Raw genomic sequence first — 100,546 nt, forward strand, 5'->3', positions numbered from 1 at the left:
GCACATGGTGACGCGCGGTAAAGGCTGCGCGCACCTCGGGCGGGGGACGCAGGCGGATCGCCAGACCCCGCACAAGGACAGGATCGGGCTTTCCGAAGATCCTGTCCGCCTCGGCCTCTGAAAATCCCGCGATCTGTTCGGCCTCGAGCCGGGCCGAAACCGTGTCTGCCGCCTTGATCGCGCGTTTGATCGGGGCGGGCAGCACCGCGGGCAGGCCGAAGCGCAGATGCACCGCCGCCGTCAGCCGGTCATCCAGCTCCACATAGCCCTTGCCGATCGCCGCCTTGACCGGGGTGATCATGTCGCCCAGCACATATTCGGGCGCGTCATGCAACAAGGCCGCCAGCCGCCAGCGTTCGCCGATGCCGGGATTGGCGCGGGCGAAAAGCTCTTCGACCAGCAGCGAATGTTCCGCCACCGAATAGGCGTAATCCCCCGTCGTCTGGCCGTTCCAGCGCGCGACAAAGGCCAGCCCATGGGCGATATCCTCGATTTCGATGTCCATCGGCGTCGGGTCGAGCAGATCCAGTCTGCGTCCCGAAAGCATCCTCTGCCACGCCCGTTTCATCGCATTCCCCCGTTTACCCCCTGCTAGCCAAAGCGAAACGGACTGTAAACGTCGCAGGTGCGCTTCGTTGCGCCACGGGGCTCAAGATGCTATGCAACCACCGACTGAAATTCGAGGAGCGCCCGATGGCCGATTACATCGTCAAGGATATCAAACTGGCCGAGTTCGGCCGCAAGGAATTGGATATTGCCGAAACCGAAATGCCGGGCCTGATGGCCTGCCGCGAGGAATTCGGGCCGAGCCAGCCGCTGAAAGGCGCCCGCATCGCCGGTTCGCTGCACATGACGATCCAGACCGCCGTTCTGATCGAAACGCTCAAGGCGCTGGGGGCCGATGTCCGCTGGGCCTCGTGCAACATCTTCTCGACCCAGGATCACGCCGCCGCCGCCATCGCCGCGGGCGGGACGCCGGTCTTTGCCGTCAAGGGCGAGACGTTGGAAGAATACTGGGCCTATACCGACAAGATCTTCCAGTTCCCGGAAGGCACCTGCAACATGATCCTGGATGATGGCGGCGATGCGACGCTCTACATCCTTTTGGGCGCCCGCGTCGAAGCTGGCGAAACCGATCTGATCGCCACGCCCACCTCGGAAGAGGAAGTCTGCCTCTTCAACCAGATCAAGAAGCGCATGGTGGAAAGCCCCGGCTGGTTCACCCAGCAACGCGCGGCGATCAAGGGCGTTTCCGAAGAAACCACCACGGGCGTGCACCGTCTTTACGACCTGCACAAGAAGGGTCTCTTGCCCTTCCCGGCGATCAACGTGAACGACTCTGTCACCAAGTCGAAATTCGACAACAAATACGGCTGCAAGGAATCGCTCGTGGACGGCATCCGCCGCGCCACCGACGTGATGATGGCGGGCAAGGTCGCCGTCGTCTGCGGCTATGGCGACGTGGGCAAGGGCTCGGCGGCCTCGCTTCGCGGTGCGGGCGCCCGGGTCAAGGTGACCGAAGTCGATCCGATCTGCGCGCTGCAAGCGGCGATGGACGGCTTTGAAGTCGTCGTGCTGGAAGATGTGGTCGCCGACGCCGATATCTTCATCACCACCACCGGCAACAAGGACGTGATCCGCATCGAGCACATGCGCGAGATGAAGGACATGGCCATCGTCGGCAACATCGGCCATTTCGACAACGAAATTCAGGTCGCGGCGCTGAAGAACCACAAATGGACCAACATCAAGGACCAGGTGGACATGATCGAGATGCCCTCGGGCGCGCGGATCATCCTTTTGTCCGAAGGCCGTCTGCTGAACCTCGGCAATGCCACCGGCCACCCCAGCTTCGTGATGTCGGCCAGCTTCACCAACCAGGTTCTGGCGCAGATCGAACTGTGGACCAAGGGCGCCGAGTATCAGCCGGGCGTCTACATCCTGCCGAAATCGCTCGATGAAAAGGTGGCGCGTCTGCATCTGAAGAAGATCGGCGTGAAACTGACCACGCTGCGTCCCGATCAGGCCGAATATATCGGCGTCACCGTCGAAGGCCCGTTCAAGTCGGACCATTACCGCTATTGATCCTGCCATTTGCGGCAGCGGGCGGGGCCTTCGGGCCCCGCTTTCATTTGTCCCCTGCCCTCTCGGCAAAGACATGCCGGTGCCGCGGAAATTCCTTTGTCTCGCTGCGCGGTCCCGCCTAGGCTTCTGGCGGAGGACGCGCCAAACCGGAGAGAGGCAGATGGGCAAACGGGACGCATTGATCGCAAAATATGCCGAGGCTCTGCAGGGCAAATGCGGGATCACGCCCGACATGGCGCTGCTGGAGAAAGTCACCATCGGCTGCGGACCGGCGATCTATGACCCCGATGCCGAGATCGTCGCCGCGACGCAGAAATCCGAGATCGATCAGATCCGGCGCAATTTCCTGATCCGGAAGCTGGGCCTGCCCGACGGCCCCGATCTGGAGGATGCGATCGATGCCGCGATCGAGACCTATGGCCGGTCGGAACCGCGCAAATATCGCGCGGTGATCTATTACATGCTGGTCCGGCACTTCCGCAGGGAAAGCCTGTATCTGTAAGTCAGATCAAGGCCTTGATCGCGGCCACATGGGCGGGCCTTGCGGCGGTCGCATCGGCGAGCAAATCGGCCAGCGCCGCATCCATCGCCTCGGGGGCGACGATCCGGTCGAGCAACCCCCAGGCAAGCGCCTCCTCGGCCTCGATCTTCTGCCCGGCCATCAGGATCATCTTGGCCCGCGACGGCCCGACAAGCGCCGCAAGCCGCTTCGGGTCCGAGGGCTGCGGCAGGAAGCCCAGCTTCATCACCGGGTAGAACAGCTTCGCCTGCGGCACCGAAATCCGCAGATCGCAGGCCAGCACCATCCCCATCGCCCCCCCGGCCAGCGTGCCGTTCAGCGCCGCGATGGTCAGACAGGGCAGCGCCGCGACCGCGCCGGACAGCCGTTCCCAGACCGGATCGGTGGCCAGCCCCGCCCGGGCCTCGTCCAGATCGGCCCCCGCCGAAAACACCTTGCCGGTGCCGCGCAGCACAAGCGCATGCGCCTCGGCCCGACCGGCGGCCTCGGCCGCATCGGCAATGTCGGAGAGCATCCCCCGGGTCAGCGAATTCGCCTTTTCCGGCCGGTTGATCGTCACCGTCCAGATGCCGTCCGCCGATTTCACCTCGATCATCTTGCCCTCCGCCTGCCGCCTTGCCCCCGTGTTAGCAACCCCATTGCCCCTTGACCATTACCGATGTGCAGCGGAAGGTGGAGCCATTCCTTATCCAAGAGGCCCCCGATGGCACGGCTCACATCCGCTGGCACAACCACTTTCATCGCCCTTCTCATGAGTTCGACCGCCGTCATGGCCGATGTGACGCCGGAAGAGGTCTGGGACAGCTGGCAAAAGCAGTATTCCGCCTATGGTTTCACCGTCACCCCCGGCGCGGTCGCGCGCGACGGCGACGTTCTGACGATTTCCGATCTTGTCCTGACGAACGAGAGCACCACCGAAATCGGCACCGACAAGCAGGTGTCGAAAACCGTGCTGACCGTGCCCGCGATCCTGCTCGAGGATCTGGGCGACGGCACCGTCGAGGGCACGATCGAGGGCGAGATCACCGGCAGCAATGACACCACCGACGCCACCGGCAAGACCGAGACGGCAAAGATCAGGATCGACAAGACCGATGCCAGCGTGGTGATCTCCGGCACGCCCGAGGAAATGTCCTATCTGGTCGATGCGCCCGAGATTTCCGCCAGCATCGAGGCCCAGCCCTCGGCCCCGGGCGCGCAGCCGGCGCTTTTGGGGATGACGCTGACCGGGCTTGCCGGCACGCAGATGATGACCACGACCGGCGGCCAGGGCACCAAGGCCGATCTGACCGCCGAAACCATGGCGCTGACGATGACCGGCAGCGATCCCGAAGACGCGACCACGATCGATGCGACGATCGAGATGCAGGATCTGGCGATCAAGGGCGACAGCCTGATGCCCGAAGGCGCGGATGCCGCGGAACTGGGCGATGCGATCGCCAAGGGGATGCGCACCAACAGCCAGATGAGCTATGGCGCGCTGAGCTACACCATGTCCTCGAAGACGAAGACCGGGCCCGTCAGCATGTCCGGCTCTGCCGAAAGCGGTCAGGCGATCATCGCTTTCTCGCGCGAGGCGGTGCGGTATTCGGCCACCGGCAGCAAGACCAAGGTCGATATCCAGACCGCCGAATTCCCGATGCCGCTTTCGGCCACCATCGATCAGGGCGAAGTCGACTTTGCCATGCCGCTGAGCGCCAAGCCCGAGCCGCAACCCTTCACCAGCAAGGTCTCGCTGGTCGGGCTGAGCCTTTCCGATCAGATCTGGTCGATGCTCGACCCGACGGCGCAGCTGAGCCATGGTCCGGCGACGCTGATCGTCGATCTGACCGGCACCGGCAAGCCGCTGGTCGATCTGTTCTCGGCTGCGGCGGCCGCCTCGCCGGTGCCGCCGGTGCAGATCGACAGCCTGAACGTCAACAAGCTGCAGCTGACCGCCGCGGGCGCCGAGCTGACCGGCAATGGCGCGCTGACCTTCAACAATGCGACGGCCACGCCGATGCCGCTGGGCGCCATCGATCTGAAACTGTCGGGCGCGAACAAGCTGATGGACGGGCTGGTGGCCATGGGGCTGATGCCGCAAGATCAGGTGATGTTCGCCAAGATGATGATGGGCATGTATGCCGTGCCCGCGGGCGAGGATCTGTTCACCTCGAAGATCGAGTTCAAGGAAGGCGGCCAGATTCTGGCCAATGGCCAGCCGATCAAGTAAGACAAACCTGCCGAACCAGCGAAACCGCCCGGCTTCCCGGGCGGTTTTCCACAAGGAGAGCCGATGCCCCCCGTTCTTGCCGATCTGACCGATGCCCTGCTTTCCGCCGCCCGCAAGGCCGGAGCCGAGGCGGCCGATGCCCTGGCCGTCGATGGCCGCGCCGTGTCGATCGATGTCCGCGGCGGGGCGCTGGAACAGGCGGAACGTTCCGAAGGGCTGGAAATCGGCCTGCGCGTGCTGATCGGCGGGCGTCAGGCCTGTGTTTCCGCCTCGGACATTTCCGCCCGCACCATTGCCGACATGGCCGAACGCGCCGTGGCGATGGCCCGCGAGGCGCCCGCAGACCCGCATGCCGGTCTGGCCGATCCGGCGCAGCTGGCGCGGGACTGGGACGTTGCGGCGCTTGAACTGGCCGATCCGGGGGCGGAACCCTTGGCCGCGGCACTGGAAACCGACGCGCGCGAGGCGGAAGCGGCGGCGATGGCGGTGCAAGGGGTCTCGCAGGTGCAATCGGCCTCGGCCTCGTGGTCGAAGCGGCTCTTGCACATGGCGGGAACGAACGGCTTTTCCGGCGGTTACGCCCGGACCTCGCGCTCGATCTCGGCGGTGGCGATTGCGGGCGAAGGCGCGGCGATGGAACGCGACTGGGCCTCGGAGGCGCGGATCTTCGGCGCCGATCTGCCCTCGGCCGCGTCGATCGGGCTGCAGGCGGGCGAACGTGCCGTGGCCCGTCTTGGCGCGGTGCAGCCGAAAACCGGGGCCTTTCCGGTGCTGCTCGATGAACGCGTCGCCGCCAGCCTGATCGGCCATCTGCTCTCGGCGATCAACGGCACCGCCATTGCCCGCGGCGCCTCCTGGCTGCGCGACGGTCTGAACACGGACGTGCTGCCCAAGGGCCTGAGCCTGATCGAGGATCCGTTCCGCCGGCGCATCTCCGGCTCGCGTCCCTTCGATGCCGAGGGCCTGCCCCCCGCCCGCCGCGCCATCGTCGAGGATGGCGTGCTGACCGGCTGGGTGCTGGATCTGGCGACGGCGCGCAAGCTGGGGCTGCAAAGCACCGGCAATGCGTCACGTGGAACATCGACGCCGCCCAGCCCCGCCGCAGGGAATGTGGCGCTGACGCAGGGGACGAAATCGCGCGAGGAGCTGATCCGCGACATGGGCACCGGGCTTCTGGTGACCTCGTTCATCGGCGCGACGATCAACCCGACGACGGGCGATTATTCGCGCGGGGCTGCGGGCTATTGGGTTGAAAACGGCCAGATTTCGCATGTGGTGAACGAATGCACCGTGGCCGGAAACCTGCGCGAGATGCTGCGCCGGATCCTCCCCGCCAATGATGCGCGCGGCCATCTGAGCCATGTCGTGCCGTCGCTTTTGATCGAGGGGCTGACGATTGCCGGGTCCTGATGCCGCCACCGATCTTGACCTGCTGATCCGCGCCGCCGAGGCCGCGGGCGAATTGGCGCTGCAATATTGGAAACATGCGCCGAAGCAATGGGACAAGGCGGGCGATGCCGGTCCGGTCTCCGAGGCCGATCTGGCGGTGAACGACCTGCTGGCGCATCTTTTGCGCAAGGCACGGCCCGAATATGGCTGGCTCTCCGAGGAAAGCCAGGACGATGCGGCCCGTCTGTCCTGTCGGCGCCTGTTCGTCGTCGATCCGATCGACGGCACCCGGGCCTTCCTGTCGAACGAACCGGGCTTCGCCCATGCGATCGCGGTCGTCGAAGATGGCGAGGTTCTGGCGGGCGTCGTGCATCTGCCGGTGTTCGAGGAAACCTATGCCGCCGTGCGCGGTGGCCCCGCGCTGCTGAACGGGCAACCGATCCGCAACACCGACCCGGGGGCGATCGAGGGCTCCAGCCTGCTGGCCTCGAAAGTTTGCGACATCGCCACGCATTGGCGCCACGAAAGGCCCGGTTACCGGCGGTTTTTCCGCCCCTCGCTGGCCTGGCGGCTGTGTCTGGTCGCTGAAAGCCGCTTTGACGCCAGCCTGACGGTGCGGCCGACCTGGGAATGGGATGTGGCGGCCGCCAGCCTGATCGCCACCTGTGCGGGGGCGCTGGTGACCGACCGTTCCGGGGCGCCGCTGCGCTTCAACACGCCCTCGGCACAGATCGAGGGGCTGCTGGTCGGTGCCCCCGGATTGCACGCGCAATACCTTGCGCAGTTGCGGCCGCAATCCGAAGAATCCGGGCTCTGATTACCGGATATAAACCTTCTCTCCCTAGGTTCAGCCTTGGCAAGAACTGCTGAACAAGGGGGAACCCCATGCCAAGGCTTTGGCGAATCGTCTTTTTTCTCATGCTTGGCATGTCTTTTCCGCTGCGCCCCGCGCAGGCTTCGGAAACCGCGCAGGGCATCTCGGCCACCTGTGAACGGGTGGCGGAATATGCGGCGCAGCAAAGCGGCGTTCCCGTTTCCGTCCTGAAGGCGATTTCGCTGACCGAAACCGGCAAGAAGATCGACGGCAAGCTGCGTCCCTGGCCCTGGACCGTGAACATGGAAGGCGCGGGGCATTGGTTCGACACGCTCGACGAAGCCCGCGCCTATGTGTTCCAGGAATTCAAGCGCGGCGCCCGCAGCTTTGACATCGGCTGCTTCCAGATCAATTACAAATGGCACAACGAACATTTCTCCTCGATCGACGAGATGTTCGATCCGAAGGCGAATGCGCTTTACGCCGCCCGCTTCCTTTCGGATCTTTATGCCGAAACCGGCTCGTGGAACGCGGCGGCGGGGGCCTATCATTCCCGCACCAAGGAACATGCCGACCGCTATTCCGCCCGCTTTGCCGAGCTGCGCGAGCGTTTCATGGGAGCGGATGGCGAAGCTGACGTGCTGGCGATGAATGCCGCGCCCGACCAGATGCCCTATGGCGACATCCCCGAGATCCCCGATATCGTCGCCGCGATGAACGCGCCGATGACGCCGCCGAAACCGCCGCGGGTCAATTCCTATCCGCTGTTGCGGCGCACCGGAACCGTCTCGCCGCCGCTGGGGGGCGCCCCCGGCGCCAGCCTCTTCGCCATCTCTCTCGACAAGTCCCAGGTGAACTGATGCCGAAGCTGACCCTTGCGGCGATCTTCCAGCCGACCATCCTGCTGGCCATCGCCCTGATGACCGTGATCGTGATGATGATCCTGCCGGTTCCGGCCTGGGTTCTTGACACCGGCCTCGCGGTGTCCTTCGCGCTGGCCATCCTGATCTTCACCGTCACCCTGTTCATCGAGCGGCCGCTGGATTTCTCGGCCTTTCCGACGATCCTGCTCGCCTCGCTGATGCTGCGACTGTCGCTGAACGTCTCCTCGACCAAGCTGATCATCGGCAACGGCCATACCGGCACCGCCGCCGCCGGTCACGTGATTGAGGGATTCGCCAATTTCATCATGGGCGGCTCGGTGATGATCGGGCTGGTCGTCTTCGGCGTGATCATGATCGTGAACTTCATCGTGATCACCAAGGGCGCGGGCCGGATGGCCGAAGTCGGCGCCCGTTTCGCCCTTGATGCGATGCCCGGCAAGCAGTTGGCCATCGACAGCGACATGAACGCCGGCGCCATCGACCATGCCGAGGCCCGGGCACGGCGCGAAAAGGAACAGGCGGAAACGACCTTCTTCGGCTCGCTTGACGGTGCGTCGAAATTCGTCAAGGGCGATGCCATCGCCGGTCTCCTGATCACGCTTCTGAACCTTGTCGTCGGCCTTGCCATCGGCACGATCGTGCATGACATGCCGCTGGGTCGCGCGCTGGAAACCTATGCGATCCTTACCGTCGGCGACGGTCTGACCAGCCAGATCCCGGCCGTGATCATCTCGATCGGCTCGGCCATCCTGCTGTCGCGCGGCGGCACCAAGGGCTCCGCCGATTCCGCCGTGTTCGAGCAGCTGGCGCGCTACCCTTCGGCGCTGGCCACGGTGGCGGCGCTGATGGCGGGCTTCGCCATTTTCCCCGGCCTGCCCTTTGTCCCCTTCATGACGGGCGCGCTCATTCTGGGCGGAACCGCCTTCTTCGTGAGCCGGAAAGCGCAGAAAAAAGCCGAGCTGGAGGCGATGAAGATCCCCGAAAGCGCCGAGCCGAAGAAACGCAAATCGATCGGCGACGTGTTGGATGTCGATGATATCCACGTCGAATTCGCCCCGGATCTGGTGGCGATGGCGCTTGATCCGGCGACCGGCCTTGATGCGCGGATCACCAACATGCGCAACCATGTGGCGGCAAGCTATGGTCTGATCCTGCCGGAAATCCGCCTGACCGACGATGCGACGCTGGAGTCCGGTTGCTATCGCATCCGCATTCAGGGGGTCGAGCAAGCCAAGGACCGGCTTTTCCCCGACCGGGTTCTGGCGCTGATCACCGACAACCGCGATTTCCTGCCCGATGGCGAAGACGTGCGCGAGCCGGTCTATGGCGCCCCCGCGCGCTGGCTTCCGCCCGGAAAACAGGAAGATGCCGCGCTGGCCGGGTCCACGGTGGTCGGCCCGACCGAAGTTCTGGCGACGCATCTTCTGGAGGTGATCCGGCGCAACTTCGGCCGTCTGATGACGCTGCGGGCGCTGCGCCGCCTGCTCGAGGACGTGTGCAACCTTTCCGATCCCGCCCGCGCCGAGTCTAACCGCCGCCTGCTTGACGAGCTGATCCCCGACAAGGTTCCGGTCGATCTGCTGCTGGCGGTGCTGCGTCTGCTGCTGGAAGAACGGGTGTCGATCCGCAACCTGCTGGTGATCGTCGAATCGATTGCGGAAGTGCGCGGCATGCAGTCGCCCGAGGCGATCTGCGAACATGTCCGCCAGCGGCTCGGGTTCCAGCTGGTCGCGGAATATCGTCGCGAGGATGGGACTTTGCCGCTGCTGCAACTGGCGCCCGAATGGGAAGACACGTTCTCGACCTTCCAGGTGGCGGGCGATCGCGGTCAGACCGATGTCGCGCTGCCGCCCGACAAGTTCAACCGGCTGGCAAACAATGTCGCCGAACGGATCGCGAAAGCGGGCGAAGCGGGGATCTTCCCGGCCATCGTCACCTCGACCCGGCGGCGGCGGTTCCTCAAGACGGTGCTGGGCGCCAAGGGCATCCTGGCCCCCGTGCTCAGCTTCGAGGAAATTGGCCTCGATGCGCGGCCCTCGATGGTCGGTGTGGTGCAGGCATGATCGAGGATCTTGCAACCCTGATGCAATCGACCCGGGATCTGCTCTGGGTCGGTTTCATCGTCTTCCTCCGCGTCGGCGGCACGATGGCGGTGATGCCTGCCTTTGGCGAAATGATGGTGCCGACCCGGGTCAAGCTGGGGCTGACCTTCGCCTTTACCCTGATCGTGATGCCGGGGGCCCTCCCCTTCGTCAACGCGCCCGACACCAGCCTGCCGGTGGCGGTCTGGATGTTCGCGGAAATCGTGATCGGGCTGTTCATCGGCCTGATGCTGCGGCTTTTCGTTCTGTGCCTGCAGATCGCGGGCACGATCGCGGCACAATCGACCTCGCTCTCGCAGCTCTTTGGCGGCACGACGGGGGAACCTCAGCCCGCGGTCGGCGAATTGCTGGTTCTGGCCGGTCTGGCGATTGCGGTGCATCTGGGTCTGCATGTGAAAGTGACCGAGATCTTCCTCGGCTCTTATCAGGCGCTGCCGCCCGGGGCCTTTCCCGATGCCGATCTGTTCCGGCAATGGGGGCTTGGCGGCATTTCCCGCGCCTTCGCGCTTGGCTTTTCGATTGCCGCGCCTTTCGTGATCGCCGGTCTGATCTACAACGTCGCGCTTGGCGCGATCAACCGGGCGATGCCGCAACTGATGGTGTCGATGATCGGCGCCCCGGCGCAGACGCTTGGCGGTCTGGCGCTGCTGATGATCGCGCTGCCGACCGGTCTCCTGGTCTGGAATGATGCTTTCGACGCCTTTCTGGCCAACCCGTTCGAGGTGCTGCGATGAGCGAGGAAGACGACAGCTCCAAGGAATTCGACCCTACTCCGCAGAAAATCGAGCAGGCGCGCAAACAGGGCGATCTGGTCAAATCCACGGAAGTGACCGGCGCCGCGGTCTATGCCGCCATCGTGATCACCGCCCTCGCCTTCGGCAAAAGCTCGCTTGAAAGCTTCGGAACCTGGGCCAGCGTGCTGATCGATCAGGCCGATTCGATTTCGGTGCAACTTCTGGGCGGTGGCACGGTGGTCGCGGGCAACATTCTGGGGCGCATGGCCTTGACGGTTGCGCCCTGGTTGCTGTTGCCCGGCGTTCTGGTTCTGGCGGCCCTTGCGGCGCAACGCGCCATCGTCTTTGCGCCGGAAAAGCTGATGCCGAAGGTCAACCGCATCGATCCGATCGCCAATTTCAAACAGAAATTCGGCAGCACCGGCCTTTTTGAATTCGCGAAAAGCTTCGTGAAGCTGGTGGTGATCTCGATCATCCTTGGAAATTTCATGCTGCGGGAACTGCCGGCAATTCTGCTCAGCCAGAAATTCGAAGCGACGGTGGTTGCGGTCAGCTTTCCGCAGATGATCGTCGAATTTCTGCTGCTGATGCTGCTTTTGGCCGGGGTGATCGCGGCGATCGACTATCTGTGGCAAAGGTTCGACTTCCTGCGGCGCAACAAGATGACGCGCAAGGAACTCACCGACGAGATGAAACAGTCGGAAGGAGACCCCCATATCAAGGCGCAGCGGCGCCAGAAAGCAATCGAGATCGCGACCAAGCAGATGATCGCCGATGTCGCCAAGGCCGATGTGGTGATCGTGAACCCGACCCACTATGCGGTTGCGCTGAAATGGGAACGCGGGGCGAAACGCGCCCCCCTCTGTGTGGCCAAGGGTGTGGATGAAGTCGCGGCGCGGATTCGGGAAGTCGCGGCCGAGGCCGGGGTGCCGATCCATTCCGATCCGCCGACGGCCCGGGCGCTTTATGCGGCGGTCGACATCGGTCAGGAAATTCATCCGGACCATTATCGCCCCGTCGCCGCGGCGATCCGCTTCGCCGAGAAGATGCGCCGTCGGTCGCGCGAACGCGGGGCCCGGAAATGAGGCGCAAGGATCTGGACTCTCTGAACAATATCGCCTCGATGATCCGGGACCGCGCCATGACCGATCTGGCGCGGTTGACCCGGCAAAGGCTGGACCTAGAGACGGAGCGGACGCAGATCGCGCAAGACATGCAGGCCGCCTGGCGCGAGGGCTGCGACAATCTGATGTTGGCGAAAGCCGCCGAGAATTACGAAAAATGGGCGCAGAGGCGCCTTGGCCAGATCGCGGAGAGCCTTGCGCAGCTGCAACCGCTGATCGAGGCGCAACGGCAGCGCACCGCTGCGGCCACCGGCCGACATCGCAACCTGGGGGAAATCGCAAAAAAGATGGTTGCGGAACAACAGGTTGCGAAAGAAAAGCGGCTTTGACCCGGCGCTCTCGGGCCAGGTCAAAGCTTCGGAAGACCGCGGTCAGCCGATCTGGCTGAGCGCCTGACAAAGGTGGTCAAGGTCATCAAGCGTCCGATAGCGGATCGTCAGGCGGCCGCCCTCGACGCCATCGTGATCGATGCTGACGCTCATCCCGATCGTTGCCGAAAGATCCGCTTCCAGCGCACGGGTGTCGGCGTCTTTCTCTCGCGGCGCTCTGGAAGAGGATTTCGACGGCACGCCCGGGCCTGCCGATGTCTCATCCTTCGCAAGCCTTTCGACGTCGCGCACCGAAAGACCCCTGGCGATGGTTTCCTTGGCCAGGCGCACCGGATCGGTGGCCGTCACCAGCGCACGCGCATGTCCGGCGGTCAGTTTGCCCTCGCGCAGGAAATCCTGCACTTCTTCGGGAAGATTGAGCAATCGCAACAAGTTGGCAATATGGCTGCGGCTTTTGGAAAGCGCCTCGGCAAGCTTTTCCTGGGTATGGCCGAAACGATCCATCAGCTGGCGATAGCCCATCGCCTCTTCCAGCGGGTTCAGGTCTGCGCGCTGGATATTCTCGATGATCGCGACTTCCAGCACTTCGGTATCGGTGAAATCGCGCACGATGACCGGCAATTCATGCAGTTTTGCCAGCTGCGCCGCACGCCAACGCCGTTCCCCGGCAACGATTTCGAAGCTGTCCTCGCCCTTGGGATGCTTGCGCACGATCAGCGGCTGAATGATGCCCTTTTCGGCAATCGACGCGCGCAATTCCTCCAGCGCCTCGGGCGCAAAACTGCGCCGGGGTTGATCCGGATTCGGAACGATCTTTTCGATCGGAACAAGCATATCCTTGCGCCGCGGCGCAACCTCGGCTTCAGCGGCGGGGATCTGAACATCCGCCATCAGCGCCGACAGGCCCCGGCCCAGGCCCCGACGTTCGGGTTTTCTCTCGTTCATGCCCTGGCCTTTCGTTCTTGTGTCGCATGGAGGTCAAGCAGCTCTGCCGCCAGGGACCGATAGGCTTCCGCGCCTTTCGACCCCGCATCATAGCTCAAGACCGGCAAAGCATAGGATGGCGCCTCGGAAATCCGGACGTTGCGCGGAATCATCGTCCGGAACACCAGCTCGCCCAGCGTCCCCCGCGCATCGGCTTCGACCTGCTGCGACAGGTTGTTGCGCACATCATACATGGTCAGCACCACACCCTCGATCCGCAGGTCGCGATTCGCGGTCTGGCGCACCTCCCGGATCGTCAGCATCAGCTGCGACAACCCCTCAAGCGCGAAGAACTCTGCCTGCAGCGGCACCAAAACCGATTGCGCCGCAACCATCGCGTTGACGGTGAGCAGATTGAGCGACGGCGGGCAGTCGATCAGAACATAGTCCAGCCGAAGCAGGTCGATATCGGTCTGACGCAGCGCATCATGCAGCAGAAAGGTGCGCTTTTCAGACGACACAAGCTCCATATCCGCGGAAGACAGGTCGGTCGTCGCAGGAGAGATCAACAGCCCGTCAAAGGCGGTTTTCTGGACGACCTCCGACAGCGGCGCCTCTCCGAACAGCAGGTCATAGGTGCTGAACTTGCGATCAGCCGCCTCGATTCCAAGACCTGTCGAGGCGTTCCCTTGCGGATCAAGATCAACCAGCAGCACGCGGCAACCGCGCTCGGCCATCGCGGCGGCCAGGTTGATCGCGGTCGTCGTCTTGCCAACGCCGCCCTTCTGGTTCGCGATGGCAATGATTCTTGGCTGAGTCGGGCGAATGGGATCAGGCACGGTGCAACCCCTTTATGTTCAGAACGACGGAGTCCGGATCCGTGGCACTGGGTTTCGGTTCGAACGCAAAGGACCATTTCTGCTGCGCCTGCGCAACCTCTTCCCGCCAGCGATTTCCTTTCGGAAAAAGAGCGATGCCCGCCGGTGACAGGTGACGCTCGGCATAGGCGAGCAGGGTTTCAAGCGGCGCCAAAGCCCGTGCCGACAGCACATCCGCCTTGAGCGGTTCGAGCGATTCGATCCGTTTGTCAGCCACCACGGCGGACAGCCCCAAATCCCGGACCGCATTGAGAAGGAACGCCGCCTTGCGCTTGTCACTTTCGACCAGGGTCAGCCGCATGTCGGGAAATTGCTCTTTCGCCAGAACACCGACGACAAGGCCGGGAAATCCGCCGCCGCTTCCCAGATCGGCCCAATGCTGCGGCGCGTGGTCCACAGATCGCAGAATCTGAGCCGAATCCAGAAAATGACGCGTCCAGACTTCCACAAGCGTCCGCGGAGAGACCAGATTGATGGCCGGATTCCACTTTTTCAGCAACGCTTTCCAGCCGCTCGAGGCGTTGAATTGTTTCACGTGAAACATCGACCAGTTTTGCGAAAGCTTCCGACTCGGTCATGTCCGCCCGGCCCTTTTGGTCTGGCGAAGCCGTGCAAGAATCAAGGACAGCGCCGCCGGTGTCGCGCCATCGACCTGGCTCGCCTGATGCAACGTGCGAGGGGCCGCCGCGCTGAACTTCATCTTCAGCTCATTCGACAGGCCGGACAATGCGCCATAGTCGAAGTCGGCCGGAATCTCCCAATTCTCGTCGCGACGCATGGCGTCAACATCTCTTTGCTGCCGCAAGATGTAGTTTGCGTAGAGCGCCTCGATCGAAAGCTGCGTCGCGATGTCGGGTGCAATCGCGTTCAGATCGGGAAACGACTCCCGAAGCTGCCCGAACGTGACGTCCGGAAAGGCGAGCAATTGAAACGCCGACCGCTTCACCCCATCCTGATTCAGCGCAAGACCAAGTGAGATCGCCTGCCCCGGGGTCAGCACGATCCCGTCCAGGATGCCCTTTCCGGCGGCCATCTTCTCCATCTTTTCGTCAAACCTGCGCTGACGCTCCTCTCCCACGCAACCAATCTCGACTCCGCGCGGGGTAAGGCGCTGATCCGCATTGTCCGCACGCAGGAAAAGCCGAAATTCAGCACGCGATGTGAACATGCGATAGGGCTCGCTGACCCCCCTGCTCACCAAATCATCAATCATGACGCCGATATAGGAATCGGTCCTGCTGAACGTCACAGGATCCCGACGCAGGGCCTTGCTGGCTGCGTTCAATCCCGCGACCATCCCCTGTGCTGCTGCCTCTTCGTAACCCGTGGTGCCGTTGATCTGACCGGCCAGAAACAGACCTTCCTGGTCACGCAATTCAAGCGTCAGCTTCAGCGCCCTGGGATCCACGTAATCATATTCGATCGCGTATCCCGGCTGCAAAATGCGTGCCCGTTCCAGTCCGCGGATCGACTGCACATATCTCTCCTGCACATCCGCGGGCAAGGAGGTCGAAATCCCGTTCGGATAAACGGTATCATCGTCCAGCCCCTCCGGCTCAAGAAAGACCTGATGCGAGGTCTTGTCGGCGAACCGCACAACCTTGTCTTCGATCGAGGGACAGTACCGCGGCCCGACGCCCTCGATATGACCGCCATACATGGCGGATCGTTGCAGGTTTTCCCGAATCACCTCATGCGTCGATTCGTTCGTATGGGTGATGCCACAGGCGATCTGACGGACAAAGGGGCCGGTGCTCAGGAAGCTCAGCATCACCGGATCTTCGTCGCCGGGCTGCTTTTCCAGACTATCCCAGTCGATGCTCCGCCCATCCAGGCGCGGCGGCGTTCCGGTCTTCAGGCGACCGACAGCGGGCGCAATCTCGCGCAACCTTTGCGACAACGGCACCGAGGGCCGATCCCCGACCCGGCCACCCGGCGATTGCTGATCGCCGATATGGATCACACCGTTCAGGAAAGTCCCCGTTGTCAGCACGACAGAGGGCGCAAAGATTTCGGATCCGTCCATCAGCCGCACACCAGATATGGTGGTCCCGGCCAGAAGCAGATCGGTCACTTCGCCTTCGACCACGTCCAGAAGCGGTTGCGTTGCGCAAAGCTCGGCAATCGCCAGGCGATAGAGCTTGCGATCCGCCTGCGTCCGCGGCCCCTGCACCGCCGGGCCCTTGCGGCGGTTCAAAAGCCGAAACTGGATGCCGGCGCGATCGGCAGCCTTGCCCATCACGCCATCCATCGCATCGACTTCCCGGACCAGATGCCCCTTGCCCAACCCGCCAATCGCCGGATTGCACGACATCACGCCAATCGCCTCGCGCCGCATCGTCACAAGGACCGTTCGGGCCCCAAGCCGGGCAGAGGCATGGGCAGCCTCGGTCCCGGCGTGGCCACCTCCGACAACAATGACGTCAAAATGTTTCACGTGAAACACTCCTCACTTGCCGATGCAGAAACTGGAAAAGATCTCGTCAAGCAGGTTCTCGACATCGACCCGTCCCAGCAGCGATTCCAACGCCCGAACACCTGTCCTGCAATGCTCTGCTGCAAGATCCAGACGTTCAAGACCATGACCCAGCTCTTCCAGGGCCGATTCCAAAGCGCCAGAGGCGCGCCCCAGACAATCGCGATGGCGTTCCCGCGTCATCACCCCGGCCCCCGCCGCCCGTGCGGACAGCCGCTCGGTGATCGCCGCAACCAGCGCATCCACGCCCTCGCCAGTCTTTCCCGAGACGCGCAGATCCCCCGACCCGCCAAGATCGGCCTTGCCTTGCACGACCAGATCATCCCCGATCGGTTGCAACAGCGGAATATCGCCGTCATCAAGCAGAAATACCCGCAAATCGGCCCGTTTCGCCCGCTCGATCGCTCGTGCAACCCCGATCGCTTCGACCTGATCCTCGGTATCGCGCAACCCTGCCGTATCCAGCAAGGTCACCGCAAGCCCCGAAAGATCCATCCGAACCTCGATCACATCGCGCGTGGTCCCGGCCACTTCCGAGGTGATCGCCGCTTCTCGCCCGGCAAGCGCGTTCAGAAGCGTCGATTTCCCGGCATTCGGCCGCCCGACGATCGCAACTTCAAAGCCTTCCCGCACCCGTTCGGTCACCGAAATCCGGCCGATTTCCGCCGAAAACTGCGCCGCAACCTCGGACAGCAGCGCAAAAGCCTCCGGCGTCACATCAACCGGCAGGTCTTCATCGGCGAAATCGATGCAGGCCTCCATCAGCGCCGCCGCCCGGATCAGCTTGCTGCGCCAGGTCTCGACCATCCGCCCGACCGAGCCCGACAGCACCGCCAAAGCCTGTTTCCGCTGTGCCTCGGTCTCGGCCTCGATCAGATCCGCCAGCCCTTCGACCTGCGACAGATCCAGCCGACCGCTCTCCATCGCCCGCCGGGTGAATTCCCCGGGCTCGGCCAACCGCAAAAACCCCAGTGACCCAAGCGCTTTCAGAACCGCCGCAACCGTGGCAAGGGCGCCATGCAGATGCAGTTCCGCCGATTCCTCGCCGGTGAAGCTGCGCCCCGCCTCGAAACACAGCACCAAAGCTTCGTCCAGCGCATCCGCGCCGATCCGCAACAGCCGAACGGCGGCCTGCCGCGGCGCGGGCAGACGGCCGCACAGGGCCGCCACCGCCTCCCAGGCGCGCGGCCCGGACAGGCGAATGACAGCAACGCCGGCCTTGCCGCGGCCGGATGCCTGCGCATAGATCGTGTCCATCGAAATCCCTCTCGGGGCAACGATACCTCAGCCGTTCATCGAATCGAAGAACTCGCCGTTGGTTTTCGTCTGCTTCAGCTTCGAAATCAGGAATTCGATCGCATCCGTGGTCCCCATCGGGTTCAGGATGCGGCGCAGCAGATAGGTTTTCTGCAGGTCTTTCTGATCGACCAGCAGATCTTCCTTCCGCGTACCCGATTTGAGAATGTCCATCGCCGGGAAGACGCGCTTGTCGGCGACCTTCCGATCCAGCACGATCTCGCTGTTGCCGGTGCCCTTGAATTCCTCGAAGATCACCTCGTCCATCCGCGAGCCGGTGTCGATCAGCGCCGTCGCAATGATCGTCAGCGAGCCGCCCTCTTCGATGTTCCGCGCCGCGCCAAAGAAGCGCTTCGGCCGCTGCAGCGCATTCGCATCCACACCGCCGGTCAGAACCTTGCCGGAGCTGGGCACGACGGTGTTGAAAGCCCGCCCAAGTCTTGTGATCGAATCAAGCAAGATCACAACATCTCGCTTATGTTCCACCAGACGCTTGGCCTTTTCGATCACCATCTCGGCCACCGCCACGTGCCGCGTCGCCGGTTCGTCGAAGGTCGAGGAGATCACCTCGCCCTTCACCGAGCGCTGCATGTCGGTGACTTCCTCGGGACGTTCGTCGATCAGCAGCACGATCAGGTAGCATTCGGGGTGGTTCACCTCGATCGAATGCGCGATGTTCTGCAGCAGCACGGTTTTCCCGGTGCGCGGCGGTGCCACGATCAGCGAGCGTTGCCCCTTCCCGATCGGCGCCACCAGATCGATGATCCGCGCCGAGCGATCCTTGATCGTCGGGTCTTCGATCTCCATCTTCAGCCGCTCGTCGGGATAAAGCGGCGTCAGGTTGTCGAAGCTGACCTTGTGACGCGCCTTTTCGGGATCTTCGAAGTTGATCTTCTCAACCGCGGTCAGCGCGAAATAGCGTTCATTCTCGCCCGGCGCGCGGATGATCCCCCAGACGGTATCGCCGGTGCGCAGGCTGTATTGCCGGATCATCTCGGGCGACACGTAGATGTCATCCGGGCCGGGCAGATAGTTCGCCTCGGGCGAGCGCAGGAAGCCGAACCCGTCCTGCAGCACTTCCAGCACGCCATCGCCGCCGATCTCGACCCCTTCCTCGGCATGCTCTTTCAGGATCGAGAACATCATCTCGCCCTTGCGCATCGTCGAGGCGTTTTCGATCTCCCAGTCCTCGGCCATCGCCAGAAGGTCCTTGGGGCTCTTCGCCTTGAGATCGGAAAGGTTCAAACGTTCGGTCATCTCGCATCCATCCGCGAAAGGCGCCGGGACCCCTCGGGGCGGCGCAGCATGGGTCAGGGTTCGGCAGAACCTGCGGCCGGACGGCCGGGGCTGCGGCGCTTCTACGCCCAAAGCCCGCGGCGAGTCAACGAAATCAGAACTTCACGATCACCGCGATCACGATCAGGAACATCAGCAGCGTCGGCACTTCGTTCATCATCCGCCATTGCCGACCGGCCAGATCATTCGTGCCATCGACGAATTTGTGCCGGGCCCGTGCCAGGAACATGTGAAACACCGTCATCGCGATCACGCAGGCGCCCTTGATCCAGGGCCATTGCATGCTCCAGTCGATGATGCCGGGCGTGAACACCAGGCAAAGCCCGAAAAACCAGGTCGAGATCGCCGCCGGGTTCATGATCGCCTTGAGCAGCATCCGTTCCTGATGCTGAAACAGCAGGTCCATCTCGCTGCCACGGACGACGCCCTGCTTTTTCAGGCCTTCGACGTGGTAAACGTAAAGCCGCGGCAGATAGAACAGCCCCGCCATCCAGGCCAGGACCGACATCACATGCAGCGATTTCGTCCAGAAATACCAATCGGAAAGGAAATCCGTGACGAGTTCGAACATCTGTGCCTCCTGTGTCGGCTTCTTCTTAAGAATAATTCTTGAAAAGAAAAGATGTTGATTTTGTAGGGGCTGTGGACAGTGTGGATAGCCCGGTTTTCCAGACCTTTTCCCAAGCCTTGAAAGCTCTGCAAGCCAGATTGCAAAACCCTGTTGATAAGCTTTCGATCTCGTTTCAGATCAACGGCTTGCGTGGTTGATACCGAAGGGGACGGATTGGGGGCGTTCCGTTTTGTTCTTGTGGGTTGCGGCACTTCCTCACATCTGCCCTCTCGGCCTTCCCACATGCGGAGAGTCTCCTTTCGTTCCTTGACAAACGCGCCCCTTCCCGGGGAGGAAATCTTGCGCCCCCCTTTCTCCCCAGGCGTCGCCCTCCGGTTTTCCCAACGGTGGTCCACATGCTGGCCCCCCTTGTTCTGGCCTCTTCCTCCGAAATCCGCGCGCAGCTTCTGCGTTCTGCCGGGCTTTCGGTGACGATCTCCCCCGCCCGCATCGATGAAGAGGCGATCCGCCAGGCGCTTGATCTCGAGGGCGCCAAGCCCCGCGATGTCGCCGATCAGCTGGCCGAGGCGAAAGCGATGAAGCAATCCGCCCGCCATCCCGGCGCGCTGGTTTTCGGCGCAGATCAAGTGCTTGAATTGCAAGGCGAAATCTTCGCAAAACCCGAAAGCCCGGATCAGGCGAGGGCGCAGCTACGGGCGCTCTCGGGGCGGACGCATCGGCTTTTGTCCGCGCTCGTCGTGGTGCAGGACGGCCGTCCGCTCTGGCGTCATCTGGCCGAAGTGCGCCTGACCATGCATCCGCTCTCCGAGACCTTCATCGCCGATTATACCGCCCGCAACTGGGAGTCGATCCGCCACGCCGTCGGCTGCTACAAGCTTGAAGAGGAAGGCGTGCGCTTGTTTTCCGCCGTCGAGGGCGATTACTTTGCCGTTCTGGGCCTGCCCCTGATCGAGGTTCTGAACTGGCTGCGCGCCCGAGGAGATCTGACGACATGACCCGCATTCCCCTGGCTGGGGTGATCGGCCATCCGATCCATCATTCCCGCTCGCCCGCGCTGCATGGGCACTGGCTGAAAACCTATGGAATCCGCGGCCATTACATCCCGATGGACGTGGCCGAGGGCGATCTGGAAGCCGTGCTGCGGACGCTTCCCAAAGCCGGGTTCGTCGGCTGCAACATCACCATTCCGCACAAGGAAACCGCGCTGGCCCTGGCCGATGTGGTTTCCGACCGCGCCGCCCGGATCGGCGCGGCCAACACGCTGGTTTTCGATGAAACCGGCCGCATTCACGCCGACAACACCGATGGTATCGGCTTTCTCGCCAATCTGATCGAGGGCGCCCCGGGCTGGCAGGCCAAGGCTGGCCCCGCCGCCGTCATCGGCGCAGGCGGTGCCGCCCGCGCCATCGTCGTCGCCCTGCTCGAGGCCGGTTGCCCGGGGATCCGCATTTCCAACCGCACCCGCACCCGGGCCGAGGTGCTTTGCGCCGAATTCGGCCCCCGCGTCGTGGTTCAGGATTGGGAGAAGGTCGGGATGATCTTCGACGGCGCCGCAACCGTGGTCAACACCTCTTCGCTCGGCATGGCCGGCAAGGCCGCCTTCGACCTGACGCTGGATGCGCTTTCCCCGACCGCGGTCGTCACCGACTGCGTCTACACCCCCCTGCGCACCGATTTCCTGACCGCCGCCGCCGCCCGCGGCTGTGTCACCGTCGACGGCCTTGGCATGCTCCTGCATCAGGCCGTCCCCGGCTTTGAACGCTGGTTCGGCCGCCGCCCCGAGGTCACCCCGGAATTGCGCGCCGTGGTTCTGGCGGCATGAAAGGCCCGTTCCGTCTCGGTCTGACCGGCTCGATCGGCATGGGAAAATCGACGACGGCGCGGCTTTTCGCCGAAGAAGGCATTCCGGTCTGGGATGCCGACGCCACCGTGCATGCGCTTTACGCCAAGGGCGGCGCCGCGGTCGCGCCCCTGTCCGCGATCTTCCCCGACGCGATCCGCGATGGCGCGGTGGATCGCGACCGACTGAAGACCCTGCTGCAAGCCGACAAACAGGCTCTGTTCCGGCTGGAATCGGTGGTTCACCCGCTGGTGCAGGCCGCGCGGCAGGCCTTCTTGCTGGCGCATGAAACGGCGGATCTGATCCTTCTCGACATTCCGCTGCTTTATGAAACCGGCGCCGACAGGGATTGCGACGCCGTGCTTGTCGTCACCGCCGCGCCCGATGTGCAACGCGCCCGCGTCCTTGCCCGCGGCCAGATGACCGAAACCCAGCTGGAGATGATCCTGGCCCGCCAGCTGCCCGACGCGGAAAAGCGCCGTCGCGCCGATCATGTGATCGAGACCTTGACCCTTGAACAGACCCGCGCCGAAGTGCGAAAGCTGATCGCAACCCTGCGGAGCCGCCATGCGTGAGATCGTCCTTGATACCGAAACCACCGGATTTGAACCCTCCGAAGGGCATCGCATCGTCGAAATCGGCGCCGTCGAGCTGATGAACCACGTCCCCACCGGGCGGACCTATCATCAATACATCAACCCCGAACGCGCGATGCCGCAGGAAGCCTTTGCCGTGCACGGGCTTGGCGATGATTTTCTGCGCGACAAGCCGAAATTCGGGGCAATCGCCCAGGATTTCCTCGATTTCATCGGCGATGACTCGAAGCTGGTGATCCACAACGCCGCCTTTGACATGAAATTCCTGAATGCCGAACTGGGCTGGGTGCAAAAACCGCTGCTCCCCATGGATCGGGCGCTGGATACGCTGGCGATGGCGCGGCGAAAATTTCCCGGCTCGCCCGCGACGCTCGATGCGCTGTGCCGTCGTTTCGGCATCGACAATTCGGCCCGGACCCTGCACGGCGCCCTGCTCGATTCCGAGATTCTGGCCGAAGTCTATCTGGAACTGATCGGCGGCAGGCAGCCCGGTTTCGGGCTGAATATCGACCCTGTTCAGGCCAAATCCGCGGTTTCCAGCACCGAATGGCGGCCCCGCCCGCGTCCGGTTCCCCTGCCCCCGCGCCTCACCGAGGCCGAGGCCGAAGCCCATGCCGCCTTTGTCGCGAAACTGGGCGAGGGTGCGATCTGGAAGCGGCGCAGCTGACACATAAATTTCACAAAACGCAGCCTTGCGGCAATTTTCCCATTCCATCCCCGCCCCGCAGCCATTAGATGCATCGCGTTCGCAGTTTAGGGCGTTCGCAGTTTTGGGGAGGGAGCCCATGCTGGACTTCGCTACGATGCGCGCTTCTCTGGCCGAGGCCTATGATCTGGCGCCCTCGCTGACGCTGGCCGAGGAGATGGCCGAGGTTCACGCCCGCATGGGGCGGGTGATCCCCCTGCCCGATTTCGCCCGCCACGCGCCCTATATCCGCGCGATCAACCGGCTCAAGCGCGAAAAGAACGCGGTGATCCTGGCGCATAACTACATGACGCCGGAGATTTACCATGGCGTTGCCGATGTCGTGGGTGACAGCCTGCAGCTGGCGATCGAGGCGACCAAGGTCGAGGCCGAGACGATCGTGCAATGCGGCGTGCATTTCATGGCGGAAACGTCAAAGATCCTGAACCCGGCCAAGCGCGTCCTGATCCCGGATGCGCAGGCGGGCTGTTCGCTGGCCGAAAGCATCACGCCCGAGGGGATCGCGCAGATGCGGGCGCAATATCCCGGGGCGCCGGTGGTCAGCTATGTCAACACCACGGCGGCGGTCAAGGCAGCCTCGGACATCTGCTGCACCTCGGCCAATGCGGCGCAGATCGTCGCAGCCCTGCCCGAACCCACGATCATCATGACGCCCGACCAGTATCTGGCGCAGAATGTGGCGAAAGCCGTGCCGCAGAAAAACGTCGTCTGGTGGGCGGGCTCCTGCATCGTGCATGAACAATACACGCCGCAAGATCTGCGCGATTTCCGCAGCTATCACCCCGGCACGAAGATCATCGCCCATCCGGAATGCCCCCCCGATGTGGTGGCCGAGGCGGATTTCTCCGGCTCGACCGCGGGGATGATCGATTTCGTCACGCGCGAAAAACCGGCGCAGGTGATGCTGGTCACCGAATGTTCGATGGCCTCGAACATCGCCGATGCCCTGCCCTCGGTCGAATTTCTGGGGCCCTGCAACATGTGCCCCTACATGAAGATGATCACGCTGGAAAAGATCCTGTGGTCGCTGCATGCGGGCACCGAAGAGGTCACCGTGGATCCCGCCATCGCGGGCAAGGCGCGTTTGGCGGTCGAGCGCATGATCGACCTGTCGCGAAAGCTGGCCCGGTGACCGAGTCCGTGATCGAGACGCCGCGCGTCGTCATTGTCGGCGCGGGGCTGGGGGCGCTTTACGCGGCGCTGAAACTGGCGCCGCATCCGGTTCTGGTGATCTCGCCCGAAACCTTGGGCGAAGGCGCTTCCTCGGCCTGGGCGCAGGGCGGTGTGGCTGCCGCGATGGCGCCGCCCGACAGCGCCGAGGATCACGCGAAGGACACCGAAACCGCGGGCGCGGGCACGGTCGATGCGGCCATCGCCCGGCTGGTGACACAGGAAGCCCGGGACCGCATTCTTGACCTGACCGCGCTTGGGGCGCCTTTCGACCGCGATGCGCAGGGCGATTACGTGATGTCGCGCGAGGCCGCCCATTCCCGCCCCCGTGTCGTGCGGGTCAAGGGCGATCAGGCGGGCTACGAGATCATGCAGACGCTGATTTCCGCCGTGCGGGCCTGCCCCTCCGTTCAGGTGATCGAGGGCGTGATCGCGACGCGGCTCGAGGTCGAAAACGGTGCTGTCACCGGGCTTTGGGTCGAATCCGCCGCCGCCTCGACCGGCCGTGTGCTGATCCGAACCCCTGCGGTGCTGCTGGCGGGCGGCGGCTCGGGCGGGCTTTTTGCCGTCACGACGAACCCGCCGCGCATCCGCGGTCAGGTCATCGGCATGGCCGCCCGGGCGGGCGCGCAGATCGCCGATGCGGAATTCGTGCAATTCCACCCGACGGCGATTGCGACGGGCGAAGACCCGGCCCCCTTGGCGACCGAGGCCCTGCGCGGTGAAGGCGCCGTTCTGCTCAATGACCGGGGTGAACGCTTCATGCGGGCGATCCATCCCGATGCCGAACTGGCGCCGCGCGACATCGTTGCCCGCGCCGTCTATCTGGAACGACAGGCGGGGCGGAACCCGGTTCTGGATACGCGCCAAGTGCTGGGGGCCGAGCTGCCGAAACGCTTTCCCGCCGTGGCCGAAGCCTGCTTTTCAGCTGGAATAGACCCTGTTTCGCAGCCGATCCCGGTGGCCGCCGCCGCGCATTATCACATGGGCGGGATTGCGGTCGATGACCGCGGCCGATCCTCGCTGAACCGGCTCTGGGTCTGCGGCGAGGCCTCTTCGACCGGGCTGCATGGGGCCAACCGGCTGGCCTCGAACGGGCTTCTGGAAGCCCTCGTCTTTGCCCGCATCTGTGCCGAGGGCATTGCCGAAACGGTCCCCGTGACACCGGCCGAGAGCGTTGCCCTGTCCTTCCCCGCGGGCGGTGCCCCGGTGGACGAGGTCGCCGTGGCCCGGCTGCGGCAGGCGATGACCGATGGCGTCGGGGTTGTCCGCGACGCCGCGGGGCTGAAAGCCGCCCTGCGCACGCTTGCGGAAATCGAGGCCAAGGCCGAGCGCGAGGCGCTGCGTAACATGACCGCCACCGCGACGCTGATTGCCGCCGCGGCGCTGATCCGCACCGAAAGCCGGGGCGGTCATTACCGCTCCGATTACCCGAAAACAGACCCTGTTCAGGCCAAACGCAGCTTTCTGACCCTGACCGAAGCGCTGGCCATCCGGTCCCGCGCGCTGGAGGAAGAATGACCAACCTGCCCGATTTCCTGCTCGAACCCGTGATCCGCGCCGCGCTGATGGAAGATCTTTCGCCGATGGGCGATGTCACCACCCGCGCCGTTGTCCCCGCCACGACGCGGTATGAGGCCCGGGTGAACGCCCGCGAGGAAGGGGTGGTTTCGGGCATGCAGGTCGCCGCCCTTGCCTTTCGCCTGGTCGATCCGGCGCTGGCCGTCACGACCCATGTCGCCGATGGCCATCCCTGCGGCAAGGGCCAATGCCTGATGACGATTTCGGGCTCGGCGGCGTCCATCCTGATGGGGGAACGGGTTGCGCTCAACTTTGCCGGCCGGATGACCGGCATTGCCAGCCTGACCGCCAGTTTCGTCGCACAAACCCGCGGCACCAAGACCCGCATCACCTGCACGCGGAAAACCACCCCCGGCCTGCGCCTGATCGAGAAAACCGCGGTCGCCCATGGCGGCGGCTCGAACCACCGCTTCGGCCTGTCGGATGCGATCCTGATCAAGGACAATCACATCGCCGCCGCGGGGGGCATCCGCGCCGTGCTGGAGGCCGCGAAAGCCGCCCGCAGCCACATGATGCGCGTCGAGCTGGAGGTCGACAGCCTTGATCAGCTGGAACAGGCGCTCTCGATCGGCGGCGCCGACGTGATCTTGCTCGACAACATGGACACGCCGACCCTGCGCGCGGCGGTGGCGCTGACCAAGGGCCGCGTCGTGCTGGAAGCCTCGGGCAACATGCGGCTGGACCGCATCGCCGAAGTCGCCGCGACCGGAGTCGATTACATCTCCTCGGGCGCGCTGACCCATTCGGCGCGCACCTTCGATCTTGGCCTCGATTTCTGACGGCTCAGATCATTTCTTCAGGTGTTCGGCGAAACTGTCGAACACCTGCTCATAGACGGCGCGCTTGAAGGGCACGATCTTTTCCACCAGTTCCGCCGGTTCCATCCAGCGCCAGACCGAAAATTCCGGGTGCTCGGTGGCGATATTCACATCGCTGTCCTGGCCGAGAAAGCGGAACAGGAACCATTTCTGCTTTTGGCCGCGATATTTCCCGCCCCAGATATTGCCGATCAGCTCTTCGGGAAGGTCATAGACCAGCCAATCCTCGGTCTTGGCGAGTTTCTCGACCAGATCCGGCCGGACCCCGGTTTCCTCCTGCAACTCGCGCAGCGCGGCTTCCTTCGGCCGTTCGCCCGCATCGATGCCCCCTTGCGGCATCTGCCAGGCATGGCCCGGATTGTCGATGCGCTGACCGGCAAAGATCAGACCTTCGGCATTGATCAGCACAAGGCCGACATTCTTGCGATAGGGCAGCGCGGCAAGCTCTTCGGGGGTCATCTTGTCCTCATGTGGCAAGGGGGCCTTTCGGCCCCCGGTCCAGGATTACGGCTTCGCGGCGGCTTTCGGCTCATCGACCGGCACCAGCGTCTGACCGGCGACCGCCAGCCCCTTGATGATGTCGATCCCGTAGGCCAGCTGGAAATCCTCCAGCCGCAGCTTTGCGGCCTCCTCGGCCTTGGCGCGTTCATCCTCGGCCTGCTTCTTCTCGTCCTCGGTCATCGAGTCGTTCGACAGCACGCCGCGCAGATCGGCTTCGGACCGGGTTTCCGGGGTGTCCTCGGCCTTGTCGGTCTCGGGTGCGGCGGGCGGTTGCGGCACGACGATGTCGGGGGCAATCCCCAAAGCCTGGATCGACCGCCCCGAGGGCGTATAATAGCGCGAGGTGGTCAGCCGCATCGCGCCGTCATTTTGCACCGGAATGACCGTCTGCACCGAGCCCTTGCCGAAGCTTTTCGTCCCCACGACGATGGCGCGGTGATGATCCTGCAACGCCCCGGTGACGATTTCCGAAGCCGAGGCAGAGCCGCCGTTGATCAGAACGACAATCGGCTTGCCCTGCGCCAGATCGCCCGGCGTGGCGTTGAACCGCTCGCTTTCCTCGGGCTTGCGGCCGCGGGTGGAGACGATCTCGCCCTTGTCGAGGAAGGCATCCGACACCGCGATCGCCTGCGTCAAAAGCCCGCCCGGGTTGTTGCGCAGATCCAGGATCACCCCGTTCAGCTTGTCGATGCCGCCCGCTTCCTCGGCGACCTTCTTCAGGCTTTCCTGCAGGTTCGGGAAGGTCTGGTCGTTGAAGGTGGTGATGCGCAGGATCGCCGTATTGGCCTCCAGCCGCCCCTTGACCGCGGTCAGCTTGATCGTGTCACGGGTCAGCGTCACGTCAAAGGGCTCGGTCTTGCCTTCGCGCACGATCTTCAGCGTCACCTCGCTGCCGACCGGGCCGCGCATCTTGTCCACCGCATCATCCAGCGTCAGCCCCATCAGGCTTTCGCCGTTCACATGGGTGATGAAATCGCCCGACAGGATCCCCGCCGCCGAGGCCGGGGTGCCGTCCATCGGCGAGACCACCTTGACCGCGCCATTTTCCATCGTCACTTCGATGCCCAGACCGCCGAAAGAGCCGCGCGTCTGCACCTTCATGTCGTCATATTCGTCGGCGGGCATGTAGCTCGAATGCGGATCCAGCGAGGACAGCATCCCGTTGATCGCCGCCTCGATCAGCTTCTTGTCGTCGACCTGTTCGACGTAATCGCCGCGGATGCGCCGGAACACGTCGCCAAACAGGTCCAGCTCCTGATAGACCGAGGCCGGTTTCGACGCCTCCTCCGCCAGCAGCGGCGCCACCTGCACCGAGAGCAGCGTCCCGGCGATTGTTCCGCCCAGTGCGGCAATGACGAATTTCTTCATTTTCAGCCCTTGTTCTGGTCTTTCGTCGGGGTGAACCATGGCGCGGGGTCCACGGGCTTCTTGCCCTTCCTCAACTCGATATAAAGCGTCTCCGAGCGCGTGGCGCCACTCCCCATCTGCGCGTTCTTCAGGAAATCCTCGCCGAATTCCTGTGCCCCGGGTTCGCGCCCGCCCATCAGCCCGACCGGGGCCCCCGCGGCCAGCACGTCGCCGGTCTCACCATAGACACTGCCAAGCCCCGCCAGAACAAGAAGATAGCCTTCCGCCGGTTCCAGGATCATCACATTTCCGTAGTCGAGAAGCGGGCCGCGATAGCGGATCGTGGCGGGCCAGGGCGTCGTCACCAGGGCCGCGGGCGCCGTCGCCACCACCAGCCCCGGACGGCGGATGCCCGCCGCATCGGCCTCGTCGAACTTGCGCAGCACCGTGCCCAGAACCGGCATCGGCAAGCTGCCCTTGGCGCCTGCGAAATCTTCGAGCGGCGGGCCGATATCGCCTTCAAGATCGGCCAGACCCGAGGCGAACCCCTCCAGCGTATCGACGCTTTCGACCAGCTCGCGCAGCTCTTCGGGTTCCTCCAGATAGCGGCGCGGCAGTTTCGACCGATCCGCCACCGCCTTCGACAAAGCCGTCCGCGCCGCCTGCACCGAGGCCAGCCCGGTTTCCAGCACCTTCTGCGCATTGCCCTGCACCGCGCGCAGGTCTTCGATCTCGATCAGATCGGCGCGCATCCTTTCCGCCTCGGCCTGCAGCGCGGGCGTCACCGCGCCCAGCATCATTCCCGACCGCGCCGTGCCCAAGGGCCCCGAGGGATGCAGCAGCAGCAGCGGCCCCTCGGTGCCGCTCATCGTGCTCATCACGCCCAGCAACCGACCGATATCTTCGCGTTTCGCCTCGAATTTCGCGCGGATCTCGGCCTCGCGCACAGCGGCACGGCGCAGCCCGTCGCGCAGCGCGCCCAGGCCCTTTTCATAGGCCGAGATCGTCCGCGTCAGCGCCGCCACCCGGTCGGCCTTGGTCTGCGCCGCATCCAAAGCCTCGATCGAGGCGCGCAGATCCTCGGCGGCCTTTTGTGCCACGTCACCGGCAGGGCTGGCCAAGGCCGCCCCCGCCGAAAAAAGGAAGGCAAGGACCGCCTGACGGATCATCTGTCGATCAGCGTCTTGCCGGTCATTTCCGGCGGCACGGGCAGCTGCATCAGATCCAGAAGCGTCGGCGCCAGATCCGAAAGCCGCCCCGGATGCAGCCGCACCCCGGCGGGGCCGCCGACCAGCGTCACCGGAACAAGGTTCGTCGTATGCGCGGTATGCGGCCCGCCCGTCACCGGGTCGATCATGGTTTCGCAATTGCCGTGATCGGCAGTGATGATCATCGCCCCCCCGGCCTTTTCCAGCGCCGCCAGCACCCGGCCCAGATCGCGGTCGATCTCCTCGCAGGCCTTGATCGCGGCGGGAAGGCTGCCCGTGTGCCCGACCATGTCCGGGTTGGCATAGTTGACGATGATCAGGTCATAGCCCTTTTCGATCGCCTCGACGAATTTGTCGGTGACCTCGGGCGCCGACATCTCGGGCTGCAGGTCATAGGTCGCCACTTTCGGCGATTTCGGCATGTAGCGATCTTCGCCCGCCCAGGGCGCTTCCTTGCCGCCATTCAGGAAGAAGGTCACATGCGGATATTTCTCGGTCTCGGCCAGATGGAACTGGGTCAGCCCCTGTTTCGACACCCATTCGCCCAAGGTGTTGACGATATCGCGCTTGGGGTAAGCGGCGGTCATGTAGGCGTTATGCGTGACCGAATATTCCACCATCCCCAGCATCGCTGACCAATGCGGCCGCGCCGAGACGTCGAATTCCGCAAAGCCCGGCTCGCCCAGCGTGCGCAGGATTTCCCGCGCCCGGTCGGCGCGGAAGTTCAGGCAGAAGAAGCCATCGTTGTCTGCCGTGCCGGTATAGCCCGCAATCACCGTCGGCTTGATGAATTCGTCCATCTCGCCTTTCGCGTAGCTTTGCGCGACGGCCTCGGCGGGCGTTGCGGCGCTGAACCCCTGCCCTTTCACCATCGCATCAAAGGCGGTGCCGACGCGTTCCCAGCGGTTGTCGCGGTCCATCGCCCAGTAGCGGCCGATCACGGTGGCAACGCTGCAGCCCGCGGGCAGACGCGCGCAAAGATCATCGACAAACCGCGCCGCGGAATCCGGGGCGACATCGCGGCCATCGGTGATCGCATGCAGCACGACCGGAACCCCTGCCCCGGCAATCATCTTGCAGGCCGCCAGAACATGTTCGATATGGCCATGCACGCCGCCATCGGACACGACACCCATCAGATGCGCGCGACCGCCCGCGGCTTTCACTTTCTCAATGAATTCAAGGATCGGTGCGTTTTGGAAAAACGAGCCATCCTCGATCGCAAGGTCGATCTGGCCCAGATCCATCGCCACGACGCGCCCGGCGCCGATGTTGGTGTGCCCCACTTCCGAATTGCCCATCTGCCCGCTGGGCAGGCCGACATCATTGCCATGGGTGATCAGCGTCGCTTTCGGGCAGGTCGCAAAGACCCGGTTCAGGTTCGGCGTATGGGCCAGTTTTGGCGCGTTGCCCTCGGTCTCGGCGCGCTCGCCCCAGCCATCGAGAATGCACAGAACAACGGGTTTCGGACGGGTCATCGGCGCCTCCTGACGAATTTGCCCCTTCCTACGCTGCCCCGGCCGAAACGGCAAGTTCGGCGGGATCAGACGCGATGATAGGGCGTGCCCGCCAGAATCTGCCCGGCGCGGTAGAGCTGCTCGGCCAGCATCACCCGCACCAGCATATGCGGCCAGACCATCTTGCCGAAGGAGAGCGACCAGTCCGCCTTCGCCCGCAGCGCAGGCGCGATCCCGTCGGCGCCGCCGATGATGAACGTCACATCCCGCGCCGCATCGCGCCAGCCGCCCAGCCGCGTGGCAAAATCGGGCGAGGAGACCAGATCCCCCCGCTCGTCCAGCGTCACCAGCACCGATCCGGCGGGAATCGCACGTTCCAGAAGCGCCGCCTCGGCCTCCATGCCCAGATTGCGCTTGTCCTCGACCTCAAGGATCGTGGCCGGCCCAAGACCAAAGGACCGCCCGGCCTTGCCGAAGCGGTCCAGATAATCGGTGATCAGATCCAGCTCGGGGCCCTTGCGCAGCTTGCCCACCGCGCAGATGCTGACCTTCATGCGCCGATCAGACCTTGGCGCCGGTCGGCATCCACATCTTTTCCAGCTGATAGAATTCGCGCACTTCCGGGCGGAAGACATGCACGATCACATCGGTGGCGTCGATCAGAACCCAGTCGCCCTGATCCTTGCCCTCGATCTTGCAGCTGCGGCCAAAGGCTTCCTTCAGCCGTTCCGTCAGCTTTTCGGCGATGGCGCCGACCTGACGCGACGACCGGCCCGAGCAGATCACCATGTGATCGGCAATCGAGGACCGACCGCGCAGATCGATCGAAACGATGTCTTCCGCCTTGTCGTCGTCGAGGGAAGACAGCACGAGCGCCAGCACCTGATCGCTCGTTTCGGCATCCGTGACATTCATGGTCATGGCTGCCACCGGTGCACCCGAAGCGACGGGCGCGGCATTGAGATGAGACAGGACATTGTCCTCCGAAACTCCACACGCCACTAACCCCGGGCGCCAGGTCGAAGCCAAACCTAACATCGCGGGGGCGAAATCTCAACCGATGGGCGACAGAATTGCTGAAGCCGTGGCAAAGGGTGTCACATCGCGGCCAATTTCCTTGCGTCAAGACCCGCCTTGGCCTATATCGCGGCCATGATCCGCATCTTCGACATGGACGATCGCGCCCGGCTTCGGGAACGCTTTTACGGCGAAAGCCGTTCCATCCTCGCCCGACTTTGATGTCGGCCGCGGGGTGTCCGCCCCTGTCTGCCCGGCCGTTTCGGCCACGATCTTCCTCAGCTATCCAAAGAGAGAGCCATGTCCGCTCCGAAGACCCTTTATGACAAGATCTGGGATGCCCATGTCGTCAGCGAAGACGCCGATGGCACCTGCCTGCTCTATATCGACCGCCATCTGGTCCATGAAGTGACCAGCCCCCAGGCCTTCGAAGGCCTGCGCCTGGCCGGTCGCAAGGTCCGCTGCCCGGAAAAGACCATCGCCGTGCCGGATCACAACGTCCCCACCACCGAGGGCCGTGAAAAACACATCGAAAACGAGGAAAGCCGGATCCAGGTCGAGGCGCTGGACCGGAACGCCAAGGATTTCGGCATCCATTATTATCCGGTGACCGACATCCGTCAGGGCATCGTGCATATCGTCGGCCCGGAACAGGGCTGGACGCTGCCGGGCATGACGGTGGTGTGCGGTGACAGCCACACCGCCACCCATGGCGCCTTTGGCGCGCTGGCGCATGGCATCGGCACCTCGGAAGTCGAGCATGTTCTGGCGACGCAGACGCTGATCCAGAAGAAATCGAAGAACATGAAGGTGGAAATCACCGGCCAGCTGCGTCCGGGCGTCACCGCCAAGGACATCACGCTGGCCGTGATCGGCCTCACCGGCACCGCGGGCGGCACCGGCCATGTGATCGAATATTGCGGCGAGGCGATCCGGTCGCTCTCGATGGAAGGCCGGATGACGGTCTGCAACATGGCGATCGAGGGCGGTGCCCGCGCCGGTCTGATCGCCCCCGATGAAACCACCTTCAACTATGTCCGCGGTCGCGCCCATGCACCGAAAGGCGCGCAGTTCGAAGCCGCGCTGGCCTGGTGGAAGACGCTTTTCACCGATGAAGGCGCGCATTTCGACAAGGTCGTGACCATCCGCGGCGAGGATATCGAGCCCGTCGTCACCTGGGGCACCAGCCCCGAGGACGTGCTGCCGATCTCGGCCGTCGTTCCCGCGCCCGAGGATTTCACCGGCGGCAAGGTCGAGGCCGTGAAGCGCTCGCTCGACTACATGGGCCTGACCCCGGGTCAGAAACTGACCGATATCGCCATCGACACGGTCTTCATCGGGTCGTGCACCAACGGCCGCATCGAAGACCTGCGCGCCGCGGCGAAGATCGTCGAAGGCAAGAAGATCAAGCCCGGCATGCGAGCGATGGTGGTTCCGGGCTCGGGTCTGGTCCGTCATCAGGCCGAGGAAGAGGGCATCGCCCAGATCTTCATCGACGCGGGCTTTGAATGGCGTCTGGCCGGGTGTTCCATGTGCCTTGCGATGAACCCCGACCAGCTGGGCGAATACGAGCGCTGCGCCTCGACTTCGAACCGCAATTTCGAGGGCCGTCAGGGCTACAAGGGCCGCACCCATCTGGTCAGCCCGGAAATGGCCGCAGCCGCCGCGCTGACCGGCCACCTGACCGATGTCCGTGACTTGATCTGAAGGGGCAAAGCCATGAAAAAGTTCGAAAAGTTCACCGGCATCGCCGCCCCCATGCCGCTTGTCAACATCGACACCGACATGATCATCCCGAAGGGGTTCCTGAAAACGATCAAGCGCACCGGCCTGGGCGTGCATGCCTTCGACGAGATGCGCTATGACCGCGCGGGCAACGAGATCCCCGATTTCGTGCTCAACAAGCCGCAATACCGCAAGACGGAAATCCTGATCGCGGGCGACAATTTCGGCTGCGGCTCCTCGCGCGAACATGCGCCCTGGGCCTTGGCCGATTTCGGCATCAAGGTGATCGTCTCGACCTCGTTTGCGGATATCTTCTTCAACAACGCGTTCAAGAACGGGATGCTGCCGATCGTGCTGCCCGCCGAACAGGTCGAGGTGCTGATGAAGGATGCCGACCGCGGCGAAAACGCCCGGATGACGGTGGATCTGGAAGCGCAGGAAATCACCACCTCGGACGGTCAGGTGATCAAATTCGAGGTCGATGCCTTCAAGAAGCACTGCCTGCTGAACGGGCTCGATGACATCGGGCTGACGCTGGAAAAGGCCGCCGCCATCGACAGTTTCGAGTCGCAATCGGCGCAGGCCCGCCCCTGGGTCTGAGCCCGTTAGTGGCGCCAACCCCTTGAAGCACAAGATGAAGGGCCGCCCACTGGGCGGCCTTATTTTTGCACCAAAATTGATGCATTCGCGCACTAGTTCTTCCCAGAAAACGTCCGATTATGGACCGAGACGTTAAGCATCCGTTGCCACCCCCGACGAAACAGGGCAATTTCATGGCAAGAATGAGGCAGTTCGCCACAATCGGCGGCAACGACTGGCACGGCTCCGGCAAAGCATCGGAGCTGGCAAGGGCAAAGGGCAGAATCGTGGTGGCACGTTATCTGGGCGCATTGGTGCGGGCAATTCTGGTCCTTGCGGTCATTGCCATGCCGTCGCTGCTGCTTCCCACCGTCAGCGACGACACCGGCCAGATCGTGGCGCTGGTCGGGCTTTTTGCCGCCGCGCTGACCTTTTTCGAATATGCCTCGGTCTATCCCGGGCTGATCGAGTTTCGCGATGCGCCGCCCTTCAACCGCATCCGCTACGCCTCGCTTGTGGCGACGGTGGGGATGCTGTCGATGGTGGTTCTGGCCCGGACCGAACCTTCGACGCTGACGCTCTTCGTCGATGTGCTGGGCTCGGCGATGGCACGCGCGATCGACCTGCCCTATTCCCCGGTGCGGCTTCTGGTGCTGATGCTGCCCGCCGACGCCTCGGCCGGGCAGATCGGGATCGTCCGCACCGCAGGCGGCATCGCCTACATGACCTCGCTGCTCACGCTGGGGTATTTCTGGGTGATGATCCGGGCGACGGGCTGGCCGACCTCGGGGCAGGGGTTCAACGTATGGGTCAACCTGCCGACCTTCGACCCCACGGCGGGTGGCGACGTGGTCGAACGGCTGCGCCGCGACGCCTGGTTCAACATTGCGCTGGGCTTCCTTTTGCCCTTCCTGATTCCGGCGGTGATCAAGGCGCTTTCGGCGGGCTTTTCCCCGGTGACGCTTGAATCGCCGCATACGATGATCTGGACGGTGACGGCATGGGCCTTCCTTCCCGCCAGCCTGTTCATGCGCGGCATCGCGATGGGCCGGGTGGCCAGCATGATCGAGGAAAAACGCCGCGTCTCGGGCTTGGCGGAGTTGCATCCGGCCTGATCGCGGTTTTCCTCGGCCTTCCCGCCGCGGCCGAGACGCTGCGGCTGGCGACCTTTTCCCCCGGCCTGTCGCGCCCCGGTCCCGGGCTGGTGCTGGCGGCGCTGCAAAAGGGGAATGATCCGCAGATCACGGCTGCCATCGCGCTGATCGCCGAAGCGAAAGCGGATGTTCTGCTGCTGACCGATCTCGACTGGGACTATCGCGCCGAGGCGCTGGGCGCCTTGCAAAGGCGGCTGGCGGGGCAGGGGCTTGACTACCCCTTTGCCCATGCGCCGCAGCCCAACACCGGGAACGACACCGGTTTCGACATCGACGGCAACGGCAGGTTCTCCGAGCCCCGCGACGCGCAGGGCTACGGGCAGTTCACCGGCCAGCATGGCCTGGCGCTGCTCTCGAAACGGCCGATCCTGACGGATCAGGCGCGGGATTTCTCGGCCTTCCTGTGGGCGGATCTGCCCGGATCGCAGCTGCCGCAGGCGGACCTGCCAGAGGGTGCCGGGGCGGTGCAGCGGCTTGCCTCGACCGCGTTCTGGGACGTGCCGGTGCAGACCGGGGCAGGGGCCTTGCACATCTGGGCCTATGCCGCCACGACGCCGGTTTTCGACGGTCCCGAGGATCGCAACGGCCGTCGTAATGCCGATGAAACCGCGTTCTGGCGGCACTATCTTGCCCGGGCGGGGTCGTCTGCGCCTTTCGTGCTCATGGGGCTGGCAAATCTTGACCCCGACCGCGGCGAAGGACAACGCGCAGCGATGCGCAAGCTGCTGGCCGATCCGCGGCTGCAGGACCCGCGCCCGACCGCCACCGACGCGCCCGCGGGCCATCCGCTGGCCACCGCCGATTTCGGCGGCACGGTCGGGCCGCTGCGGGTGGATTACATCCTGCCAGCCGCCGGGCTGAAGGTGCAGGCGGCGGGCACGCTGGGCGATCCGCGGGCCAGCAAACACCGTCTTGTGTGGGTCGATCTGGCGCTGCCGTAAGACCCGCGCTTGACCCCGCCCCGGCCCTCGGCTAGGCCGCTTGAAACCCTTGTTCCATTGGAGAAAACGATGGCCAACCCTTCCCTTCTCATCCTTGCCGGTGACGGCATCGGCCCCGAAGTCATGGCCGAAGTGAAGAAGATCATTTCCTGGTATGGGGACAAGCGCGGGCTTGCCTTCGACGTCAGCGAGGATCTGGTCGGCGGGGCCGCCTATGATGTCCACGGCGTGCCGCTGGCCGATGCGACGATGGCGAAAGCGCAGGAAGTCGATGCCGTGCTGCTGGGCGCTGTCGGCGGGCCGAAATATGACGTGCTCGATTTCTCGGTGAAGCCGGAACGCGGCCTGCTGCGTCTGCGCAAGGAGATGGACCTTTACGCGAACCTGCGCCCGGCGCAGTGCTTTGACGCGCTGGCCGATTTTTCCTCGCTGAAAAAGGATGTCGTCGCCGGTCTGGATATCATGATCGTGCGCGAACTGACCTCGGGCGTCTATTTCGGCACGCCGCGCGGCATCACCACCCAGCCCGACGGCTCGCGCGTGGGCATCAACACCCAAGTCTACACCACCGAGGAAATCCGCCGCGTGGCGCGATCGGCCTTTGAGCTGGCGCGCCGTCGGAACAACAAGGTCTGCTCGATGGAGAAGGCCAACGTCATGGAATCGGGCATCCTGTGGCGCGAGGAAGTGCAATGGGTGCATGACAACGAATACCCGGACGTGGAACTCAGCCACATGTATGCCGACAACGGCGCGATGCAGCTGGTCCGGCGGCCGAAGCAGTTCGACGTGATCGTGACCGACAACCTCTTTGGCGACGTGCTCTCCGACTGCGCCGCGATGCTGACCGGCTCGCTCGGCATGCTGCCCTCGGCCAGCCTTGGCGCGCCGATGGCGAATGGCCGTCCGAAGGCGATGTATGAGCCCGTGCACGGCTCGGCGCCCGATATCGCGGGGCAGGGCAAGGCGAACCCGATCGCCTGCATCCTCTCCTTCGCGATGGCGCTGCGCTACAGCTTCGATCAGGGCGACGAGGCCACCCGGCTGGAAAAGGCGATCGAGACAGTCCTGGCCGATGGCGTCCGCACCGCCGATCTGATGGGCCCCGAGGGTGGCCAGCCGGTGTCGACCACCGAAATGGGCGACAAGATTCTTGCGGCGCTGAACGCCAGCCTCTGATCTTCCGACCAGACGACAGGACGGCGCGGGGGTAACCACCCCGCGCCGTTTTCATTGCCACCGCTTGCATCCGGGGCGCTTCGGCGCGATTGTCAGCGGTAACGGAGGACATCCATGCATTCGGGAAAGCAGAACGCGAAAGGGGCCGGTCTGGGGCTTCTGTCGATGGCGATCTATGCCACGCATGACGCGGTGGTGAAGCAGCTGGGCTACAGCTATTCCGCGGTGCAGATCATCTTCTTTGCCGCGCTGCTGTCCTTTCCCTTGCTGACGGTGATCCTGCTGCGTGATCCCCGCGCGGGCAGCCTGCGCCCGGTGCGGCCGTTCTGGGTGATCCTGCGCGCGGTCGCCACGGTCGCCACCTCGGTCAGCGCCTTTTATGCCTTTGCGCATCTGCCGCTGGCGCAGGTCTATCCGCTTTTGTTCGCCATGCCGCTTTTGCTGACGATCATGGCGATTCCGATCCTGGGCGAGCGTGTCGGCTGGCACCGCTGGGCCGCGGTCGTCGTCGGGCTGATCGGGGTGATCATCGTCGTCCGCCCCGGCCAGGCCGAACTGGGCCTCGGGCATTTGGCCGCAGTCTTCGCCGCCTTCTGCGGGGCGCTTGCCTCGGTGATCGTGCGCAAGATCGGCCACGAGGAACGCTCGGTCGTGCTGCTTCTGTCGCCGCTTCTGGGCAACTTCCTGGCGATGGGGGCGGCGCTGCCCTTCGTCTGGGTGCCGTTGCAGCTGCCCGACCTTGGGCTGATGGCGGTCGTCGCGCTCTTCGGTCTTGTCGCGGCCTTTCTCTCGATCCTGGCCTATCGGCTGGGCGAGGCGGTGATCGTTGCGCCGATGCAATATTCGCAGATCCTCTGGGCGGTCTTCTTCGGCTGGGTGCTGTTCCGCGAGCCGGTCGACACCCAGACGGTGGTCGGCGCGGGGGTGGTGATTCTGTCCGGGCTTTACATCGTCTGGCGCGAAAGCACCGCCGACGTGTCACAAAACACCCCGGTGCTGCGGACCCGCGGCCGCACCGAAACCGTCACCACGCCGCGGCCCTCGATCCTGCAACGGGCGCTGAATGCGGGAACGCGCAGATAGCCGCACGAATCCCCCTTGCAAATACCTTCGGGGTTCGGTAACTCCCGCCCCACACGGTCGGAGCGTAGCGCAGCCTGGTAGCGCACCTGCTTCGGGAGCAGGGGGTCGGAGGTTCGAATCCTCTCGCTCCGACCATGTAAATCCCCCTGAAAACGCTTTCGAATTGTCGCCCCCCGGGGCGATCAGGGCCGTGCAGCGGCCCGTGTCGGCAGCACCTGCGCCAGCCGCGTCGCCGCCTGCACAAGGCCGCTGATGTCATTCGCCTCGCACAAGAGGAAGGCTGCGCGTTCCGCCTTTTCGCTCTGCCGCTGCCACATCAGGGTAATGATCTGAAGGAAAAGCGATTCATGCGCCGTCATCACGGCGGCGCAGCCGCTGCAATCCGGGTTCGAGAACCGGAACATCGAGCGCCGCGACCGCCCCATCCGGTCCAGCATCCCGGCCAGCGCGGCAAAGACCTGCGGCCCCTCGATCTCTCCCCAGACCGACGAAGCCAGCGCCAGACCGCGCTGCCAGCTGTGCCGCTCGGGGGCGATCTGGCTTTGAATCTGCAGCCGCAGGATCTGCAGCAGCGCCCAGGGGTGTGATCCCGGCGCGGGCGCGGGGCCAAAGGCGTTGCGGGACGAACAACCGGGATGCGACATCGGCGAACCTTTCGAAAGGGAAGGGGAGAGCTGCCGTGCGCAAGGCTGGGTGGGAAATAGTTGACTTTTTTACTTGGTCACGTCAAGTCCGCGCCTTGCCGTGCCGCCCGCGATATGATACCCATACCCCTATAGCTATATCGAAAGCCAGCATGTCCCACCTGACCCATCCCGAAGACAAGTCCGCCCTTTTGTCGCGCATTCGTCGGCTCAAGGGCCAGATCGAGGCGATCGAACGCGCCGTCGAGGCCGATCGCGACTGCGGCGGCATCCTGCATCTGGTCGCCTCGGTGCGCGGCGCGGTCAGCGGCCTGACCGCGGAACTGATCGAATCGCATCTGGCCCATCACATCCGCGAGGTCGACGACCCCGAGGCCCGCCGACGCGGTGCAGAGGAATTGTCCAAGGCGCTGCGGATCTATCTGAAATAGAGGCTCCCATGCATGATCACGCCGACCATCCTGCCGCCAATCCCCGTCTTGCCGGGATGGCGGCGCCGCACGACCATGTCTTTCTGGGCGCGCATCATGATCGCAACGCCCGTCGCACCCGGCTGGTGATCGGCATCACCGCGGCGATGATGGGGACCGAGATCGTCGCGGGCACGGTGTTCGGCTCAATGGCGCTGCTGGCCGATGGCTGGCACATGGCGACCCATGCGGCGGCGCTGACGATCACCGCGGCCGCCTATGCCTATGCGCGCAGGCAAGCCCGCAACCCGGCCTTCAGCTTCGGCACCGGCAAGATCGGCGATCTGGCGGGCTTTGCCAGCGCGGTGGTGCTGGCCGTGGTTGCGGTGCTGATCGCCGCGGAAAGCCTGTGGCGGCTGGCCAATCCGGTCGGCATCGATTTCACCCAGGCGATCCTGGTCGCGGGGATCGGGCTTGTGGTCAATCTCGGCTCGGCGCTTTTGCTGCACGAGGATCATTCCCACCATCACGACCATCACGATCACCACGATCATCACCCCCACGGCCATGACAGCAACCTGCGCGCCGCCTATCTGCATGTGCTGGCCGATGCGCTGACTTCGGTTCTGGCGATCGTGGCGCTGATCGGCGGGCGGATCTGGGGCTGGGTCTGGCTGGATCCGGCCATCGGTCTGCTGGGCGCCGTGGTGATCGGGCGCTGGGCCTTCGGGCTGATGAAACAGACGGGCGGCGTGCTGGTCGATCACATCCCCGCAGAGGAAACCCTGCCCGCCGAGATCCAAGAGGCCCTTGCGCCCGTGGCCCGGATCACCGACCTGCATCTGTGGCAGCTCGGGCCGGGGCAGCACGGCGCCATCGTCGCGCTGACGGCCGACCCGCCGCAGCCCCCCGCCACCTATCGCGCAAGGCTCGCGCATCTGCACGAACTTGCCCATGTCACCATCGAAGTGAACCCGGCGCGCTGACCGGCGCCCCGCCGCTTGGCACGCTTCTCGCAGCCCCCCGGCAGGGGGGCTTTGACGGCTGCGCGCTTTTGACCCATACTATTTCAGTCAGGAATGACGCAGTTCTTGACTTATCCAGTCAGATTACGCGAGGCAGTCGGATGACCATGGCTTTTCACCCCGATCTGAAGGCTTTGCCTTTGGCGATGGCGCCCCTTGGGGTGGCGCTGACCGTGCAGAGCCTGTCCGGCTGCGCCGATTTTTCGGCGCGGATGCTGGCGATGGGCATCGGCCCGGGCCGGGTGATCCGGCTGGTCCAGCGCGAGGGCAGCCATGTGGTGCTGGCCGTCGGCGACAGCCGCTTCGGCATCGGCCGCGGCGTGGCGCAAAAGATCCTGGTCACCGAGACCCGCACGGGGGATCTGGAATGACCATTCAGCTCAAGGACATGAAGATCGGCGCCCGGGGCCGGGTGGTGCGTCTGGCCGGTGGTGCGGGCGGCTATCGGGCGAAACTTCTGTCGATGGGGCTGACGCCCGGGGCCGAATTCACCGTGCAGCGGGTGGCGCCGATGGGCGATCCCGTGGAAATCGCGCTCCGCGGCTTCCGTCTGACCCTGCGCAAGGCCGAGGCCGATGCCCTGCAGGTTGAAATGCTGTCGGAGAACGCACAATGAAGAAACTGATCGTCGGCACCGTCGGCAACCCGAACTGCGGCAAGACCACCCTGTTCAACGCGCTGACCGGCGCCCGGCAACAGGTCGGCAACTGGCCCGGCGTCACCGTGGAACGCAAGTCGGGCAAGTTCCGCGACGGCACGACCGAGGTCGAGCTGATCGACCTTCCGGGCACCTATTCGCTGGATGCCTCCGAGGGGGATCTGTCGCTGGACGAACAGATCGCCCGCGATTTCGTCGCCGCGCGGGAAGCCGATGTGGTGCTGAACATCGTCGATGCCTCGAACCTGGAACGCAACCTCTATCTGACCGCGCAGCTGCTGGAGATGAAGGTTCCGGTGGTGCTGGCGGTGAACATGATCGACATCGCCGAGGCCCGCGGCCTGAAACTGGATCTGGCGGCGCTTTCTGCAAGCCTTGGCTGCCCGGTTTACGGCGTCGTCGCGGCCGAGGGCCGGGGCGTCGCCGCGCTCAAGGCCGGTCTCGCCGCGCTGGGCCACGAGATCGTTCAGCCGCACCGGGCCAGCTTTCACGCCGCGCCGGTGCAGGCCGCCGTCGCCGCCCTGCGCCCGCAGATCGAGCCGCTGGCCACCGCGCGCGGATTGGAGGCCGACTGGGCCGCGCTCTCGCTTCTGGAAAGCGACAGCCTTCTGGGCGACACGCCCGATCCGGCGCTGGTCGCCGCGCTGACGAAAGCCCGCAAGGATCTGACCGAAAAACTGGGCGAGGATATCGACATCGTCCTTGCCGATGCCCGTTACGGCTTCATCGGGCAGGTGATGGCGGCCACGATCCGCGACCAGCGCCGGGTGTCGGAAACCACCTCGGACCGGATCGACCGGGTGGTGCTGAACCGCATCTTCGGCGTGCCGATCTTCCTTGCGCTGATGTATCTGATGTTCCTGTTCACCATCGATATCGGCGGCGCCTTCATCGACTTTTTCGACATCGCCGCGGGGGCGATCTTTGTCGACTGGCTGGGCAATGCGCTTTCCGCCATCGGCACCCCCGACTGGCTGCGCGAGATCCTCGCCACCGGCCTTGGCGGCGGCGTGCAGACGGTGGCGACCTTCATTCCGGTCGTCGTCTTCCTGTTCCTCTTCCTCTCGGCGCTGGAGGATTCCGGCTACATGGCCCGGGCGGCCTTTGTGATGGACCGCGCGATGCGGGCGATCGGCCTGCCCGGCAAGGCCTTCGTGCCGCTCATTGTCGGCTTTGGCTGCAACGTGCCCGCAGTCATGGCCACCCGCACCATCGAGCGGCACCGCGACCGGCTGATGACGATCCTGATGGCGCCCTTCATGTCCTGCGGCGCGCGGCTGCCGGTTTACGCGCTGTTTGCCGCCGTGTTCTTCCCCGGTCATGGCGGGCTGATCGTGTTCAGCCTTTACATGGCGGGGATCGGGGTGGCGATCCTCTCGGGCCTCGTGATGAAATCGACGCTGCTCTCGGGCCCGGTCACGCCTTTCGTGATGGAACTGCCGCCCTATCACGTGCCGACGCTGAAGGGCGTCGTGATCCGCACCTGGGAAAAGACCCGCAATTTCGTCACCCAGGCGACGAAAATCATCGTGCCGATGGTGATGGTGCTGAACGTGCTGAACTCGATGGGCACGGATGGCAGCTTCGGCAATGCCGACAGCCGCAATTCGGTGCTCAGCGAAATCGGCCGCTCGATCACCCCGATCTTCGCCCCGATGGGCATGACCGAGGAAAACTGGCCCGCCGCCGTCGGTGTTTTCACCGGCATTCTGGCGAAAGAGGCCGTCGTCGGCACGCTGGATGCGCTTTATGCCGAGGCGGGCAAGGCCGATGCCGCCGCCGCGTCCGCGTCCGGGGCCGCGGAAGAAACCCCGGCCGAGGAAGAGGCGCCCTTCAGCCTTCCCGCCGCGCTGGGCGAAGCCGTGGCCACCGTGCCTGCGAACCTCGGCGATGCGCTGGCGAACTGGACCGACCCGCTCGGCCTGGGCGAGATCGAGGCGCAGGCGGGCGCCAATGCCACCCCCACCGGCCAGGCGATGCTGACCCGTTTCGACGGCGCCGCCGGGGCCTATGCCTACCTGCTGTTCATACTGCTTTACTTCCCCTGCACCGCGGCCCTTGCGGCGATGGTGCGGGAAGCCGGCATGGGCTGGACCGTCTTCGTGGCGGGCTGGGCGACGGCGGTGGGCTGGATCCTTGGCACCGGCGTCTATCAGGCGGCGCGGTTCAGCCTGCATCCCGGGGCCTCGGCAAGCTGGCTGATCGGTCTGGCGCTGGTCTCGGCGGCGATGTTCGGCGGGCTGCGGCTCTGGGCGAACCGGGCCGAGCGCGCCCGCACGGTGGCGGCGCAATAGGAGGCGGCGATGGCCCTGCAAGACATTCAAGACTACGTCGCCCGGGTCGGCCGGGCGAGCCTGCGCGATCTGAGCCTGCATTTCGGCTCCTCTCCCGAGGCGATGCGGGACATGGCCGGGCGGCTCGTCCGCAAGGGACGGCTTGTCCTTGCGGTCGAGGAGGCCGCCTGCTGCGGCTGCAAGTCGAAGGAGGGCTGCGCCTCGGCGGAATATTACTGCCTGCCTCAGCCCAGCGACGCGGCCTGAGGCAGAAGCCACACCCCCTTGCGCGGCGCGGTGTTGAGACAGAGCTGACAGCGATAGGCCCGTGACAGAAGCGGCGCCGTCATCACCCGCTCGGGCGGGCCGGAGGCTGCAATCCGGCCCGCTTCCATCAGGATCATCGCATCGGCATGCATCGCGGTCAGGTTCAGATCGTGCATCACCGCGACCACGCCGCCGCCCGCATCGGCAAAGCGGCGCAGCACCGCCATCACCTGCAGCTGATGCCCGATGTCCAAGGCCGCCACCGGCTCATCGACGAAAAGCCAGGCCGGGCGGCCCTCTGCGACCGGCTCCCAGACCTGCGCGCGCACCCGCGCCAGATGGCCCCGCGCCTGCTCGCCCCCCGACATGTCCTGAAAGAAGCCGTCGATCTTCGCCGCCAGACCGACCTCGGCCAGCGCGGCCTCGACCACGCCCGGCCGGGCGGCACTGGCCCCGGCCTGATGGCCCATCGCCACCACCTCGCGCAGGGTGAAGGGAAAACCAAGCGTCGCCGCCTGCGGCAGCACCCCCCGGCGCAGGGCCAGAGCGCGGGGCGAGAGTTTCGCCACCGGCTCGCCCTCCAGCAGAACCACGCCGCCGCCCGGCAGATCCCCGGTCAGGCGGCGCAGAAGCGTCGTCTTGCCCGATCCGTTCGGTCCGACGATGGCGGTGATCTGTCCCGGCCGGGCCTCGACATCGAGCCGGTGCAGCACCTCGCGCCCGCCCAGTTTCGCGGTGATCTCTGTGGCAATCAGCATCGGTCAAATCTCCACGACGGCACGGCGGGCCAGGAGGATCCACAGGAACACCGGGGCGCCGATCAGCGCCATGATGATGCCGATGGGCAATTCGGAAGGGGCCACGACCAGCCGCGCGACGGTATCGGCGGCAACCAGCAGCGCCGCGCCAAAGAGCGCCGAAAGCGGCAACAGCAGCCGGTGCGAGGGCCCGATGGCAAGGCGCAGGATATGCGGCACGACGATGCCCAGAAAGCCGATGCCGCCCGAAACCGCCACCGCCGCGCCGGTCATCGCCGCCACCGACAGGATCGCGCCGCGTTTCACCCGCTCGACCGGCACGCCCATGTGATGCGCCACCGCCTCGCCCAAAGCCATCGCATCCAGACCGCGCGCCAGAAACGGCGCAGCCGCAAGCCCCGCCAGCAGGATCGGCGCGGCGGCGCTCAGTTTCAGCCAGTTCGCCCCGGCCAATGATCCAAGCCCCCAGAAGGTCAGGTCGCGCAGCTGGTTGTCATCGGCGAGATAGATCAGGATCCCGGTCACCGCGCCCGCAAGCGCACCGAGCACGATCCCCGCCAGAAGCAGCGTCGCGATCGAGGTTTGCCCGCGCAGGCTGGCGATCCGCGCAAGGATCAGCACCGCCGCCCAGCCGCCCGCAAAGGCCGCCAGCGGCACGACATAGGGCCCGGTTGCGGCCCGGAACGCCGCGGGCAGCAGGCCGCCCAGAACGATCGCGGCCACAGCGCCCAGCCCCGCCCCGGCGCCAACGCCCACCAGCCCCGGATCGGCCAGGGGATTGCGGAAAAGCCCCTGCATCAGCGCCCCCGATACAGCCAGGGCCGCGCCGACCAGCGCCCCCATGAACAACCGCGGCAGACGGATATCGAGCAAGATCGCCGTCTCGACCGGCGACAGATCGCGGATCAGCGGCTCCCAGGGCAGAAGCCCCGAGGCGCCAAGGCTCAGGCTTGCCGCCGCCGCCAGCACAAGCGCAGAAAGCAGCGCCGCCGTCACCAAGGGCACCGGCAGCCGTTGCGGCAGCCCCACCTGGCGCGGTCGCGGCGCGGCAAGCGTCGTTTCGGCCATCTTACGGCGCCTTCGGATGAAGCGCGGCATGCAGCGCGGTGATCGCCTCGGGCGTGCGGGGACCAAAGCCCAGAAGCAGCATCCCGTCCATCCGCACGACGCGGCCCGCCTGTCCGGCGGGCGTCGCGGCCAGCGCCGGATGGCTGGCCAGATCGGCTGCACCATGATCGCCCGCGTCCTCGCCCGTGCGCGCCATCATCAGGATCACCTCGGGCGCCGCAGCTGCAATCGCCTCGTCGCCCAGCGCCTTGTAGCCCGCAAAGCCGGTCAGCGCATTCTGCCCGCCCGCGAGCGCGATCATCGCCGCGGCCGAGGTGCCCGTGCCCGCCCCGGTCAGCCGCCCGCCGGAATTCGACAGGACAAACAGCACCCGCGGCTTCGGCCGGCTGTCCTGCGCGACCTGCGCCAGAGCCGCCGTCATCTCGGCGTCCAGCCGGTCGGCCAGCGCTGCGCCCTTGTCCGCCACGCCCAAAGCCGCGGCCACGGTGCGGATCTTGTCCAGAACCGCTTCGGGGCTGTGCCCCTCGGGCACGGGGACAAGCGTCACCCCGGTTTCGCGCAGGGTTTCCAGCGTTTCCGGCGGGCCTGCGCCCTCGGTCAAAAGGATCAGGTCGGGCGCGACCGACAGCACGCCTTCGGGCGAAAGCGCGCGCATGTAGCCCACGTCGGGCAGGGCGGTGATCGTCGCCGGATAGGTCGAGGTGGTGTCGCGCCCGACCAGGCGGCCCGCCTCGCCCAGAGCCGCGACCACCTCGGTCACGCCGCCGCCGATCGAGAGCACGCGGTCTTGCGCGGCAAGCCAGCCCGGCAGCAGCGCAAGCACCGTGGCACAGACAAGCGTCCTCATTCCGCCGCCTCCCGCAGCGGGGCATCGGGCAGTTCGGCCACCAGCGTGTTCCATTCGGCCACTGCCTGCGCCCCCGCCCGCAGCACCCCGAAGATCTGCGCGATCAGCAGGCCGCGCGCATCGAAGAACTCTACCGAATGGGCGGGGCCGCGGGCGGTGTTCTTCACCACGGCATAGATTTCCGCGATCTCGTCCATGCGCAGATGCAGATCAAACCCGTGATCAAAAAGCGTGATCCAGGGCCCGGCATCGCCCACCCGGCCGACCGGGCCGGTGTGGATCTCGATGCAGCCGCGGTTGCCGACGAAGATCATGATCGGCACCTCGATTTCGGCGGCACGATACAGCAGCCGCTCGACCGAGCCCGGGGCCAGCCGCCGCACGAAAGGCGCCCCGGCCAGCCGATAGGCGCCCAGCCGGTTCATCTTCAGCTTCGCGCACAGGCGCAGGAATTGATGCGTGTCTTCCAGCGCCGCCCAGCCCGCGCGCAGATCCTCCAGCCGGGCCGGGTTCGTCTTGGCGACCTCGGGCGGCTGCCGCGGCGCCAGCGCCAGCGCCGAGGCCTGATCGGCAAGCCGCAGATCGTCCAGCAGCGGCTGCCACTGCCCGACATCGCTGCCCGGGCGCAGATGCACCTTGTGCACCGCATCCCCCGCCGCATCAAAGATCTGCAACGAGCGTTTCAGCCCCTTCTCCGTCTCCTCCTCCAGCGCGAAGGCATGCACCCACTGCGCCGGAAAGATCCGCAGGTCGATTTCCTCGTTCACCACCAGCGCCGCATGGGGCCCCGGCCGGTAATCGTCATAGACGCCGACCTTTTCGATCACGCAGGCATCGTTGCGGGTCAGCGCCATCAGCGGCCCGAAGGCGGTCAGCCGCGGCATCAGCAGATCGGGGCTGGCGGCGATCCTCGTGGCGCCAAAGCCCACCAGAGCGGCGCAGATCTCGGCTTCTGCCAGACCCAGCTGGCTGGCCAGATCGCGGGCATGCAGGCGGCGGTCCAGCGCACGGACCTTGCGGATGTCTTCGGGGCTGAGCGGCGTCATCGGCTCTCCTTTCATGGGGCGGAAGGGATCTCGGAAACGGATCTCAGAAACGGATCGAGGTGCCGACATGCAGGGTGCGGCCCTGCCCGTTTTCAGAGGCATTGGCCGACAGCCAGGGCGCATAGACCTCGTCGAAGACATTCGTGACCTTGGCATAGATCACCGCGTCGTCGGTCACGTCATAGCTGGCGAACAGATCGACCAGCTCGTAGCTGTCGTCCTTCTGATAGGGCGTCGAGGTGTAGGCGTCGGTGAAAAGCCCGCCCGAGACATGGGTATATTGCGCCCCGACCGTCAGCCGATCCGCCATGAAATCGCGCGAAAGCCGGACGGAAACGGTGTCATCGGGCAGATATTGCCCGGCGCCAAGGCCCGGGGTCTGGCTGGGCAGATGGCTGGAATTGTGGGTATAGCTCAGGCCCAGATCGAAGGCGCGGTGGGCATAGTCCAGCTCGATCTCCACCCCCTCGGTTTCCGTCCTGCCGGGCACGTTGACAAAGGCCGCGCCGGTCTGGCCGAAGGCATTGGTGAAGGCCATCGAGCTGACGATGTAATTCTCCACCTCCATGTTGTAGTAATTCACCCGCCCGGTCAGCCGGTCGCCCTCGGCGAAAAGCCCTGCACGATCCAGGGTGAAGCCCAGTTCGACCCCCTCTTCCGTCTCGGCCTCCAGCCGCGGGTTGGCGATCATGCCGATGCCGCCGCCCGGATGGCTGCCACCCAGCATGGTTTCCTGCAGCGTCGGCGAGCGCATCGCCCGCGACAGCGTCACATAGGGCTGGACCCAGTCGGTCGCCTGATACGCCAGCGTCAGCTTCGGATCGAGCGAGGTATTCTTGATGTCGATCGTGCCCTGCGAGGCCTCTCCGTCCAGCCGATAGGAATTCGCCCGCAGCCCCGCGGTGATTTCCCATTTGCCCTGAACGAAGACGTTTTCCGAAAAGGCCGAGAGCCTGCGCGCCTTGCCCGTGGTCGGGTTCACCCCGCCCTTGGTTCCGCCCAGACTGTCCTGCGACGCCTCGATGCCGTTCACGCTGGTCAGCTGCCAGCCGCCAAAGCGCAGCTCTGACGTGTTCGTCACGTCCAGCCCGCCCGTCTCGGTCGACATGTTGCGCCCGACCGCCGAAGCAAAGGGAGAGCTGCCGCGCAGCCAGTCGGTCTCGGTCCTGGCGAGATAGGCATTCACCCGCAGGTCGATCAGCTTCGAGCCGGGGTCGTAGTGATAGCCGATCTTCGCCACATCATTCGTCAGATGCTGGAAATAGCTCGTGGCGAAAAAGTCGGTCTCGTAGCGCATCAGCGAAAAGGTCAGCCGCTGGCTCTCGGTCAGGTCATAGCCCAGCTTCAGCAGCGCCGAGGAAATGTCGGTGCCGGTATTGGCGACCTCGATGCCGTCGCCGTCCTCGTAGCTGTCGCCGCTGTGGCGGCTGATCGCGGCCAGCGCGTCGAACCGCCCCGCCTTCACCGCCGCCGCCGCCATCCCCGAGGTGGTGTCGCCGTTCGAGGCATGGTCCAGCCGCACCAGCCCGCCCCGGCTCTGCCCCTCCTTCAGCACGTCGCCCACATCAAGCGTGCGGAAATTCGCCGAACCGGCGATGCCCGACCCGCCCAGCCCGGTCACCGGACCGCGCGTGATGTCGATCCCCGAAAGCAGGTTTTCATCCACGAAAACATAGCCCTGCGCCGCATGGCCGGTCAGGCGGAAGCTTTGCGGCACGCCATCCACCGACATCGCCACCCGGCCCGAGCCCTCGAAGCCGCGGATATTCACCGAAACGCCCGGATTGCCCGGATCCTTTTGCGTGAAGACCGAGGTCTGCACCCGCAACAGCCCGTCGACATCGGTGGTGCTGGTGGCGCCGCGCAGGTCGTCGCCGGTCAGATGGGTGGCGTTTTCCCCCGCAAGGATCGGCGTGCCGTCCTCGGCGTAACCGATCACGATCTGACCAAGCCAGGTCGTGTCGTCAGCCTGTTCGGGCGCAAGCGGCAGCGACAGCGCGGTCGAGCAAAGCAGAAAGGCGGCAAAGTGCCGGGAAAGGCGGCGCATGGGTGTCTCCAGTCAAAAGCGGCTCTGGGCTTTGCTGGCAATGCGCTGGCAGTCCTTCATCTGCCGGGATCATCATTATCCTAGTCATTTTGTCAAGAAATGGTTTTTGCCGCGCCGAAGTCAGGTTGGGGGCGTTCAGACCGTTGTGGGCAGAGCTTCGAGGGAGATCTGCCGGGAACACAGCGCCCGGCGCAGCGCGGCATCGTGGCTGATCACGAGCAGCGCCATGCCGCGGGACCGTGCCAACGGCACAAGCCCCCGCCACAGCGCCTGCGCCGAAAGCGCATCGAGCTGCGCGGTGATCTCGTCGCAGATCAGCACCCGCGTCTGCGGCAGGAAGAACCGCGCCAGCGACACCCGGGCCAGCTCGCCGCCCGACAGCTCGGCCGGGTGGCGGTCGGCCCAGCCGGGACGGATCGCCAGCGCGGCCAGAACCTCGGGGTCGGGCGGCGCGGCATTGGCCAGGATGCGCCCGACATTCCAGCGCGGATCGACGGCCAGTTCCGGCGCCTGCGGCACATGCTGCACCGGGCCGGGCTGACGCCGGGGCAGGGCGGCGCCCTGCCACAGCACCCGTCCGGCATCCGGGGTCAGCGCCCCCGACAGCACCCGCGCCAACGTCGATTTCCCCGCGCCCGAGGGGCCGCAAAGCCCCAGAACCTCGCCCGGCGCCAGGGTGAGGGAGAGATCCTGCAGCACCGGACGGCCGCCGAAGGCCAGCGAGATCGCCTCGGCCCTCAGCATGGCAGATCCGCCCCGGTCCAGGTCTGCGCCGACCAGAGCGCGCGGGAAAACGGATGCCGCAGCTGCCCGCCGGTGAATTCCTGCGCCTGCGCGGTTTCGACCATCCGGCCCTCCTGCAAGATCGTGACCCGCCCGGCGATGGCGATCAGCCGCGGCAGATCATGGCTGATCACGCAGACCCCGTGCCCCTCGGCGGCCAGCCCGGCCAAAAGCGCCAGGATCCGGTCCGCGGTCTCCGGGTCAAGGCCCAGCGTCGGCTCGTCGGCGATCAGAAAACCGGCGCCGGTGGCCAGCGCAGTGGCGATCAGCGCCCGTTTCGCCATGCCCCCCGACAGCTGATGCGGAAAGGCCCGGGCGGCGGGCGCGGGCAGGCCAAGCCGGGCCAGACAGGCGGTCACATCGGGCGGCGGCTGCCCCGCCAGCCGGGCAAAGCGGCGGATCTGATCGCCCAGCCGGGTCAGCGGATCAAGCGCGTCGATCCCCTGCGGCGCCAGCGCCAGCTGCCCCCGCGCCAGCGGTTGCCCGGCCAGCGTGATCTGCCCCGAAACCTCGGCATTGCGGGGCAACAGGCCCATCAGCGCCTCGGCCACCAGGCTTTTGCCCGCGCCGGAGCCGCCCACCAGCCCCACCACCTCGCCGCGGGCCAGGGTCAGGTCCAGACCGGAAAGCGGTTGGCTGTGACCGCCGTCATGGCGGCGAAACCGCACCGAGAGCGCCGTGACCCGCAGCATCACGCCACCCCCTCGCGCGGGTCGGCGGCGCGGCGCAGGGTCTCGCCGAAAAGCTCGAAGCTGAGCGCGACGATCATCAGCCCCAGCCCCGGAAACAGCGCCACCCACCAATGCCCGGCCAGAATCCCGCGCAGGCTTTCCGACAGGATCACCCCGATCGAGGGCAGATGCGGCGGAATGCCAAGGCCGATGAAGGAGAGCCCCGCCTCGTGCAGGATCGCATGCGGAAAGATCAAGACGAAGCCCGCCACCACCTGCGGCAGCAGATGCGGCGCCAGATGATGCCGCGCGATCCAGAGCGGCGACCGCCCCAGCGCGCGCGAGACGGTCACGAAATCGGCCACCGCGACGGTCTGCGCCTCGTGCCGCAGCACGCGGGCCAGCCGCGGCCAATGCGTCAGCCCGACGCCGAAAACGACCCCCCAGATCCCGCCGCCCGCCGCATAGGCGACCAGCATGATCAGCACGAAATGCGGCAGGCCCAGCGCCATCTCGGTCAGCACGCCGACGATCCGGTCCAGGCGACGGTCCAGCGCCGCGGCAAGGCCAAGCCCCACCGCCAGCGCCGTCGACAGGATCGCGGCGAAAAGCCCGACCTTCACCGAAACGGCGAGCGCGGCAAAGCTGCGCGCCGCCATGTCGCGGCCCAGCGCATCGGTGCCGAACGGATGCGCCACCGAGGGCGGCAGGTTCCGGGTCAGCGCATTCACCGCCGGGCCGGTCTCGGGCAGGGCCAGCGCGATCAGGATCGGCGCCGCGAAGACCGCCGTCACCAGCCCGCCGCGCCAGAGCAGCGCCCGGCGCAGGGGCGATCGCAGCGCCATCGGGCGCAGGCTCAGGCTGGCATCGGTCATCGCATCTCCTTCAGCCGCGGATCGGCCAGCCGCGCGGCGATATCGGCCAGAAGGTTGCCGCAAAAGACGAACACCAGCGTCGCCAGCGCGATGCCCAGCAGCAGCGGCGCATCGGCCCCGGTGGCGGCGCGCACGGTGGCCTGCCCCAGCCCGGGCCAGGCAAAGATCGTCTCGGCCAGAACCGAGCCGCCGACCAGCTCGCCCGCCCCCGCCAGATGCACCGTCAGCGCCGGGCCGATCGCATGCCGGGCGCCATAGCGAAAGGCCAGCCGCAGCGGCGAGGCCCCATGCGCCGCCAGATGCCGCGCCGCCGGGCTTTCCAGAAACGCCGTGGCCCGGGCGCGGGTATGCAGGATCAGCGCCGAAATGCCGACGACCGAAACCGTCGCGGCAGGCAGGATCAGATGGGTCAGCCGCGCGCCAAGGCTGGCTTCGGCGGCGGTCAGGCCGGGCGGCGCGGCGCAGCAGGCGGGCAGCCAGCCCAGCCCCACGGCAAACACCGAGATCAGCAGGATCGCGATCCAGAACCCCGGGCTGGCGGAAAGCATCACCGCAAGACCCCGGATCAGCCGGTCCGGCCAGCGCCCCCGCATCGCCGCCGCCAGCAGGCCCAGGGTGAAGCCCAGCGCCAGCGCCAGACAGAAGCCCGTTCCGATCAGCGCCAGCGAGGCCCCGGCGCGCTGGGCGATCAGATCCAGCACCGGGGCGTTGTAGCTGATCGAAGTGCCGAAATCGCCCGTGGCGAGATGCGACAGCCAGAGCCAGAACCGCTCCGGCGCGGGGGCATTCAGCCCCCAGGCCTCGGCGATGGCGGCGCGTTGCTCGGGGCCGACCTGCGCCACCCGCGCGCCGACATAGGCCTGCACCGGATCGACCGGGGCCAGCGAGACCAGCGTGAAGAGCCCCGCCATCGCCAGCGGCAGCAGCCAGATCAGCCGGATCAGCCGGTCCAGAAGCAGCCGCGCCAGCCAGCTGCGGGCCATCACTTGCAGGTCCATGTCCAGCCTTGCAGCCCCTGCGTGATCGGATAGCCATGGCCATGCGGCTCGATCTGCAGCGGACCAAGGTCAAGGCAATCGCTGACCCAGTAATTGTGATCGATGTTCACCAGCCAGGCCCAGGCGGCATCGCCGCGCGCGCCAAAGCCGGTGCTGCCATCCCATTGCGCCGCCTGCCAGTCCGGCAGCGAGGCGGCGAAATCCGGGGCGGCCTGCGCGGCATCCAGATGCGCATCGACGGCCGGGTTCCGGTAATAGCCGGCGTTGTAGTAATCGACCCCCGCGAAATCGCCGTGATAAAGCGCATGAATCTCAGAGGGATCATGCGCCCCCCAGCCGAACAGCACCGCATCTTGATGCATTACGTTCTCGATGTCGTCCCAGCTTTTCCCCGAGGGTTCGATGGCGATCCCCACCGATTTCGCCTGTTCGGCAACGCCCAGCGCCAGCGCCTGGCGCAGCGAATCCGAGGCCGGATAGACAAGGGTGAACCGCGCCTCCTGCCCGTTCTTTTCGCGCAGACCGTCGCCGTTGCCATCGACCCAGCCCGCGGCCTCCAGCGTGACGGCGGCGGCGATCGGATCGGCATCGGGCAGGGCGCTTGCGGGCTGGTCCCAGGGCAGGCCATCGGCCGGACCATGCGCCGGGCGGCCATGGCCCTCCAGCGCCAGATCGACCAGCGCCTTGCGGTCAAGAAGCTGGTTGAGCGCGCGGCGGATCGCGGGATCGGCGGTCACGTCATTGCCGATGGGCTTGCCCTCCGCGGTCTTGCCCCCGGCGGGCACCATCGGGAACATCACGCCGCGGTTGTCGACCGTCTTCACATGCAGCGCCCGCATGCCCGCAGGCGGCGCGTCAGAGCCTGCCGGGGGCACGGCCGCCACCTGCACCGCCCCGGTCTGCGCCAGCGCGATCGCCGCCGCTTCTTCGCCGAAGATGAAACTGACCCGCGGAAAGGCTATGGCGCCGCCGTGCCAATAGGGGTTCCGCTCGACCACCAGCTGCTCGCCCGGGCGCCATTCGACCATCCGGAACGGCCCGGCGCCAATAGGATGGCGGGCGTAATCCGCGCCATAGCCCGCCTTCGGCACGATGCCGAGCCCGACCAGATGGCTGGTGAAGGTGATCTGCGGCCGCGTCAGCTCCAGCGCCACCGTGTCGGGGGCGATGGCGCGGGCTTCGCGCAGGATCTTCATGTCGACGAGCCCGCCCGCATCGCGCGCGGTGTTGAAGGTGAAGGCCACATCCTCGGCCGTCAGCGCCGTCCCATCCGAGAATTTCGCATCCTGCCGCAGTTTGATCGTCCAGGTCAGCCGGTCGTCCGACAGGCTCCAGCTGGTCGCCAGATCGCCGACCATCGTCAGATCGGCGTCGAAGCGCAGCAGCGTTGCCTGAAACAGCGGGTTGCCGTAGCGGCCCCAGCCCATCACCGGATCGAAGCCGCCCTCGGGCTCGCCCCCCACCGCCAGAACCAGCGGCGGCACCGGACCGGCCTGCAGCGGGGGTGCCAAAGCCAGACCCAGCAGCGCGGCAGGCACAAGCCCTTTAAAGGTTTTCAGCGACATCTTGCCCCCAAGTATGATTTCGTCGAAACTAAATCATACGATCCGGGCCTCTGTCCACAGCCAATGCGGGGGGCGGGGGGTCAGGCGGTGGGACGGCTGAAGACATAGCCGACGCCGGTGACCATCAGCGCGGCCACGCCGGCGGTCTGCCAGGCGGCGGGATGGCGCAGCAGGATGAACAGCGCCAGACCCAGCGCCGAGCCGCACAGCGCCATCACCTTGCCGCGCCGCGGGATCGCACCGCGTTCGCGCCAGTCGCGCAGCATCGGGCCGAAAGCGGGATGGGTCAGCAGCCAGTCCTCCAGCCGTTCGGAGGAGCGGGCAAAGAAAGCCGCGGCAAGGATCAGGAACGGCACCGTCGGCAGCACCGGCAGAAAGATGCCGACAAAGGCGACGGCGGTGAAGATCAGGCCGATGGTCAGATAGACCGCCCGCACAAGACGTTCTCCGGGCGTGTGCTGGGTCATCTTTCGCCTCCCTCTCGTGGCCGGACGACCGCGCCGGACCGGGCGGCGTCGCGTGAAACCGAATCACCCCCCGAACCGCCGAACCCCGGACATGATGTCGCGGTCCTCTGGCGTGAAGCAGGCCACAGCCGGGACAAGGACGCAACGGAAATTGCCGTTCTGCCGAGGTCCGGGGCAAGTGCGGGGTCGGATTCGTCAAAGCTGACAAAAACAATCTGCCATGTCAACGCCGCCGGGCGGGCCGGGGATCAGGCAGGCGCCAGATGATGCAGCACCAGCGGGCGGCCGCCCTGCGTGATCACCGCGATCTCGGTGTCGTAAAGCGCGGAAAGGCGCGGCCCGGTCAGCACCGCCTCGGGCGTGCCGGTGGCCACCACCGCGCCCGCCTTCATCGCCACGACATGATCGGCCCAGGCGGCGGCGAAATTCAGATCGTGCAGCACGATCAGCACCGAGCCGCCCGCATCGCGCAGCCGCGCCAGATGCGCCATCAGCGCCCGTGCATGCGCCAGATCGAGGTTGTTCAGCGGCTCGTCGAGGATCAGCCAGGGCGTTTCCTGCGCCGCCGCCATTGCCAGATGCGCCCGCTGCGCCTGCCCGCCCGAAAGCGTGTCAAGGAAGCGATGCGCCAGCGGCTCCAGTTCGAAATCCCGCAGCGCCCGGTCGATCGCGGCGTGATCGGCGGGCCCCGGACGGCCATGGCAATGCGGCCAGCGCCCGAAGGCCACCAGCTCCCGCACCCGCAGCCGCGAGGCGAGCCCGGTGTGCTGCCCCAGAAAGGCGAGGTCCCGTGCCAGCACTCCGCCCGGGGTCGTCGCCACATCGCGCCCGTTCACCCGCACCCGGCCCGGCGGCGGCGTCTCGATCCGCGCGATCAGCCGTGACAGCGTCGATTTCCCCGCCCCGTTCGGCCCGATCAGCGCGGTGATCTGGCCCGCGGGCAGGGTCAGCGTCGTCGGCGCCAGAATCTGCACCCCGCCCACCGTGAAAGACAGCTCCGTCACCTCGATCATCGGATCTTCCCCCGCATCAGCAGCACCAGGAACAAAAGCCCGCCGCCGCAGTCCAGCACGACGCTGAGCGTCGCTTTCAGGCCCAGCACCCGTTCGAAGGCCCATTGCCCGCCGATCAGCCCGATCAGCGCCAGCCCCACCGACAGGGCCAGCAGCTGCCGATGCGGCGCCCCGGGCGCGAGGCTTTGCGCCAGCCCTGTCACGATCAGCCCGAAAAACGCGATCGGCCCCACCAGTGCCGTCGCCGTCGCGGTCAGCACGGCAACCAGCGCCAGTGTCGCCCTCACCATCGCCCGATGCGGCAGACCAAGCGAGAGCGCCCGGTCGCGGCCCAGGGCCAGCACGTCAAGCCGCGGCCCCAGCCAAAGCGCCAGCGCCATCGCGGGCAGGGCAAGGGTGGCGGCGCAAAGCAGCGTCTCGACCGAGGGGCGGGAGAAATTGGCGAAACTCACCGATTGCACGACGGCATTGGCATTCGGGTCGAGCACCCGCATCACCAGCACCGACCCGGACCGGAACAGGATGCCGAGGATCACCCCGCTCAGGATCGTGCGACCGATGTCGGCGCCCCGCGCGCGGCCCAGAAGCGTGCCGAACAGCGCCGCGGCAAGGCCGGTCATCAGCGCGGTTTCCAGCAGGAATTTCGGCCCGGCAGGCAGGGCGGCAAAACCCGAGATGCCCAGCGTGGCCAGCGAAACGCTCTGCACCAGCAGATAAAGCGCATCGAACCCCATGATCGAGGGCGTCAGGATCCGGTTCTGCGCCACGGTCTGAAACAGCACCGTCGCCATCGCCACCGAGGCCGCCACCAGCGCCAGCGCCGCCAGTTTCCCTGCCCGCAGCGACAGCACGAAACCGGCATTGCCGGAAAGGCCCTGAAACAGCCAAAGCCCGGTGACCAGCGCCACCCCCGCCGCCAGCGCGATCCAAAGCCTAGCGCCCATCGCGATCGCCCCGCCACAACAGCCACAGGAAGGCAAGCGCCCCGATCACGCCCAGAATCGTCCCGGCGGGGATCTCGTAGGGGTGGATGAGGATCCGCCCGAGCAGATCGCAGGCCAGCACCAGCGCCGCCCCCGCCAGCGCCACGACGGGCAGGGCGGCGCGCAGATTGTCGCCCATCACCCGCGTCACCAGATTGGGCACGATCAGCCCGACAAAGGGAAACATGCCCACCGTCACCACCACCATCGCGGTGACCAGCGCCACCACCGCAAGGCCAAGGCGCAGCACCGCCCGGGGGTTCAGACCCAGCGCGGTGGCGGCCTCGGGGCCAAGGCCGAGGATGGCGAAGCGGTCGGCGGCGGCCCAGGCCAGCGCCACCGCCACGCCCGCGACCCACAGGAGTTCATAGCGCCCGGCGATGACGCCGGAAAACTCGCCCGACATCAGCCAGACCGAAACATAGGGCAGCAGATCGGTTTCCCAGCCGACAAAGGTCACGCCCGCGCCCAGAACGCCCGACAGGATCAGCCCGGAAAGCGGCACCAGATAGATCTCGCGCGGGGGCAGGCGGCGGATCAGCGCGGCGAACAGAACGGCGCCGACAAGGGCCGAAAGGGCCGCCACGATCATCTTGGCCCAGATCGGCGCGGCGGGGGCGACAAGGGTGATCGCCAGAAGCCCGGCCGCCGCCGCCTCGGGCGTGCCCGCCGTGGCGGGCTCGACGAAGCGGTTGCGCACGATCTGCTGCATCACCACGCCCGCCACCGCCAGCGCCGCCCCGGTCAGGATCGCCGCCGCCGTCCGCGGCAGACGCGAGACCGAGAGCAAAAGCCCCGCCCGCCCGTCCAGACTGGCCGCGCCGATGCACAGGCTGGCAAGGGCCAGAAGCCCCAGCCCGCCAAGCGCAAGAAACAATGGGCGCGGCATCGGCCCTTAGCCTTTCAGCGCGGCCAGAAGCTCGGCCAGATTTTCCATCAGCGCCTGATAGCCGCCGCCTGCGATGTAAAGATCGGCGGCGTTCAGCATGACCACCTGCCCGGCCTTCGCCGCCTTGGTGCCCGCCACCAGCGGGTTGTTCAGCGTCTCGGCGGCCGAGGGCCCCTCGGCTCCGGTGGCGGCGCCGCGATCGACGACAATCAGCCAGTCGGGATCGACCTCGGCGATGAATTCGAACGAGATCGCATCGCCATGCACCTCGGGTTTCAGCGCCGGCCAGGCCTCGGGCAGGCCGACCGTGTCATGGATCCAGCCAAAGCGCGAGCCGCGGCCATAGGCGGAAATCTTCGGCCCGTTCGTCAGCACGATCAGCGCATCGCCCTTGCCCGTCGCGGCCGCCTGCAGCGCCGCGATGCGGGCCTCAAGCGCGGTGGCCAGCTCGGCCGCCTTGGCCTCCTTGCCGAAAAGCGCGCCATAGGCGGCCAGCCGGGCCCGGGCATCGCCGACCACATCGGCGGAAATCGACATGTCGAGCGTCGGCGCCACCTGCGCCACGGCGTCGAATTGCGCCGCCGACCGCGCCCCCACGATGATCAGATCGGGCGCAAGCGCCGACAGCGCCTCGAGGTCGGGCTCGAACAGCGTGCCGATCGGCGCGGCGGCTTTCGGGTCAAGATATTGGACGTAAAGCTTGTCCGGCAGGCCGCTGGGCGTGACGCCAAGCGCCGTCAGGGTATCGGCGGCGGCGACGTCGAAGACGGCGACCGAGGCGGGGGCGGCAGGCAGGCTGACCGGGCCGCGGGCGGTGGCGATCGTCACCGGATCGGCAAGGACGGGAAGGGCGGCCAGCGTCAGCGCCGCCGCAAGTGCAAAGCGTTTCATCGGGTCTCTCCGGGTCTGGCGTGGCTGAAACTGGCTTCGCCCGGGCTCAGATACCCCCTTGCCCGGGTCTTGACCAGCAGGTAGCCTACAAAAAAACTAAGGATATACGGATGTTCGTCACCACTGCCCGTTTTGCCACCCCGCATGCCGCGAAATACATCGCGCAGTTGTGCAAGCATTTCGCCCACAAGGTTCCCGCCGACTGGGACGAGGGGCAGGGACAGGCGGCGCTGCCCTCGGGCCCGGTCAGCCTGCGCGCCGAGGCCGATGCGCTGCTGGTGCGGATCACCGCCGAGGATGCCAAGGCGATGATCCAGTCGCGCTTCGTGGTCGACAGCCATCTGGTGACCTTTGCCCATCGCGAGGGGTTCACCGGGTTGCAGTGGCAGATCGAGGCCGCTCCGGCCGAGGTCGGCTGAGATCAGCGCCACAGGAAACTGACCGCGGCAGCCAGAAACCCCGGGACAGAGCCGCCATGGCCCTGACCGGGGATGTCCTGAAGTTCGGTGCCCAGATCCTGCGCCAGCCGTCCGGCCCGGCCCGCCATGTCGCGCTCGGCCAGCCGCTCTACCCGGTCGGGGGCGATCCCGGCCGCCTTGGCCGCAGCGGGCCGTTCCAGCGCCCCGATCGTCAAGAGCACCGCCGGGCGCGGCCCGGGCGGCGGCGCATAGGCCCCCGGATCGGTCCAGAGCGAGGGGCTGCCCGCCGCGACATGGCTGAACAGATCCGGCCGCGCAAAGCCCGCCCGCAGCGCAAAGGCGCCGCCATAGGAATGGCCCAGCACCATCCGGTGCCGCGGATCGACGGGCAGCACCGCCTCGACCCGCGGCAGGATCGTCTCGGTCAGCAGCGCAAGCGTCGCCGCCGCCCCCGGGGCCTCGATCAGATCGGGGCCGCGCCGCGCCAGATCGATCAGCCCCGGCCCGGGCCAGCCGATCCCCACCACCACCGTCGGCCGCACCGGCCCCGCCGCCTGCGCCGAGCCCTGCAGCACCAGCGCCTCGCGCAGCGTCGCGAAACTCCAGCCCGCGTCCAGCGCATAGATGATGCCGTAGCCCTCGGGCGGGGGCGGCGCGTCGGGCCAGCCCACCACCACGGCCAAGGGCCCCTGCGGCGCGGCGATCTCGAACCGGGCGGTGCGGTCAAGCACCAGCGCCGGTCCCAGATCCTGCACCGTCCCGACAGTCTGGGCGGCCGCCCCCGTGCCGCCCAGAACCAGCGCCAAGGCCAGCAGCCGTCGCATCAGAACCGCCGCGTCAGCGCCAGCGAGACGCTGCGGGGCTCGCCGCGGAAGTTGAAGACGGTCGGGCCGCCGACGCGGGAATAGTAATCCTTGTCGAGCACGTTCGAGACCGTCAGCCGCAGATCGGTCATCTCGTTCAGCTGCCGTTTCGCGGTCAGGTCGAGCACGCCATAGCCCGGGGCGCGGATCGTGGTCGTGCCCGAAACCGAGGAAAAGCCCGAGACCGCCCGCCATTGCCCGCCAAAGGACCAGTCGGCCAGTGCCCCCTCGGTCACGTCATATTCGGCCGAAAGCTTCAGCATGTGCCGCGGCGTGTAGGTCGAGAATTGCTCGCCCGCGGTGGGGCCGTTGCGATATTCCGAGGTCGACCAGGTGTAGCCGCCCGCCAGATGCAGCGAAGGGCCGATCTCGCCCGCCGCTTCGATCTCGAAGCCGCGCATCCGCACTTCGCCCTCGGCCACGGCATAGGTGGTGCCCGGCACGGTCTGCGCCCGGTTCACCTGATCGAGCTGGAACAGCGCGGCAGAGACATCGAGCCCCGCGCCCAGCGTCGCCTTGGCGCCGATCTCGATCTGCTGGCCTTCGAGCGGATCGAGCACCCGGCCCGCCGCATCCAGCGCGGTCTGGGTCTGGAAGATCTCGGTGTAGCTGGCGTAAAGCGTCGTTTCCGGGGTCAGATCGAAGGTCACCCCGGCAAAGGGCGTCGGATGGGCATCCACGCCCACCTGCGTCCGCAAGCCACTGGCCGAGACCGAATCGACATCATGCCAGCTCAGCCGGGCCCCGCCGAGCAGCGTCAGCCGGTCGGTCGGTTTCAGCCGCCCCTGCGCATAGACCCCGCGCGAGGTGGTGTCGGTCGTCGCCACCGGCCCATAGGTCACGTTCGGCGCCGCCAGCCCGGAGGTGTTCCAGTTGTCCAGATCCCAGCTGCCGGAAAAGCTGCCCGAGGCGACGCGCAGATTGGTGTCGCTGTTTTGCGCATCGACGCCCAGGATCGCCAGACCCTCCCAGCCGCCCAGCGCAAAGGGCAGTTCGGCATGGGCGTCGAAGGCGGTGGTGTCATGGGTGAAATCGCGGGCGATCCAGGACAGCCGCGACACGGTATTGTCGGCCGCCGCCGCCGTGCCGGTATAGGCGTAAAGGAAATCGCCCGACTGATGCGAGCGGCGCAGGCTGGTCTTGACCCGGACGCCATTGTCGAAGCGGTGCTCGATCGCGGCGACGCCATCGGTCACGTCATTGTCGAAGCGGTTCCAGTCGGCGGCGGTGGTGACCGCCGGATCAAGCCACAGCAGCGTGCCGTCGGCCCGGGTCGGCAGGCCGTTGTAGGGCGCGATGTCGCGGCGCATGTTCGAGATCGAGAAGGTCGCGGTGGTGTTCGGGCCGATGTCCCAGGCCAGCGCGCCATAAAGCTGATCGACGCCGTTTTCCTGCTTGTCGACAAAGCCGTCGCCCGCCGCATGGGCCGCCACCACCCGGCCGCGCAGAGTTCCCGCGGCGTTCAATGCGCCGCCGTAATCCAGCTCCAGCCGCTTTTGCCCGACCGAGGTGACGGTGGCGGTGACCGACCCGCCCGGCTCGGTCCGGTTCGCCTGTTTCAGCCGCATGTTCACCGCCCCCGCAGGCGAGCCCGCGCCGATGAACAGCCCCGAGGGCCCCTTGAGAACCTCCACATGGTCGATGATCGACAGATCCGGCTGCGTGCCATAGATCGAGCTGACCGGCGCGGGCAGCCCGTCGTAATAAAGATAATCCAGCTCGAACCCGCGCGAGAACAGCGAGGACCGGCCGATGTCATTCGACAGCACCAAAAGGCCCGGGGTGTTCTCGATCGCGGTTTCCAGCGCGGTATAGCCGCCGTCCTCGATCTGCTTGCGGGTCACGACCGAGGTCGATTGCGGCACTTCGCGCGGGGTCATCGCCGCCTTTTCCCCGACCGAGATCAGCCCGCTTTTGTAGCTGTCCGAACCCTCGGTCTCGTAGCTGGCGCCCTTGACCGTGATGGCGCCCAGATCGGTGCTGTCCTCGGCCCAGGCCCCGCCCGCAAGCAGCGGCGCGACAAGCGCGGTGCCAAGGAAAAGCGCGCTGCGGATTGTCAGTCTCTGCATTCCGGTTCCTCGTCTTTATATCCGATAATTTTTGTAATATATAAACGCGGCAAGCTTGGCGCCGCCACGGCCCGGGCTTGCGAAAACCGTCAAACTGCTTGTCGAAACCGTCAGACTGGGGCTGCGATGACCCGTTCGATCCTGCTGCAGGACATTGCCGCCAGCGCGCATCTGTCGGGGGTGGACTTTGGCGCCACGATTCGTCCCGAGCGGGTGGCGCTTGAAGGGCGGCGGGCGGCGGGGGCTCTGCCCTCGGGGCTGCGGCTGCACACGCTGGACGCGCAGGCCGCGACCGATTTCGAGACCCGGATCCTGCGCGCGCCGGGGGTGGTGCTGCATCTGATCCTTGCGGGCAGCGCCGAGGCCTTCATCGGGCCGCATCGGTTGCGGCTGGAACGGCGGGCCGAAGAGCCGGTGCGGATGGCCTTTTACGCGCTGGGCGCGGCGGCGCCGTTCCTGCGCCGGGCGCGGGCGGGGGATCACCTGCGCAAGGTCAGCATCGACATCGGCTGGGACTGGCTGGCGGCGCGCGGCATCCCGCCCGAACGGGTTCTGGACGGCGCCGCCTTTCGGCACGAGACCTGGCCCGCGACGGCGGCCGAAAGCGTGCTGGCCGAAGAGCTGGTGGCGCTGGACCGGGCGGGGGCCGATCCCTGCACCCTGTTGCTGCGCGAGGCGCGGGCCTTCGGCCTTGTCGCGGGGTTGATGACGCGGCTGACCGCCGCCCCCGGGGCGCTGCGCCCGGCCGAGACCGAGCGGCTGCGGCGGCTGGAGGAGCGGGCGCTGCAGCCCGGTCCGATGCCCGATCTGGCGCAGATCGCCGAGGAGGCAGGGATGAGCCTGTCGTCGCTGCAACGGCTGTTCCGGCGTGCCTATGGTCTTTCGGCCAAGGCGCGGATCCGCGACTTGCGGCTGCGCCGGGCCGAGGCGGCGCTGCGCGGCGGCGCGAGCGTGCGCGCGGCGGCGCATCTGGCGGGCTTCGTTTCGGTCGAGAGCTTCGCCACGGCCTTTCGGCGCCAGTTCGGCCTGCCGCCCTCGGCGCTGGGGCGCTGAGCCGGGCGCGGTTTTCGGCCGCGTCACCGCGCCGTGACCCGTCGGGCGTGGCAAAGCCCGGGCAAACTCTGTATATCTGCGCGAAACGTCGCGAAAGGATTGCCCGTGACCATTCATCTGCATCAGAACGACCTGCCCGAGGGGCTTGATCTTGGCCCTGTCGTCGCCATCGATACCGAAACCATGGGGCTTGATCCGCGCCGCGACCGGCTGTGCCTCGTGCAGATGTCCTCGGGCGATGGCCATGCGCATCTGGTGCAGATCGCGAAGGGTCAGACCGAGGCGCCGCGGCTGTGCGCCATGCTGGCCGATCCGAAGGTGGAAAAGCTTTTCCACTTCGCCCGGTTCGACATTGCCGCGCTCTACAATGCCTTCGGCGTGGTGACCGCGCCGGTCTTCTGCACCAAGATCGCTTCGAAGATGGTGCGCACCTTCACCGACCGGCACGGGCTGAAATATCTGCTGCAGGATCTGGTGGGCGTCGATGTGTCGAAACAGCAGCAGACCTCGGATTGGGGCGCGGCGGAACTGACCGCGGCGCAGCTCGATTATGCCGCCTCGGACGTGCTTTACCTGCATCAGCTGAAAGCGGCGCTGGTGACCCGGCTTGCCCGCGAGGGCCGGACCGAGCTGGCGCAGGCCTGTTTCGACTTCCTGCCCGCCCGGGCCCGGCTGGACCTGATGGGCTGGGAGGAACCGAATGACATCTTCCACCACTGATTTCGCCAAGACCGCGCGGCGGGTGATCGAAATCGAGATCGCCGGGCTGACGGCGCTGGCCGAAAGTCTGGACGGCGCCTTTGGCGCGGCGGTGCAGATGATCCTTTCTGCGCGCGGGCGGGTGATCGTTTCGGGCATGGGCAAGTCGGGCCATATCGCGCGCAAGATCGCGGCGACCTTGGCCAGCACCGGCACGCCCGCGCAATTCGTGCATCCGGCCGAGGCGAGCCATGGCGATCTGGGCATGGTCACGCGCGAGGATGTGGCGCTGGTGCTGTCGAATTCGGGCGAGACGCCGGAGCTGGCCGATCTGATCGCCCATACGCGGCGGTTTTCCATTCCGCTGATCGGCGTCGCCGCGCGGCCCGATTCGACGCTGTTGCGGCAGGCCGATGTGGCGCTGGTGCTGCCGCAGGCGGTCGAGGCTTGCGGCACCGGCGTCGTGCCCACCACCTCGACAACGATGACGCTGGCCTTGGGCGATGCGCTGGCGGTCGCGCTGATGGAGCATCGCCAGTTCACCCCCGAACATTTCCGCACTTTCCACCCCGGCGGCAAGCTGGGGGCGAAGCTGTCGAAAGTCGCGGATCTGATGCACCGGGACATGCCGCTGGTCACCGGCACGACGCCGATGCCCGAGGCGCTTCTGATCATCAGTCAAAAGGGCTTCGGCGTCGTCGGCGTCACCGATGCCGGGGGGCGGCTGATCGGCATCGTCACCGATGGCGATTTGCGCCGCCACATGGACGGGCTCTTGTCGCGCAGCGTGGCCGAGGTGATGACCCGCACGCCGCGCACCATCGCCCCCACCGCGCTGGCCGAGGCCGCCGTGGCGGTGATGAACGACTGCAAGATCACCTGCCTCTTCGCGGTCGAGGACGGCAAGCCGGTCGGCATCCTGCATATCCACGACTGCCTGCGCGCCGGGGTGGTGTGATGACCGCCGAGAGCCGTCATACCGCGCTGGTGCATTGGGCGAAGATCGCCCTGCCGCTCAGCGCGCTGATGCTGCTTTCGACGCTGTTCCTGTTTTCCGGCAAGGTCGATCCGACGACGGCGGCGATCTATTCCAAGGTCGATGTCACCACGCTTGCCCGCGAGCAGCGCCTGACCGCGCCCGAGTTTTCCGGCCTGACCGAGGACGGCGCGGCGCTGACCGTGCGGGCCGCCACCGCCGCGCCGGACCCGGCGGGCAAGGGCGCCTCTGCCAGCCAGATCATCGCCAAGCTGGAGGAAGGGCCGGGCGTCGTCACCGACCTGCGGGCGAAATCCGGCCGGATCGATCCTGCCGCCGGGCAGATCCGGCTGCGCGACGGGGTGGCGGTGCAGACCTCCTCGGGCTACCGGATCTCGACCGAGCAGCTTTACATGGCGACCGACCGCACCGCGATCACCGCCCCGGGCGCGGTCTCGGCCGAGGCGCCCTTTGGCAACTTGCAGGCCGGACGGATGCAGATTGACCGCAAGGATGCGGAAACCGGCTCTGATCTGGTGTTCCAAGGCGGTGTGAAGCTGATATATCACCCGCAGAAATGAGGTTCCGATGCGCTTTCTGCCTGCCCTTGCCGGTCTGACCCTTGCCCTCGGTTTCGGGGCGGCCCTGGCCCAGGAGGTCGCCTTTCCCGGCCTGCGCACCGATCCCGACGCGCAGGTGGAGGTGACCGCCGACAGCCTCTCGGTGCATCAGGCCGATGGCTCTGCGGTCTTCACCGGCAATGTGCTGATCGTGCAGGGGCCGATGCGGCTGAAGGCCGAAAAGGTCGAGGTCGAATATGGCGCCGACCGCAGCAGGATCGCGAAGCTGCATGCCTCGGGCGGGGTGACGCTGGTCTCGGGCAAGGATGCGGCCGAGGCCCGCGAAGCCGTCTATGAGGTCGCCGCGGGCGCGGTCGAGCTGACCGGCGACGTGCTGTTGACCCAAGGGCCGAACGTGCTTTCGGGGCAGCACATGACGATCGATCTGAAGACCGGCACCGGGCGGATGGACGGTCGGGTGCGGACCATCCTGCAACCGGGGGAAACCCCATGACCGAGGCGAAAAGGATCGATGCCGAAAGCCTGACCGGGCTGGATGTGACCAGCCTGCGCAAGAGCTATCGCAAGCGGCTGGTGTTGCGCGATGTGTCCTTGCGGCTGGAACGCGGCGAGGTGGTGGCGCTGCTCGGTCCGAACGGGTCGGGCAAGACCACCTGCTTTTACGCCATCGCCGGGCTGGTGGCGCCCGATGCCGGGCGGGTCAGCATCGACGGGATCGACGCGACCGGGCTGCCGATGTATCGCCGTGCCCGGCTGGGCATCGGCTATCTGCCGCAGGAGGCCTCGATCTTTCGCGGCCTGACGGTGGAGCAGAACATCATGGCGGTGCTGGAAATCGCCGTCGCCGATCCGCACCACCGCCGCGAGCGGCTGGAGGAACTTCTGGGCGATTTCGCCATCACCCATCTGCGGCAGGCGCCGGCGCTGGCGCTCTCGGGCGGCGAGCGGCGGCGGGTCGAAATTGCCCGCTGTCTGGCGGCTGACCCGAAATATCTGCTTCTGGATGAACCCTTTGCAGGGGTGGACCCGATTGCGGTGGCCGAGATCCGCGCCCTGGTGTCGCATCTGAAAGAACGCGGCATCGGCGTTCTGATCACCGATCACAACGTCCGGGAAACGCTGGAAATCGTCGATCGGGCTTATATCCTTCACGATGGCAGGGTGCTGATGTCGGGCCGCACCGAAGAGGTGGTGCAGGACGAAAACGTCCGTCGCGTCTACCTCGGCGAGAATTTCCGCATTCAGTAACAAAGGTTTCACAAAGGATGCGTTCGGGCAGTTGACAGCCCCGCCGTTCCGTTCCCAAATACGGGGTATGTGCACCAACGCACCCTCGCCCCGTTTCCCGTTCGGCCCGATTCCCGGCCCGCTCCGGTTTTGGGGCTCGACCTCCCCGGTTTCAAAGAAGAGTTCAACCACCTCGCATTCCGGACAGAGCATTCCGGTTGCGGGACAATGACGTGAAGGAGAAGCCATGCGTTATCAGATCAGCGGAAAACAGCTCGACGTTGGCGAAGCCCTGCAAACCCATGTGAAGACCGAATTGGGGGAAACGGTCGACAAATACATGCAGCGACCCACCGATGCGACCGTGGTTTTTTCGCGGACCTCGCATGAATATGTCTGCGAAATCACCGTGCACCTGTCCACCGGCCTGACCGCCTCGGCCGCGGGCCGTGCGGGCGAGGTCTATGCCGCGTTCGAGGCCTGCCGCGAAAAGATGGACAAGCAGCTGCGCCGTCACAAACGCCGCCTGAAAGACCATCACCGCGAACGCGTGACGCCGGTTGAATTCGATGCCGCGGGCCTGTATGTGCTCGCCGCGGAAGATGACGAGACGGAACCCGATGGCGACAGCCTGGCGCCGGTGATCGTCGCCGAGATGGAGACGAAAGTCCCCACGATCTCGGTCGGCGAGGCGGTGATGCAGATGGAGCTCTCGACCAAGCCGCTTCTGGTCTTCCGCAACGAGAAACACGGCGGGGTCAACGTGGTCTACCGGCGGGACGACGGCAACGTCGGCTGGATCGATCCCCGCAACATCAAGTGAGCGTTCGACGATGGGCGCGGAAAAAGGACAGATGGATCTTTCCACCCTGCTCAAACCGGCGGCGGTCAAGGTGTTGACCAATGTCACGAGCAAGAAGCGCCTGTTTCAGGACCTTTCCGAAATCGCGCATTCAGCCTACGGGCTGGATGCGATCCAGACCGTGGACGCGCTGCAGGAACGCGAGATGCTGGGACCGACCGGGGTCGGTCACGGGGTTGCGCTGCCGCATGCGCGGCTGCACGGGCTGAAATCGGTGGTGGGCGTGTTCCTGCGTCTGGAAAAGCCGCTTGATTTCGACGCGGTGGACCGGCTGCCGGTCGATCTGATCTTTGCGCTCTTCGCGCCGAAGGATTCGGGCGTCGAGCATCTGAAGGCCTTGGCGCTGGTGTCGCGGACGCTGCGCAATGTCGAGACCTGCGCGAAGCTGCGGGCCAATTCCGATCCGGCGGCGCTGCATGCGGTGCTGACGGCGGCCTCGGGCGGCGTTCAGGCGGCCTGATCAGGCCTTTTTCCGTTTCCACGGCCCGAAGCCGAATTGCATGTAGTCGCGGGAATAGGTGTCCGCGGCGGCCTGTTCCAGCTCGGGCGTCCAGACATCGGCGAGCTTGACCGGCGCGGTATCGCCCCGTGGCGCCGCAAAGGCCGGGGCTTTCGCCCCGACCATCTGCGCCAGCGCGGCCAGATCCTCGGCCAGGCGATCTTCGCGCGCGACCAGATCCGGGGGCGTGAACTGCGCGATCCCCTGCAGGCTGGCCGATTGGCTGGCCCAGAGCGGATGCACGGCAAGGCTGGTCTGCGCGTTCAGGTTCGTCTTCAGCCAGCCCAGGAAAGCCAGCAGACCCGCCGCCCAGTCCTGCGCCGCCATCGGCTTGCCCTCGGGCGGCAGCGGCAGCTTGTAGCTGCGGCGCAGCACCTCGCGGGTGTCGGCCATCCCGTCTTTCGACAAGAGCGCCGCAAAGGCCAGATGCGCGCGCAACAGCGGATGGCGCACGACGGTGAAGCTGCGGTGGCCGGGATGCCTGCGCTTCCACTGCCGCAGCGTCTTTTGCGAGAAATCGTCTTCCAGCGGGCCAAGCTTCCCCAGCCAGTCGCGGATCGGCGCCTCCAGCCCCGGCCGGATCGGCAGATACAGAAGCCCGGCATCGCAGCCGACGAAAGCGGGCACGCCCGGCCCCCGGCGCGGCTCGAAATTCGGCGTGCGCGACAGGTTGAACCGGTCGAGCTTCGCCAGCGCGGCCTCGATCGCCGGGAAATTCGCCACCTTTTCCTCCAGCGCCTCGGGGTTCTGCACCACAAGGCTGGAGGGCAGGGCGGTCAGCCGCCCCGCGATCCCCAGCCAGGCGGCCAGACCGTTCAGCACCGCCAGATCCTGCGCATCTTCGTAATCGATGTAAAAGGCCGTCTGCCCCGAGGTCTGCAAGGCCCGCATCAGGGTGATCTGAAAGCCCTGCAATGCCTCCAGATGCGTTTCGAATTCGGCGGCGTCGAACTCTGCCTGCGGCGTGTCCTTGCGGTGTTTCGCATCGCCCAGCTTCCACTGCCCGGTCGCCCGCGCCAGTTTCAGGCTGACATAGCTTTCGACCGGATTGCGGGTCAGCACGATCTTGGCGCAGCGCGGATCTTCCAGCATGGCCGAAAGCACGCGCGGATCGTGGTCGTGAAAGAACCGGCAGCCGTTCAGCCCCCCGGCGGTCCTGATCCGGGCCCAAAGCGCCAGCGGATCGGCATCGCGGGCCTCGCGCGTCAGGCCCAGAAGCTCGGTCTGTTTCGGATAGCCGATCAGCGCCGGGTTGAAGGCCTCGCCGTGGCAGCTGACGCCGGGCAGGTCGTTCAGCGCGGCTTCCAGCAGGTTCGACCCCGTGCGCATTTCGGCAAAGACGACGAAACAGTCAAACCGGCTCATCTCATTTCACCAGATAGGGGCGGCGGCGCGGCGGCGGCACGGTTTCCCCCGCCACCGGAAAATCGCCCATCAACCGCGGTTGCATGCCCTGATTGCGCAGGTTCTGCAGGAATTGGCCAAAGCCGGTCAGGTCGATCATCTGCGGCGCCTCGGTCAGCCTGCGCGTCGCGCGCGGGCTGATTTCGTCGATGATCATCTGCAGCGGCTCCATCGGGTTTTCGATGAATTCCGCCATCGTCCAGATCCGCACCCGCGCCTTCACATACATCGAGCGCAGGATGTTCAGATGCTCGATCTCGATCTGCTGCAGCCGGGCGGCTTCGCGGCGGATCTCGCTGAAATCCATCTGCGAATGAAACAGCGGCACCGCCCAGGCCCCCGAGATGACGGAAATCTGCGCATTCGGATCGGTGGCGGTGAACCAGTTGATGTCCTGGGTATCGCGGGGGGAAAACATGAAACATTGCCGCTCGCCGCGGCCGTTCCAGATCAGATTGGTCAGGAAGCCGCGTGGGTTGTAGTCGCGCAGCGCCGCGCTGTCGCTCAGACAGCCGTTGAACATCCGCTCGCCCCCGGCGAAAGCCACGCGGTCGGGCCCGAACAGATGGCCATGCACCCGGGCGCCGACATATTTCGCCAGCCAACCTTCGAAGTTTTCGAAAAGATCCGAAAATCCCTGAAAGATCGAATATTGCGCCGAGGTCTTGCCGTTCTCGTGGTCCTGCCGCGGAAAGCGGCTTTGCATGTAAAGCCCGGGCCGCCCGCGCGTGCGCCGTTCGACCGCCTTGGAAAACAGCCGGTCGATCTTGGACGGATTCGGCTCGGCCAGGCTTTCGGCGGGCCGGTCCGAGAGGAAGGTGGCGTAAAGCTTGTCCGCCTTCGGCCAGATCTTGCGGGCCACGAAACAATCCGACCGGCGCAGAAGCTGCAGGTGATCGTCGTAGAAGATATGCGGCTTGCCCTGATAGTCGAATTTCGACAGCGTCAGCGAGCGGCTTTCGATATTCGTCGCATAAAGCCGCGCCAGCGACTGGAAATAGCTTTCGTCGGGGATCCAGACGCGGCGGAAATAGCGGTCATGCAGCGGCCGGTCCGGGTCTTGCAGGATCGCCGTCAGGGTCGGGCGCGACAGGCACCACCATTGGCTGCCCAGATGCGGGACGATGCCGCCGGGGATCTTGCGCTTGAAGCCGATGCGGCGCTGGAAATCGACATAGGCATCGAACAGCCGCCGTCGCTTTTTCCAGGAAAACGGGAAGCGCAGGGTGAAGCGTTCCATGTCGATGCCGCCCACCGTCCAGCCGACCTCGGCGGTGGTGACGCTTTCGATGAAATCGGTGCCCGGACGGGCGGCCAGATACTCGGCCAGCTCATGCAGCGGCCGCAGCGGCAGACAGGCGCCCGAAGCGAGAAACACATGCCCGACCTCGGGGTGGCGGGACAGCATCTGCGTGGCCCCGGCCTGTGCCGCCTGCACCAGTGACCAGGTGCCCCAGTCGCATTTGAAGCGCTTGCAGAAGGAGACCATGTCCAGATCGGCCAGCGCGCGGCCAAGGCTGTCGAAGTCCTGCGCCGGAACCCGGGCATCGACATGCACCACCACCGGCGCCCCGTGGCTGGCCCAGTAGCGCGCCACCTGCGCCGCCCGGTCCAGCGCGGTGTGACACATCATGATGAAGCCGACCGTCACCGCCCCGCCCTCATGCCCAGTTGCCCTTCGACATCAGCCCCAGAATTTCCAGCTGCCGCCAGTTGATATATTTTTCCGACCACTTGGTCCACAGATCGGGTTCGGTTCCCAGCCGGGCACTATAGGCCTCGTATTCGCGCGAGCCCGCATAATGTTCGCGGCGTTGCATTTCCTCGGCCACCTTGGCGGTCAGAGGTGACAGGAATTTGGCATGCAAAAGGCAGCCCGAGGCCTTTTCGCCCCCCCATTCGTCATAGACCATGTTCAGCCCGCGCGGCAGGATCATGTGGGTGGACGAGGCGAAGACGAAGCCGCGCTGCCATTTCACCAGCGGGATCTTGTTCAGCGAGGGCGCCGCGGCGGGATCTTCGGCAAAGAATACCCGCGCCCGCGGACCGCCCTGAATCCACAGGTTCTGCATCTTGCGATTGCGGGAAATCATGTAGTTGCCGGCATCGAACCAGCAGGCGATCTCGAACGGGTTCTGCCCCTCGCGGTAGGGGACGGCATCGATCGGCCCCTTGGGATACATGTCGAGCAGCATCGCCGGGAAGCTGCGGATGTGATAGGTGTCGAGCCAGTCGGTCAGCGCGTCGATCGGGCGGGTGTCGCAGAACGGATAGACGAAGAATTCATCCGGATCGACGGTCAGCGTCCAGTGCCCGGTGCCGTATTTGCGCAGCAGATGGTTGAGCCAGTCCATGCCGAAGGCGGCCGCCTTGTAAGAGGCCGTCGTCGTCCAGACCGAACAATCGGGCTGCGCCGCCAGATACTCGCGCGAGCCGTCGGTGCTGTCATTGTCGACGAAGATGAAATGGCCCACCCGCATGTCGCGGTAATAGCGCAGAAAATACGGCAACCGGACGCGTTCGTTGCGCAGGGTGCAGAAAACGATGACATCGCGGGGGGCGATCTTCGCGGTGCGGTCGGCCACGGGCTTCAGCTGGCGGCGCTTGCGGAATGCGCGCCATTGGCGCTGACGCCGCTCCCGCCGAAGCCTGATCGCCTGTCTCAGTGCCAAACCGCCCTCGTCCCGTCCCGTGCCTTGCGGCCCTTTCTAGCGCATTCCGCTTGCGGCAGGGTTAATCCCCGCCTGTCGCGCGCGGGCGAGCATAGGCGCAACCGTGCAGCAGGTAAACCTTTGGTTCTTCTGCAGATACGATCCGGCCTAAAGCCAGCCGCCGCGCGACATCAGCCCCAGCGCCTCCAGCTGCCGCCAGCTTTCCAGCCGTGTCGACCGCGGCGTCCAGAAATCCGGCGACGCCATCAGGCTGTCGTAATAGCTGTCAAAGATCTCGGGGCGGCCGAAATGCTCGCGCCGGTCTTTTTCCTCGGCGGCCTTGCGCACCACTTCGGGCAGGAATTTCGTGTGCAGAAGCAGGCCCGAAATCGCCTCGCCGCCGGTCTGGTCATAGACCTCGTTCAGCCGCGCAGGCAGGATCGCATGGGTGGAATTGAGATAGACCCAGCGCCGGTTCCAGCGCACCAGCGGGATCTTGGACAGGGTCGGCGCATGCCGGGGACGGTCGGCAAAGAACATCCGCGCCCGTGGACCGCCCTGAATCCAAAGCGCTTTCGTGCGCTCTTGCCGGGTGATCGTGTAATTGCCCGCATCGAACCACTGCAGGATCCGCAGGGGGTCGCTGCCGATCTCGTAGCTTTGCGCCTGCACCGGCCCCTTGGGGTAAAGTTCCAGCATCATCGCCGGAAAGACCCGCTGCCCGCTCGCGTCCAGCCAGCCCGTCAGCGCCGCAAGCGGGCGGGTGTCGTGATGCGGATAGATCAGCAATTCATCGGCATCGACGGTCAGGCACCAGTGGTCATGGCCGTGGCGGAACATCAGCCAGGTCAGCCAATCCAGCCCGAAGCGGTGCAGCCGATAGCTGGAGCCGGTCTGCCACAGCGACACATCGGGCTGGGCCGCCAGCAGATCGGGGCTGCCGTCGGTGCTGTTATTGTCCACGATCAGGAAATGATCGACGCCCAGCCGCCGGTAGTGATCGAGGAAATGCGGCAGCCGCTGCGCCTCGTTCCGGATCGCGGCGAACAGCAGGATGTCATCGCGGCGGATGGCCCCGGTGCGGTCCTGCACGGCGGTCAGACGGCGGCGACGGCGCAGCGCACGCGCCAGCAGATAGCGGCGTCTCAGCCGCCCGCGATAGGCCTGCCAGAGCTTTGACCAAAGCGCCATCTTTCCCCCATTCGGGGGCTATCTTTCATAATGTCCGCTTTGATGCCAGCGCCATGCATCGGCGATCATCGTCGTCAGATCGCTGCGTTTCGGTGCCCAGCCCAGATCGCGGATCGCCTTGGTCGAGCCCGAGACCAGCACCGCGGCATCGCCCGGACGACGCGCGCCCTCGACGATCGGCACCGCGCGGTTGGTCACGGCTTTCGATTGCGCGATCACCTCGCGCACCGAAAAGCCGGTGCCGGAGCCCAGACAGAACACCTCCGAGCCCTTGCCCGCCTGCAGCCATTGCAGCCCCAGCACATGGGCATCGACCAGATCGGAGACATGGACGTAGTCGCGAATGCAGGTGCCATCCTTGGTCGGGTAATCCGAGCCGTAAACCGTCAGCGCCGGACGCTTGCCGTCGATCGCATCCAGCATCAGGGGCACCAGATGCGTTTCCGGGCGGTGAAACTCGCCCACCTCTCCCTCGGGATCGGCGCCCGCGACGTTGAAATAGCGGAAGATCACGGAACGCAGACCATGCGACGCCTCGAAATCGCGCAGGATCATCTCGATCGCCTGTTTCGAGCCGCCATAGGCGTTGATCGGCGCCTGGGTGGTGGTTTCGTCCAGCACCACCCCGTCCTGATCGCCATAGGTGGCGCAGGTGGAGGAGAAGACGAAATCAAGGCAGCCCGCGGCGCAGGCCGCCTCGATCAGGGTCAGCGAGGACAGCACGTTGTGGCGCCAGTAAAGCCCGGGGTTCTTCATCGACTCGCCCACCAGGCTGAGGGCGGCGAAATGCATCACCGCCACCGGCTGCCAGCGCGCGAAGACCGCATCCAGCCACGCCCGGTCGGAAAGATCGCCTTCCTCGAGCGGGCCAAACTTGACCGCATCGCGCCAGCCGGTGACGAGGCTGTCATAGGTCACCGGCACATAGCCCGCCCGGGCCAGCGCCTTGCAGGCGTGAGAGCCGATATAGCCGGCCCCCCCCGTCACCAGAACATGCTGCGCCATCGGTTACTGCGCCGCCGTCCGCATCGCCATCACATCGCCGAGGAAATCGCCGAATTCGTCGCGCAGATCCTCGCGGGCCAGACCAAAGGCCACCGTCGCCTGCAGGAACCCGGCCTTGGAGCCGCAGTCATAGCGCTGGCCGCGGAAGCGGAAGCCGTAAACCGGCTGCCCGGCCTCGATCTCTTCGGCGATGGCGTCGGTGAGCTGGATTTCCCCGCCCGCGCCCTCTTTCTTCTTGTTCAGGTTCTGCATCACCCGCGGCGTCAGGATGTAGCGCCCGATCACGGCGAGGTTCGAGGGCGCCACATCGGGGGCGGGTTTCTCGATCATGCCCTTGACCTTGACCAGCGAGCCCATGTCCTCGGCGATGTCCAGAACGCCATAGGACGAGGTTTTCTCATGCGGCACTTCCATCGCCGCGACGACGTTGCCGCCGGTCTCGTTATAGGCTTCCATCATCTGCTGCAGACAGGGCTTTTCCGCGGCGATGACGTCGTCGGTCAGGATCACGGCAAAGGGCTCGTTGCCGACCAGACGGCGGGCACACCAGACGGCATGGCCAAGCCCCATCGGCCGGTTCTGCCGCACATAGGCGATGGCGCCCGAATCCATGTTCGTGGCTTTCAGCGCCTCGAGCAGATCGGTCTTGCCCTTCTTGCGCAGCGAGGTTTCCAGCTCCGGCGCATCGTCGAAATAATCCTCCAGCGCGGATTTGCCCCGCGAGGTGACGAAGATGAATTCCTTGATCCCGGCGGCCCGGGCTTCATCGATCGCATATTGAATGAGCGGGCGGTCGACCAGCGTCAGGATCTCTTTCGGGATCGACTTGGTGGCCGGAAGGAAGCGTGTGCCGAGGCCAGCGACCGGAAAAATCGCTTTCGTGACCTTGCGTTTCATAATGCACCTTTGTGTGTGTGGGCTGCTCGCGTCTCAGTTGGGCGCATAATCCACCGTTTTGAAGACCTGCTCAAGCTTCGCCTGTGCAGAAGTGAACCGCGCGCCGGAAAAAGCAGGCGGTTTTTCGCCGCTGCGGAAACAACTTTCACGGCGCCGCGATGAATGTATCAGTCCTGCCCCATCGCGGCCATCATCGCCTCGATCTTCGGCACGTCCGAGGGGTTGTTCAGCTCCCAGAACTGCCGCCCGCGCGATTCGACCTCGACGCAAAGCACAGAGCGGCCGTTTTCCAGAAACCGCAGCTGTTCGAGCCCTTCGAGCGTTTCGAGCGGCCCGACCGGCCAGCCGGAATAGGCCGCCAGCGTCCCGGGGCGATAGGCATAGACGCCGACGTGATGAAAGACCGGGGTCGGTTCCCCGGGGCCATAGGCTTTGCCGGTGAAGGGGATCACCTCCTTGGAGAAATAGATCCCGCGGTTGCCCGCGCCAAAGACCGCAGTGGTGCCGCCGACGCGGTCGTTGCGGCGATCCTCGATCAGCCCGGCCAGCATCGCGCCTTCGCAGCGCAGAACCGGGGTGGCCAGTTCCGCCCAGGGGTTGGCGATCAGCCCCGCCACCAGATCCTCGACGAACCAGGCGGGGGTCAGCGGCGCATCGCCCTGCAGGTTCACCACGATGTCATGGCCGCCGCCCAGATTGGCAACGGCCTCGGCGCAGCGTTCGGTGCCATTGGCGCAGGCGGGCGAAGTCATCACCACCTCGGCGCCAAAGCTTTCGGCCTCAAGGCGGATGCGGTCATCGTCGGTCGCCACCACGACGCGCGCGACGCCCTGCACCGCCTGCGCGGCCTCCCAGCTGCGCCGGATCAGGGTCTTGGCGACCCCGTTGGCGCCCCGCAACGCAACCAGCGGTTTGCCCGGATAGCGGCTTGAAGCGTAGCGGGCGGGGATGACGACCAGAACCGACATCACTTCACCAGCATCACGCCGGGGGCATAGGCGATGAAGAACGGGTTGGCGAAGCCGTCCTTGCCATAGGTGAAGGGGCCGTGATCGTCGAACCGCACCATCTCGCCCCCGGCGCCGCGCAGCACGGCATCGCCCGCGGCGGTGTCCCATTCCATCGTCCGACCCAGACGCGGGTAAAGATCGGCTTCCCCCGTCGCCACCAGACAGAATTTCAGCGACGACCCCGCCGAGGTCATGTCGGCCACCGCATAGCGGGCGATGTACTCATCGGTCGCCGCATCGCGGTGCGATTTCGACGCCACCACCATCAGCGCCCGGTTGTCGGGCACCGACACGGTGATCGGCTTCTGCTCGCCCACGGTTTCCTTGTCGAAGGCGCCCAGTTCCTCGACCGCGCGGCCATCGGCCAGCGTGTAGAACAGCCGCCCCTTGGCGGGCGCATAGACGACGCCGCGCAAGGGCACGCCATTTTCGACATAGGCGATGTTGACGGTGAAATCGCCGCGACGCTGCACGAATTCCTTGGTGCCATCCAGCGGATCGACGATCAGGAAGGTCTTGACGCTTTGGCTGTGGCTGGCCGCCTGTTCCTCGGTCACCAGCGCGATCTGCGGAAAGGCCTCGGCCAGCCCTTCGGAGATCAGCGCATCGGCGGCCTCGTCGGCCTCGGTCACCGGCGAGGCATCGGCTTTGGTCTTCACCGCGAAATCGGGAGAATCATAGATCTGCATGATCCGGTCGCCCGCCTCCAGCGCCAGTCGGCGCATCACGCTCACAAGACGGTCAAAGTCCATCACTCTCTCCTGTCGGCCGCATTTCGGCCAGATTGCCATGCGATTTCGTTATCTTTATGATCGGCCCTCAACGGAACGGCAAGTTTTCCGGGGCATAAATCGCAGAGTTCCCCACGGCAGAGCCATGTTCAAAGCAGAACGCACGACCAGCGCCCTCGGATCGACCTTCAACCTGCTGGAGCTGGTCTATCACGCCACGGTGCGCTCGATCCGCAAATCGCAGGGCAATGCGATCCTCGGCCTGTTGCAGAACATGTTCCAGACCGTGATGCTCGTGGCGACATTCTACCTGATGTACACGATCCTTGGCATGCGCGGCAGCGCCGTGCGCGGGGATTTCATGCTGTACATCATGTCGGGCATCTTTCTTTACATGACCTATACCAAGGCGATGTCGGCGGTCTTCGGCTCTGAAGGGTCGTCCTCGGCGATGATGAAGCACGGGCCGATGACCACCGCGATCGCGATTTCGGCGGCGGCTTTGGGCGCGCTTTACATGCAGATGCTGTCGATGCTGGTGGTGCTTTACCTGTATCACGCCGCGATCAAGCCGATCGAGATCCATGACTGGGCCGGCGCGATGGGGATGGTGATGCTGGGCTGGTTCTCGGGGGTGGCGCTGGGCATGGTGTTTCTGGCGGCCAAGCCCTGGAACCCGCCGCTGGTGGGGATGATCCAGCAGATCTACGGCCGGGTGAACATGATCGCCTCGGGCAAGATGTTCCTGGCCAATACGCTGCCGCACAAGATGCTGGTGATGTTCAGCTGGAACCCGCTGTTTCACATCATCGATCAGGCGCGCGGCTTCACCTTCATCAACTACAACCCGCATTTCTCGAATTGGGAATATGCGCTGAACGTGGCCCTGGCGCTTTTGGCGATCGGGCTGATGGGCGAATTCTACACCAGGCAACATGCCTCGGCCAGCTGGTCCGCCAGGCACTGACCCGTCAGGGCTTGCGGATCGTGTCGCCGAACTGGATGACCGGCTGCAGCTCGACCAGCTCGCCCGCCGCCGAGGTCTTGCCCGATTGCGCCGCGACGATCTCGGCCGCCTTGCGCCCGATCTCGCGCCGACAGGCATCCATCGTCGCCAACCGCCGCGGCAGACCTTCCAGCAGCTCGACCCCGTTGAACCCGGCCAGACCCAGCCTGCCCGGCACGTCAAAGCCCTTTTCCAGGCAGTAAAGCAGCCCGCCCGCGCCAATCATGTCGTTGGAATAATAGAGGAAATCGATGTCCGGGCTGCGCGAGAGCATCGCCCCGGTCATCTCGCGCCCCTTCAGAAGCGCCGAGCCACCGGAATAGAATTCCGTGTCATGCAGCGCGATCCCCGCCTGCGCCAGCCCTTCGGAAAAGCCCTCCAGCCGTTTGCGGGCGCGATGATCCTCGGGCATCTTGGTGCCCAGAAAGCCGATCTTGCGATAGCCCGCCGCCGCAATCGCCTGCGCCATCTGCAGCCCGGCGCGGCGATGCGAGATGCCGACGACGGAATCGACCCCCTCGCCATCGACATCCATGATCTCGACCACCGGCACGCCCGCATTCTGCAGCATCGCCCGCGCCGTCGCGGTGTGTTCCAGCCCCGCGATGATCACCCCCGAGGGCCGCCAGGACAGCATCTCGTAAAGGACGGTTTCTTCCTTTTCCGGGGAATAGTCGGTGACGCCGACGACGGGCTGCAGCCCGGTGTCCTCCAGCTCGGTCGAGATGCCCGAAAGCACCTCCGGAAAGACCAGGTTCGACAGCGACGGGATGATCACGCCGACCAGATTGACCCGCTGCGAGGCCAGCGCGCCGGCGATCTTGTTGGGCACATAGCCCAGCGTCCGCGCCGCTTCGAGCACCTTTTCGCGGGTCGCTTCCGACACGTCGCCCCGGTTGCGCAACACGCGGCTGACCGTCATTTCGGAAACCCCCGAGGCCTCGGAGACGTCACGCAGGGTCAGGGGACGGCGGGAGTCGTTGGGCGAACGGGCCAAGGCGGGTCCTTTCCGTGGGATCGCTACCAGATAGCGTCAAACATTTCGCTTGTGCAAGTCGAAGCGCATCCGTATGTTATCGCTAACGGCATGATCCGGCCCCGTCCGGACCCTCCGTTCAACCTCGGCGGCGGTCATCCTTCCTCAACCGCCGGGGGCGCGAAAGGGGGAGCGGTGGGCCAATACGCTCCCCCTTTCCCAATGCCCCGAGCCGTTTCCCGATCACACCGAAAACCGCGAGCCGGAAAGCCGCCTGCCCGGGAACGCCCGTTTCCCCGGCCGGAAGCCTCGTCGCCTTCTGTCGTCGTGAAATGCGTGGCGACCCCGAGTGGATTCGAACCACCAACCTGCCCCTTAGGAGGGGGCTGCTCTATCCAGTTGAGCCACGGGGTCACATCGGCTTTTTGCGGGCATCCGGGCAAAAACGCAAGCCGTCTTCGCAGCCGCCCCGGCATCGCCATGCTTGCGGGCCCGCCCGGCCAAGCCGCGTTGAAGTTTCGGCCCTGGCGCCCTATACTCCCGACAATGACCACCTCCCGAAATTCCCAGACTTCGCAGCCGTGCCCGCGGCTTTCCGGCAGATCTGCCGCCCCCTTCCTGCCGATGAGCCGCGCCGAAATGGCGGCGCTTGGCTGGGAGGCTTGCGACATCGTCCTTGTCACCGGCGACGCCTATGTCGATCATCCCAGCTTCGGCATGGCGATCATCGGCCGGTTGCTGGAATCACAGGGCTTCCGCGTCGGCATCCTGTCGCAGCCCGACTGGCACTCGGCCGAGCCGTTCAAGGCGCTGGGCAAGCCGCGGCTTTTCTTTGGCGTCACCGGCGGCAACATGGATTCGATGGTGAACCGCTACACCTCGGACCGGCGCCTGCGCAGCGATGACGCCTATACCGCGGGCGGCGAGGGCGGCAGGCGGCCTGACCGCTCCACCATCGTCTATACCCAGCGCTGCCGCGAAGCCTTCAAGGATGTGCCGGTGATCCTGGGCGGCATCGAGGCCTCGCTGCGCCGGATCGCGCATTACGATTACTGGTCGGACAAGGTCCGCCGCTCGATCCTGGCCGATGCCAAGGCGGATCTTTTGCTTTACGGCAATGCCGAACGCGCCGTGGTCGAGGTGGCCAACCGGCTGGCGGCGGGCGAAAGCCCCCGCGATCTGGCCGATATCCGCGGCGTGGCCCTGTTCCGCCCGGTGCCCGAGGGCTTCACCGAACTGCCCGCCGATGATCTGGACAGCGCCGACGAGGGCGCCAGCCGCACCGCGGGCAACACGGTGATCCGGCTGCCGTCCTTCGAGCAGGTCGAGACCGACCGCGAGGCCTATGCCCGCGCCTCGCGCGTGCTGCACCGCGAGGCCAATCCGGGCAATGCCCGCCCCCTGGTGCAGGCCCACGGCGACCGCGACCTGTGGCTGAACCCGCCGCCGATCCCGCTGTCTTCGGCGGAAATGGACGCGGTCTATGACCTGCCTTACGCCCGGGCGCCGCATCCCTCCTATGGCGGGGCGAAGATCCCGGCCTGGGACATGATCAAGACCTCGGTCACGGTGATGCGCGGCTGCTTTGGCGGCTGCACCTTCTGCTCGATCACCGAACATGAAGGCCGGGTGATCCAGAGCCGCTCGGAAGCCTCGATCCTGCGCGAAATCGAGGCGATCCGCGACAAGACCCCGGGCTTTGCGGGGGTGATTTCCGACATCGGCGGGCCGACGGCGAACATGTACCGGATGGCCTGCAAGGACCCGAAGGTGCAGGCCGCCTGCCGCCTGCCGTCTTGCGTCTTTCCCGACATCTGCCCGAACCTTGACACCTCGCATGACGATCTGATCCGGCTTTACCGCAAGGTGCGCGAGGTGAAGGGGATCAAGAAGGTGATGGTGGCCTCGGGCGTGCGCTATGATCTGGCGGTGAAAAGCCCCGAATACATCAAGGAGCTGGTGACCCATCACGTCGGCGGTTACCTCAAGATCGCGCCCGAACATACCGAACGCGGTCCGCTCGAGCTGATGATGAAGCCCGGGATCGGCACCTATGACCGGTTCAAGGAGATGTTCGACGCCGCGGCGAAACAGGCGGGCAAGAAATACTTCCTGATCCCCTATTTCATCGCCGCCCATCCCGGCACCACCGATGAAGACATGCTGAACCTGGCGCTGTGGCTGAAAAAGAACCGCTATCGCGCCGATCAGGTGCAGACCTTCCTGCCCTCGCCGATGGCGACCTCGACGACGATGTATCACACCGGGGTCAACCCGCTGAAAGGCGTGCGGCGCGGCGCCTCGGAGCCGGTCGGCACCGTGCGCGGCACAAGGCAGCGCCGCCTGCACAAGGCGTTTTTGCGCTATCACGACCCCGACAACTGGCCGCTGCTGCGCGACGCGCTGAAAGAGATGGGCCGGGCCGATCTGATCGGCACCGGGGCAAACCATCTGGTGCCCGGGCATCAGCCGCCCGGAACCGGCAAGACCGTTGCGGGCAAGACGGTTGCCGGAAAGGCCGCGCCGAAGCGCAGCTCCTCGCGGCCGGGGCCGGGGGCGAAGACCTTCACCACCAAGGGCGTGCCGTTTCCGAAATTCCCGAAGAAATGACCCGGGCTCAGGCCGCGTCTTCGGACGGGGCCTCTGCCACGGCGGCGCGTTGCAGCACGGCGGCAAAGAAGCCGTCGGTGTCATGCCGCGCGGGCGTCAGCGACAGATAGTCGGGATGGGCCGAGCCGGTCAGCTGCGGCGCCACCTCGGCCAGCGGCACCACGGAAAATTCGGGATGCGCGGCCAGAAAGGCCGCCACCCGATCCTCGTTTTCCTCGGAGAGCAGCGAGCAGGTGGCATAGACCAGCCGCCCGCCGGGCTTCACCAGCCGCGCCGCGCTGGCCAGGATCCGCCCCTGCAGCGCCGCAAGATTGTCCAGCCCCTGCTCCTGCGGCGAGCGCCAGCGGGCATCGGGATTGCGCCGCCAGGTGCCGGTGCCGGAGCAGGGCGCATCGACCAGAACCCGGTCGAAACCGGCCTTGTGCCGTTTCACCCAGCGGTCGGTTTCGCTGCTCAGCAGCCGCGTTTCGGCATTCTGCAGCCCGGCCCGCCGCGCGCGTTCGGCGCAGCGTTTCAGCCGCCCCTCGTTCACGTCGCAGGCGATGATCCGGCCCTTGTTTTGCATCTGCGCCGCGATCGCCAGCGTCTTGCCGCCCGCCCCGGCGCAGAAATCCACCACGCGATCGCCGGGCCTCGCATCGACGAGCAGCGCCACCAGCTGCGAGCCTTCGTCCTGAATCTCGATCTCGCCGGTCTTCAGCCCGGGCAGATGCGCCAGCGACAGCCGCGCGCTGACCCGGATGCCAAAGGGCGCCACCGCCGAGACCTCGGCCGGAAGACCGATGTCACGCAGCGCCCGCAGGGAGTGCTCGCGCGTGGTTTTCAGCGTGTTCACCCGCAGATCGAGCGGCGGCGGCGTCAGCATCGCCGCCATCTCGGTTTCGAAATCGGTGCCAAAGCGGCGCCGCAAGGCCGCGGCCGCCCAATCGGGGCATTCGAGCCGCAGCTCCTCGGGCATGGCGGGGTGATCGACGGGGAGGCCCTGCAGCTTCACCACCAGCGTCGCTTCCGCCTCGGTCAGGATCGAGGGCGCATATTTCGCGCCGCTGAACAGCCGTTTCAGCTGATCCGGCTTGCGCCGCTCGACCAGCGCCAGAAAGGCCAGCAGCCGGTTGCGATGGGTGTCCTTGCGGCCGTGCCGATCGAGCCACCAGCCCAGCCGGGCCTGATGGCGCAGCAGCTCCTGCAGCTGGGCGATGATCTCGCCGCGGTCGGCATCGCCGATCTGGCGGCGGGCGCGGAACCAGGCCGAGACGATCGCATCGGCGGGACGCGGAACGGTGTCGATCTCGGACATCAGGTCAAGGATGGCTTGCAGCCGGGCAGCAGGGGTCACGGGTAAGACGATCCGGTTGAAAAGGAGAGGGGGCCGGTCACTGCGGCAATCGCGGGCCGGATCCCGGCGGCCTGACGGCCACGGGGTCTTTTACGGCGAAGATCGGGTTTTGAAAACCGCCATTCGTGCGCCCTCCGGGGGCCTTTGCGGCAAGGCGCCCTTCACATCGGGGCCGGGATGCTTACCTGTGCAGGACCGCTTTCCCGGATCTGTCAGATGACCGCTGCCCCCGCCTTGCCGCCCCATTCCCTTCACCTGCCGCGCAGCCGCGCGCGGGTGGCGGCTTTCGTGGCCCGGCATCTGACCGGCGCGGGCACGCTGCGGCTGCACCGGGCGGCGCTGGGCCTTGATCTGCTGCGCGCGCCTGCGAATGTCGCCTTGGCGCCGGTGCTGCTGGCCTGTCGCGGCGGCGCCCGGCTGGCGGGCGCCCTGCGGCTGCCCCGGGTGTCGGCCTGGCTTGCGACCCGGCCGGTGCTTTTTCGCACCCGGGTTTCGGCGCAGATCGAGGCGGCGCTTTTGCGCGATCTTTTCGGGGCGCCGCTGCCCGAGACCGATCGCAGCCCGGGCCGGGCCGCGCTGACCGCCGCGCTTTTCGCCGCGCCGGAGCTGCGCGAGCCGCTGGCGCAGCATCCCGACGGCGGCAAGGCGGCGGCGCAACGGGTGATGGCGGTCCTGACCGATTACACCGGCACAAGGGCCGCGGTGGCGGAACTGACCACCGCGCTGGTGACGATCGCGCTTGGCGCGGTGCTGTTTCAGGCGCTGACGCCGGGGATGTTCTCGATCGCGCCCGGTCTGGCCGAGGCGGTGTCGCGCGAAGCCGCCGTGGCCGGGTTTCCGCTGGGCGAGACCCTGGGCGGGTTTTGGTACGGGCTGTTTCCGACCGCGCCCGGGCCCTGGCTGACCGGCTTGACGCTGGTCGGGCTGATGTCGGTCAGCGGTTTTGTCACCGCCTTTGCGGGCTGTCTGGCCGATCCGGTGCAGGCGCGGCTGGGCCTGCATCGCCGCCGCCTGCTGCGCCTGATCGACACGGTCGAGGCCGAGCTGTCCGGCGCGCAGGACCGCCCCTTTGCGACGCGCGAACATTACCTTGTGCGGGTCTTCGATCTTTGGGATGCCGCCCTGTCGCTGCTGCGAGCCCTGCGGGGCTGAGCCCGCTCTCTCCGGACGGAAAACGCCGACGGCGGACCGTCGGCGTTGCCTTTTCGGGGGCGGCTTACCACTCGCCGCTGTCGTCGAAACCCGGATCTTCCATCTCGGGCTCCGCCTCGGGTTCGCCCGCCTGTGCCTCGCCCGCGAACATCCCGGCGACGGCATTGGCCAGCAGCATGCCGCCCGCCACCCCCATCGCCGTCTGCACCGCCCCGGCCAGGAACCCGCCCGGTGCGCCCTGCGGCAGCGGTTGACCCATCGGCGCCGACCGCCGCGGCGCCCCGCCGCCGAACAGCCCGGAGAGGAACCCGCCGCCCTGCGGCGCTTTCCGCGCCTCGGCCAGATCGGCCTCCAGCGCGGCGATCCGCGCCTCGGCCGCGTTCAGCGCATGTTCCTGCACCACCACCGTCTGCGCCATGTAATAGGGCGCGCCGGGCTGGCGGGTGATCGCCTCGCCGATGAAACGCTCCGCCTCGGGATCGCGGACGGGCATCTGCCGTTCGACCTGCGTCAGCTTTTCGAAAAGGCCGGCGATGGCCTGACGGTCGTTGGTGTCCATTCTCGTCTCCTCTGTCGATCTGGCTGCCCGCTCCGGGGCGTTCCCGGACCGGATCGGCCCCGAGATGGGGACGGCCCCCGCCCGTTGCGAGGGTGGGGGGGATCACGAAAATGTTTTCGATGCCGCAGCCCGGGTTCAGCCGCGCAGATCGGCGAGGACCGGGCGGGTCAGGGTGAACACCGCCGGGATCAGCGCCATCACCGCCGCAAAGCTGAGGAAAGCTGCCGCCAGATGCAGTTCCGGCCAGCCAAGGCTGGCCGGCACGAGAATGTCGGTCCGGGCGGTGATCGCGGCGGAAATCGCCGCCGTCGCCGCGACGCCCAGCCCCAGCCCCAGCGCCGTGCCAAGCCCGATCAGCGTCATCGCGTAAGACCAGATCAGTGCCAGGATGAACCGCGGCGGTGCCCCCAGACCGCGCAGCAGCGCCAGCCTGCGCGACAGCAGCCGCGCCAGCAGCATCAGCCCGGCCAGCACCCCCGCCGTCACCAGCGCCTGCGTCAGCAGGGCCAGCACCGACATCCCCTGCCGGATATCGCCCATCAGCGCATGCAGCCGGGCCAGGATCGTGCCCGGAAAGAACGCCATCGTGCGCTCGGTGCTGAATTCGGCCTGCAGCGCATAGGTGGCGGCCAGGCTTTTCGCCCGCACCAGCGCCGCGGGCGTGCCCGGAAAGGCCTGCGGGTCGAATGGCTGGCCAAGCGTGCCATCCCAGTCCGGCGCATGGCCCGAGCCCATGCCATGCAGCGACCAGACCGATTCGATCGGCACCAGCAGCGCGCGGTCCCAGGGCGTGCCGGTCAGCGGCATCCGCCCGACGACGCGATAATGATACCCCTCGTGCGCCTCTTCCTCGGCGTCATGGCCAAGGCCATGTTCCGGGGTGAATTCCGCGCCCAGCGGCAGCGGCACCCGGGCGCCCACCACCGCCTCGGTCGCGGTTTTGAACATCCCGCCTTCGGCCAGATCCCCGCCCAGATGCGCGACGAATTGCGGCGTCGTGCCCACCGTCGGCAGGCCGTTCCAGCTGTCGCCAAAGCCGATCGGCGCGGCCAGGGTCACCTCGGGGTGATCGGCGATGGCGGCAAAGGTCGGCCCGTCGATCAGCGCCATGTCCGAGGGTTGCAGATAGACCGCCGCCAGCATCGCGGTGAATTCGCTGCCCGGGGCGGCGATCACCAGATCGAATTTCGCCGCCGCCTGCGCCGTGCCCCGCCGCAGCCCGCGTTCCTGCGCGATCAGCCCGACACCGAGCGCCACCGACACCGCGATCAGCGCGGTAAAGATCAGGCTGGTCCAGATCTGCCGCAAGATCAGCCCGCGCAACAGCGGCCCCAGCCGATAGCCGCGCAGCGCCGCGACGCCGATCAGCGCCGCCGGGGTCAGCAGCGCCAGAGCCGTCAGACCGTCCTGCGCCCCGTTCGGCAGGCTTTGCCACAGATCAGCCATGCTGTGCCTCCGCAATCTCTCCGTCGCGCAGATCGATCACCCGCCCGGCCAGCGCCATCAGCGCCGGATCATGGCTGGCGACGATCAGCGTCTGCCCCCTCTGCCGCGCCAGCGCGATCAGATCGGCCGAGAGCCGGTCGGCATTGGCACGATCAAGGCTGGCCGTCGGCTCGTCGGCCAGCAGCACCGCCGGATCACCGGCCAGCGCCCGGGCCACGGCGATGCGCTGCCGTTCGCCGCCCGAATAGCTGGCCGCGGCCCGCCGCCCGGCCGGGCTCAATCCCAGCCGCGCCAGGGCCGCTTCCGCCCGGGCGGCAATCTCTGCCCGCGCCGCGGCGGGCGCATAAAGCGCGGTCAGCGCGGCATTGTCCTGTGCCGACAATTCCTCGAACAGCAGCGGATCCTGAAACACGAGGCCGATCGTCGCCCGCCGGAACGCCGCGCGCGGGCCATCGCGCAGCGCGGCAATATCGGTGCCGCCCCAGAGCACCCGCCCCGCCTGCGGCGTGATCAACCCGGCCAGAACATGCAGCAGCGTCGATTTCCCCGCCCCCGAGGGGCCGCGCAGCACCACCGCCGCTCCCGCCGCGATCTGCAGCCGCGGGATCTGCAGCAACTGCCGCCCGCCCTCGCCGCACAGCCGCAGCCCCTCGATCTGCAGAGCAAGCCCGCGCTGTGTCACCGCCCCGTCGGGGGGGCAGGCAGGACGGGGCAAAGGCTCTGTCGGCATGTTCGCGGCTCCGCTTCGAATGCGATTTCAGCCTTAAGACGGCGGCAATGTAACAGTTTCATGTGACCGGCGGCCCGGGCCGCAGGATTTCCGCGTCTGCAATGATATATCATAACTATTTCAGCGACTGGCGGCGCAGAAAAATCCCGGCGCGGCGGGGGCTGTCGCAAATGTGTCGCGCGTCGTGCCTAGGTTGCGGCCCGAAACAGACAGCAAGCAGGGACATCCGATGACTCGTCTTCTTCTTTCCACCGCGCTTTGCCTTGCCAGCTCGGTCGCCGTTCTGGCCGGGGATCTGCCGCAGGCGCAAAGCGACTGGTTCAAGGCCGGGCAAGCCAAGATCGCCGAGCGCATGACGGTGGCGCCGATCACCAAGCCCGCGAAGAACGTGATCCTGTTCACCGCCGACGGCAATGGCGTGGGCACGAACTATGCGATCCGGCTGTTCTCGGGCCAACAGGCCGGGGGTCTGGGCGACGATTACGTGCAGCCGCAGGAAACCTTTCCGCATGTGGCGCTGGTGAAGACCTATTCCTCGAACGGCCAGACCCCGGATTCGGCACCGACGGCGGCGGCGATGAATTCGGGGATCAAGACGAAGAACGGCATGATCAACGTGCTGGACACCGTCAATGTCGGCGATTGCGCCGCGGGGGCGACGGCGGGCACGAAGACCTTTGCCGAGATCGTGTCGGACATGGGCAAGTCGGTCGGCGTTCTGTCCACCGCGCGCATCACCCATGCGACGCCCGCGGCGGTCTATGCCCGCACCGTCGACCGCGATTGGGAAGATCCCTCGAAGATGCCCGAGGGCTGCACGCAAAAGGACATCGCCGCCCAGCTGATCGACCAGATCAAGGCCGGGGTGATCGACGTGGCGATGGGCGGCGGCCGGGCGCATTTCCTGCCCAAGGACGTCAAGGATGTCGAGGGCAAGGACGGCAAGCGCCCCGATGGCCGCGATCTGGTCGCCGAGGCCAAGGCGCTGGGCGCCGAAGTGGTGTTCGGCGAGGAGGACTTCACCGCGCTCGATCTGAGCGGCAAGGCCCCGGTGCTGGGTCTTTTTGAATCGAGCCACATGAAATACGAGACCGACCGCACCGGCGAGCCCTCGCTGGCGGAAATGACCGAGGCCGCGATCAAGGCGCTCTCGACGAACGAGAACGGCTTTTATCTGAACATCGAGGGCGGCCGGGTCGACCATGCCAACCATGACGGCAACCTTTACCGCACCGTCACCGACGGCAAGGCTTTCGCCGATGCGATCGCCGTGGCGATGAAGATGACGAACCCGGAAGAGACGCTGATCATCGTCACCGCCGACCATGAACATGCGATCAGCTTCAACGGCTATTGCGGCCGCGGCTCGAACGTCCTTGGCCTGTGCATGGAGGAAAACGAGCAGGGCGTGACCCATACCGGCAAGCCCAATCTGGCCGATGACGGCAAGCCCTATACCGTGGCGGGCTATCTGAACGGCGTCGGCTCGGTGCTGGTGAAACAGGCCGACGGCAGCTTCTCGGGCGCGCGGCCCGAGGTGACCGAGGAACAGGCGACCGACAAGGATTACATTCAGCAGGCTTTGGTGCCGATGCAGTCCGAAACTCATTCCGGCGAGGATGTGGCGGTCTATGCCCGTGGCCCCTGGGCGCATCTCTTCGGCGGCGTGATCGAGCAGAACGTGATCTTCCACGTGATGAACCACGCCGTGAAGCCCGAGTGATCCGTGGATCAGCCTTGCAGGCCCCGGAACCCCGGGGCCTGTTTCCGTTTCCATTGACAGGTTTGCCGATGCACCGCCGCCAGTTTCTTGCCCTTGCCCCCGCGCTGATCCTGGCCCCGGCCTTGCCGCTGCGGGCCGAAGACCCGATCCGGCTGCGCGATCTTTACAACAAGGATCTGAGCTTTTCCGATCTGGCGCTGGCGTGGCAGGGCACGCGTTTGGCGGTGCAGGGCTTCATGGCGCCGCCGCTGAAGGCGGATTCGGTCTTCTTCGTGCTGACGAACCGGCCGATGGCGGTCTGTCCGTTCTGCGAACCCGGCATGCCCTGGCCCGATGACATCCTGGCCGTCTATGCCCGCAGGATCGTCGAGGTCGAACCCTTCAACGTGCCGATCCTGGTCGAGGGGCGGCTGGAGCTGGGCGATGCCACCGACCCGGAGCTGGGCTTTTATTCCAAGGTCCGCCTGCGCGAGGCGACGTTCCGGCGGGCCTGACCGGCCCGTCACGGCGGGTCAGTGGAAATCCCGGCTGGGGAAAAGCCGCTTGGCCTGTTCGCGCGGATGCTGCGCCCGGGGCGGCTGGCGGGCGGGCCGCGCCGGCGTGCGGGGGGCATCGTCGGCCTCGGGCCGGGTCTGGCCGATGGCGCCGTCCAGCGGGTGGCCCAGCTCGGAAAGCCGCGGTGACAGATCCTCGATCCGCTCGGCGATCAGATGCACCACGATCCCCTCGCGTTCCAGCCGCCCGGTGACACGAAGCAGCCGCCCGCCCATCACGGCACGGCGAAAACGCTCGTAGACCTTGGGCCAGACGACGATATTCGCGACGCCGGTTTCGTCTTCGAGGGTCAGGAAGATCACCCCAGAGGCGGTGCCGGGGCGCTGGCGGGTGATCACCAGACCGCAGACGGCGGTGCGCTGCAGTGGCGCCGTCACCAGCCGGTCGTGGCAGGTCAGACCGGGCAGGCCGGGGCGCAAAAGCTCCATCGGATGAGCGCGCAGGGTCAGGCGCAGGGCGATGTAATCCTCGACCACCTCCTCGCCCAGATGCATCGGCGGCAGGGTCACGGCGGGCTCGATCCCGCCCTCGCCATCCAGCGGATTGGCGAAAAGGGGCAGGGGCTTCGGCGCCCGGATCGCCCGCACCGCCCAAAGCGCATCCCGCCGCGTCAGGCCAAGACCCGCGAAAGCATCCGCCTCGGCCAGCCGCTCGAGCGGGCTGGGCAAGAGCCCCGCGCGCAGCCACAGGCTTTCGACATCCGGGTAGCCATTGCCGCGCGCGGCGACGATCCAGCCCGCATCCTCGGCGCGAAAGCCCTTGATCTGCCGAAAGCCCAGCCGCAGCGCCAGCCGCCCGTCGGCCCGCCGCTCCAGCGCATTGTCCCAGTCGGAACGGTTCACGCAAATCGGCCGCACCTCCACCCCATGCTCGCGCAGATCGCGCACGATCTGCGCCGGGGCGTAAAAGCCCATCGGCTGGGAATTGAGCAAAGCGCAGGCGAAGATCTCGGGGTGGTGGCATTTCAGCCAGGACGAGACATAGGTCAGCATCGCGAAAGCTGCAGCATGGCTTTCGGGGAAACCGTAATCGGCAAAGCCCTCGATCTGGGCGAAACAGGCCTCGGCCACGGCGAGCGGATAGCCGCGCTCGGTCATGCCGGAGACAAAGCGGTCGCGATGCGCGCCGATCGTGCCCATGCGCCGGAACGAGGCGAGCGAGCGGCGCAGCTGATCGGCCTCTTCGGCGGAATAGCCCGCGCCGACGACGGCAATCTGCATCGCCTGTTCCTGAAACAGCGGCACGCCGAGGGTTTTGGCCGTCACCGCAGCCAGCGCGGGGCCAAAGGGTTCGGGCGCCTCCAGCCCCTGACGGCGGCGGATATAGGGTTTGACCATGCCGCCCTGAATCGGGCCGGGGCGGACGATCGCCACCTCGATCACCAGATCGTAGAAGGTGGCGGGCTTCATCCGCGGCAGGAAATTCATCTGCGCCCGGCTTTCGACCTGAAACACCCCCACCGCATCGGCGCGCGTCAGCATCGCATAGGTGGCGGGGTCTTCCTGTGGTACCTTGGCCAGATCCAGCCGCAACCCCTTGTGGCGTTCCAGCAGATCGAAGCTTTTGCGCAGGCAGGTCAGCATGCCAAGGCTGAGCACATCGACCTTGAGGATGCCGAGCGCGTCGATGTCGTCCTTGTCCCATTCGATGCAGGTGCGCCCCTCCATCGCGGCGTTTTCGATCGGGCAGAGCGCGTCGAGCCGCCCGCGGGTGATGACGAAACCGCCGACATGTTGGCTCAGATGACGGGGAAAGCCGATGATCTCGGAAATCAGCCGGATCGTCAGCGCAAGGCGGCGGTCTTCGGGGTTGAGGCCGATCTCGCGCAGGCGGGCCGGATCGGCGCCGCGGTTCGACAGGCCCCAGATCTGCCCCGCAAGCGCCGCGGTGACATCGGCCGAGAGGCCCATCACCTTGCCCACCTCGCGGATCGCGGCGCGGGTGCGGAAATGGATCACCGTGGCGCAAAGCCCGGCGCGGTCGCGGCCGTATTTCTCATAGATCCACTGGATCACCTCCTCGCGGCGTTCATGTTCGAAATCGACGTCGATATCGGGCGGCTCGCCGCGATGGCGCGAGATGAAGCGTTCAAACACCATGCCGATCATGTCGGGGGAAACATCCGTGATCCCAAGCAGATAGCACAGGATCGAATTGGCGGCCGAGCCGCGCCCCTGACAAAGGATGCCGCGCGAGCGGGCGAATTGCACGATGTCCTGCACGGTCAGGAAATAGGGCGCATAGCCGAGTTCCCCGACCAGGCCGAGTTCCTTGGCCAGCAGTTGATGCACCCGCTCGGACGCGCCCTGCGGGTAACGCCGGGCCAATCCCTCCTGCGCCAGCCGTTCCAGCCGGGCCTGCGGCGGTTCGGTGTCATCCTCGCCGGGGTAATCATAGCTGAGTTCCGCAAGGTCAAAGGCGCAACGCGCGGCAATCTCCAGCGTGCGGCGGATCGCGGCGGGGTGGTGACGAAAGAGCCGCGCCATCTCGGCCGGGCCTTTCAGGCGGCGCTCGGCATTGGGCAGCGCCCGGGTGCCGATGGCGTCGATGGTCAGCCCCGCGCGCAGGCAGGTCAGCACATCGGCCAAGGGGCGGCGGGCGGCGCGGTGCATCAGCACGTCGCCCACCGCCACCATCGGCGTCGAGGCCCGCAGGGCGAGATCGGCGCAGCCGCGAAACCAGGCCTGATCGGTGCCGTCATAGCGCGGCGCGGCGCCGAGAAAGACCTGGCCGGGAAACTGCCGCTGCAGCCGGTGCAAGGGCGCCAGCGCGAGGGCCAGCTCGGGCGGCGGCAGGGCGATCAGGATCAGCCCGGCCCCGCCCGCGACCAGATCGTCAAGGTTCAGGGCGCAATCGCCCTTGCCAGCCCGCCGCTTGCCAAGGGTGAGAAGCTGCGAGAGCCGCTCATAGGCCGGGCGGTCGGTCGGCAGAGCCAGAAATTCCGTCGCGCAATCGCGCAGGGCCAGCCGCGTGCCGATGATCAGCCGCGGCAGATCCGGGGTTTCGGGCCGGGGCAGCGGCGCGGCGGGGTCGAGGCTTTGGCGCGAGGAGGGATCGGTCCGGCTGGCCGAACGGATGCGCAAAGCCTCGGTCTCCTGCCGCAGGGTTTTCAGCGCCGAAAAGGCCCGCACCACCCCGGCCAGCGAATTGCGGTCGGTGATCGCGATGGCCGCCAGCCCCAGCTCGGCGGCCCGGGCCACCAGTTCCTCGGGGTGGGAGGCGCCGGTCAGAAAGGTGAAATTCGAGGTCACGCAGAGCTCGGCATAGGCGGTGGAATTTTGCGTATTTGGGCCAGGAAAAACGTTCATGCGAATTCGCCCTGCACGAACCAGCCGGGGTTTTGCGGCGTGAAGAAGAGCCAGAGCCGGCGGCCCTCGGCGGTGTCCACCCGCCAGTAATCGCGCAGCCCGTGCCGCCAGCTGTCGTCGTCGAGCCACCATTCCGGGGTGATCCGTTCCGGTCCGGTGGCGCGGGCGGTGCTGAGCGGCATGGCCCGCCAGCGGAAATGGCGCGGCGGGGTGGGGCCGGTCGCGCTGATCGGCTCGGGCGGAAAGAGCCGCAGGGGCCGCGGGCGGGGGGCATGAAACCCGCCCTGCGCGGTGCTGAAGGCCGCGGGGGCAATGAGGAAGCCGCGTTCGGGGATGTGGCTTTCGGCGGGCAGGAAGCGGTGGATGTTTTCAAGCCCGACCCGGGTGCCCAGCCTTGTGAGCAGGTCGGCCAGCCGGTCGGGGCTGGCGGCCGGGGTCGTGCCCAGCTGCGCGGGGGCGAGCGGCTCGACCCGGGTGGCCTCCAGCCGCAGTTGGTCGATGCCGAACCCCGCATCGACCCCGGCCAGACCGCGGACGAAAAGCGGCAGGATCCGGGCGGGGTCGCGCATCGGTGCGGCCAGACGCAATTCGACCTGCTGGCTCGCCTGATCGACGCGGCGCAAGGTCAGGACAAGCTGCCGGGCCCCGGCCTGATGCGCGGAAAGCTTGGCGCAAAGCGGCTCCAGCAGCCGGGTCAGCCCCGCCATCACGTCGCTTTCGAGCCCGATCGGCTCGGGCAGGGTCATCCGGGTGGCGAAGCGCGGCGGCTCGGTCGCGGGGGTGACGGGTTCGGGGCTGTGACCCAGCGCCTGATCGAGCCGGGTCAGCAGATCGGGGCCGAAGCGGCGGGCGAGCGGCGCGCGCGGGCTGGCGGCCAGATCGCCGATGCGGCGCAGCCCCAGCCGCTGCAGCCCGGTCACCGTGTCGGGGTCCAGCCGCAGTGCCGCGACGGGCAGGGCGAGCAGATCGGCTTCGGCGGCCGGATCACCGAAATGCCCCCGCGCCCAGGCGGCGCCGCGGCTGTCCCCGCGACCGAGCTGCGCCGTGATCCCCGCCCGTTCGAGCCGCGCCCGGATGTCGGCGCACATCGCCCCCTCGCCGCCCCACAGATGCGCCGCGCCGGTGACATCGAGCACCAGACCGTCGGTGCCCTCCAACCCGACCCAGGGGCAATAGCGTTCCGCCCAGCGCCGCAGCCCGGCCAGAAACCGGGCGTCGAGATCGGGGCGGGCGGGGCGGCTGACCAGCCCCGGGCAGAAGCTGCGGGCATCGGCCATCCGCATGCCGCGGGAGAGACCGGCGGCCTCGGCCGCGGCGTTCAGGCAAAAAATCGTCTCGGCGCTGCCCAGCCGTTGCACCAGCGCGAAGGGCCCCTCGACCGGGCAGGCGCGCAGGGCCCGGTCAGTCGCCAGCCGGGGAAACCAGATCGAGACGATGCGCCTGCGCGTTCCAGCAAACATTCCATGCGCCCAATGTTCCCATTTTGTTCTTTATAATTTCCCACCGCATCGGAGTCGAGTCCGTGTCCGCGGCATCAAAGATCGGCGTCGCCCGCCAGCGCGTTTCGGCGGCATTCGAGCCCATGCCTTCCGGGATCAGGCACAGCCCGGTCGTGGCCCCGGCCCCCGCCGCCAGCTGCAGCCGCCGCCCCTCGCGCAGATCAAGCGGGCGGGTGATTTCCAGAACGACAAGGGCGATGGTGCCGTCCTTCAGCGCCTCCTCGGCCAGGGCCAGACTGTCGATCTGGTTGGGCGGACGCGCCAGAAGCACCCGGGCGGGATCAAGAAAGGGCAAAAGCCCCAAGGGGTTGAGGGTTTCGGTCAGCCAGGCCTCGCGCAGCCACAGGAGCGGGCCTTGCAGACCGGCACCGACACAGGCGGCAAAGACGGCGGAGGAGGGGCCGCAGACCTCGTGGACGCGGCCCGGACGCAGCGGGAAACAGGGAAGATCGGCGCGGGACATGCGGGCAGGGTAACGCAAAACCCCGCCCTTTCCAACCGGGCGGGCCTAGCGCGTCGGCACCGGGGTTTCGCCGCGATAGTCGTAAAAGCCCCGGCCGGTCTTGCGCCCGAGCCATCCGGCCTCGACATATTTCGTCAGCAGCGGGCAGGGCCGGTATTTCGTGTCGGCCAGCCCGTCATAAAGCACGTTCATGATCGCCAGACAGGTGTCCAGCCCGATGAAATCGGCCAGTTCCAGCGGCCCCATCGGATGGTTCGCGCCGAGCTTCATCGCCATGTCGATCGACTGCACGTTGCCCACGCCTTCGTAAAGCGTATAGACCGCCTCGTTGATCATCGGGATCAGGATGCGGTTGACGATGAAGGCCGGGAAATCCTCGGCCGAGGCGGGGGTCTTGCCCAGCCGTTCGATCACGCCCAGAAGCGTGCGGTAGGTTTCCTCGCCCGTCGCGATGCCGCGGATCAGCTCGACCAGCTGCATCACCGGCACCGGGTTCATGAAATGCACGCCGATGAATTTTTCCGGCCGGTCCGTGCGCGAGGCCAGACGAGTGATCGAGATCGACGAGGTGTTGGTCGCCAGAATCGTTTCCGGCTTCAGATGCGGCAGCAGGCTGTCGAAGATCGCCTGCTTGACGGTTTCGCGTTCCGTCGCCGCCTCGATGATCAGGTCGGTCTGGCCCAGATCGGCAATCGTCAGCGTCGTGCGGATCCGCCCCAGCGCCGCCGCGCGTTCCTCGGCCGAGATCTTGCCCCGGTGCAGCTGCCGGTCCAGATTCTTGCCGATCATCCCGAGCGCCCGGTCCAGGCTTTCGGGGGCCACGTCGTTGAGCAGCACGTCATAGCCCGACAGGGCAAAGACATGGGCGATGCCGTTGCCCATCTGTCCGGCGCCCACGACACCCACGGTCAAGATCGTCATTTCTGGTCCTTCTTTCGACTTCGAGCAAGTCTAAGCCTGGTGCTGCACCGCGGCAAGCGCGAATGCCCCGGAGGCCGACATAACCTGATTGTGTCAATTTTCTCTTTAGCTCTTTGGCAAGGCTTTCCGGTCCATTCTTCCTGTGGGTGAGTCGAAATACACAAGGTGGGATGAATGGCTTTCGAATACACGGGCAGCGGTGCCCTTGATTATTTTCCATGCCGCTATGGCAAGTCCAAGCTGCTGTTCCGGGGTCCCCGGCGTGATCTGACCCGGCCTTTCGTCGCGGCGATGGGGGGCAGCGAGACCTATGGCAAATTCGTCGCCGAGCCCTGGCCGATGCTGCTGGAAGACCGGCTGGAATTTCCGGTGGTGAATTTCGGCTATCTGAATGCCGGGATCGACGTGTTCCACAGCGAGCCGCAGCTGCCCGAGGCGACGAAATCGACCACGCTTTCGATCATCCAGCTGCTGGGCGCGCCGAACATGTCGAACCGCTTCTATGCGGTGCATCCGCGCCGCAACGACCGGTTCCTGCGTGCCTCGAACCTGATGCGGGCGGTGTTCAACGATGTCGATTTCACCGAATTCAACTTCACCCGCCACATGCTGAGCACGCTGCAGGCCTATGCGCCGGACCGGTTCGACACGCTGGTGACCGAGTTGCGCGTGGCCTGGGTGGCACGGATGCGCGGGCTTCTGGAGCGGGTGCCGGGGCCGAAGCTCTTGTTGTGGCTGGGCGATTACCGCGATCCGCTGAGTTCCGATCCGCTGGGCGCAGAGCCGCTTCTGGTGACCCAGGCGATGGTGGATGAAATCGCGCCGCTGGCGCAGGGGCTGGTCAAGGTGCAACCTTCGACGACCTCGCGCTCCACCGGCACGGTGGGGATGCATTTCGGCCCGATGGAAGAACCGGCGGCGCAGACGATGCCGGGGCCGCTGGTGCATCAGGAAATCGCCGAGGCCTTGGCGCCCGTGGTGCGGAAGTTCCTGTAACCCTGCCCTGCGGCAAGGAAAAAGCCCCGCCAGTGGCGGGGCTTTCTGTTGCGTGATCGCCCGGATCAGAGCTTCTCGGCCAGTTCCGGCACGGCGGTGAAGAGATCGGCGACCAGACCGAAATCGGCGACCTGGAAGATCGGCGCCTCTTCATCCTTGTTGATCGCGACGATGATTTTCGAATCCTTCATCCCGGCCAGGTGCTGGATCGCGCCCGAGATGCCGACGGCGACATAAAGCTCGGGGGCGACGACCTTGCCGGTCTGACCCACCTGCCAGTCGTTCGGCGCAAAGCCGCTGTCGACCGCCGCGCGCGAGGCGCCCACAGCCGCGCCGAACTTGTCGGCCAGCTTCTCGATCAGCGCGAAATCGGCCTGGCTGCCGACGCCGCGACCGCCCGAGACGACGATCTTCGCCGAGGTCAGCTCCGGACGGTCCGAGGCCGCGACCTTGTCTTCGACCCAAGCCGAAAGGCCCGAAGCGGTTTCGCCCGAGATCGTCTCGACCGCGGCCGCGCCGGTGGCGGCAACCGCGCCAAAGGTCGCGGTGCGGACGGTGAAGACCTTGATCTTGTCCGACGATTTCACCGTCTGGATCGCGTTGCCCGCATAGATCGGACGCTCGAACGTCTCGGCGTCGATCACGGCGGTGATGTCGGTGATCATCATCACGTCCAGAAGCGCGGCGACGCGCGGCAGCACGTTCTTCGCCGCGGCGGTCGAGGCGGCGGCAACATGGGCATAGCCCGGGGCCAGACCGACGATCAGCGCGGCGGTGGCTTCGGCCAGGCCGTGGCTGTAGTCATTGGCGCCCGCCAGCAGCACTTTCGACACGCCGTCCAGCTTCGCGGCCTCGGCGGCGGCAGCTTCGGCACCGGCGCCAGCCACCAGAACGTGGACTTCGCCCAGAGCTTTCACTGCCGAGAGGGTTTTCGCAACGGAATCGGTGGCCAGTTGACCGCCGTTCACATCAGCAAGCAGAAGAACAGCCATCAGATCACCCCCGCGTCCTTGAGTTTGCCGATCAGCTCGTCGACCGAGCCGACCTTGATCCCGGCGGCACGGCCTGCCGGTTCCGCGGTCTTCACCACGGTCAGGCGCGGCGTGACATCGACGCCGTAATCGGCGGCGGTCTTCTCGGCCAGCTCTTTCTTCTTCGCCTTCATGATGTTGGGCAGCGAGGCATAGCGCGGCTCGTTCAGGCGCAGATCGGCGGTGATCACGGCCGGAAGCTTGACCTCGATCGTCTGCAGACCGCCGTCGACTTCGCGCGTCACCTTGGCGGCATCGCCCGCGATCTCGACCGCCGAAGCAAAGGACGCCTGCGCCCAGCCCAGCAGCGCCGCGACCATCTGGCCGGTCGCGTTCATGTCATTGTCGATCGCCTGCTTGCCGGTGATGATCAGGCCCGGCTGTTCCTCGGCGGCGACCTTGGCGATGATCTTCGCCACGGCCAAGGGCTCGATGTCGGTATGCACGTCCTCGGCGGCGACGACCAGGATGGCGCGGTCCGCCCCCATCGCCAGCGCCGTGCGCAGGGTTTCCTGCGCCTGTTTCACGCCCACGGACACGACGACGATCTCGGTCGCAGCACCTTTTTCCTTCAGCCGGATCGCCTCTTCGACGGCGATCTCGTCGAAGGGGTTCATCGACATTTTCACGTTCGCAAGATCGACCCCGCTGCCATCCGCCTTCACACGGACTTTCACGTTGTAGTCGATCACGCGCTTCACAGGCACGAGGACCTTCATCGGCGGTGTCTCCCTAGGTTTCGAAGGCGCCCCCGGGGGGGCGGATTCTTGCATCGGAAATTTTGTTACAATGCGACCGCAGCAAAAGACAGATGAAAAACGACGCCGGATGGTGTCGCTACGTCACGTCGCGAAGACAGTTGGGCGAAATCGACTCAGGCCTTGGAAAACATCCAGTCCTGCGCCCGCAGCGGCAGAATCCGTCGCGCGATGGCGGCCAGCCAGGTCGCCTTGGTCACATAGTAATGCGACTTCGGTTTCGGGTCGGTCAGGGCACGCAGGATCTGCTCCGTCACCGCCGAACAGGGCAGCTCGAACATGTCGGGCTTGCCCGAGGGGGAGTAGAGGCGCTTGAGCAGCGAGGTCTCGTACTGCTCGCGCCGGGCCGAGGCCTTCCAGTCGATCCATTTCTCGAAATGCGGGATCGAGTTGACCCGGATCTTTGTCGGGATCGGGCCGGGGTTCAGCGTGATGATATGGATGCCCGTATCGCGCATCTCGCGGCGCATCACCTCGGTCAGGCCTTCAAGCGCGAATTTGGTCGCCACATAGGCGCCGCGCCAGCGGATGCCGACAAGGCCAAGAACCGAGGAACATTGGATGATCCGGCCCTCGCCATTCTCGCCGTAAGCCCGCATCACCCTGATCGCGCGGATGGTCAGGTCATGCAGGCCGAAGAGGTTGGTTTCGAAGATCTCGCGCAAAGCGCCCGGGGGCAGATCCTCGGCGGCGCCGGGGCAGCCATAGGCGGCATTGTTGTAAAGCGCGTCCAGCCGCCCGTTCGCCCGCGCCAGGGCCTCGTTGAAACCGGCCTCGATCGAGGCGGGATCGGAGAGATCGAGCGGAAAGGAGATCAGCCCCTCGGACCGCAGCCGGGCGCAGTCTTCCTCGCGACGGCAGGTGGCCAGCACCTTCCAGCCCGCCTTCTGCAGCCCATGCGCCGCATCGTAACCGATGCCCGAAGAGCAGCCGGTGATCAGGATCGTCTTCGCCATCGTCATCCCCCGTGTTTCGTTCCAGATAGGCCAAGCCCCGGTGCGGGACAACGGTTTTGGCCGGTGTTTCTGCTGGACCGGGCGCCGGTCCCGAATTACACCGCGACCATGAGCAGCGACGACGAAACCCCGACTTCCGCAACCCATGCCGAACCGCTTTCGCGGGCGATCGGCGAGCGTTACCTGACCTATGCGCTCTCGACGATCATGCACCGGGCGCTGCCCGATGCGCGCGACGGGCTGAAGCCGGTGCACCGGCGCATCCTTTTTGCGATGCGGGAACTCAAGCTGAGCTCGACCGGCGGGTTTCGGAAATCGGCAAAGATTTCGGGCGACGTGATGGGGAACTATCACCCGCATGGCGACGCCGCGATCTATGATGCGATGGCGCGGCTCGCGCAGGATTTCGCCATGCGCTACCCGCTGGTGGACGGGCAGGGCAACTACGGCAACATCGACGGCGACGGCCCGGCCGCAAGCCGCTATACCGAGGCGCGTCTGGCCTCTCCGGCCGAAGCTTTGCTGGAAGGTCTGGCCGAGGATTCGGTCGATTTCCGCCCGAACTATGACGGCACGCTGACCGAGCCGGTCGTCCTGCCCGCTGCCTTCCCGAACCTGCTGGCCAATGGCGCCTCGGGCATTGCCGTCGGCATGGCGACGAACGTGCCGCCGCACAACCTCGATGAGCTGGTCGATGGCTGTCTGGCGATGATCGCCGATCCGGCGATCGAGGAGGCCCGGCTGGTCGATCTGATTCCCGGGCCGGATTTCCCGACCGGCGGGGTGATTGTGGAGCCCAAGGCGAATATCCTTGAGGCCTATCGCACCGGGCGCGGGGCGTTCCGGCTGCGGGCGCGCTGGGCGCTGGAGGATCTGGGGCGGGGGCAATGGCAGATCGTCGTCACCGAGATCCCCTATCAGGTGCAAAAGGCGAAGCTGATCGAGCGGCTGGCCGAGCTGATCGAGACGAAGAAGGTCCCGGCGCTGGCCGATGTGCGCGATGAAAGCGCCGAGGATGTGCGGATCGTGCTGGAGCCCCGGGCGCGGACGGTGGAACCGGCGCAGCTGATGGGGATGCTGTTTCGCAACTCGGAACTTGAGGTGCGGTTCAGTCTGAACATGAACGTGCTGATCGACGGGCGGGTGCCCAAGGTCTGCTCGCTGAAGGAAGTGCTGCGGGCCTTTCTGGACCATCGCCGCGAGGTGCTGTGTCGCCGCTCCCGCCACCGGCTGGAGAAGATCGCGAACCGCCTTGAAGTGCTCGAAGGCTATATCATTGCTTTCCTGAACCTCGATCGGGTGATCGAGATCATCCGCACCGAGGACGACCCGAAAGCCGCCCTGATGGCCGAGAACTGGGCGGCCGAGGCGGGCGCGGTGGTGCATCTGACCGAGGTGCAGGCCGAGGCGATCCTGAACATGCGGCTGCGTTCTTTGCGGCGGCTTGAGGAAATGGAACTGCGCGCCGAACGCGATGACCTGCTGAAGGAACGCGCGGGGCTGGAGGCGCTTCTGGCGTCCGAGGTCGCGCAATGGGCGCAGATTTCCTCGGAACTGGAAGACCTGCGCAAGACCTGGGGCAAGGCGACGAAAATCGGCGCGCGGCGGACCGATTTCGCCGAGGCGGGCGAGGTCGAGGAAGTGCCGATCGAGGCGATGATCGAGCGCGA

General features: G+C 66.2%; 100 protein-coding genes and 2 tRNA genes (2 of these 102 only partly in view). 48 read left to right on the top strand and 54 right to left on the bottom strand.

The annotated features are described in order from the left end of the window. Positions 1–568: the 5' portion of an HD domain-containing protein gene (locus RCAP_RS00240; protein WP_013065795.1), read on the bottom strand. The gene continues 23 nt to the left of window position 1, outside the view; 568 of the gene's 591 nt are visible here — the first part of the coding sequence; the start codon lies at positions 566–568; its stop codon lies beyond the left edge, outside the window. 125 nt (positions 569–693) lie between these two features. Here RCAP_RS00240 and ahcY point away from each other — a divergent pair, with 125 nt between their 5' ends. Continuing rightward, positions 694–2,085, top strand: coding sequence for an adenosylhomocysteinase (gene ahcY, locus RCAP_RS00245; RefSeq protein WP_013065796.1), 1,392 nt, complete (start codon positions 694–696; stop codon positions 2,083–2,085). A gap of 160 nt (positions 2,086–2,245) precedes the next feature. After that, a complete protein-coding gene (locus tag RCAP_RS00250) occupies positions 2,246–2,587 on the top strand; it encodes a DUF2853 family protein (protein ID WP_013065797.1) in 342 nt (113 codons plus the stop codon). Between the two features lies 1 nt (position 2,588). On the opposite strand, the gene RCAP_RS00255 is transcribed toward RCAP_RS00250, so the two are convergent. Next, positions 2,589–3,200: an enoyl-CoA hydratase/isomerase family protein gene (locus RCAP_RS00255; RefSeq protein ID WP_013065798.1), complete on the bottom strand. Its 612-nt coding sequence runs from the start codon at positions 3,198–3,200 to the stop codon at positions 2,589–2,591. 156 nt (positions 3,201–3,356) lie between these two features. On the opposite strand from RCAP_RS00255, the gene RCAP_RS00260 reads away from it, so the two are divergent. The 8 genes from RCAP_RS00260 (at position 3,357) to RCAP_RS00295 (ending at position 12,193) form a co-directional block, all read left to right on the top strand. Beyond that, positions 3,357–4,817 carry a DUF2125 domain-containing protein gene (locus tag RCAP_RS00260; RefSeq protein ID WP_023910770.1) on the top strand — a complete coding sequence of 487 codons (1,461 nt, stop codon included), beginning with the start codon at positions 3,357–3,359 and terminating at the stop codon, positions 4,815–4,817. Between the two features lie 63 nt (positions 4,818–4,880). Beyond that, positions 4,881–6,227: a TldD/PmbA family protein gene (locus RCAP_RS00265; RefSeq protein ID WP_013065800.1), complete on the top strand. Its 1,347-nt coding sequence runs from the start codon at positions 4,881–4,883 to the stop codon at positions 6,225–6,227. Continuing rightward, positions 6,214–7,023 (top strand): 3'(2'),5'-bisphosphate nucleotidase CysQ, encoded by an 810-nt coding sequence (locus RCAP_RS00270; RefSeq protein ID WP_013065801.1) that lies wholly within the window; start codon positions 6,214–6,216, stop codon positions 7,021–7,023. Before RCAP_RS00265 ends, RCAP_RS00270 begins: the two co-directional genes overlap by 14 nt. Positions 7,024–7,133: 110 nt before the next feature. Further along, positions 7,134–7,880 (top strand): transglycosylase SLT domain-containing protein, encoded by a 747-nt coding sequence (locus RCAP_RS00275; protein ID WP_238530212.1) that lies wholly within the window; start codon positions 7,134–7,136, stop codon positions 7,878–7,880. Continuing rightward, positions 7,880–9,967 (top strand): flagellar biosynthesis protein FlhA, encoded by a 2,088-nt coding sequence (flhA, locus tag RCAP_RS00280; RefSeq protein ID WP_013065803.1) that lies wholly within the window; start codon positions 7,880–7,882, stop codon positions 9,965–9,967. Before RCAP_RS00275 ends, flhA begins: the two co-directional genes overlap by 1 nt. After that, positions 9,964–10,740: a flagellar biosynthetic protein FliR gene (locus RCAP_RS00285; protein WP_013065804.1), complete on the top strand. Its 777-nt coding sequence runs from the start codon at positions 9,964–9,966 to the stop codon at positions 10,738–10,740. Before flhA ends, RCAP_RS00285 begins: the two co-directional genes overlap by 4 nt. Further along, positions 10,737–11,825, top strand: coding sequence for a flagellar type III secretion system protein FlhB (flhB, locus tag RCAP_RS00290; protein WP_013065805.1), 1,089 nt, complete (start codon positions 10,737–10,739; stop codon positions 11,823–11,825). Before RCAP_RS00285 ends, flhB begins: the two co-directional genes overlap by 4 nt. Then, positions 11,822–12,193 carry a hypothetical protein gene (locus tag RCAP_RS00295; protein WP_013065806.1) on the top strand — a complete coding sequence of 124 codons (372 nt, stop codon included), beginning with the start codon at positions 11,822–11,824 and terminating at the stop codon, positions 12,191–12,193. The genes flhB and RCAP_RS00295 overlap by 4 nt, the downstream gene beginning before the upstream one ends. 42 nt (positions 12,194–12,235) lie before the next feature. On the opposite strand, the gene RCAP_RS00300 is transcribed toward RCAP_RS00295, so the two are convergent. The 7 genes from RCAP_RS00300 to RCAP_RS00330 form a co-directional block, all read right to left on the bottom strand. Next, entirely contained in the window at positions 12,236–13,138 is a 903-nt protein-coding gene (locus tag RCAP_RS00300; protein WP_013065807.1) for a ParB/RepB/Spo0J family partition protein, read from the bottom strand. Further along, a complete protein-coding gene (locus tag RCAP_RS00305; RefSeq protein ID WP_013065808.1) occupies positions 13,135–13,956 on the bottom strand; it encodes a ParA family protein in 822 nt (273 codons plus the stop codon). The genes RCAP_RS00300 and RCAP_RS00305 overlap by 4 nt, the downstream gene beginning before the upstream one ends. Continuing rightward, positions 13,949–14,539 carry a 16S rRNA (guanine(527)-N(7))-methyltransferase RsmG gene (gene rsmG, locus RCAP_RS00310; protein ID WP_013065809.1) on the bottom strand — a complete coding sequence of 197 codons (591 nt, stop codon included), beginning with the start codon at positions 14,537–14,539 and terminating at the stop codon, positions 13,949–13,951. The genes RCAP_RS00305 and rsmG overlap by 8 nt, the downstream gene beginning before the upstream one ends. Before the next feature lie 30 nt (positions 14,540–14,569). Next, on the bottom strand, positions 14,570–16,432 hold the full coding sequence (gene mnmG / locus RCAP_RS00315; protein WP_013065810.1) for a tRNA uridine-5-carboxymethylaminomethyl(34) synthesis enzyme MnmG: 1,863 nt from the start codon (positions 16,430–16,432) through the stop codon (positions 14,570–14,572). A 12-nt stretch (positions 16,433–16,444) separates the two neighbouring features. After that, on the bottom strand, positions 16,445–17,728 hold the full coding sequence (gene mnmE, locus RCAP_RS00320; RefSeq protein WP_013065811.1) for a tRNA uridine-5-carboxymethylaminomethyl(34) synthesis GTPase MnmE: 1,284 nt from the start codon (positions 17,726–17,728) through the stop codon (positions 16,445–16,447). Between the two features lie 27 nt (positions 17,729–17,755). Continuing rightward, complete coding sequence (gene rho, locus RCAP_RS00325) at positions 17,756–19,024, bottom strand: transcription termination factor Rho (protein WP_013065812.1); 1,269 nt, start codon at positions 19,022–19,024, stop codon at positions 17,756–17,758. A 133-nt stretch (positions 19,025–19,157) separates the two neighbouring features. Further along, positions 19,158–19,634 (bottom strand): CopD family protein, encoded by a 477-nt coding sequence (locus RCAP_RS00330; RefSeq protein ID WP_013065813.1) that lies wholly within the window; start codon positions 19,632–19,634, stop codon positions 19,158–19,160. 38 nt (positions 19,635–19,672) lie between these two features. On the opposite strand from RCAP_RS00330, the gene RCAP_RS19465 reads away from it, so the two are divergent. The 8 genes from RCAP_RS19465 (at position 19,673) to nadC (ending at position 26,306) form a co-directional block, all read left to right on the top strand. Beyond that, on the top strand, positions 19,673–19,831 hold the full coding sequence (locus RCAP_RS19465; RefSeq protein WP_157834355.1) for a hypothetical protein: 159 nt from the start codon (positions 19,673–19,675) through the stop codon (positions 19,829–19,831). 198 nt (positions 19,832–20,029) lie between these two features. Beyond that, positions 20,030–20,629 carry a Maf family protein gene (locus RCAP_RS00335; RefSeq protein WP_013065814.1) on the top strand — a complete coding sequence of 200 codons (600 nt, stop codon included), beginning with the start codon at positions 20,030–20,032 and terminating at the stop codon, positions 20,627–20,629. Continuing rightward, entirely contained in the window at positions 20,626–21,456 is an 831-nt protein-coding gene (locus tag RCAP_RS00340; RefSeq protein WP_013065815.1) for a shikimate dehydrogenase, read from the top strand. Before RCAP_RS00335 ends, RCAP_RS00340 begins: the two co-directional genes overlap by 4 nt. Then, on the top strand, positions 21,453–22,049 hold the full coding sequence (coaE, locus tag RCAP_RS00345; protein WP_013065816.1) for a dephospho-CoA kinase: 597 nt from the start codon (positions 21,453–21,455) through the stop codon (positions 22,047–22,049). The genes RCAP_RS00340 and coaE overlap by 4 nt, the downstream gene beginning before the upstream one ends. Further along, complete coding sequence (dnaQ, locus tag RCAP_RS00350; protein WP_013065817.1) at positions 22,042–22,737, top strand: DNA polymerase III subunit epsilon; 696 nt, start codon at positions 22,042–22,044, stop codon at positions 22,735–22,737. Before coaE ends, dnaQ begins: the two co-directional genes overlap by 8 nt. A gap of 118 nt (positions 22,738–22,855) precedes the next feature. Then, positions 22,856–23,908: a quinolinate synthase NadA gene (gene nadA, locus RCAP_RS00355; protein ID WP_013065818.1), complete on the top strand. Its 1,053-nt coding sequence runs from the start codon at positions 22,856–22,858 to the stop codon at positions 23,906–23,908. Then, positions 23,905–25,467, top strand: a complete 1,563-nt coding sequence (locus tag RCAP_RS00360; protein ID WP_023910780.1) for an L-aspartate oxidase — start codon at positions 23,905–23,907, stop codon at positions 25,465–25,467. The genes nadA and RCAP_RS00360 overlap by 4 nt, the downstream gene beginning before the upstream one ends. Further along, the gene (gene nadC / locus RCAP_RS00365; protein ID WP_013065820.1) at positions 25,464–26,306 is read left to right on the top strand and encodes a carboxylating nicotinate-nucleotide diphosphorylase; all 843 of its coding nucleotides are present in this window, start codon (positions 25,464–25,466) and stop codon (positions 26,304–26,306) included. The genes RCAP_RS00360 and nadC overlap by 4 nt, the downstream gene beginning before the upstream one ends. Positions 26,307–26,315: 9 nt before the next feature. On the opposite strand, the gene RCAP_RS00370 is transcribed toward nadC, so the two are convergent. From RCAP_RS00370 to rsfS, 6 genes are all read right to left on the bottom strand, one after another. Continuing rightward, positions 26,316–26,804, bottom strand: a complete 489-nt coding sequence (locus RCAP_RS00370; RefSeq protein WP_013065821.1) for an RNA pyrophosphohydrolase — start codon at positions 26,802–26,804, stop codon at positions 26,316–26,318. Between the two features lie 45 nt (positions 26,805–26,849). Then, on the bottom strand, positions 26,850–28,214 hold the full coding sequence (locus RCAP_RS00375) for a S41 family peptidase (RefSeq protein WP_013065822.1): 1,365 nt from the start codon (positions 28,212–28,214) through the stop codon (positions 26,850–26,852). A gap of 2 nt (positions 28,215–28,216) precedes the next feature. Then, on the bottom strand, positions 28,217–29,362 hold the full coding sequence (locus RCAP_RS00380; protein ID WP_013065823.1) for a murein hydrolase activator EnvC family protein: 1,146 nt from the start codon (positions 29,360–29,362) through the stop codon (positions 28,217–28,219). Further along, positions 29,359–30,879 (bottom strand): 2,3-bisphosphoglycerate-independent phosphoglycerate mutase, encoded by a 1,521-nt coding sequence (gene gpmI, locus RCAP_RS00385; protein WP_013065824.1) that lies wholly within the window; start codon positions 30,877–30,879, stop codon positions 29,359–29,361. The genes RCAP_RS00380 and gpmI overlap by 4 nt, the downstream gene beginning before the upstream one ends. A 65-nt stretch (positions 30,880–30,944) precedes the next feature. Further along, positions 30,945–31,412: a 23S rRNA (pseudouridine(1915)-N(3))-methyltransferase RlmH gene (rlmH, locus tag RCAP_RS00390; protein ID WP_013065825.1), complete on the bottom strand. Its 468-nt coding sequence runs from the start codon at positions 31,410–31,412 to the stop codon at positions 30,945–30,947. A 7-nt stretch (positions 31,413–31,419) separates the two neighbouring features. Beyond that, the gene (gene rsfS / locus RCAP_RS00395) at positions 31,420–31,896 is read right to left on the bottom strand and encodes a ribosome silencing factor (protein ID WP_013065826.1); all 477 of its coding nucleotides are present in this window, start codon (positions 31,894–31,896) and stop codon (positions 31,420–31,422) included. Between the two features lie 96 nt (positions 31,897–31,992). Here rsfS and RCAP_RS19765 point away from each other — a divergent pair, with 96 nt between their 5' ends. The 8 genes from RCAP_RS19765 to RCAP_RS00430 all read left to right on the top strand — a co-directional run bounded on the left by RCAP_RS19765 (position 31,993) and on the right by RCAP_RS00430 (position 38,671). Beyond that, a complete protein-coding gene (locus RCAP_RS19765) occupies positions 31,993–32,097 on the top strand; it encodes a hypothetical protein (protein WP_013065827.1) in 105 nt (34 codons plus the stop codon). A gap of 78 nt (positions 32,098–32,175) precedes the next feature. Then, positions 32,176–33,582 carry a 3-isopropylmalate dehydratase large subunit gene (gene leuC / locus RCAP_RS00400; protein WP_013065828.1) on the top strand — a complete coding sequence of 469 codons (1,407 nt, stop codon included), beginning with the start codon at positions 32,176–32,178 and terminating at the stop codon, positions 33,580–33,582. 12 nt (positions 33,583–33,594) lie between these two features. Then, positions 33,595–34,200: a 3-isopropylmalate dehydratase small subunit gene (gene leuD / locus RCAP_RS00405; protein WP_013065829.1), complete on the top strand. Its 606-nt coding sequence runs from the start codon at positions 33,595–33,597 to the stop codon at positions 34,198–34,200. Positions 34,201–34,466: 266 nt separating this feature from the next. Next, positions 34,467–35,294 carry a hypothetical protein gene (locus RCAP_RS00410; protein ID WP_013065830.1) on the top strand — a complete coding sequence of 276 codons (828 nt, stop codon included), beginning with the start codon at positions 34,467–34,469 and terminating at the stop codon, positions 35,292–35,294. After that, positions 35,180–36,274, top strand: a complete 1,095-nt coding sequence (locus tag RCAP_RS00415) for an endonuclease/exonuclease/phosphatase family protein (RefSeq protein WP_023910783.1) — start codon at positions 35,180–35,182, stop codon at positions 36,272–36,274. Before RCAP_RS00410 ends, RCAP_RS00415 begins: the two co-directional genes overlap by 115 nt. Before the next feature lie 69 nt (positions 36,275–36,343). After that, positions 36,344–37,453, top strand: a complete 1,110-nt coding sequence (gene leuB / locus RCAP_RS00420) for a 3-isopropylmalate dehydrogenase (protein ID WP_013065832.1) — start codon at positions 36,344–36,346, stop codon at positions 37,451–37,453. Positions 37,454–37,567: 114 nt separating this feature from the next. Beyond that, entirely contained in the window at positions 37,568–38,536 is a 969-nt protein-coding gene (locus RCAP_RS00425) for a DMT family transporter (protein WP_013065833.1), read from the top strand. A gap of 58 nt (positions 38,537–38,594) precedes the next feature. After that, positions 38,595–38,671: transfer RNA gene (locus tag RCAP_RS00430), tRNA-Pro, on the top strand. A gap of 47 nt (positions 38,672–38,718) precedes the next feature. Here the strand turns inward: RCAP_RS00430 and RCAP_RS18225 are convergent. After that, positions 38,719–39,180 carry a hypothetical protein gene (locus RCAP_RS18225; RefSeq protein WP_013065834.1) on the bottom strand — a complete coding sequence of 154 codons (462 nt, stop codon included), beginning with the start codon at positions 39,178–39,180 and terminating at the stop codon, positions 38,719–38,721. A 152-nt stretch (positions 39,181–39,332) separates the two neighbouring features. Between RCAP_RS18225 and RCAP_RS00440 the strand changes: the two genes are divergently transcribed. The 6 genes from RCAP_RS00440 (at position 39,333) to RCAP_RS00465 (ending at position 43,813) form a co-directional block, all read left to right on the top strand. Continuing rightward, on the top strand, positions 39,333–39,611 hold the full coding sequence (locus RCAP_RS00440; RefSeq protein ID WP_013065835.1) for a metal/formaldehyde-sensitive transcriptional repressor: 279 nt from the start codon (positions 39,333–39,335) through the stop codon (positions 39,609–39,611). Between the two features lie 8 nt (positions 39,612–39,619). Then, positions 39,620–40,576, top strand: coding sequence for a CDF family Co(II)/Ni(II) efflux transporter DmeF (gene dmeF / locus RCAP_RS00445; RefSeq protein WP_013065836.1), 957 nt, complete (start codon positions 39,620–39,622; stop codon positions 40,574–40,576). A gap of 140 nt (positions 40,577–40,716) precedes the next feature. Next, the gene (locus tag RCAP_RS00450) at positions 40,717–40,986 is read left to right on the top strand and encodes a FeoA family protein (RefSeq protein ID WP_013065837.1); all 270 of its coding nucleotides are present in this window, start codon (positions 40,717–40,719) and stop codon (positions 40,984–40,986) included. Continuing rightward, entirely contained in the window at positions 40,983–41,231 is a 249-nt protein-coding gene (locus tag RCAP_RS00455) for a FeoA family protein (RefSeq protein ID WP_013065838.1), read from the top strand. Before RCAP_RS00450 ends, RCAP_RS00455 begins: the two co-directional genes overlap by 4 nt. Then, positions 41,228–43,567 (top strand): Fe(2+) transporter permease subunit FeoB, encoded by a 2,340-nt coding sequence (feoB, locus tag RCAP_RS00460; protein ID WP_013065839.1) that lies wholly within the window; start codon positions 41,228–41,230, stop codon positions 43,565–43,567. Before RCAP_RS00455 ends, feoB begins: the two co-directional genes overlap by 4 nt. A 9-nt stretch (positions 43,568–43,576) precedes the next feature. Beyond that, on the top strand, positions 43,577–43,813 hold the full coding sequence (locus RCAP_RS00465; protein WP_013065840.1) for a FeoC-like transcriptional regulator: 237 nt from the start codon (positions 43,577–43,579) through the stop codon (positions 43,811–43,813). Here RCAP_RS00465 and RCAP_RS00470 read toward each other — a convergent pair. The 15 genes from RCAP_RS00470 to RCAP_RS19115 form a co-directional block, all read right to left on the bottom strand. Further along, complete coding sequence (locus RCAP_RS00470) at positions 43,792–44,571, bottom strand: heme ABC transporter ATP-binding protein (protein WP_013065841.1); 780 nt, start codon at positions 44,569–44,571, stop codon at positions 43,792–43,794. The two genes, RCAP_RS00465 and RCAP_RS00470, sit on opposite strands and share 22 nt — an antisense overlap. Positions 44,572–44,574: 3 nt before the next feature. Beyond that, entirely contained in the window at positions 44,575–45,639 is a 1,065-nt protein-coding gene (locus RCAP_RS00475) for a FecCD family ABC transporter permease (RefSeq protein WP_013065842.1), read from the bottom strand. A 1-nt stretch (position 45,640) separates the two neighbouring features. Then, entirely contained in the window at positions 45,641–46,486 is an 846-nt protein-coding gene (locus tag RCAP_RS00480; RefSeq protein ID WP_013065843.1) for a heme/hemin ABC transporter substrate-binding protein, read from the bottom strand. Beyond that, complete coding sequence (locus RCAP_RS00485) at positions 46,483–47,532, bottom strand: hemin-degrading factor (RefSeq protein ID WP_037090879.1); 1,050 nt, start codon at positions 47,530–47,532, stop codon at positions 46,483–46,485. The genes RCAP_RS00480 and RCAP_RS00485 overlap by 4 nt, the downstream gene beginning before the upstream one ends. Before the next feature lie 43 nt (positions 47,533–47,575). Continuing rightward, a complete protein-coding gene (locus RCAP_RS00490) occupies positions 47,576–49,579 on the bottom strand; it encodes a TonB-dependent receptor domain-containing protein (RefSeq protein ID WP_013065845.1) in 2,004 nt (667 codons plus the stop codon). A 135-nt stretch (positions 49,580–49,714) separates the two neighbouring features. After that, a complete protein-coding gene (locus RCAP_RS00495) occupies positions 49,715–50,323 on the bottom strand; it encodes an ATP-binding cassette domain-containing protein (protein ID WP_013065846.1) in 609 nt (202 codons plus the stop codon). After that, positions 50,317–51,054, bottom strand: coding sequence for an ATP-binding cassette domain-containing protein (locus tag RCAP_RS00500; protein WP_013065847.1), 738 nt, complete (start codon positions 51,052–51,054; stop codon positions 50,317–50,319). The genes RCAP_RS00495 and RCAP_RS00500 overlap by 7 nt, the downstream gene beginning before the upstream one ends. Continuing rightward, the gene (locus tag RCAP_RS00505; RefSeq protein WP_013065848.1) at positions 51,054–51,908 is read right to left on the bottom strand and encodes an ABC transporter permease; all 855 of its coding nucleotides are present in this window, start codon (positions 51,906–51,908) and stop codon (positions 51,054–51,056) included. Before RCAP_RS00505 ends, RCAP_RS00500 begins: the two co-directional genes overlap by 1 nt. Further along, positions 51,905–52,906 (bottom strand): ABC transporter permease, encoded by a 1,002-nt coding sequence (locus RCAP_RS00510; protein WP_013065849.1) that lies wholly within the window; start codon positions 52,904–52,906, stop codon positions 51,905–51,907. Before RCAP_RS00510 ends, RCAP_RS00505 begins: the two co-directional genes overlap by 4 nt. Continuing rightward, positions 52,891–54,471, bottom strand: coding sequence for an ABC transporter substrate-binding protein (locus RCAP_RS00515; protein WP_013065850.1), 1,581 nt, complete (start codon positions 54,469–54,471; stop codon positions 52,891–52,893). The genes RCAP_RS00510 and RCAP_RS00515 overlap by 16 nt, the downstream gene beginning before the upstream one ends. An 80-nt stretch (positions 54,472–54,551) precedes the next feature. After that, positions 54,552–54,938, bottom strand: coding sequence for a YbaN family protein (locus tag RCAP_RS00520; protein ID WP_013065851.1), 387 nt, complete (start codon positions 54,936–54,938; stop codon positions 54,552–54,554). Between the two features lie 248 nt (positions 54,939–55,186). After that, positions 55,187–55,951 carry an iron ABC transporter ATP-binding protein gene (locus tag RCAP_RS00525; RefSeq protein ID WP_013065852.1) on the bottom strand — a complete coding sequence of 255 codons (765 nt, stop codon included), beginning with the start codon at positions 55,949–55,951 and terminating at the stop codon, positions 55,187–55,189. Beyond that, the gene (locus RCAP_RS00530; protein WP_013065853.1) at positions 55,948–56,895 is read right to left on the bottom strand and encodes an iron chelate uptake ABC transporter family permease subunit; all 948 of its coding nucleotides are present in this window, start codon (positions 56,893–56,895) and stop codon (positions 55,948–55,950) included. Before RCAP_RS00530 ends, RCAP_RS00525 begins: the two co-directional genes overlap by 4 nt. Continuing rightward, positions 56,885–57,823: an ABC transporter permease gene (locus tag RCAP_RS19110; RefSeq protein ID WP_013065854.1), complete on the bottom strand. Its 939-nt coding sequence runs from the start codon at positions 57,821–57,823 to the stop codon at positions 56,885–56,887. Before RCAP_RS19110 ends, RCAP_RS00530 begins: the two co-directional genes overlap by 11 nt. A 6-nt stretch (positions 57,824–57,829) precedes the next feature. Beyond that, the gene (locus tag RCAP_RS19115) at positions 57,830–58,714 is read right to left on the bottom strand and encodes a siderophore ABC transporter substrate-binding protein (protein WP_013065855.1); all 885 of its coding nucleotides are present in this window, start codon (positions 58,712–58,714) and stop codon (positions 57,830–57,832) included. 110 nt (positions 58,715–58,824) lie between these two features. Here RCAP_RS19115 and RCAP_RS00545 point away from each other — a divergent pair, with 110 nt between their 5' ends. After that, a complete protein-coding gene (locus tag RCAP_RS00545; protein WP_013065856.1) occupies positions 58,825–59,133 on the top strand; it encodes a DUF2218 domain-containing protein in 309 nt (102 codons plus the stop codon). Between the two features lie 2 nt (positions 59,134–59,135). On the opposite strand, the gene RCAP_RS00550 is transcribed toward RCAP_RS00545, so the two are convergent. Together RCAP_RS00550 and RCAP_RS00555 are read right to left on the bottom strand one after the other, a co-directional pair. Beyond that, positions 59,136–59,957, bottom strand: a complete 822-nt coding sequence (locus RCAP_RS00550; protein WP_013065857.1) for an alpha/beta hydrolase — start codon at positions 59,955–59,957, stop codon at positions 59,136–59,138. Further along, positions 59,957–62,065, bottom strand: a complete 2,109-nt coding sequence (locus tag RCAP_RS00555) for a TonB-dependent siderophore receptor (RefSeq protein ID WP_013065858.1) — start codon at positions 62,063–62,065, stop codon at positions 59,957–59,959. The genes RCAP_RS00550 and RCAP_RS00555 overlap by 1 nt, the downstream gene beginning before the upstream one ends. 126 nt (positions 62,066–62,191) lie before the next feature. Between RCAP_RS00555 and RCAP_RS00560 the strand changes: the two genes are divergently transcribed. From RCAP_RS00560 to RCAP_RS00595, 8 genes are all read left to right on the top strand, one after another. Continuing rightward, on the top strand, positions 62,192–63,118 hold the full coding sequence (locus RCAP_RS00560; protein WP_013065859.1) for a helix-turn-helix transcriptional regulator: 927 nt from the start codon (positions 62,192–62,194) through the stop codon (positions 63,116–63,118). A 105-nt stretch (positions 63,119–63,223) separates the two neighbouring features. Further along, positions 63,224–63,838, top strand: a complete 615-nt coding sequence (locus tag RCAP_RS00565; RefSeq protein ID WP_013065860.1) for a ribonuclease D — start codon at positions 63,224–63,226, stop codon at positions 63,836–63,838. Further along, positions 63,819–64,775 (top strand): KpsF/GutQ family sugar-phosphate isomerase, encoded by a 957-nt coding sequence (locus tag RCAP_RS00570; RefSeq protein WP_013065861.1) that lies wholly within the window; start codon positions 63,819–63,821, stop codon positions 64,773–64,775. The genes RCAP_RS00565 and RCAP_RS00570 overlap by 20 nt, the downstream gene beginning before the upstream one ends. Beyond that, positions 64,775–65,374 carry a hypothetical protein gene (locus RCAP_RS00575; protein ID WP_013065862.1) on the top strand — a complete coding sequence of 200 codons (600 nt, stop codon included), beginning with the start codon at positions 64,775–64,777 and terminating at the stop codon, positions 65,372–65,374. The genes RCAP_RS00570 and RCAP_RS00575 overlap by 1 nt, the downstream gene beginning before the upstream one ends. A gap of 7 nt (positions 65,375–65,381) precedes the next feature. Beyond that, complete coding sequence (lptA, locus tag RCAP_RS00580) at positions 65,382–65,867, top strand: lipopolysaccharide transport periplasmic protein LptA (RefSeq protein ID WP_013065863.1); 486 nt, start codon at positions 65,382–65,384, stop codon at positions 65,865–65,867. Continuing rightward, positions 65,864–66,622 carry an LPS export ABC transporter ATP-binding protein gene (lptB, locus tag RCAP_RS00585; RefSeq protein ID WP_013065864.1) on the top strand — a complete coding sequence of 253 codons (759 nt, stop codon included), beginning with the start codon at positions 65,864–65,866 and terminating at the stop codon, positions 66,620–66,622. Before lptA ends, lptB begins: the two co-directional genes overlap by 4 nt. A 226-nt stretch (positions 66,623–66,848) precedes the next feature. Continuing rightward, on the top strand, positions 66,849–67,424 hold the full coding sequence (gene hpf / locus RCAP_RS00590; protein ID WP_013065865.1) for a ribosome hibernation-promoting factor, HPF/YfiA family: 576 nt from the start codon (positions 66,849–66,851) through the stop codon (positions 67,422–67,424). Between the two features lie 31 nt (positions 67,425–67,455). Further along, positions 67,456–67,923, top strand: a complete 468-nt coding sequence (locus tag RCAP_RS00595) for a PTS sugar transporter subunit IIA (protein ID WP_013065866.1) — start codon at positions 67,456–67,458, stop codon at positions 67,921–67,923. Here the strand turns inward: RCAP_RS00595 and RCAP_RS00600 are convergent, their stop codons facing one another. The 8 genes from RCAP_RS00600 to cysQ all read right to left on the bottom strand — a co-directional run bounded on the left by RCAP_RS00600 (position 67,924) and on the right by cysQ (position 76,872). Next, positions 67,924–69,327, bottom strand: a complete 1,404-nt coding sequence (locus tag RCAP_RS00600) for a sulfotransferase family protein (protein WP_013065867.1) — start codon at positions 69,325–69,327, stop codon at positions 67,924–67,926. It abuts the gene before it with no gap. Between the two features lies 1 nt (position 69,328). Then, on the bottom strand, positions 69,329–71,017 hold the full coding sequence (locus RCAP_RS00605; RefSeq protein ID WP_013065868.1) for a DUF5927 domain-containing protein: 1,689 nt from the start codon (positions 71,015–71,017) through the stop codon (positions 69,329–69,331). A gap of 10 nt (positions 71,018–71,027) precedes the next feature. Then, positions 71,028–72,038: a glycosyltransferase family 2 protein gene (locus RCAP_RS00610; RefSeq protein WP_013065869.1), complete on the bottom strand. Its 1,011-nt coding sequence runs from the start codon at positions 72,036–72,038 to the stop codon at positions 71,028–71,030. 147 nt (positions 72,039–72,185) lie between these two features. Next, on the bottom strand, positions 72,186–73,208 hold the full coding sequence (locus RCAP_RS00615) for a glycosyltransferase family 2 protein (RefSeq protein WP_013065870.1): 1,023 nt from the start codon (positions 73,206–73,208) through the stop codon (positions 72,186–72,188). Positions 73,209–73,226: 18 nt separating this feature from the next. Then, positions 73,227–74,213 (bottom strand): UDP-glucose 4-epimerase GalE, encoded by a 987-nt coding sequence (gene galE, locus RCAP_RS00620; RefSeq protein ID WP_013065871.1) that lies wholly within the window; start codon positions 74,211–74,213, stop codon positions 73,227–73,229. 3 nt (positions 74,214–74,216) lie between these two features. After that, positions 74,217–75,110 (bottom strand): UTP--glucose-1-phosphate uridylyltransferase GalU, encoded by an 894-nt coding sequence (galU, locus tag RCAP_RS00625; RefSeq protein ID WP_013065872.1) that lies wholly within the window; start codon positions 75,108–75,110, stop codon positions 74,217–74,219. Positions 75,111–75,277: 167 nt separating this feature from the next. Next, positions 75,278–76,078 (bottom strand): 3-deoxy-manno-octulosonate cytidylyltransferase, encoded by an 801-nt coding sequence (locus RCAP_RS00630; RefSeq protein ID WP_013065873.1) that lies wholly within the window; start codon positions 76,076–76,078, stop codon positions 75,278–75,280. Beyond that, the gene (gene cysQ / locus RCAP_RS00635) at positions 76,078–76,872 is read right to left on the bottom strand and encodes a 3'(2'),5'-bisphosphate nucleotidase CysQ (RefSeq protein WP_013065874.1); all 795 of its coding nucleotides are present in this window, start codon (positions 76,870–76,872) and stop codon (positions 76,078–76,080) included. The genes RCAP_RS00630 and cysQ overlap by 1 nt, the downstream gene beginning before the upstream one ends. A 124-nt stretch (positions 76,873–76,996) precedes the next feature. On the opposite strand from cysQ, the gene RCAP_RS00640 reads away from it, so the two are divergent. Beyond that, positions 76,997–77,818, top strand: a complete 822-nt coding sequence (locus tag RCAP_RS00640; protein ID WP_013065875.1) for an ABC transporter permease — start codon at positions 76,997–76,999, stop codon at positions 77,816–77,818. Between the two features lie 4 nt (positions 77,819–77,822). Here RCAP_RS00640 and RCAP_RS00645 read toward each other — a convergent pair whose 3' ends face one another. Together RCAP_RS00645 and RCAP_RS00650 are read right to left on the bottom strand one after the other, a co-directional pair. Continuing rightward, entirely contained in the window at positions 77,823–78,854 is a 1,032-nt protein-coding gene (locus RCAP_RS00645) for a LacI family DNA-binding transcriptional regulator (RefSeq protein ID WP_013065876.1), read from the bottom strand. A gap of 316 nt (positions 78,855–79,170) precedes the next feature. Continuing rightward, a tRNA-Arg gene (locus RCAP_RS00650) sits at positions 79,171–79,247 on the bottom strand. A 210-nt stretch (positions 79,248–79,457) separates the two neighbouring features. Here RCAP_RS00650 and RCAP_RS00655 point away from each other — a divergent pair. Continuing rightward, on the top strand, positions 79,458–81,443 hold the full coding sequence (locus tag RCAP_RS00655; RefSeq protein WP_044033647.1) for a YgiQ family radical SAM protein: 1,986 nt from the start codon (positions 79,458–79,460) through the stop codon (positions 81,441–81,443). Between the two features lie 7 nt (positions 81,444–81,450). Here the strand turns inward: RCAP_RS00655 and RCAP_RS00660 are convergent, their stop codons facing one another. Beyond that, entirely contained in the window at positions 81,451–82,779 is a 1,329-nt protein-coding gene (locus tag RCAP_RS00660) for an RsmB/NOP family class I SAM-dependent RNA methyltransferase (RefSeq protein ID WP_013065878.1), read from the bottom strand. Between the two features lie 216 nt (positions 82,780–82,995). Between RCAP_RS00660 and RCAP_RS00665 the strand changes: the two genes are divergently transcribed. Then, the gene (locus RCAP_RS00665; protein WP_013065879.1) at positions 82,996–83,931 is read left to right on the top strand and encodes a DUF6635 family protein; all 936 of its coding nucleotides are present in this window, start codon (positions 82,996–82,998) and stop codon (positions 83,929–83,931) included. Positions 83,932–83,995: 64 nt separating this feature from the next. On the opposite strand, the gene RCAP_RS00670 is transcribed toward RCAP_RS00665, so the two are convergent. From RCAP_RS00670 to RCAP_RS00680, 3 genes are all read right to left on the bottom strand, one after another. Beyond that, entirely contained in the window at positions 83,996–84,490 is a 495-nt protein-coding gene (locus RCAP_RS00670) for a DUF2076 domain-containing protein (protein WP_013065880.1), read from the bottom strand. 135 nt (positions 84,491–84,625) lie between these two features. Beyond that, complete coding sequence (locus RCAP_RS00675; RefSeq protein ID WP_013065881.1) at positions 84,626–85,936, bottom strand: hypothetical protein; 1,311 nt, start codon at positions 85,934–85,936, stop codon at positions 84,626–84,628. Continuing rightward, complete coding sequence (locus RCAP_RS00680) at positions 85,929–86,618, bottom strand: ABC transporter ATP-binding protein (protein WP_023910792.1); 690 nt, start codon at positions 86,616–86,618, stop codon at positions 85,929–85,931. Before RCAP_RS00680 ends, RCAP_RS00675 begins: the two co-directional genes overlap by 8 nt. A 277-nt stretch (positions 86,619–86,895) precedes the next feature. Here RCAP_RS00680 and RCAP_RS00685 point away from each other — a divergent pair, with 277 nt between their 5' ends. After that, a complete protein-coding gene (locus RCAP_RS00685; protein WP_013065883.1) occupies positions 86,896–88,389 on the top strand; it encodes an alkaline phosphatase in 1,494 nt (497 codons plus the stop codon). Positions 88,390–88,457: 68 nt separating this feature from the next. Beyond that, on the top strand, positions 88,458–88,883 hold the full coding sequence (locus RCAP_RS00690) for a hypothetical protein (RefSeq protein WP_013065884.1): 426 nt from the start codon (positions 88,458–88,460) through the stop codon (positions 88,881–88,883). 18 nt (positions 88,884–88,901) lie between these two features. On the opposite strand, the gene RCAP_RS00695 is transcribed toward RCAP_RS00690, so the two are convergent. Genes RCAP_RS00695 through RCAP_RS00710 form a run of 4 tightly spaced genes read right to left on the bottom strand, consistent with a single transcriptional unit; the run spans position 88,902 to position 95,135 of the window. Continuing rightward, complete coding sequence (locus tag RCAP_RS00695) at positions 88,902–92,252, bottom strand: error-prone DNA polymerase (RefSeq protein ID WP_013065885.1); 3,351 nt, start codon at positions 92,250–92,252, stop codon at positions 88,902–88,904. Continuing rightward, the gene (locus tag RCAP_RS00700) at positions 92,249–93,712 is read right to left on the bottom strand and encodes a Y-family DNA polymerase (RefSeq protein ID WP_013065886.1); all 1,464 of its coding nucleotides are present in this window, start codon (positions 93,710–93,712) and stop codon (positions 92,249–92,251) included. Before RCAP_RS00700 ends, RCAP_RS00695 begins: the two co-directional genes overlap by 4 nt. Continuing rightward, the gene (locus RCAP_RS00705; protein ID WP_013065887.1) at positions 93,654–94,214 is read right to left on the bottom strand and encodes an ImuA family protein; all 561 of its coding nucleotides are present in this window, start codon (positions 94,212–94,214) and stop codon (positions 93,654–93,656) included. Before RCAP_RS00705 ends, RCAP_RS00700 begins: the two co-directional genes overlap by 59 nt. Positions 94,215–94,259: 45 nt before the next feature. Then, positions 94,260–95,135: a 3-hydroxybutyryl-CoA dehydrogenase gene (locus RCAP_RS00710; RefSeq protein WP_013065888.1), complete on the bottom strand. Its 876-nt coding sequence runs from the start codon at positions 95,133–95,135 to the stop codon at positions 94,260–94,262. Between the two features lie 174 nt (positions 95,136–95,309). Here RCAP_RS00710 and RCAP_RS00715 point away from each other — a divergent pair, with 174 nt between their 5' ends. Then, positions 95,310–96,131 carry a DUF6473 family protein gene (locus tag RCAP_RS00715; RefSeq protein WP_013065889.1) on the top strand — a complete coding sequence of 274 codons (822 nt, stop codon included), beginning with the start codon at positions 95,310–95,312 and terminating at the stop codon, positions 96,129–96,131. Positions 96,132–96,196: 65 nt separating this feature from the next. On the opposite strand, the gene RCAP_RS00720 is transcribed toward RCAP_RS00715, so the two are convergent. The 3 genes from RCAP_RS00720 to RCAP_RS00730 form a co-directional block, all read right to left on the bottom strand. Beyond that, a complete protein-coding gene (locus tag RCAP_RS00720; RefSeq protein WP_013065890.1) occupies positions 96,197–97,123 on the bottom strand; it encodes an electron transfer flavoprotein subunit alpha/FixB family protein in 927 nt (308 codons plus the stop codon). Beyond that, the gene (locus RCAP_RS00725; protein WP_013065891.1) at positions 97,123–97,881 is read right to left on the bottom strand and encodes an electron transfer flavoprotein subunit beta/FixA family protein; all 759 of its coding nucleotides are present in this window, start codon (positions 97,879–97,881) and stop codon (positions 97,123–97,125) included. The genes RCAP_RS00720 and RCAP_RS00725 overlap by 1 nt, the downstream gene beginning before the upstream one ends. Before the next feature lie 155 nt (positions 97,882–98,036). Next, positions 98,037–98,876 carry an SDR family NAD(P)-dependent oxidoreductase gene (locus RCAP_RS00730; protein ID WP_013065892.1) on the bottom strand — a complete coding sequence of 280 codons (840 nt, stop codon included), beginning with the start codon at positions 98,874–98,876 and terminating at the stop codon, positions 98,037–98,039. 108 nt (positions 98,877–98,984) lie between these two features. On the opposite strand from RCAP_RS00730, the gene parC reads away from it, so the two are divergent. Continuing rightward, positions 98,985–100,546, top strand: partial view of a DNA topoisomerase IV subunit A gene (gene parC / locus RCAP_RS00735; RefSeq protein ID WP_031320742.1) — the 5' portion only. 697 nt of this gene lie beyond the right edge of the window; 1,562 of the gene's 2,259 nt are visible here — the first part of the coding sequence; it begins with the start codon at positions 98,985–98,987; its stop codon lies beyond the right edge, outside the window.

The sequence above is a fragment of the Rhodobacter capsulatus SB 1003 genome (assembly GCF_000021865.1).
Taxonomy (GTDB): Bacteria; Pseudomonadota; Alphaproteobacteria; order Rhodobacterales; family Rhodobacteraceae; genus Rhodobacter; species Rhodobacter capsulatus_B.

Excerpts from the sequence above, each read along its gene's own strand:
- RCAP_RS00335 (WP_013065814.1), top strand. The coding sequence starts at position 20,030 with ATGCTGGCCCCCCTTGTTCTGGCCTCTTCCTCCGAAATCCGCGCGCAG.
- RCAP_RS00525 (WP_013065852.1), bottom strand. The coding sequence starts at position 55,951 with ATGATCGAGGTGACGGAGCTGTCTTTCACGGTGGGCGGGGTGCAGATT.
- RCAP_RS00475 (WP_013065842.1), bottom strand. The coding sequence starts at position 45,639 with ATGGCCGAAACGACGCTTGCCGCGCCGCGACCGCGCCAGGTGGGGCTG.
- RCAP_RS00255 (WP_013065798.1), bottom strand. The coding sequence starts at position 3,200 with ATGATCGAGGTGAAATCGGCGGACGGCATCTGGACGGTGACGATCAAC.
- RCAP_RS00630 (WP_013065873.1), bottom strand. The coding sequence starts at position 76,078 with ATGTCGGTTCTGGTCGTCATCCCCGCCCGCTACGCTTCAAGCCGCTAT.
- coaE (WP_013065816.1), top strand. The coding sequence starts at position 21,453 with ATGAAAGGCCCGTTCCGTCTCGGTCTGACCGGCTCGATCGGCATGGGA.
- leuC (WP_013065828.1), top strand. The coding sequence starts at position 32,176 with ATGTCCGCTCCGAAGACCCTTTATGACAAGATCTGGGATGCCCATGTC.
- RCAP_RS00555 (WP_013065858.1), bottom strand. The coding sequence starts at position 62,065 with ATGCAGAGACTGACAATCCGCAGCGCGCTTTTCCTTGGCACCGCGCTT.
- dnaQ (WP_013065817.1), top strand. The coding sequence starts at position 22,042 with ATGCGTGAGATCGTCCTTGATACCGAAACCACCGGATTTGAACCCTCC.
- galE (WP_013065871.1), bottom strand. The coding sequence starts at position 74,213 with ATGGCGCAGCATGTTCTGGTGACGGGGGGGGCCGGCTATATCGGCTCT.
- RCAP_RS00470 (WP_013065841.1), bottom strand. The coding sequence starts at position 44,571 with ATGCTGATTGCCACAGAGATCACCGCGAAACTGGGCGGGCGCGAGGTG.
- RCAP_RS00375 (WP_013065822.1), bottom strand. The coding sequence starts at position 28,214 with ATGAAGAAATTCGTCATTGCCGCACTGGGCGGAACAATCGCCGGGACG.
- RCAP_RS00690 (WP_013065884.1), top strand. The coding sequence starts at position 88,458 with ATGCACCGCCGCCAGTTTCTTGCCCTTGCCCCCGCGCTGATCCTGGCC.
- leuB (WP_013065832.1), top strand. The coding sequence starts at position 36,344 with ATGGCCAACCCTTCCCTTCTCATCCTTGCCGGTGACGGCATCGGCCCC.
- RCAP_RS00720 (WP_013065890.1), bottom strand. The coding sequence starts at position 97,123 with ATGGCTGTTCTTCTGCTTGCTGATGTGAACGGCGGTCAACTGGCCACC.
- RCAP_RS00480 (WP_013065843.1), bottom strand. The coding sequence starts at position 46,486 with ATGAGGACGCTTGTCTGTGCCACGGTGCTTGCGCTGCTGCCGGGCTGG.
- RCAP_RS00275 (WP_238530212.1), top strand. The coding sequence starts at position 7,134 with ATGTCTTTTCCGCTGCGCCCCGCGCAGGCTTCGGAAACCGCGCAGGGC.
- RCAP_RS00495 (WP_013065846.1), bottom strand. The coding sequence starts at position 50,323 with ATGCTGAGGGCCGAGGCGATCTCGCTGGCCTTCGGCGGCCGTCCGGTG.
- ahcY (WP_013065796.1), top strand. The coding sequence starts at position 694 with ATGGCCGATTACATCGTCAAGGATATCAAACTGGCCGAGTTCGGCCGC.
- flhA (WP_013065803.1), top strand. The coding sequence starts at position 7,880 with ATGCCGAAGCTGACCCTTGCGGCGATCTTCCAGCCGACCATCCTGCTG.
- gpmI (WP_013065824.1), bottom strand. The coding sequence starts at position 30,879 with ATGACCCGTCCGAAACCCGTTGTTCTGTGCATTCTCGATGGCTGGGGC.
- dmeF (WP_013065836.1), top strand. The coding sequence starts at position 39,620 with ATGCATGATCACGCCGACCATCCTGCCGCCAATCCCCGTCTTGCCGGG.
- RCAP_RS00600 (WP_013065867.1), bottom strand. The coding sequence starts at position 69,327 with ATGAGCCGGTTTGACTGTTTCGTCGTCTTTGCCGAAATGCGCACGGGG.
- feoB (WP_013065839.1), top strand. The coding sequence starts at position 41,228 with ATGAAGAAACTGATCGTCGGCACCGTCGGCAACCCGAACTGCGGCAAG.
- RCAP_RS00545 (WP_013065856.1), top strand. The coding sequence starts at position 58,825 with ATGTTCGTCACCACTGCCCGTTTTGCCACCCCGCATGCCGCGAAATAC.
- RCAP_RS00425 (WP_013065833.1), top strand. The coding sequence starts at position 37,568 with ATGCATTCGGGAAAGCAGAACGCGAAAGGGGCCGGTCTGGGGCTTCTG.
- RCAP_RS00285 (WP_013065804.1), top strand. The coding sequence starts at position 9,964 with ATGATCGAGGATCTTGCAACCCTGATGCAATCGACCCGGGATCTGCTC.
- RCAP_RS00575 (WP_013065862.1), top strand. The coding sequence starts at position 64,775 with ATGACCGCCGAGAGCCGTCATACCGCGCTGGTGCATTGGGCGAAGATC.
- RCAP_RS00695 (WP_013065885.1), bottom strand. The coding sequence starts at position 92,252 with ATGAACGTTTTTCCTGGCCCAAATACGCAAAATTCCACCGCCTATGCC.
- lptB (WP_013065864.1), top strand. The coding sequence starts at position 65,864 with ATGACCGAGGCGAAAAGGATCGATGCCGAAAGCCTGACCGGGCTGGAT.
- mnmE (WP_013065811.1), bottom strand. The coding sequence starts at position 17,728 with ATGGACACGATCTATGCGCAGGCATCCGGCCGCGGCAAGGCCGGCGTT.
- RCAP_RS00300 (WP_013065807.1), bottom strand. The coding sequence starts at position 13,138 with ATGAACGAGAGAAAACCCGAACGTCGGGGCCTGGGCCGGGGCCTGTCG.
- cysQ (WP_013065874.1), bottom strand. The coding sequence starts at position 76,872 with ATGGACTTTGACCGTCTTGTGAGCGTGATGCGCCGACTGGCGCTGGAG.
- lptA (WP_013065863.1), top strand. The coding sequence starts at position 65,382 with ATGCGCTTTCTGCCTGCCCTTGCCGGTCTGACCCTTGCCCTCGGTTTC.
- rlmH (WP_013065825.1), bottom strand. The coding sequence starts at position 31,412 with ATGAAGGTCAGCATCTGCGCGGTGGGCAAGCTGCGCAAGGGCCCCGAG.
- RCAP_RS00665 (WP_013065879.1), top strand. The coding sequence starts at position 82,996 with ATGACCGCTGCCCCCGCCTTGCCGCCCCATTCCCTTCACCTGCCGCGC.
- RCAP_RS00730 (WP_013065892.1), bottom strand. The coding sequence starts at position 98,876 with ATGGCGAAGACGATCCTGATCACCGGCTGCTCTTCGGGCATCGGTTAC.
- galU (WP_013065872.1), bottom strand. The coding sequence starts at position 75,110 with ATGAAACGCAAGGTCACGAAAGCGATTTTTCCGGTCGCTGGCCTCGGC.
- RCAP_RS00380 (WP_013065823.1), bottom strand. The coding sequence starts at position 29,362 with ATGATCCGTCAGGCGGTCCTTGCCTTCCTTTTTTCGGCGGGGGCGGCC.
- RCAP_RS00560 (WP_013065859.1), top strand. The coding sequence starts at position 62,192 with ATGACCCGTTCGATCCTGCTGCAGGACATTGCCGCCAGCGCGCATCTG.
- RCAP_RS00725 (WP_013065891.1), bottom strand. The coding sequence starts at position 97,881 with ATGAAGGTCCTCGTGCCTGTGAAGCGCGTGATCGACTACAACGTGAAA.
- RCAP_RS19115 (WP_013065855.1), bottom strand. The coding sequence starts at position 58,714 with ATGAAACGCTTTGCACTTGCGGCGGCGCTGACGCTGGCCGCCCTTCCC.
- RCAP_RS00265 (WP_013065800.1), top strand. The coding sequence starts at position 4,881 with ATGCCCCCCGTTCTTGCCGATCTGACCGATGCCCTGCTTTCCGCCGCC.
- RCAP_RS00520 (WP_013065851.1), bottom strand. The coding sequence starts at position 54,938 with ATGACCCAGCACACGCCCGGAGAACGTCTTGTGCGGGCGGTCTATCTG.
- leuD (WP_013065829.1), top strand. The coding sequence starts at position 33,595 with ATGAAAAAGTTCGAAAAGTTCACCGGCATCGCCGCCCCCATGCCGCTT.
- RCAP_RS00330 (WP_013065813.1), bottom strand. The coding sequence starts at position 19,634 with ATGTTCGAACTCGTCACGGATTTCCTTTCCGATTGGTATTTCTGGACG.
- rsmG (WP_013065809.1), bottom strand. The coding sequence starts at position 14,539 with ATGTTTCACGTGAAACAATTCAACGCCTCGAGCGGCTGGAAAGCGTTG.
- nadA (WP_013065818.1), top strand. The coding sequence starts at position 22,856 with ATGCTGGACTTCGCTACGATGCGCGCTTCTCTGGCCGAGGCCTATGAT.
- RCAP_RS18225 (WP_013065834.1), bottom strand. The coding sequence starts at position 39,180 with ATGTCGCATCCCGGTTGTTCGTCCCGCAACGCCTTTGGCCCCGCGCCC.
- RCAP_RS00685 (WP_013065883.1), top strand. The coding sequence starts at position 86,896 with ATGACTCGTCTTCTTCTTTCCACCGCGCTTTGCCTTGCCAGCTCGGTC.
- RCAP_RS00670 (WP_013065880.1), bottom strand. The coding sequence starts at position 84,490 with ATGGACACCAACGACCGTCAGGCCATCGCCGGCCTTTTCGAAAAGCTG.
- RCAP_RS00615 (WP_013065870.1), bottom strand. The coding sequence starts at position 73,208 with ATGGCGCTTTGGTCAAAGCTCTGGCAGGCCTATCGCGGGCGGCTGAGA.
- RCAP_RS00570 (WP_013065861.1), top strand. The coding sequence starts at position 63,819 with ATGACATCTTCCACCACTGATTTCGCCAAGACCGCGCGGCGGGTGATC.
- RCAP_RS00500 (WP_013065847.1), bottom strand. The coding sequence starts at position 51,054 with ATGCTGCGGGTCACGGCGCTCTCGGTGCGGTTTCGCCGCCATGACGGC.
- RCAP_RS00370 (WP_013065821.1), bottom strand. The coding sequence starts at position 26,804 with ATGACCCCCGAAGAGCTTGCCGCGCTGCCCTATCGCAAGAATGTCGGC.
- RCAP_RS00700 (WP_013065886.1), bottom strand. The coding sequence starts at position 93,712 with ATGTTTGCTGGAACGCGCAGGCGCATCGTCTCGATCTGGTTTCCCCGG.
- RCAP_RS00250 (WP_013065797.1), top strand. The coding sequence starts at position 2,246 with ATGGGCAAACGGGACGCATTGATCGCAAAATATGCCGAGGCTCTGCAG.
- RCAP_RS00485 (WP_037090879.1), bottom strand. The coding sequence starts at position 47,532 with ATGACGCCGCTCAGCCCCGAAGACATCCGCAAGGTCCGTGCGCTGGAC.
- rsfS (WP_013065826.1), bottom strand. The coding sequence starts at position 31,896 with ATGTTAGGTTTGGCTTCGACCTGGCGCCCGGGGTTAGTGGCGTGTGGA.
- RCAP_RS00715 (WP_013065889.1), top strand. The coding sequence starts at position 95,310 with ATGGCTTTCGAATACACGGGCAGCGGTGCCCTTGATTATTTTCCATGC.
- RCAP_RS19110 (WP_013065854.1), bottom strand. The coding sequence starts at position 57,823 with ATGCCGCGCCCATTGTTTCTTGCGCTTGGCGGGCTGGGGCTTCTGGCC.
- RCAP_RS00550 (WP_013065857.1), bottom strand. The coding sequence starts at position 59,957 with ATGCGACGGCTGCTGGCCTTGGCGCTGGTTCTGGGCGGCACGGGGGCG.
- RCAP_RS00465 (WP_013065840.1), top strand. The coding sequence starts at position 43,577 with ATGGCCCTGCAAGACATTCAAGACTACGTCGCCCGGGTCGGCCGGGCG.
- RCAP_RS00455 (WP_013065838.1), top strand. The coding sequence starts at position 40,983 with ATGACCATTCAGCTCAAGGACATGAAGATCGGCGCCCGGGGCCGGGTG.
- RCAP_RS00510 (WP_013065849.1), bottom strand. The coding sequence starts at position 52,906 with ATGGACCTGCAAGTGATGGCCCGCAGCTGGCTGGCGCGGCTGCTTCTG.
- RCAP_RS00505 (WP_013065848.1), bottom strand. The coding sequence starts at position 51,908 with ATGACCGATGCCAGCCTGAGCCTGCGCCCGATGGCGCTGCGATCGCCC.
- hpf (WP_013065865.1), top strand. The coding sequence starts at position 66,849 with ATGCGTTATCAGATCAGCGGAAAACAGCTCGACGTTGGCGAAGCCCTG.
- RCAP_RS00655 (WP_044033647.1), top strand. The coding sequence starts at position 79,458 with ATGAGCCGCGCCGAAATGGCGGCGCTTGGCTGGGAGGCTTGCGACATC.
- RCAP_RS00710 (WP_013065888.1), bottom strand. The coding sequence starts at position 95,135 with ATGACGATCTTGACCGTGGGTGTCGTGGGCGCCGGACAGATGGGCAAC.
- RCAP_RS00440 (WP_013065835.1), top strand. The coding sequence starts at position 39,333 with ATGTCCCACCTGACCCATCCCGAAGACAAGTCCGCCCTTTTGTCGCGC.
- RCAP_RS00490 (WP_013065845.1), bottom strand. The coding sequence starts at position 49,579 with ATGCGCCGCCTTTCCCGGCACTTTGCCGCCTTTCTGCTTTGCTCGACC.
- rho (WP_013065812.1), bottom strand. The coding sequence starts at position 19,024 with ATGACCGAACGTTTGAACCTTTCCGATCTCAAGGCGAAGAGCCCCAAG.
- RCAP_RS00450 (WP_013065837.1), top strand. The coding sequence starts at position 40,717 with ATGACCATGGCTTTTCACCCCGATCTGAAGGCTTTGCCTTTGGCGATG.
- RCAP_RS00640 (WP_013065875.1), top strand. The coding sequence starts at position 76,997 with ATGTTCAAAGCAGAACGCACGACCAGCGCCCTCGGATCGACCTTCAAC.
- RCAP_RS00705 (WP_013065887.1), bottom strand. The coding sequence starts at position 94,214 with ATGTCCCGCGCCGATCTTCCCTGTTTCCCGCTGCGTCCGGGCCGCGTC.
- RCAP_RS00260 (WP_023910770.1), top strand. The coding sequence starts at position 3,357 with ATGAGTTCGACCGCCGTCATGGCCGATGTGACGCCGGAAGAGGTCTGG.
- RCAP_RS00675 (WP_013065881.1), bottom strand. The coding sequence starts at position 85,936 with ATGGCTGATCTGTGGCAAAGCCTGCCGAACGGGGCGCAGGACGGTCTG.
- flhB (WP_013065805.1), top strand. The coding sequence starts at position 10,737 with ATGAGCGAGGAAGACGACAGCTCCAAGGAATTCGACCCTACTCCGCAG.
- RCAP_RS00295 (WP_013065806.1), top strand. The coding sequence starts at position 11,822 with ATGAGGCGCAAGGATCTGGACTCTCTGAACAATATCGCCTCGATGATC.
- RCAP_RS00595 (WP_013065866.1), top strand. The coding sequence starts at position 67,456 with ATGGATCTTTCCACCCTGCTCAAACCGGCGGCGGTCAAGGTGTTGACC.
- RCAP_RS00415 (WP_023910783.1), top strand. The coding sequence starts at position 35,180 with ATGGGCCTTCCTTCCCGCCAGCCTGTTCATGCGCGGCATCGCGATGGG.
- RCAP_RS00515 (WP_013065850.1), bottom strand. The coding sequence starts at position 54,471 with ATGTCGCTGAAAACCTTTAAAGGGCTTGTGCCTGCCGCGCTGCTGGGT.
- RCAP_RS00340 (WP_013065815.1), top strand. The coding sequence starts at position 20,626 with ATGACCCGCATTCCCCTGGCTGGGGTGATCGGCCATCCGATCCATCAT.
- RCAP_RS00530 (WP_013065853.1), bottom strand. The coding sequence starts at position 56,895 with ATGGGCGCTAGGCTTTGGATCGCGCTGGCGGCGGGGGTGGCGCTGGTC.
- nadC (WP_013065820.1), top strand. The coding sequence starts at position 25,464 with ATGACCAACCTGCCCGATTTCCTGCTCGAACCCGTGATCCGCGCCGCG.